This is a genomic window from Roseibium sp. JB4-4, from assembly GCF_055693425.1.
In genome coordinates, this window is sequence record NZ_CM146333.1 from 3,770,493 (window position 1) to 3,882,500 (window position 112,008).

Annotated in this window: 104 protein-coding genes, 1 tRNA gene and 6 pseudogenes (2 of these 111 running past the window's edge); 56 read left to right on the forward strand and 55 right to left on the reverse strand. The window is 55.7% G+C overall.

The genetic code is table 11. The annotated features are described in order from the left end of the window. The 3 genes from ACZ1HV_RS17775 to ACZ1HV_RS17785 form a co-directional block, all read left to right on the forward strand. Nucleotides 1–406 carry the 3' portion of a hypothetical protein gene (locus ACZ1HV_RS17775; RefSeq protein WP_472715896.1) on the forward strand. 479 nt of this gene lie to the left of the window's left edge, so the window shows 406 of its 885 coding nt (coding positions 480–885); its start codon lies off the left edge, out of view; it ends in the stop codon at nt 404–406. 140 nt (nt 407–546) lie between these two features. Next, nucleotides 547–1,017, forward strand: a complete 471-nt coding sequence (locus ACZ1HV_RS17780) for a tetratricopeptide repeat protein (protein WP_298817285.1) — start codon at nt 547–549, stop codon at nt 1,015–1,017. A gap of 452 nt (nt 1,018–1,469) precedes the next feature. After that, complete coding sequence (locus ACZ1HV_RS17785; protein ID WP_472715897.1) at nt 1,470–2,225, forward strand: phosphoribosylaminoimidazolesuccinocarboxamide synthase; 756 nt, start codon at nt 1,470–1,472, stop codon at nt 2,223–2,225. Between the two features lie 211 nt (nt 2,226–2,436). Here ACZ1HV_RS17785 and ACZ1HV_RS17790 read toward each other — a convergent pair whose 3' ends face one another. Then, the gene (locus tag ACZ1HV_RS17790; RefSeq protein ID WP_298985330.1) at nt 2,437–2,982 is read right to left on the reverse strand and encodes an RNA methyltransferase; all 546 of its coding nucleotides are present in this window, start codon (nt 2,980–2,982) and stop codon (nt 2,437–2,439) included. Nucleotides 2,983–3,154: 172 nt separating this feature from the next. Between ACZ1HV_RS17790 and ACZ1HV_RS17795 the strand changes: the two genes are divergently transcribed. After that, a complete protein-coding gene (locus tag ACZ1HV_RS17795) occupies nt 3,155–4,129 on the forward strand; it encodes an NADPH:quinone oxidoreductase family protein (RefSeq protein WP_472718467.1) in 975 nt (324 codons plus the stop codon). Here ACZ1HV_RS17795 and xth read toward each other — a convergent pair. Beyond that, on the reverse strand, nt 4,119–4,928 hold the full coding sequence (xth, locus tag ACZ1HV_RS17800; RefSeq protein ID WP_298817279.1) for an exodeoxyribonuclease III: 810 nt from the start codon (nt 4,926–4,928) through the stop codon (nt 4,119–4,121). The two genes, ACZ1HV_RS17795 and xth, sit on opposite strands and share 11 nt — an antisense overlap. 116 nt (nt 4,929–5,044) lie before the next feature. Next, on the reverse strand, nt 5,045–5,938 hold the full coding sequence (locus tag ACZ1HV_RS17805) for an alpha/beta hydrolase (RefSeq protein WP_298817277.1): 894 nt from the start codon (nt 5,936–5,938) through the stop codon (nt 5,045–5,047). A 303-nt stretch (nt 5,939–6,241) separates the two neighbouring features. Here ACZ1HV_RS17805 and ACZ1HV_RS17810 point away from each other — a divergent pair, with 303 nt between their 5' ends. Continuing rightward, nucleotides 6,242–6,976 carry a glycoside hydrolase family 25 protein gene (locus ACZ1HV_RS17810; RefSeq protein WP_472715898.1) on the forward strand — a complete coding sequence of 245 codons (735 nt, stop codon included), beginning with the start codon at nt 6,242–6,244 and terminating at the stop codon, nt 6,974–6,976. Nucleotides 6,977–7,014: 38 nt separating this feature from the next. Here ACZ1HV_RS17810 and ACZ1HV_RS17815 read toward each other — a convergent pair whose 3' ends face one another. Then, nucleotides 7,015–7,506, reverse strand: coding sequence for a hypothetical protein (locus ACZ1HV_RS17815; protein WP_472715899.1), 492 nt, complete (start codon nt 7,504–7,506; stop codon nt 7,015–7,017). Nucleotides 7,507–7,746: 240 nt separating this feature from the next. Between ACZ1HV_RS17815 and ACZ1HV_RS17820 the strand changes: the two genes are divergently transcribed. Then, nucleotides 7,747–8,160, forward strand: a complete 414-nt coding sequence (locus ACZ1HV_RS17820) for an SH3 domain-containing protein (RefSeq protein WP_298817270.1) — start codon at nt 7,747–7,749, stop codon at nt 8,158–8,160. A 38-nt stretch (nt 8,161–8,198) separates the two neighbouring features. Here the strand turns inward: ACZ1HV_RS17820 and ACZ1HV_RS17825 are convergent, their stop codons facing one another. Both ACZ1HV_RS17825 and ccrA read right to left on the reverse strand, forming a co-directional pair. Next, on the reverse strand, nt 8,199–8,735 hold the full coding sequence (locus ACZ1HV_RS17825) for a CAP domain-containing protein (RefSeq protein ID WP_298817268.1): 537 nt from the start codon (nt 8,733–8,735) through the stop codon (nt 8,199–8,201). 188 nt (nt 8,736–8,923) lie between these two features. Next, nucleotides 8,924–10,219, reverse strand: coding sequence for a crotonyl-CoA carboxylase/reductase (gene ccrA, locus ACZ1HV_RS17830; RefSeq protein WP_298817266.1), 1,296 nt, complete (start codon nt 10,217–10,219; stop codon nt 8,924–8,926). Between the two features lie 390 nt (nt 10,220–10,609). Between ccrA and ACZ1HV_RS17835 the strand changes: the two genes are divergently transcribed. The 6 genes from ACZ1HV_RS17835 to ACZ1HV_RS17860 all read left to right on the forward strand — a co-directional run bounded on the left by ACZ1HV_RS17835 (nt 10,610) and on the right by ACZ1HV_RS17860 (nt 15,996). Beyond that, on the forward strand, nt 10,610–12,607 hold the full coding sequence (locus tag ACZ1HV_RS17835; RefSeq protein WP_298817264.1) for a protein meaA: 1,998 nt from the start codon (nt 10,610–10,612) through the stop codon (nt 12,605–12,607). 193 nt (nt 12,608–12,800) lie between these two features. After that, the gene (locus ACZ1HV_RS17840) at nt 12,801–13,181 is read left to right on the forward strand and encodes a hypothetical protein (protein WP_298817262.1); all 381 of its coding nucleotides are present in this window, start codon (nt 12,801–12,803) and stop codon (nt 13,179–13,181) included. A 195-nt stretch (nt 13,182–13,376) separates the two neighbouring features. Continuing rightward, nucleotides 13,377–14,366, forward strand: coding sequence for a sodium-dependent bicarbonate transport family permease (locus ACZ1HV_RS17845; RefSeq protein WP_298985338.1), 990 nt, complete (start codon nt 13,377–13,379; stop codon nt 14,364–14,366). Between the two features lie 10 nt (nt 14,367–14,376). After that, nucleotides 14,377–14,688: a P-II family nitrogen regulator gene (locus tag ACZ1HV_RS17850; protein ID WP_298817258.1), complete on the forward strand. Its 312-nt coding sequence runs from the start codon at nt 14,377–14,379 to the stop codon at nt 14,686–14,688. A 109-nt stretch (nt 14,689–14,797) separates the two neighbouring features. Next, on the forward strand, nt 14,798–15,472 hold the full coding sequence (locus ACZ1HV_RS17855) for a carbonic anhydrase (RefSeq protein WP_298817255.1): 675 nt from the start codon (nt 14,798–14,800) through the stop codon (nt 15,470–15,472). A gap of 5 nt (nt 15,473–15,477) precedes the next feature. Further along, nucleotides 15,478–15,996, forward strand: a complete 519-nt coding sequence (locus tag ACZ1HV_RS17860; protein WP_298963655.1) for a DinB family protein — start codon at nt 15,478–15,480, stop codon at nt 15,994–15,996. A 38-nt stretch (nt 15,997–16,034) separates the two neighbouring features. Here ACZ1HV_RS17860 and ACZ1HV_RS17865 read toward each other — a convergent pair whose 3' ends face one another. After that, nucleotides 16,035–17,123 carry an HD-GYP domain-containing protein gene (locus tag ACZ1HV_RS17865; protein WP_298985342.1) on the reverse strand — a complete coding sequence of 363 codons (1,089 nt, stop codon included), beginning with the start codon at nt 17,121–17,123 and terminating at the stop codon, nt 16,035–16,037. A 599-nt stretch (nt 17,124–17,722) separates the two neighbouring features. Between ACZ1HV_RS17865 and ACZ1HV_RS17870 the strand changes: the two genes are divergently transcribed. The 6 genes from ACZ1HV_RS17870 to ACZ1HV_RS17895 all read left to right on the forward strand — a co-directional run bounded on the left by ACZ1HV_RS17870 (nt 17,723) and on the right by ACZ1HV_RS17895 (nt 23,685). Then, a complete protein-coding gene (locus ACZ1HV_RS17870) occupies nt 17,723–18,643 on the forward strand; it encodes a sugar ABC transporter substrate-binding protein (RefSeq protein ID WP_298817249.1) in 921 nt (306 codons plus the stop codon). Nucleotides 18,644–18,722: 79 nt separating this feature from the next. Beyond that, nucleotides 18,723–20,291, forward strand: a complete 1,569-nt coding sequence (locus tag ACZ1HV_RS17875) for a sugar ABC transporter ATP-binding protein (RefSeq protein WP_472715900.1) — start codon at nt 18,723–18,725, stop codon at nt 20,289–20,291. Then, nucleotides 20,288–21,286 (forward strand): ABC transporter permease, encoded by a 999-nt coding sequence (locus tag ACZ1HV_RS17880; protein ID WP_298817244.1) that lies wholly within the window; start codon nt 20,288–20,290, stop codon nt 21,284–21,286. Before ACZ1HV_RS17875 ends, ACZ1HV_RS17880 begins: the two co-directional genes overlap by 4 nt. A gap of 14 nt (nt 21,287–21,300) precedes the next feature. Continuing rightward, nucleotides 21,301–21,693 (forward strand): D-ribose pyranase, encoded by a 393-nt coding sequence (gene rbsD / locus ACZ1HV_RS17885; RefSeq protein ID WP_472715901.1) that lies wholly within the window; start codon nt 21,301–21,303, stop codon nt 21,691–21,693. After that, nucleotides 21,690–22,616: a ribokinase gene (gene rbsK / locus ACZ1HV_RS17890; protein WP_298817240.1), complete on the forward strand. Its 927-nt coding sequence runs from the start codon at nt 21,690–21,692 to the stop codon at nt 22,614–22,616. Before rbsD ends, rbsK begins: the two co-directional genes overlap by 4 nt. Nucleotides 22,617–22,689: 73 nt before the next feature. Beyond that, on the forward strand, nt 22,690–23,685 hold the full coding sequence (locus ACZ1HV_RS17895) for a LacI family DNA-binding transcriptional regulator (protein ID WP_472715902.1): 996 nt from the start codon (nt 22,690–22,692) through the stop codon (nt 23,683–23,685). A gap of 23 nt (nt 23,686–23,708) precedes the next feature. On the opposite strand, the gene ACZ1HV_RS17900 is transcribed toward ACZ1HV_RS17895, so the two are convergent. The 4 genes from ACZ1HV_RS17900 to ACZ1HV_RS17915 form a co-directional block, all read right to left on the reverse strand. Then, entirely contained in the window at nt 23,709–24,602 is an 894-nt protein-coding gene (locus ACZ1HV_RS17900) for a DMT family transporter (protein ID WP_298817236.1), read from the reverse strand. Between the two features lie 3 nt (nt 24,603–24,605). After that, nucleotides 24,606–25,346, reverse strand: a complete 741-nt coding sequence (locus tag ACZ1HV_RS17905) for a TenA family protein (protein ID WP_472715903.1) — start codon at nt 25,344–25,346, stop codon at nt 24,606–24,608. 74 nt (nt 25,347–25,420) lie between these two features. Beyond that, entirely contained in the window at nt 25,421–26,455 is a 1,035-nt protein-coding gene (locus ACZ1HV_RS17910; RefSeq protein WP_298985350.1) for an aspartate-semialdehyde dehydrogenase, read from the reverse strand. 109 nt (nt 26,456–26,564) lie between these two features. Further along, complete coding sequence (locus ACZ1HV_RS17915; RefSeq protein ID WP_298817230.1) at nt 26,565–26,702, reverse strand: hypothetical protein; 138 nt, start codon at nt 26,700–26,702, stop codon at nt 26,565–26,567. Between the two features lie 171 nt (nt 26,703–26,873). On the opposite strand from ACZ1HV_RS17915, the gene ACZ1HV_RS17920 reads away from it, so the two are divergent. Both ACZ1HV_RS17920 and ACZ1HV_RS17925 read left to right on the forward strand, forming a co-directional pair. Further along, entirely contained in the window at nt 26,874–27,209 is a 336-nt protein-coding gene (locus ACZ1HV_RS17920) for an ArsR/SmtB family transcription factor (RefSeq protein WP_298963664.1), read from the forward strand. Between the two features lie 21 nt (nt 27,210–27,230). Next, nucleotides 27,231–27,731 (forward strand): arsenate reductase ArsC, encoded by a 501-nt coding sequence (locus ACZ1HV_RS17925; RefSeq protein ID WP_298985352.1) that lies wholly within the window; start codon nt 27,231–27,233, stop codon nt 27,729–27,731. A gap of 49 nt (nt 27,732–27,780) precedes the next feature. Here the strand turns inward: ACZ1HV_RS17925 and ACZ1HV_RS17930 are convergent, their stop codons facing one another. Further along, a complete protein-coding gene (locus ACZ1HV_RS17930) occupies nt 27,781–28,983 on the reverse strand; it encodes a multidrug effflux MFS transporter (RefSeq protein WP_298963668.1) in 1,203 nt (400 codons plus the stop codon). A gap of 227 nt (nt 28,984–29,210) precedes the next feature. Here ACZ1HV_RS17930 and ACZ1HV_RS17935 point away from each other — a divergent pair, with 227 nt between their 5' ends. From ACZ1HV_RS17935 to ACZ1HV_RS17955, 5 genes are all read left to right on the forward strand, one after another. Beyond that, on the forward strand, nt 29,211–31,424 hold the full coding sequence (locus ACZ1HV_RS17935; protein WP_298963669.1) for an esterase-like activity of phytase family protein: 2,214 nt from the start codon (nt 29,211–29,213) through the stop codon (nt 31,422–31,424). A gap of 198 nt (nt 31,425–31,622) precedes the next feature. Next, the gene (locus ACZ1HV_RS17940; RefSeq protein ID WP_472715904.1) at nt 31,623–32,597 is read left to right on the forward strand and encodes a hypothetical protein; all 975 of its coding nucleotides are present in this window, start codon (nt 31,623–31,625) and stop codon (nt 32,595–32,597) included. Next, complete coding sequence (locus ACZ1HV_RS17945; RefSeq protein ID WP_472715905.1) at nt 32,546–33,517, forward strand: methyl-accepting chemotaxis protein; 972 nt, start codon at nt 32,546–32,548, stop codon at nt 33,515–33,517. The genes ACZ1HV_RS17940 and ACZ1HV_RS17945 overlap by 52 nt, the downstream gene beginning before the upstream one ends. A gap of 486 nt (nt 33,518–34,003) precedes the next feature. Continuing rightward, entirely contained in the window at nt 34,004–34,450 is a 447-nt protein-coding gene (locus ACZ1HV_RS17950) for a MarR family winged helix-turn-helix transcriptional regulator (RefSeq protein WP_298817629.1), read from the forward strand. After that, nucleotides 34,447–34,881, forward strand: a complete 435-nt coding sequence (locus ACZ1HV_RS17955; RefSeq protein WP_472715906.1) for a YqaA family protein — start codon at nt 34,447–34,449, stop codon at nt 34,879–34,881. The genes ACZ1HV_RS17950 and ACZ1HV_RS17955 overlap by 4 nt, the downstream gene beginning before the upstream one ends. A gap of 33 nt (nt 34,882–34,914) precedes the next feature. On the opposite strand, the gene ACZ1HV_RS17960 is transcribed toward ACZ1HV_RS17955, so the two are convergent. The 15 genes and pseudogenes from ACZ1HV_RS17960 to tsaD all read right to left on the reverse strand — a co-directional run bounded on the left by ACZ1HV_RS17960 (nt 34,915) and on the right by tsaD (nt 47,552). Then, nucleotides 34,915–36,366 carry a GntP family permease gene (locus ACZ1HV_RS17960; RefSeq protein WP_366142359.1) on the reverse strand — a complete coding sequence of 484 codons (1,452 nt, stop codon included), beginning with the start codon at nt 36,364–36,366 and terminating at the stop codon, nt 34,915–34,917. Continuing rightward, complete coding sequence (locus ACZ1HV_RS17965) at nt 36,363–37,439, reverse strand: patatin-like phospholipase family protein (RefSeq protein ID WP_298985355.1); 1,077 nt, start codon at nt 37,437–37,439, stop codon at nt 36,363–36,365. The genes ACZ1HV_RS17960 and ACZ1HV_RS17965 overlap by 4 nt, the downstream gene beginning before the upstream one ends. Nucleotides 37,440–37,625: 186 nt before the next feature. Next, nucleotides 37,626–38,015, reverse strand: coding sequence for a VOC family protein (locus ACZ1HV_RS17970; protein ID WP_472715907.1), 390 nt, complete (start codon nt 38,013–38,015; stop codon nt 37,626–37,628). An 11-nt stretch (nt 38,016–38,026) separates the two neighbouring features. Continuing rightward, nucleotides 38,027–38,479, reverse strand: coding sequence for a hypothetical protein (locus tag ACZ1HV_RS17975; RefSeq protein ID WP_298817211.1), 453 nt, complete (start codon nt 38,477–38,479; stop codon nt 38,027–38,029). 43 nt (nt 38,480–38,522) lie between these two features. Then, nucleotides 38,523–39,635: a 3-isopropylmalate dehydrogenase gene (gene leuB / locus ACZ1HV_RS17980; protein WP_298963676.1), complete on the reverse strand. Its 1,113-nt coding sequence runs from the start codon at nt 39,633–39,635 to the stop codon at nt 38,523–38,525. Between the two features lie 189 nt (nt 39,636–39,824). Further along, nucleotides 39,825–40,601 (reverse strand): sulfite exporter TauE/SafE family protein, encoded by a 777-nt coding sequence (locus tag ACZ1HV_RS17985; protein ID WP_298963678.1) that lies wholly within the window; start codon nt 40,599–40,601, stop codon nt 39,825–39,827. A 1-nt stretch (nt 40,602) separates the two neighbouring features. Continuing rightward, the gene (locus ACZ1HV_RS17990) at nt 40,603–41,397 is read right to left on the reverse strand and encodes an AlbA family DNA-binding domain-containing protein (RefSeq protein ID WP_298817207.1); all 795 of its coding nucleotides are present in this window, start codon (nt 41,395–41,397) and stop codon (nt 40,603–40,605) included. Nucleotides 41,398–41,454: 57 nt separating this feature from the next. After that, entirely contained in the window at nt 41,455–42,627 is a 1,173-nt protein-coding gene (locus tag ACZ1HV_RS17995) for a M20 aminoacylase family protein (RefSeq protein WP_298817205.1), read from the reverse strand. A gap of 145 nt (nt 42,628–42,772) precedes the next feature. Further along, a pseudogene (locus ACZ1HV_RS18000) lies at nt 42,773–43,431 on the reverse strand (class I SAM-dependent methyltransferase). A 1-nt stretch (nt 43,432) separates the two neighbouring features. Further along, complete coding sequence (locus ACZ1HV_RS18005) at nt 43,433–43,858, reverse strand: EVE domain-containing protein (protein ID WP_298963680.1); 426 nt, start codon at nt 43,856–43,858, stop codon at nt 43,433–43,435. After that, nucleotides 43,859–44,149: a YciI family protein gene (locus ACZ1HV_RS18010; protein WP_152499673.1), complete on the reverse strand. Its 291-nt coding sequence runs from the start codon at nt 44,147–44,149 to the stop codon at nt 43,859–43,861. It abuts the gene before it with no gap. Between the two features lie 161 nt (nt 44,150–44,310). Further along, nucleotides 44,311–45,319: pseudogene (locus ACZ1HV_RS18015) on the reverse strand (NAD(P)H-dependent glycerol-3-phosphate dehydrogenase). Beyond that, nucleotides 45,306–45,782: an NUDIX hydrolase gene (locus tag ACZ1HV_RS18020; protein ID WP_472715908.1), complete on the reverse strand. Its 477-nt coding sequence runs from the start codon at nt 45,780–45,782 to the stop codon at nt 45,306–45,308. Before ACZ1HV_RS18020 ends, ACZ1HV_RS18015 begins: the two are co-directional and overlap by 14 nt. Nucleotides 45,783–45,809: 27 nt before the next feature. After that, nucleotides 45,810–46,313, reverse strand: a complete 504-nt coding sequence (locus ACZ1HV_RS18025; protein WP_298963681.1) for an NUDIX hydrolase — start codon at nt 46,311–46,313, stop codon at nt 45,810–45,812. Nucleotides 46,314–46,445: 132 nt separating this feature from the next. Further along, entirely contained in the window at nt 46,446–47,552 is a 1,107-nt protein-coding gene (gene tsaD / locus ACZ1HV_RS18030) for a tRNA (adenosine(37)-N6)-threonylcarbamoyltransferase complex transferase subunit TsaD (protein ID WP_472715909.1), read from the reverse strand. A 95-nt stretch (nt 47,553–47,647) separates the two neighbouring features. Here tsaD and hemC point away from each other — a divergent pair, with 95 nt between their 5' ends. From hemC to ACZ1HV_RS18070, 8 genes are all read left to right on the forward strand, one after another. After that, complete coding sequence (gene hemC, locus ACZ1HV_RS18035; protein WP_298985365.1) at nt 47,648–48,574, forward strand: hydroxymethylbilane synthase; 927 nt, start codon at nt 47,648–47,650, stop codon at nt 48,572–48,574. A gap of 19 nt (nt 48,575–48,593) precedes the next feature. Continuing rightward, complete coding sequence (locus ACZ1HV_RS18040) at nt 48,594–49,298, forward strand: uroporphyrinogen-III synthase (protein WP_472715910.1); 705 nt, start codon at nt 48,594–48,596, stop codon at nt 49,296–49,298. Nucleotides 49,299–49,418: 120 nt separating this feature from the next. After that, nucleotides 49,419–51,368, forward strand: a complete 1,950-nt coding sequence (locus ACZ1HV_RS18045) for a COG4223 family protein (RefSeq protein WP_472715911.1) — start codon at nt 49,419–49,421, stop codon at nt 51,366–51,368. Nucleotides 51,369–51,440: 72 nt separating this feature from the next. Further along, nucleotides 51,441–53,372, forward strand: a complete 1,932-nt coding sequence (locus ACZ1HV_RS18050) for a heme biosynthesis HemY N-terminal domain-containing protein (protein WP_472715912.1) — start codon at nt 51,441–51,443, stop codon at nt 53,370–53,372. A 218-nt stretch (nt 53,373–53,590) separates the two neighbouring features. Beyond that, nucleotides 53,591–53,666: transfer RNA gene (locus ACZ1HV_RS18055), tRNA-Thr, on the forward strand. A gap of 213 nt (nt 53,667–53,879) precedes the next feature. Then, nucleotides 53,880–54,650, forward strand: coding sequence for a hypothetical protein (locus ACZ1HV_RS18060; RefSeq protein ID WP_472715913.1), 771 nt, complete (start codon nt 53,880–53,882; stop codon nt 54,648–54,650). A gap of 285 nt (nt 54,651–54,935) precedes the next feature. Beyond that, nucleotides 54,936–55,745: a response regulator gene (locus ACZ1HV_RS18065; RefSeq protein WP_298817178.1), complete on the forward strand. Its 810-nt coding sequence runs from the start codon at nt 54,936–54,938 to the stop codon at nt 55,743–55,745. A 198-nt stretch (nt 55,746–55,943) separates the two neighbouring features. After that, nucleotides 55,944–56,765 carry a hypothetical protein gene (locus ACZ1HV_RS18070; RefSeq protein ID WP_298985373.1) on the forward strand — a complete coding sequence of 274 codons (822 nt, stop codon included), beginning with the start codon at nt 55,944–55,946 and terminating at the stop codon, nt 56,763–56,765. A gap of 10 nt (nt 56,766–56,775) precedes the next feature. Here the strand turns inward: ACZ1HV_RS18070 and ACZ1HV_RS18075 are convergent, their stop codons facing one another. From ACZ1HV_RS18075 to ACZ1HV_RS18115, 9 genes and pseudogenes are all read right to left on the reverse strand, one after another. Next, a complete protein-coding gene (locus tag ACZ1HV_RS18075; protein WP_472715914.1) occupies nt 56,776–57,564 on the reverse strand; it encodes a crotonase/enoyl-CoA hydratase family protein in 789 nt (262 codons plus the stop codon). Next, entirely contained in the window at nt 57,561–58,421 is an 861-nt protein-coding gene (locus ACZ1HV_RS18080; protein ID WP_472715915.1) for a hydroxymethylglutaryl-CoA lyase, read from the reverse strand. The genes ACZ1HV_RS18075 and ACZ1HV_RS18080 overlap by 4 nt, the downstream gene beginning before the upstream one ends. Nucleotides 58,422–58,516: 95 nt before the next feature. Next, on the reverse strand, nt 58,517–60,148 hold the full coding sequence (locus ACZ1HV_RS18085; RefSeq protein WP_472715916.1) for an acyl-CoA synthetase: 1,632 nt from the start codon (nt 60,146–60,148) through the stop codon (nt 58,517–58,519). Beyond that, nucleotides 60,135–62,129, reverse strand: a complete 1,995-nt coding sequence (locus tag ACZ1HV_RS18090) for an ATP-binding protein (RefSeq protein WP_472715917.1) — start codon at nt 62,127–62,129, stop codon at nt 60,135–60,137. Before ACZ1HV_RS18090 ends, ACZ1HV_RS18085 begins: the two co-directional genes overlap by 14 nt. Next, a complete protein-coding gene (locus tag ACZ1HV_RS18095) occupies nt 62,129–62,656 on the reverse strand; it encodes an O-acetyl-ADP-ribose deacetylase (protein ID WP_472718468.1) in 528 nt (175 codons plus the stop codon). The genes ACZ1HV_RS18090 and ACZ1HV_RS18095 overlap by 1 nt, the downstream gene beginning before the upstream one ends. Before the next feature lie 33 nt (nt 62,657–62,689). After that, nucleotides 62,690–63,079, reverse strand: a pseudogene (locus tag ACZ1HV_RS18100) (ASCH domain-containing protein); the annotation flags it as partial. Beyond that, nucleotides 63,080–63,913, reverse strand: coding sequence for an alpha/beta fold hydrolase (locus ACZ1HV_RS18105; protein ID WP_472715918.1), 834 nt, complete (start codon nt 63,911–63,913; stop codon nt 63,080–63,082). A 9-nt stretch (nt 63,914–63,922) separates the two neighbouring features. After that, nucleotides 63,923–65,529, reverse strand: a pseudogene (locus ACZ1HV_RS18110) (carboxyl transferase domain-containing protein). Between the two features lies 1 nt (nt 65,530). Continuing rightward, nucleotides 65,531–66,172 carry a TetR/AcrR family transcriptional regulator gene (locus ACZ1HV_RS18115; protein ID WP_298817162.1) on the reverse strand — a complete coding sequence of 214 codons (642 nt, stop codon included), beginning with the start codon at nt 66,170–66,172 and terminating at the stop codon, nt 65,531–65,533. 177 nt (nt 66,173–66,349) lie between these two features. On the opposite strand from ACZ1HV_RS18115, the gene ppk2 reads away from it, so the two are divergent. Continuing rightward, nucleotides 66,350–67,258 (forward strand): polyphosphate kinase 2, encoded by a 909-nt coding sequence (ppk2, locus tag ACZ1HV_RS18120; protein ID WP_298817160.1) that lies wholly within the window; start codon nt 66,350–66,352, stop codon nt 67,256–67,258. Nucleotides 67,259–67,456: 198 nt separating this feature from the next. Next, nucleotides 67,457–68,464: a Gfo/Idh/MocA family protein gene (locus tag ACZ1HV_RS18125; RefSeq protein ID WP_472715919.1), complete on the forward strand. Its 1,008-nt coding sequence runs from the start codon at nt 67,457–67,459 to the stop codon at nt 68,462–68,464. 6 nt (nt 68,465–68,470) lie between these two features. Here ACZ1HV_RS18125 and ACZ1HV_RS18130 read toward each other — a convergent pair whose 3' ends face one another. After that, nucleotides 68,471–69,307 (reverse strand): MBL fold metallo-hydrolase, encoded by an 837-nt coding sequence (locus ACZ1HV_RS18130; RefSeq protein ID WP_472715920.1) that lies wholly within the window; start codon nt 69,305–69,307, stop codon nt 68,471–68,473. Between the two features lie 96 nt (nt 69,308–69,403). Between ACZ1HV_RS18130 and ACZ1HV_RS18135 the strand changes: the two genes are divergently transcribed. Then, nucleotides 69,404–70,303: a GlxA family transcriptional regulator gene (locus ACZ1HV_RS18135; RefSeq protein ID WP_298963706.1), complete on the forward strand. Its 900-nt coding sequence runs from the start codon at nt 69,404–69,406 to the stop codon at nt 70,301–70,303. A gap of 37 nt (nt 70,304–70,340) precedes the next feature. On the opposite strand, the gene ACZ1HV_RS18140 is transcribed toward ACZ1HV_RS18135, so the two are convergent. Together ACZ1HV_RS18140 and infC are read right to left on the reverse strand one after the other, a co-directional pair. Next, nucleotides 70,341–71,078: a class I SAM-dependent methyltransferase gene (locus ACZ1HV_RS18140; RefSeq protein ID WP_472715921.1), complete on the reverse strand. Its 738-nt coding sequence runs from the start codon at nt 71,076–71,078 to the stop codon at nt 70,341–70,343. Nucleotides 71,079–71,206: 128 nt separating this feature from the next. Further along, entirely contained in the window at nt 71,207–71,746 is a 540-nt protein-coding gene (gene infC / locus ACZ1HV_RS18145; protein ID WP_298817623.1) for a translation initiation factor IF-3, read from the reverse strand. Nucleotides 71,747–72,072: 326 nt separating this feature from the next. Between infC and ACZ1HV_RS18150 the strand changes: the two genes are divergently transcribed. After that, nucleotides 72,073–72,555: a translation initiation factor IF-3 gene (locus ACZ1HV_RS18150; protein ID WP_298817150.1), complete on the forward strand. Its 483-nt coding sequence runs from the start codon at nt 72,073–72,075 to the stop codon at nt 72,553–72,555. Between the two features lie 39 nt (nt 72,556–72,594). Here the strand turns inward: ACZ1HV_RS18150 and ACZ1HV_RS18155 are convergent, their stop codons facing one another. The 4 genes from ACZ1HV_RS18155 to ACZ1HV_RS18170 form a co-directional block, all read right to left on the reverse strand. Beyond that, nucleotides 72,595–72,969: a YkvA family protein gene (locus tag ACZ1HV_RS18155; RefSeq protein WP_298817147.1), complete on the reverse strand. Its 375-nt coding sequence runs from the start codon at nt 72,967–72,969 to the stop codon at nt 72,595–72,597. Nucleotides 72,970–73,235: 266 nt separating this feature from the next. After that, a complete protein-coding gene (locus ACZ1HV_RS18160; RefSeq protein WP_472715922.1) occupies nt 73,236–74,396 on the reverse strand; it encodes a glycerate kinase family protein in 1,161 nt (386 codons plus the stop codon). A gap of 156 nt (nt 74,397–74,552) precedes the next feature. Next, a complete protein-coding gene (locus tag ACZ1HV_RS18165; protein WP_472715923.1) occupies nt 74,553–76,424 on the reverse strand; it encodes an SLC13 family permease in 1,872 nt (623 codons plus the stop codon). Between the two features lie 173 nt (nt 76,425–76,597). Continuing rightward, the gene (locus tag ACZ1HV_RS18170; RefSeq protein WP_472715924.1) at nt 76,598–78,286 is read right to left on the reverse strand and encodes an acyl-CoA dehydrogenase family protein; all 1,689 of its coding nucleotides are present in this window, start codon (nt 78,284–78,286) and stop codon (nt 76,598–76,600) included. Between the two features lie 164 nt (nt 78,287–78,450). Between ACZ1HV_RS18170 and ACZ1HV_RS18175 the strand changes: the two genes are divergently transcribed. Beyond that, nucleotides 78,451–79,338, forward strand: coding sequence for a YihY/virulence factor BrkB family protein (locus tag ACZ1HV_RS18175; protein WP_152499701.1), 888 nt, complete (start codon nt 78,451–78,453; stop codon nt 79,336–79,338). A 15-nt stretch (nt 79,339–79,353) separates the two neighbouring features. On the opposite strand, the gene ACZ1HV_RS18180 is transcribed toward ACZ1HV_RS18175, so the two are convergent. Beyond that, the gene (locus tag ACZ1HV_RS18180) at nt 79,354–80,229 is read right to left on the reverse strand and encodes a DMT family transporter (protein ID WP_298817126.1); all 876 of its coding nucleotides are present in this window, start codon (nt 80,227–80,229) and stop codon (nt 79,354–79,356) included. A gap of 138 nt (nt 80,230–80,367) precedes the next feature. On the opposite strand from ACZ1HV_RS18180, the gene ACZ1HV_RS18185 reads away from it, so the two are divergent. The 3 genes from ACZ1HV_RS18185 to ACZ1HV_RS18195 all read left to right on the forward strand — a co-directional run bounded on the left by ACZ1HV_RS18185 (nt 80,368) and on the right by ACZ1HV_RS18195 (nt 83,694). Then, a complete protein-coding gene (locus ACZ1HV_RS18185; protein WP_472715925.1) occupies nt 80,368–82,374 on the forward strand; it encodes a methyl-accepting chemotaxis protein in 2,007 nt (668 codons plus the stop codon). A gap of 136 nt (nt 82,375–82,510) precedes the next feature. Next, on the forward strand, nt 82,511–82,783 hold the full coding sequence (locus ACZ1HV_RS18190; RefSeq protein WP_472715926.1) for an FAD-dependent oxidoreductase: 273 nt from the start codon (nt 82,511–82,513) through the stop codon (nt 82,781–82,783). Then, a complete protein-coding gene (locus tag ACZ1HV_RS18195) occupies nt 82,690–83,694 on the forward strand; it encodes an NAD(P)/FAD-dependent oxidoreductase (RefSeq protein WP_472715927.1) in 1,005 nt (334 codons plus the stop codon). Before ACZ1HV_RS18190 ends, ACZ1HV_RS18195 begins: the two co-directional genes overlap by 94 nt. A gap of 23 nt (nt 83,695–83,717) precedes the next feature. Here the strand turns inward: ACZ1HV_RS18195 and ACZ1HV_RS18200 are convergent, their stop codons facing one another. From ACZ1HV_RS18200 to secA, 6 genes are all read right to left on the reverse strand, one after another. Further along, nucleotides 83,718–84,512 (reverse strand): alpha/beta fold hydrolase, encoded by a 795-nt coding sequence (locus ACZ1HV_RS18200; protein WP_472715928.1) that lies wholly within the window; start codon nt 84,510–84,512, stop codon nt 83,718–83,720. A gap of 64 nt (nt 84,513–84,576) precedes the next feature. Further along, the gene (locus tag ACZ1HV_RS18205) at nt 84,577–85,758 is read right to left on the reverse strand and encodes an adenylate/guanylate cyclase domain-containing protein (protein WP_298817120.1); all 1,182 of its coding nucleotides are present in this window, start codon (nt 85,756–85,758) and stop codon (nt 84,577–84,579) included. Between the two features lie 67 nt (nt 85,759–85,825). Then, nucleotides 85,826–87,349, reverse strand: a complete 1,524-nt coding sequence (locus ACZ1HV_RS18210; RefSeq protein ID WP_298817119.1) for a glycosyltransferase family 39 protein — start codon at nt 87,347–87,349, stop codon at nt 85,826–85,828. A gap of 2 nt (nt 87,350–87,351) precedes the next feature. Beyond that, nucleotides 87,352–87,783: a GtrA family protein gene (locus tag ACZ1HV_RS18215; RefSeq protein WP_298817117.1), complete on the reverse strand. Its 432-nt coding sequence runs from the start codon at nt 87,781–87,783 to the stop codon at nt 87,352–87,354. Continuing rightward, nucleotides 87,773–88,807, reverse strand: a complete 1,035-nt coding sequence (locus ACZ1HV_RS18220) for a glycosyltransferase family 2 protein (protein WP_298817116.1) — start codon at nt 88,805–88,807, stop codon at nt 87,773–87,775. Before ACZ1HV_RS18220 ends, ACZ1HV_RS18215 begins: the two co-directional genes overlap by 11 nt. Before the next feature lie 102 nt (nt 88,808–88,909). Next, a complete protein-coding gene (secA, locus tag ACZ1HV_RS18225; RefSeq protein ID WP_298817115.1) occupies nt 88,910–91,681 on the reverse strand; it encodes a preprotein translocase subunit SecA in 2,772 nt (923 codons plus the stop codon). On the opposite strand from secA, the gene ACZ1HV_RS18230 reads away from it, so the two are divergent. From ACZ1HV_RS18230 to ACZ1HV_RS18250, 5 genes are all read left to right on the forward strand, one after another. Further along, nucleotides 91,682–91,822, forward strand: coding sequence for a hypothetical protein (locus tag ACZ1HV_RS18230; protein ID WP_173005890.1), 141 nt, complete (start codon nt 91,682–91,684; stop codon nt 91,820–91,822). A 128-nt stretch (nt 91,823–91,950) separates the two neighbouring features. Beyond that, nucleotides 91,951–92,814 carry a peptidylprolyl isomerase gene (locus ACZ1HV_RS18235; RefSeq protein ID WP_298817112.1) on the forward strand — a complete coding sequence of 288 codons (864 nt, stop codon included), beginning with the start codon at nt 91,951–91,953 and terminating at the stop codon, nt 92,812–92,814. A gap of 156 nt (nt 92,815–92,970) precedes the next feature. Beyond that, a complete protein-coding gene (gene argJ, locus ACZ1HV_RS18240; RefSeq protein WP_472715929.1) occupies nt 92,971–94,212 on the forward strand; it encodes a bifunctional glutamate N-acetyltransferase/amino-acid acetyltransferase ArgJ in 1,242 nt (413 codons plus the stop codon). Nucleotides 94,213–94,297: 85 nt separating this feature from the next. Then, the gene (gene mutT, locus ACZ1HV_RS18245) at nt 94,298–94,699 is read left to right on the forward strand and encodes an 8-oxo-dGTP diphosphatase MutT (RefSeq protein WP_298985388.1); all 402 of its coding nucleotides are present in this window, start codon (nt 94,298–94,300) and stop codon (nt 94,697–94,699) included. A 29-nt stretch (nt 94,700–94,728) separates the two neighbouring features. After that, nucleotides 94,729–94,959, forward strand: coding sequence for a Flp family type IVb pilin (locus ACZ1HV_RS18250; protein WP_298963721.1), 231 nt, complete (start codon nt 94,729–94,731; stop codon nt 94,957–94,959). A gap of 33 nt (nt 94,960–94,992) precedes the next feature. Here ACZ1HV_RS18250 and ACZ1HV_RS18255 read toward each other — a convergent pair whose 3' ends face one another. Further along, nucleotides 94,993–95,883, reverse strand: a complete 891-nt coding sequence (locus ACZ1HV_RS18255) for a class I SAM-dependent methyltransferase (protein ID WP_472715930.1) — start codon at nt 95,881–95,883, stop codon at nt 94,993–94,995. 176 nt (nt 95,884–96,059) lie between these two features. Between ACZ1HV_RS18255 and ACZ1HV_RS18260 the strand changes: the two genes are divergently transcribed. From ACZ1HV_RS18260 to ACZ1HV_RS18275, 4 genes are all read left to right on the forward strand, one after another. Then, complete coding sequence (locus tag ACZ1HV_RS18260) at nt 96,060–96,815, forward strand: ComF family protein (protein WP_472715931.1); 756 nt, start codon at nt 96,060–96,062, stop codon at nt 96,813–96,815. Nucleotides 96,816–96,954: 139 nt separating this feature from the next. Continuing rightward, nucleotides 96,955–97,212: a glutaredoxin 3 gene (gene grxC, locus ACZ1HV_RS18265; RefSeq protein WP_298963722.1), complete on the forward strand. Its 258-nt coding sequence runs from the start codon at nt 96,955–96,957 to the stop codon at nt 97,210–97,212. 45 nt (nt 97,213–97,257) lie between these two features. Next, a complete protein-coding gene (locus ACZ1HV_RS18270) occupies nt 97,258–98,112 on the forward strand; it encodes a carbon-nitrogen hydrolase family protein (RefSeq protein ID WP_298817104.1) in 855 nt (284 codons plus the stop codon). Next, entirely contained in the window at nt 98,109–98,636 is a 528-nt protein-coding gene (locus ACZ1HV_RS18275) for a DUF1178 family protein (RefSeq protein WP_298817102.1), read from the forward strand. Before ACZ1HV_RS18270 ends, ACZ1HV_RS18275 begins: the two co-directional genes overlap by 4 nt. Nucleotides 98,637–98,711: 75 nt before the next feature. Here the strand turns inward: ACZ1HV_RS18275 and ACZ1HV_RS18280 are convergent, their stop codons facing one another. From ACZ1HV_RS18280 to ubiG, 3 genes are all read right to left on the reverse strand, one after another. Beyond that, complete coding sequence (locus tag ACZ1HV_RS18280) at nt 98,712–99,212, reverse strand: hypothetical protein (RefSeq protein WP_472715932.1); 501 nt, start codon at nt 99,210–99,212, stop codon at nt 98,712–98,714. Nucleotides 99,213–99,466: 254 nt separating this feature from the next. Beyond that, nucleotides 99,467–100,162, reverse strand: a complete 696-nt coding sequence (locus ACZ1HV_RS18285; protein ID WP_298817098.1) for an alpha/beta fold hydrolase — start codon at nt 100,160–100,162, stop codon at nt 99,467–99,469. After that, nucleotides 100,162–100,923, reverse strand: a complete 762-nt coding sequence (gene ubiG / locus ACZ1HV_RS18290; protein WP_472715933.1) for a bifunctional 2-polyprenyl-6-hydroxyphenol methylase/3-demethylubiquinol 3-O-methyltransferase UbiG — start codon at nt 100,921–100,923, stop codon at nt 100,162–100,164. Before ubiG ends, ACZ1HV_RS18285 begins: the two co-directional genes overlap by 1 nt. Nucleotides 100,924–101,226: 303 nt before the next feature. On the opposite strand from ubiG, the pseudogene ACZ1HV_RS18295 reads away from it, so the two are divergent. From ACZ1HV_RS18295 to clpB, 6 genes and pseudogenes are all read left to right on the forward strand, one after another. Continuing rightward, nucleotides 101,227–102,476 (forward strand): annotated as a pseudogene (locus ACZ1HV_RS18295) (aspartate kinase). A 72-nt stretch (nt 102,477–102,548) separates the two neighbouring features. Beyond that, on the forward strand, nt 102,549–104,816 hold the full coding sequence (gene ptsP, locus ACZ1HV_RS18300) for a phosphoenolpyruvate--protein phosphotransferase (protein ID WP_472715934.1): 2,268 nt from the start codon (nt 102,549–102,551) through the stop codon (nt 104,814–104,816). Between the two features lie 53 nt (nt 104,817–104,869). Continuing rightward, entirely contained in the window at nt 104,870–105,943 is a 1,074-nt protein-coding gene (prfA, locus tag ACZ1HV_RS18305; RefSeq protein ID WP_298985393.1) for a peptide chain release factor 1, read from the forward strand. A 2-nt stretch (nt 105,944–105,945) separates the two neighbouring features. Then, nucleotides 105,946–106,800: a peptide chain release factor N(5)-glutamine methyltransferase gene (prmC, locus tag ACZ1HV_RS18310; protein ID WP_472715935.1), complete on the forward strand. Its 855-nt coding sequence runs from the start codon at nt 105,946–105,948 to the stop codon at nt 106,798–106,800. Between the two features lie 364 nt (nt 106,801–107,164). Next, a pseudogene (locus ACZ1HV_RS18315) lies at nt 107,165–107,897 on the forward strand (DUF4167 domain-containing protein). 215 nt (nt 107,898–108,112) lie between these two features. After that, the gene (clpB, locus tag ACZ1HV_RS18320) at nt 108,113–110,710 is read left to right on the forward strand and encodes an ATP-dependent chaperone ClpB (RefSeq protein WP_472715936.1); all 2,598 of its coding nucleotides are present in this window, start codon (nt 108,113–108,115) and stop codon (nt 110,708–110,710) included. Nucleotides 110,711–110,791: 81 nt separating this feature from the next. On the opposite strand, the gene ACZ1HV_RS18325 is transcribed toward clpB, so the two are convergent. Next, nucleotides 110,792–112,008, reverse strand: the 3' portion of a protein-coding gene (locus tag ACZ1HV_RS18325) for a M23 family metallopeptidase (RefSeq protein WP_472715937.1). The gene runs 67 nt beyond the window's last position; the window shows 1,217 of its 1,284 coding nt (coding positions 68–1,284); its start codon lies beyond the right edge, outside the window — the gene reads right to left on this strand; it ends in the stop codon at nt 110,792–110,794.

Genomic DNA, 112,008 nt, shown 5'->3' on the forward strand with positions numbered 1-112,008 from the left:
GCTTGGGGTTTACAAAGCCACCTATGAGACCCGAATTACTGCATCGGGCACTGCGCAAGTGCGGGTGAATATCGACAACAATCTTGCCAATGTCCTGTCGGGAAGAAACGCGACCAGCAAACTCGGAAAACTCTGGGGCAATACGGGCGGGAGGCTCGTTCGCCTCGTACCGAACAGAGTGCGTGTCACTTATTCGCAAGGCCTCGACTCCAAGGGTCTCGTTGCCGCCACGAAGGATATCGGCTGGAACTACAGTCAGAAGAAGAAGACAAGCACGCTCGGCGGATTTGCCGGATATCGATACAATTTTTCTACCGGTTCTCATTCTTTAATCAGCAGCGGAAGCCGAGTCGGACCGAACAACAAAGGTGCATTTGTGAATGGAGGGCTGAGACTATCCGACTAAGGCCTGGAAAATTCACGCAGGTGCTGTGTTTCTTCGCGGCCCTTTCGGGCTGGTCGGCCTATCTGACCGCAAACGCCTCCGCGACGGATGGCCGGGTGTTTCCTGGCGCATGTGAAAGGGAGACGGAGGAAACACGGCAAATGAACTGCCTGTTTGAAGAACAAGGCATACCGGGCGTTCTGGAACTGGCGGAAAAGGCAGAGGCAGCCGCTGACTTGGAATTTGCCTTTGATCTTTATGAATTCGCAAGTCGCAAGGGCAGTCCGGTCGCATCATATAATGTCGGTGTGTTCTATGAGGAAGGTGGGATAGTCGAGCAGAGTACTGAAAAAGCAATAGAATATTACAGTGAAAGTGCGGCTGCTGATTTTGTTCCTGCGTTTTTTAATCTTGGTAATATTTTTTGCCGGGACAGTTTTTCAGAGAACAAAAAGGACTGTGCTTATTGGCTGCTTAAGGCGTTCCAAGCCGGAGATCTGGATGCTGGTTATAACCTGGCAATGTACTTGGTGAAAAACGAGACAGATCTCGACTGGGCAGAAGTGCTGCTCAATATGGCAGCGGAACAGGGGCATGAGCCATCGGCGTCATTCTTGGACGGGATCAAATGAGTGGCGATTTATGGCTTGAGAAAATGTATCGTGGCCGGAATTTTCACATTGTCCGGGAATACCGGAAAGCCTCTAAGCTTTTCCCAAATATCTGGAAAATATATATAATTTTTTCCAATGGTTCGACGCAACTTGTGTTTCAGGAAGACGCTGCCGAATTTGAACCAAATTTTTTGATCCTGGATCAGTCAGGTTTGTCCGATTTTTCCGACCTCCTTGATCGGACAACTTTCTCAGACGTTGCGCTGGACTGGAACCAGCCCGTCAGGGGAGTGGAGAGTGCGGTCTGCGGCGCTTTTTTTCTCGAGTGCTCTGGGTCCGGACACTGAATATGGATTGCCGCTTCAAAGACAACACTTGGGTTTTGCTCGTTCCTGGCCCCAAGCAGCTTGGAATTCTCGGCCAAATAGCCCGGATAAGTATGAAGTACTTCAAGAATTGGGAGGCTGAAGTTGCCGAACGATAACACTCTTCTCGAGGATATCCGGATCTTCAAAAATTTGGCCGAGGGACCGGTCGTTGAAGTCTCCGACATTGCCTTGACCTATCCGGCTTTGGAAATGAAAAGCATTCCGGGCAAGGCGGCTTTGGCAAACACCATTTCGATCCACTTGCATGAGTTTGTGCGAGATCAGGGCATTGAGACCCACTACGCGTCACGTGCAGGCAAGCAGGAGCAGGCAGTTTACGAGACGGAGCAGCTTCCGTTCGATCTTGTCGTTCGCAACCTGGCGGCAGGTGACCTCGTGTCGGATTTTGGTCTGGAGCCCAATTATCGTTTTCCCGAACCGCTGCTGGAGTTCTTTGTTCGTCCGGACAGGCTCGGCAAGAAACCCACCCGTGTTTCCGTAAGCCATCTCACAGCGTTTGATCTGGTCGCGCCTGAAGAAATCAATGTCATCAACGATATAGCGCTGAGATTGAACGATCTGCTGACCGGTGTTTTTTTCGGAATTGGGGTGCAGCTGGTCGATATTCGGATGGAGTTTGGTGCCCGTTTCGATGAAGAAGATGGCGACCCGGTGATCATGCTTGTCTCTGAATTGAACCCTGATGTCATGACGCTTCAGGATATCAGATCGGGGAAGGCTCTGGACTCAAGCCTTGCTTTTCAAGGTGAGGGCACCGGGCTTGAGGGCTACAAGGAAATTGCCCGCAGGTTCAAGCTGGATTCTGCCGCTGCCGCTCTAAAGCGGCAAATGAATTGACCCGAAAAAGCATTCCGATGTTTTGAATGAACGGACAAATGGAAACGGGTAACGGTACGCTCACAGGTTCTAGGCCAAACGGACAATTCTCGGTCGCATAGCGGTCGGGCCCGTGGCTCTGACTTCACAGCAGAAAAACCGCTTGCCGCCGCCTCTTTTGATCCCGATGCGAAATCTACCTGCAGATCAGAGTATCCTGGAGGAGGCACCGTCAGGTGCCGGGAACCTTGCGACCCGATCTCATGACCGGCCCACCACTGACATGTTTGGGACGCTCCATCTTTGGGCCACCGGCGGTAAGTGAACGGTCGGCATAGCGGCCGAGTGCGCGATGGCGGTCATACATGACAATTGCACCAGCCATTGCAACGTTGATGCAGAACTTGGTCGGGATCTTCACAAGGTGATCGCAGCGTTCAATCATGTGCGGTGACAGCGAGCCGCGTTCGGGACCAAGGACATAAGCTGCCTGAAGTGGATGGCCGAAGCTCGGCAGATCGATGGAATCGTCGGTCAGTTCGATACCGACCAGTTGGCACCCGCGTGGCAGATCCATGGTGTCGACGCTGTCCCAATTGAATACCGGGAGATGGCCGGGGCTTTTGGACGTATCTGACGGGGGCGCACCGCGAAGTTTCTTGTCAGCGTCAACAGTGAAGAAGAAATTTGCACCAAATGCATGGGCCGAACGCATCAGCGTGCCAAGGTTCATTCTTTTTGAAAGGCCTTCGGCCCCGACTGCAAAGTATCCGCGCATCCGTTTGTCCGCTGATTTCGACTGGCAGCCTCATACCGGAATTTCTTCCGGCTTTGAAGGTGTGCTTTATCCAGAATGCCAATATCTGTTGGCCCGGACGCTTGCTAGGGTAGCGAAATGTTGGGCAGGGGAGGTTTTGTACTCTGCCGATATCTGGATGATAGGGGTTGTCGTGAAAGCCTGTCTTTGCAAGTCATTTGGTCCACCGTCCAGTCTTGTTGTTGAGGACATCGCCGCGCCTGATGCCGGGCTCGGTGAGGTTGTTGTGAGAGTTAAGGCCTGCGCGCTGAATTTCTTCGACACGCTGATCATAAAGGGAAAGTACCAGTACAAGCCGGAGATGCCGTTTTCTCCCAGCGCTGAGTTTTCCGGAATTGTCGAGCAGGTTGGCGAGAATGTGACCGCTTTCACGCCTGGCGACCGTGTCATGGGGTATATGCGGTGGGGCGCGGCTCGGGAACTGATTGCGGTGCCTGCGATGGATCTCGTCCCTTTGCCGGAAGAGATTCCATTTGAAACGGCCGCCGGTCTGATCGTGACCTATGGCACGACACTGCACGCCTATCGCGACCGCGCCAATCTGAAATCCGGGGAGACCGTCGCGGTTCTTGGCGCATCCGGGGGCGTTGGCCAGGCCGCCGTCGAAATTGCCTCGGTCATGGGTGCAAAGGTGATCGCTTGTGCCTCCTCGGAGGAAAAGCTGGCCTTTGCCAGGACGCTTGGTGCAGAACTGACCGTCGACTATTCGCGGCAGCCGCTCAAGGAAAGCCTCAAGGATCTGACTGGAGGAACGGGTGTTGATGTCGTCTACGATCCGGTTGGCGGGGACCTTTCGGAACAGGCCTTAAGGGCAACCGCATGGGAAGGCCGCTTTCTGGTTATCGGGTTTGCAGCGGGAGACATCCCAAGAATTCCACTCAACATCGTCATGCTCAAGGGCTGCGACGTGATGGGTGTTTTTTGGGGAGCGGCAATCGACCGGGACCCGGAGGGTCATCGAAAGAACATGCATCAACTGCTCGCCTGGGTGCAGGAGGGCAAGCTGAAGCCACATATTCACGGCACCTATCCGCTTGAGGACATCGGTGCCGCGCTTGACGAAATCGCGGCGCGCCGTGTGCGCGGCAAAGTGATTGTCACGATGTGAATTCGGCAATCACTGGCGCATGATCCGATGGCTTCTCCCAGCCGCGAGCGTCGCGTAGCACCGAAGTGCTTTTAATGTGCGGGGCAAGTGGCTCAGACACCCAAACATGGTCAAGTCGACGACCTTTGTCGGCCTTCGACCAGTCCTTCGCTCGGTAGCTCCACCACGTGTAGAGTTTTTCTTCAAGCGGTGTGAATTGGCGCATGGCGTCGAGCCATCCCCCGGTTTCGCGTAGTTTTTCAAAAAGCTCGGTTTCGATCGGGGTATGGGAGACAACTTTCAAAAGCTGCTTGTGCGACCATACATCGTGTTCATAGGGGGCGACATTCAGATCGCCAACCAGTACCGCCGGACGCGCTGTCTCGACACCCTGAAGCCACGACTGCATTTCAGCCATGAAATCAAGCTTGTGGCCGAATTTTGGATTGATGTCCCGGTTTGGCTCGTCACCACCTGCCGGAACATAAAAATTATGCACACGCATGGCAGCGCCATTGAAGGGGACATCCACGGCGACATGGCGGCTGTCGCCGACATTGCAGAAATCGCGCTTCTCAACGTTGCTCAACGGGCGCCTGGAGACTGTTGCTACGCCGTGGTAACCCTTCTGTCCGTTGATCGCCATGTGCTCGTAACCAGCCTTGCGAAACGCATTTTCCGGAAAATTGGCGTCCGGGCATTTGGTTTCCTGCAGGCAAATCACATCAGGCGAAACTTCCTCAATCAGCTGTTCCACGATCGGCATACGAAGCCGGACGGAATTGATGTTCCAGGTGACGAGTTTCAGCCGTTCGCTCATGAGAGTCCTGCCAAAGATTAGAGGTTCGACAAGACATAAGGATTCGGCGCGCAAGTGCAAACGAATTCAGGTTCTGAATGACGTCGCTTTGCATCAAGGCAGCGAAGCGCCGAAAGTTACACCAACTGCTGTGTTCTGGTGAGAAAGCGGTCAATTTCCAGAAACGCTTTGGCGGTCTCGGGAAGCTCCGGCCACATTGGCCAGACGTGCCACATGTCCGCGTAGACCGACAACGAGCTGTCGGTGCCTTGAGCCTTGAGCCGCTCTGCCATACGAACGGAATCGCTCAGCCAGAGTTCATGATCGCCGGCGAGAAGCAAAAACGGCGGCAGGTTGTGGAGTTCGGCAAAGAGCGGAGAAATCACCGGGTCAGCCAGATCGATCCTGCCGATAAAGTGTTTTTGCCAGTCGATCAGACTTTCGGGTGACAGGACCGGGTCGACTTCCGCTCTGCTTTGAAAACTCTCGCCGGAAAGTGATGTGTCAAAGGCTCCTGAGAGTGAAACGGCGGCATATGGCAGGTCCGTTCCTTTCTCGCGCAGCCTGACCAAAGCGGAAAGAACCACAGTTGCACCACTGCTGTCTCCTGCAAAGGCTATCCGGTCTGAGTTGGTACCTTCGTTGATGAGAAGAGAATAGACGGCCAAAAAATCGTCTCGTGGGGCAGTTGCCTGGTGTTCGGGCAGCCGTCGGTAGCCGACCAGCAGGATGGTCCGGTTCAGTGCAACGGCAATTTGCGAACAGAAAACCCGATGCGTTTCGATGGCGCCTGTTACCAGTCCACCGCCGTGGGCATAGAGAAGTATGTCGTCATTTTGAGGATTGTCCGGCAGTAGCCAAAGACATCTGGTGCCCGCGATCTCCTCCGCTTTTTCCGAGCAACCCTCCGCAATGACGTCGTCGCGAACCGCGTCTTCCCACTGACGTCTTTCCTCTTCCAATGAAAGCTGCGGTTGGACCGGTGACCGGATCAGGCTGGCGCGAATTTTCTGGCTGACTGAATTGGTCATTGGGTGTGTTGTCTCTCAAACGCACGGGGGCGGGATGGGAATCAAATACAAATCTAACTCGATGAAGCCTTGAGAAGGGCAACTCTTTGACAAAACCGGCACTCTAAAAAGCCTGTGCACGGAAAAAGCCAGAAGGGGTCAATTTGGACTCTGATCTGCCGCAATCTCCGATTAATCGCGGTTCGGGTTGAAAGTTGATACGTGTTTGTGCGCAGAAATCGTGAATTCGTCTACACTCCGTTAGGAAATCCCGCGCATTTTGGGCGGTGATGGAAAGTCTTTCTTAACTTTGCCGAGGATGTTGTGCTGGCACTCATCAAGTCCATTTGTTCTGTCTTTGGGTTCATTTTTCTAAGCTCTTGTGCAGCTTACGATTTCCCGGATCCAACGCCTGAAGACTATGCGGTGCACGGCATCGACATCTCCCGCTGGCAGGGAGATATCGATTGGGTGGCAGTGAAACAATCCGGAAGGGCGGCCTTTGCCTGGATCAAGGCCACCGAGGGCGGGGACCATGTCGACCCGCGCTTCGTGGACAACTGGATCGGGGCACGCAAGGCAGGTGTTCCGCGGGGGGCTTATCATTTCTATTATTTCTGCCGCCCGGTCGAAGAGCAGATTTCCTGGGTGAAAGAAATTGTTCCTGTCGACCCTCAGGCAATTCCGCTCGTGCTTGATATGGAATGGAATGCTCATTCCAAAACCTGTACCACTCGTCCCCCTCGTGAACAGATCGTGCGGGACATGAAGATCTTCCTTGATGAAATGGAAAGACACTACGGCAAGCGACCGGTTATCTATTCATCAGTTGATTTTCACCGCGATCGTCTGGTTGGAGCTCTCAAGGGTGAGCAGTTCTGGTTGAGGTCCGTGGCCGACTATCCCAACAACATCTACGATCAACGCGATGATTGGTACTTTTGGCAATATACGGCGGAAGGCCGTGTCCAGGGGATCAAGGGCGATGTTGACCGGAACGTTTTCTTCGGGACCAGATCGCAATACCGTGCCTGGTTGCGTGGTGAACTGCGGCGCTAATGGCTGCGCACGTCAGAGCAGGAGACGGCGGTCCTGCGCTAACGAATCTTGACCTGATGCGCCACGTCCTTGCCGTTGCTGACGGTCACCTGACTGAAGCCAATCAGTTTGCAGAAATCAAAGAAGTTCAGTTCGTGAGGCTGATCTGACCGGGAAAAGAGCTCCGTAGAACGGGCTTTTGAGGTGAGCGAAGCAAGCAGCGCTCTCAACCGAAACAGCGTGTCGTATTGTCCGTTTCCGGACGCGACGATGATCAGCTTCTCAAGGTCTCCGCCTTTTGCGAACAGATGATAGCCTGGGTGCCAGGATTGCTTTTCCTGAAGAGTGGCGAGACCAACCACGAACGCAGCTCGCGACCGCTTGCTGGCATCGGGAGCTGTTTTGATTTCTGAGATATAGACTTCCCGTGTCTGTGGTTCGGGATAGTAATATCCCGCATGCCCGTCAAATGCATGACTTGCTGCGGACGCCGCTGCCAGAAATGCAGCGCTTAAAATGATGGACCTGAGTTTTCTGGATAACGCGCGCATAGCCCCTCCCTGCCTGTCCGGCCCAGCCTGTCTGGAAAGGGCGATTATGAAGCCGAAGCTGACGCTTTATGCAAGTAAACTCAATCGGGCCCGGGCTTAGAGGACTCGTGTTGGACGTAAATCACACCGTCCAGCGGGCCGATGCAAGCTTACGGATCTGTCATTAAGCCGCTACAGTTTCGCCACTTTGAGGGTGCACATCGATGAAGTGCCGTGGCGAACCTGTTGGAGCTGACGAGAATGACATTGATTCGATTGCCGCTTGCAATCCTGGCGCTGTGCGCAATGGCCTGGCCTGCGGCCGCCCAATCCGGCGGACCGGCGATTGCCTATACAACGGCAAACCTGAACATGCGTGCCGGACCTGGAACCAACTATCCGGTTATTACCACCGTGCCTTACGGCGGAGCGGTGACGGTATTCGGGTGTACGGCCAATTTCAGCTGGTGTGATGCCGCTTTTGCGAACACCAAGGGTTGGGTCTCCGGACGCTATCTGAACTATGGCGGTGGCGGCAACTACTACGGTCGGCCGATTCCGAACGCAGGCGTGTATATCGGTGTCCCACGGTACAATCGAAATTATCCGATTTACCGCCGCCCGCCCGCCGTCGTGCGTCCCTACCGGCCATATTACCCACCGCGCCGCTATTAGGTCTTTTGAAGACGCGTCAGACGAAGGACACGGGCCCGCTACTGGGCGGGCCTTGGGCCTGCCATGACCAGGGACCAGAAAACCTTGTGTTTGGCATTTGCGGAATATGCGGTCGCAATGCCGAGGCGCGTGGCATCGCGTGTCAGAAGTACCTGATTGTGATTTGGGGACTCCCGCCAGCCGGAAAACGCTTCGGCAAAGGTCCGGTAGCCGGCGCTGACGTTTTCAGCCGCAGCGGTCTTGGGCTCTCCGATGCTGTTCATGCGGGTGGCAAGTTGCTGGTTGGCAGCCAACGATGCCTTCACTGAACCTGCCGCTGCCATTGCGTCGGCCTGGCTTTGCGCAATGCCTGTCAGCTGGGCATCCGGTGTCACAGGCGGCAGGCCGTTGTTGATCCGGTATTGAGAAATCATTTGTGCCGCTGTCGCCGGGTCGACCTGTCCGTCGGTCTTTGCCAAATCCTGGTAAAATGGCGGTGTTTGGAGGCGTTCACCCATGCACGCCGAAACAATCATGAGAGCGAGGCCGGCGGCGGTTAGCTGCAGGACGGATCGGGCCTTGGGTAAATCAATCACGAAATGATGCTCCAGACGCAAAAGGGAAGCGATTCGCTTGCCAATCGACTGGTGATGGAGCGAAACCCGAGCAGAATTGCGGCAGCACCTTAAGGAGTTGCAAATTTCGCGGAAAAAAGCCAGCCCGCTGCGCGGACTGGCAAGGCTGCATGAGGCTCTTAGTATGGCCTTCTGGGGAGCTCTTTGTCTTAGCGTTTGCCTGCCTCGAGCACGTCTTCGAGGGTTCTCAGGCCTGTGGTTGGGGCAGAGACCAATACAGACATGTTTCCGGGCGCGTGCTCGTTCTTCCACATCTTGGTGTGGGCTTTGGGAATCTGGTCCCAGGGGAAAACTTCTGACATGTAAGGGTCGATGCGACGCTCGATCATCAGCTTGTTCGCGGCAGACGCCTGCTTCAGATGGGCAAAGTGAGACCCTTGCAGTCGTTTTTGATGCATCCACATATAGCGAACATCAAAGGTACAGTTGAAGCCGGACGTGCCCGCACAAATCACAACCATACCGCCCTTCTTGCAGACGAATGTTGAGATCGGGAACGTCGCTTCGCCAGGATGTTCGAAGACGATGTCGACGTTGTTGCCTTTTCCAGTGAACTCCCAGATGGCCTTGCCGAACTTCCGCGCTTCCTTGAACCATTCCGCATATTCAGGGGAGCCGACCGCCGGGAGCTGTCCCCAACACTTGAAGTCCTTGCGGTTGATGACGCCCTTGGCACCGAGTTCCATGACGAACTGGCGTTTGTCTTCGTCCGATATGACGCCGATGGCGTTGCCGCCCGCTGCGGTTATCAGCTGTATCGCGTAGGAGCCGAGACCGCCGGAAGCACCCCAGACCAACACGTTCTGGCCAGGTTTCAGCTCATGCGGGTGATGACCGAACAGCATCCGGTAGGCCGTTGCCAGGGTCAGCGTGTAGCAGGCGCTTTCTTCCCAGGTCAGGTGCTTTGGGCGCGGCATCAGCTGTTGGGCTTGCGCGCGGGTGAATTGAGCAAATGAACCGTCCGGCGTTTCGTAGCCCCAGATGCGCTGCGAGTTGGAATACATCGGATCGCCACCGTTGCACTCCTCGTCGTCGCCGTCGTCCTGGTTGCAGTGAATGACGACTTCGTCACCGACCTTCCAGCGCTTTACCTTGTCCCCGACAGCCCAGACAATGCCTGACGCGTCGGAGCCTGCGATGTGATAGGGGGCTCCGTGACCGTCAAACGGACTGATCGGTTCTCCGAGACCGGCCCAGATGCCATTGTAGTTGACGCCGGCAGCCATCACCAGAACCAGCACTTCATGGCTGTCCAGTTCCCAGGTCGGTACGACCTCAAGCTGCATTGCCTGTTCCGGAGCGCCGTGACGCTCCCGGCGAATTGCCCACGCATACATGTTCTTGGGAACATGGCCGAGGGGCGGGATTTCACCGACTTCATAAAGATCTTTCAAGGGAGCTTCTCCCCGCGTCAGGTTGTCATTGGCTTCAGACGCTGCTGTCATACTTCCCCTCCCAGGGTATTTTTGGTCGCCGTGTAATTTCGCAATTGCACAAAGCGCGTTTGGATCGAAACCCGGTTTTGCGCAACTATTGTTCAAAATGACGCGTACATCTATTCGACTATTGCTTAACTTGCGTTTTGATGCCAAGCATATTTTGCATTGCGAGAGAAAAATTTCGCAAGCGCGTAATTTCGGGTCCACGGATTGCGGGGTGGCGTAAGTCAGCCAAAGCCGTGTTGCCGATTGCGAAAAAAACAGGCTGGAGAATGCCTTAGAACGCTCATTGATCGTGGCTATACGGTCTGGGTGTTGGGCCAATTGAGGATTGATCAGGCGAACGGAATTCATGTGTAGTCTTGCGAGCCGGTCAATCACGGAGGAGAAAGCGGAATGAGCGCAACAGGTGAAAAGGGGCAGGAGCGGGACCGGCCCTGGATTTTCCGGACTTATGCGGGTCATTCAACAGCCGCTGAATCGAACAAACTCTATAGAAGCAATCTCGCTAAAGGGCAGACCGGCTTGTCTGTTGCGTTCGATTTGCCGACGCAGACAGGGTATGACCCTGATGATCAGCTGGCACGCGGTGAAGTCGGCAAGGTTGGCGTGCCGGTTGCCCATCTTGGCGACATGCGTACGCTCTTTGACGAGATTCCGCTGGATCGCATGAATACGTCCATGACGATCAATGCTACCGCGCCCTGGCTTCTGTCGCTCTACATTGCCGCCGCTGATGAACAGGGAGCTGACCGGAAACTCCTGTCAGGCACAACTCAGAACGACATCATCAAGGAATACCTGTCTCGCGGCACGTATGTGTTTCCGCCGGCACCGTCCCTCAGGCTGACAACGGACGTAATCGCCTGGACTTATTCCAACATGCCCAAGTGGAACCCGATGAATGTGTGCTCCTATCACTTGCAGGAGGCAGGTGCCACGCCGGTGCAGGAATTGTCCTTTGCACTTGCCACGGCCGTCGCCATTCTGGACTCCATGAAGGCAAGCCGTGCCATTCCCGAAGAAGACTTTCCAAAAGCGGTCGGCCGGATCTCCTTCTTCGTCAACGCAGGCATGCGTTTCGTCACCGAGATGTGCAAGATGCGTGCATTCACCGAGCTCTGGGATGAGATCTGCCGTGAACGTTATGGTGTCGAGGAGGAGCGCTACCGGCGTTTCCGCTATGGCGTTCAGGTCAATTCTCTCGGCTTGACCGAGCAGCAACCGGAAAACAACGTCTATCGCATTCTTCTGGAAATGCTCGCGGTCGTGCTGTCCAAAAACGCGCGCGCGCGTGCGGTTCAATTGCCGGCATGGAACGAAGCGCTCGGTCTTCCACGTCCGTTCGACCAGCAGTGGTCGCTGAGAATGCAGCAGATTGTCGCCTACGAGACGGACCTTCTGGAATATGCCGACATTTTTGACGGATCGACGGAGATCACGAAAAAGGTTGAAGCGCTGAAAGCGGAGGCCCGTGAAGAGCTCGCCCGGATCGATGCGATGGGCGGTGCCGTGGCGGCGGTCGATTCAAGCTACATGAAGCGGCAGCTCGTGGAAAGCAACTCCGCCCGATTGGCCGCGATTGAAGCCGGAGATCAAGTGGTTGTCGGTGTCAATCGTTGGACGGATAGTGAACCGTCGCCTCTGGCAACAGGTGAAGACGGTGCGATCCTGACTGTCCCTGAACATGTTGAAGACGAGGCCATTGAGAAGCTTGAGGCCTGGCGTGGCGCGCGCGACGATGCAGCTGTTGAGAGTGCCCTTGAAGAGCTGAAATCTGCAGCCCAGGAAGGTCGCAACATCATGGAGCCCTCGATTGCAGCCGCCAAGGCCGGCGTCACCACGGGCGAATGGGGCCGGACGCTTCGCCAAGTCTTTGGAGAATACCGCGCTCCGACCGGTGTCGGTCAGGCCGTGCGCGATGAAGCCGGTGATCTCGCTGCGGTTCGAGGTGATGTGGACGTCGTTTCGAAGACGCTCGGGCGGCGGCTGAAATTCCTTGTCGGCAAGCCGGGTCTCGATGGCCATTCCAATGGTGCAGAACAAATCGCCGTGCGTGCACGGGATTGCGGTATGGAAGTGGTCTATGAGGGTATCCGTTTGACACCTGCACAAATTGTCAATGCGGCAGTCGAGGAAGATGTCCACGTTATTGGTCTGTCGATCCTGTCCGGGTCTCACATGGCGCTGGTGCGTGATGTGATGGAAAAGTTGCGTGCAGCGGGTGCGGATGACATTCCAGTTGTGGTGGGTGGCATCATTCCAGATGAAGACGGTGCACAACTGAAAGCCATGGGCGTTGCAGCGGTCTACACACCAAAGGATTTCCAGTTAACCGACATCATGGCCGACGTGGTGAAAATTGTCGGAACGCGCGCGGATGAGGCCGCCTAGGCCAAGCAGGGCGTGACAATTCGGGCGCTTCGAAACGCATACGGATCATTCACGTCCGACCTGAAGTTTGACCGGCTATTGTCCTATCTGAAACAACGAGTTAACTTAACGTAAAGCTTTGTTAACTCTTTGTTGAGATATTCGGAAGGGTTTGCCAGAAGGCGAACTCTCTCTGAATGGCCAGGAGGCCGGAATGGCGACGATTGAGCGGCCGCACTCGGCCCAGGTCGTGGCGCATGCGACAGAGTATCCAGCGGACCGCGACGGTGACGGCACCGGCTACGACCGCAGAAAGAAGCGTAACACCGCAGAGCGCCATGAAACACAAACCCAAGGGTCTGAGAACGACCCGGCGGTTCTTGTCGAGTCTCACCCTGTTGACAGCCATGCGCTTGACGGCGTTGCCGCCTATCGTGCGGCTGCCTTAAGTGCCCTGGAACCAAGCGTTGATCATGGCCCCGTCAGCCCTCTTCGCGGACCTGTGGACCGATTGCCGGCGGAAAACATTCGCCATGCCTATGAAGACCATGGCGACACGGACCTGTTACCGCACGAAGTCAATGTTGCGACTTGAGCCAGTGCCGCAACCCATCAGGAAGTTGATCACCCCTTAGCTTAAGCGCCCACCACTTGCGTCCCAACGGCCGAGCGGCTATGTCGCAGGTAAGTAATCCTACGTATCTCGCAAATTGCGGCGTTAAAGGTGGGGCAGATTTGGTTCAAACCTCGATTCGTATTGAGGTTTGGCCGCAGCAGGGGCGCGTTGGTCTTGGTCGATACGATTTTGAGTTTGGCGGCACAAAACCTGTTGTCGCCCATCATCCTGTTTTTTGCTCTTGGCCTGGCCGCGGCCCTTGTCCGCTCCGACCTTTCGGTGCCGGAGGCAGCTGCAAAAACCCTGTCTATCTATCTGCTGTTCGCGATCGGCTTCAAGGGCGGGGTCAGTGTCAGCGATCATGGCGTCGACGCCACGCTGGTCTTGTCGCTGATCGCCGGATTGATCCTGTCGTTCCTTTTGCCGTTTGCTGCATTTGGCTTGCTACGCGTGATGACGCGGCTTGATGCGTTGGACGCAGCGGCAGTCGCAGGGCACTACGGATCGATTTCGATCGTGACATTCGTCGCGGCCACGTCGGTTCTGCAAAGTCAGGGCATCGCCAGCGAAGGCTATCTGGTTGCCGTTGCTGCCGTCATGGAAGCGCCCGCGATCCTGTCGGCCCTGTGGCTTGCTGCAAGGTTCTCAACACAGGCGGCCAATGAAGGCCGGGCGCAGGATTCCAAGGGGCTTTTTAGGGAAATCCTTTTTAACGGTTCAATCGTGTTGCTGGTTGGGTCCTTCGTGATCGGATTCCTGTCGGGCCCGCAAGGCTTGTCGGAAATCGAGAGCTTCATTGTTGCTCCCTTCAAAGGTGTGCTGTGCCTGTTTCTTCTGGATATGGGTCTGGTCGCTGGCCGCGGCCTCAGGTCAAGTGCACATTATCTGCGCCCTGGTTTGATCCTTTTCGGGATTGTCATGCCGATCATTGGTTCGTTTGCCGGGCTGGTCGCTGCCAGCATGATCGGCCTCTCCACTGGCGGCACGGTATTGCTTATGACGCTGAGTGCATCAGCGTCCTATATTGCGGTGCCGGCGGCAATGAGGGTGGCCTTGCCCGAAGCCAATCCGTCAATTTACCTGACCATGTCGCTCGGCATTACGTTTCCATTCAATCTGACGATCGGTATTCCGCTATACCTATCGCTTGCCCAGGTCATTTGAGGATGTCGCCATGGAAATGAAAGACGCGAAAAGAGTCGAGATTACCATCGAAGCACCGATGGAAACGCGGCTGACTGACGCTCTGGATGGAGCTGGTGTAACAGGCTATACGATATTGCCGGTTATGGGCGGCAGCGGACGGTCTGGGCGATGGAGCCGCGAGGGCCAGGTTTCGCGCGCTGGCGGCATGATCCAGATTATTTGCATCATCCGGCCGGATCGGTTGGATGCGCTTTTGGAAGCAGCCTTCGGCGTCGTGGAACGGCACATCGGTGTTGTTACAGTGACAGATTGCTCGGTGCTGCGAGCCGAGCGGTTCTGATTTATACGGTAATATACGTATATCATCGGATTTTTTCGTTTCAGGAAGCTGATAAAAGGGTCTTTTGATCAAGCTGCTACTTTGGCGGCGCAAATCGGGAGATCGGCATTTGAGCTTGCCCAAGCATCTGCTGGATGGTTACGAACGCTATCTGAACAAGGGGTTTGTGAGGAATCGTGAAACCCACGAAAGGCTCGCGCTTTACGGTCAAAAACCGGAAGTGATGGTCATTTCCTGTTGCGACAGCCGTGTGACTCCTGAAGGTATCTTCAACATGGGCCCCGGTGAGCTGTTTGTTGTGCGCAATGTCGCCAATCTCGTTCCACCTTATGAGGACACAGAAGGCCAGCACGGCACCAGTGCGGCAATCGAGTTCGGGGTCGGCAGCCTCAAGGTCAAGCATCTCGTCGTTATGGGCCATGGACAGTGTGGTGGTGTCAAAGCGTTCCGCGAGCATGCCAATGCGCCTATGGAAACAGGACAGTTTATTGGCCGTTGGATCAAGTTGCTGGAACCTGCTGCCATCGCCATGGCGTGTATGCCTCTCGACCAGGCCGACGATCCGCAATTGGCCATGGAATATGCCGGGATCCGCCAGTCGCTGAAAAACCTGATGACGTTTCCATTCATTGAAAAAGCTGTTCAGGACGGAACCTTGCGGCTCCACGGTGCCTGGTTCGATATCGGCTCCGGTGAACTTCGGGTAATGAACGAAGACAGCCAGCGCTTTAAAGAGGTCGAGCATCCACCGATCAAAGTGGTCGCGAAATCAGCAGGCCACTGACCTTCATGCAGATTGATCCGAAGCTATTTCGACGCCTGGCCGCCTATAATGGATGGATGACGCAAAAGACCTATGAGGCAGCAGGCAATCTGAGTGATGCGGAGCGAAAGGCGGACAAAGGTGCGTTTTTTCGGTCCGTGCATTCCACGCTCAACCATCTCCTGTTTGCAGACAGGGTCTGGATGCGGCGATTTACCGGCCGACCTTATGATATCAAGGGAATGGGGGTCGATCTCTTCGATGATTTCGCCGAACTTAAGGCCGCTCACCTTCAGATCTGCGAAGATATCAATATCTTCACGGCTGAGCTGTCAGAAGATTGGCTCTCCGGTACACTTGAATGGACGAGTGTGACAGATCGCAAGACCCGCCGGCGTCCACGCTGGCTGCTGGTGACACACATGTTCAATCATCAGACACATCACCGGGGCCAATTATCGACCCTGTTGTTCCAAGCCGGAATAGATATTGGCGTAACCGATCTGCCCTTTATGCCAGACCTGATTGGCGAATATTCCGATTAACAAAAGAGATTGAATACGTAATTCTGAAGGCCATACGGCTAACAGGCGGCGGTTCGCCGCAAGGCACCGAGATCTGTACTGAGAATCGACTTTCGGAACGTGCGAAGAAGCTGCTGGTCGAGTTTGTTACCCATTTCCGACATGATGGAAAATGCCTGCCGTGGACTGTAGCTGTCCTTGTAGGCGCGTTTTTCGGTCAACGCTGAATAGATGTCGACGATCGTGACCATGCGAACCGAATCCGGAATGCTCTCTTCGCTGAGGCCGTCAGGGTATCCTGAGCCGTCGAGCATTTCGTGATGCCAGACGGCCATGTCGACCACATCCTTTGGAACTTCCTTGCGTCCACGTAGTATTTCCTGGCTGAAACGTGGGTGTTTGTTGACCAGATCGCGTTCCTCGGCGTTTAGTTTTGCCGGTTTGTCGAGGATCGACAAGGGTATCCTGACTTTGCCGAGATCGTGGACAAGTCCGCCAAGACCCAGCATGTATTGCTTCTGTTCAGGCAGGCCGAGAGCTTTTGCGAAACTGACTGCATGTCCCGTCACCATCATGGTGTGGCAATAGGTGTGACTGTGGTGCTGCTGAACGGCGGAAAGCCAATTGTCGAGCCCTTCAGTGCATATCGTGTTGGTAATATCCACTGCACTTCTTGCAAGTTTGGGGACAGGAAGAGGCGCATCATTCAGGATCGCCTGTGACATCTGATCGAGCGCAGAGCAGGCGGTATTGACTGCACTTCCAATCTGGCCGGAACACTCCGTTCCCAAATTCGGTTTCGCGTAATTGCCGAGCAATTCGCGAAGTTTGACCAGCAATGAGGAGAAATCGTCCCTGTGCACCAGGTTGTAAATGCCGAGTTCCCGCGCCTGAAACACCTGATGGCGGCTCTTGGTGTCGAGAACACAAAGCTTTTCCAAAATTGGAGTGTTACTGAGACTTTTGAGCCGACTGAGACTGTTGCGCGTCATGTTTCCGAGATCGACGACGAGCAACGCAGGGCTTTCGAAGGAAAGGGACTGAAGATTGTCGTAAGACACCAACTCGGCCGGATAAACGGCGGTGATCTGCAATAATTGCTGCGGAACAGACCTTGGGTTCTCAGCTGCAATAAAAACTCGTTTCATGAAAAACTACTTGTTCCGCGAGAAATACCGGACATTTTTTGTATTCTGTTTTCGTAAAAAAACAATTAGTGGAGTTAAAGCTTCTGAGAGTGCCGATTTATTATTGATCTGCCCAAGCTGGAGCCTTTCCTTTATCTGTATACTTGTCAAAATTGCCTAATATGGGTGTTCTTATACTTCATTTATTCAATTTTTTTGGTTGCGGTGCAGCAAATTGAGTTGTGCCTTTGACGAAAGGTTTTCCTGTCGAATGGCTGCCGCCGCTCAATGTGGGCGGTGACCATTTCCTTCGTTTGCTACAATCACGCGAAGGCGGCTCGTCTGAAATGAGGCAACCGCGTTATGCCGAAATTCAATGTCAGGCACCTGCTCATTTCGTGTGTATCAAACCCAAAGATTTTTCGCTTCTTAAGCAGATCCAGATCCCGAAATGAACGATTCCGAGCAGAAGGGGACGCGAATTCTCGTTTAAAATGAATGCATTCAAAAAAATGAAACGTTTCATATTGACGTATCCCAAGACCCGTGTTTTGCTTAATCAGCCAATTCGCCTCAGCAGCCCGAGGTGAAAAGGCGTTACCTTTTTTGGGAGGAAAATCATGAAGTTATTGAAAATCGCTGCCGCGGCAGCGACCGGTCTCGCTTTGCTTGCTGGAACCGCTCAAGCCGATGACAAGCCGGTTGTAGGCCTCATCATGAAGTCTCTCGCCAACGAGTTTTTTCAAAACATGATGGCCGGTGCTCAGGCTCATGAGGAAAAGCGCGGCGACTACAAATTGCTGGCCGTTGGAATGCAGAATGAGACAGATTTTGAATCGCAGATCAATGCGGTCGAAAACTTCATCACCCAAGGTGTTGATGCGATCGTGGTGGCACCTGCAGATTCCCGCGCAATGGTTCGCCCTTTGAAGAAGGCGATGGAAGCCGGCATTGTTGTCGTCAACTTTGACGTGGCCCTGGATACAGAGGCCAAAAAACAGCAAAATGTTGAACTGGCCTTTGTCGGGCCGGACAACCGCGGTGGAGCAAAACTGGCTGGCGACGCGCTGGGCAAAAAACTGGGTGCCGGCGGCAAGGTTGTCATCATCGAAGGAAATCCCGGTGCGGACAACGCGAACGAAAGACGCCTCGGATTTGAAGCCTCCGTGGCTGAGTTCGAACTTGATCTTCTCGACAGCCGCACCGCTCATTGGGAGACAGAGGAAGCAAATTCCGTGTTTTCCAACATGCTGACGGCACATCCGGATATTCAAGGTGTAATGGCAGCGAACGATTCCATGGCCATTGGTGTGGTCAAGGCATTGGAAAGCGCGGGGCGCGACGACATCGTCGTGGTCGGTTTCGACAACATTCCCGCCGTCGGGCCGATGATCTCCGATGGACGCATGCTTGCAACCGTCGACCAGTTCGGCACGGACATGGCGGCGAATTCCATCGACCTCGCTCTCGAAGTGGTCAAGGGCGGACCTCAGCTTGAAGGCTGGGTGAAGACCCCGATCGAATTGGTGACCGCGAACTAAGCGATCTCCATGCGCCCCCGCTTGGTCAGCCTTAGGGCGGGGGCGGCTCTTTTTCCAAAGCAAGTTGACTGGACACATTATGGCAGCCGCATCGCTTGCAGCCGTGCCCGATCCGGCCGAGATCCCTGCTTTTCTGTCCGTAGATGGATTGAAGAAACACTTCGGTGGGGTCAAGGCGCTTGATGGGGTCAGTTTCTCGCTCCTGAAGGGTGAAGTGCATGCCCTGGTTGGCGAGAATGGAGCCGGCAAATCCACACTCATCAAAATTCTGTCCGGTGTCTTCCCTTACGATTCCGGCAGCATATCCCTCGCAGGAGAGGATTACCGACCTGCTAACCCGCACGTTGCGAAGGAGCTTGGAGTTCAGGTGGTTCACCAGGAGTTCAATCTGCTGGACCATTTGAGCATTGCTGAAAATATCTCCGTCGAACGGATGCCAACGACCCGTTTTGGCCTTCTGGACAAGCAGGAAATGAACCGGAGGGCAAGGCTGGCGCTTGACGCCATCGGGCTAACGGATGTTGATGTCAAGGCACCGGTCAGTTCTCTTGGCATCGCTCACCGGCAGCTCGTTGAAATTTCACGGGCGCTGCAATGCAAAAGCCAGATCTTGATTCTCGATGAGCCGACCGCAACGCTGACCGAACGGGAAACCAAACGTCTGTTCGATATCATCGCGTCGATCAAGGCTGAGGGCGTTACGGTCGTTTTCGTATCGCATCACCTTGATGAAGTGTTTGCGATTTGTGACCGCGTCACGGTTTTCAGAAACGGCGTCTCCATCGGGACGGATCGCATTTCGGACACCACGCCCGATGGCGTGGTTCAGAAAATGGTCGGCCGGCAGCTGGCTGCAACCACGAACGAAGCAGATCCGGATCGCGTGCCAGGCGAGCTTGCTCTCAGACTTGATGAATTTTGCACGCAAGCAAACCCGAAGGAAATAGGTGTCTCGTTCGATCTCAGTTACGGTGAGATAGTCGGCATCGCAGGGCTTGTCGGTGCCGGTCGGACCGAGATTCTCAGAGGTATCTTCGGCGTTGATCCAATCCGTTCCGGCCGCATTCTTCAGGCCGGCAATGAAGTGCGTTTCAACGGCCCGCGCGACGCGATTGCTGCTGGTATCGGCTTCGTCACCGAGGATCGCAAGGATGAGGGCCTGATCCTTGATATGCCAATTGCCGCGAACATATCGCTCGCCAATATGGGTGCCGTCTCCAGGTCCGGATTGTTGCAATTTTCAGAAGAGAACCGGCGCTCACGCGATGGCGGCGCGAGGTTGAAACTCAAATACGGCAGAATATCCGATGCGGTGTCCAGTCTTTCAGGCGGCAATCAGCAAAAGGTCGTTCTCGCCAAGTGGCTCGCGCGCAATCCGAAAGTGCTGTTGCTGGACGAGCCGACCCGCGGCGTTGACGTCGGTGCCAAAGCCGAGATCTACGCAATCTTGAAAGAGTTGGCACGAGAAGGCGTCGCTTTGCTTGTGGTGTCCTCCGAGATGCCAGAGCTGATGACGCTTGCTGACCGGATACTTGTTCTTGCCGAACATGAAATCCAGGGAGAGCTCACGCGTCCCGAATTCTCAGAAGAAAACATCCTGAAGCTGGCTTATGGCCAGGCCCGGCAGGCCGGAGGACAGAAGCAATGACAACGCAGACCCTTTCAGAAACCATGCCAAAACCCACAAGATTTTCCGTGCGCAACGTTCTGCAAAATGCGGGCATCGGCCTCGCGCTGCTGGCGCTCATTCTCTTCTTCTCAGTGTTCACAGAACACTTCCTGACACCGAACAACATCACCAATATTCTGACCCAGATTACCATCAACCTGGTGCTCGCCGTCGGTATGACCTTTGTCATTCTCATAGGGGGGATTGATCTTTCCGTGGGGTCGGTGATGGCGTTTGCAGCAGTTGTTGCTGGAAAGGCGATTACGTTGCCGGGCTTTGGTCCTGCAGAGGCAATCGCGCTGGCAATCGTCGCAGCAACGTTAACCGGTGTTGCCTGCGGAATGATCAATGGTGTCATCAGCGCCTATTGGGCTTTGCCGTCCTTCATTATTACCTTGGGAATGCTCAACATTGCCCGTGGAGCGGCGCTGCAGGTCTCTGACGCTCAGACCATCTATTCGTTTCCCTATGCTTTCGAGGAATTCGGCTCCGCCATGATCTATGGCGTTCCCGTGGTGTTCCTGGTTGCGCTTTTCCTGGTTCTTGTTGCCTGGTTCGTGCTGAACTTCACAGTGTTCGGACGACTTCTTTATGGCATCGGCAACAATGAAGAAGCCGTTCGCCTCGCCGGGCACTCGGTCTATTGGTACAAGGTTGCGGCCTTTACCATCTGCGGTTTTACCGCCGGAATTGCCGCGATCGTCTATATGGCCCGCTTGAATATTTCCAGTCCGATTGCCGGTATCGGTTTTGAGCTCAACGCAATCGCCGCCGTCATTATCGGAGGCACAAGCCTCAGTGGCGGGCGGGGATCGGTCATCGGTACATTGCTGGGGGCCTTCATCATCGGGGTTCTTGCGAACGGGCTTATCTTGATCGGACTGTCAGATTTCATGCGCCAGATGATTACGGGCGTTGTCATCATCGTTGCCGTCGTTCTCGATTACTACCGTGCAAAGTACACCTCGAAATGAAACGGACAGCCCTATTGAATCGACATCTGAGCGAACTGGTCGCCTCGCTTGGTCACATGGACGAAATCATTGTCGCAGACGCGGGTCTTCCTGTTCCTCAAGGCGTCAGAGTTATTGACCTTGCTGTCAGTGAAGGTGTGCCGGGTTTTCTGGACCTCCTCAAGGCGTTGCGCACCGAACTTGTGATCGAAAGTGCCATATGGGCGGAAGAAGCATCGGCTGAGATGTCTGCCCTCATGCAAGAGGAAATCAATCAGTGGTCTTTGGAGACCCGGCAGGATGTCACGATTTCGCGCTTGTCTCATGTAGAGCTGAAGCGCAGGTCGGGTCAGGTTCAGGCGATCATCCGCACCGGTGAATTTACACCTTACGCCAACATACTCCTGACGAGCGGGGTCCCGTTTTGAAACCTGTAGCAGTTGTCGGCAGCGTGAATATCGATCTGGTCAGCTATCTTGATCGTTGGCCGGACGTTGGTGAAACCGTTGCGGTTCGTGAAACCACGTCTTCTCTTGGTGGAAAGGGTGCCAATCAGGCCGTAGCTTCGGCACGGCTCGGTGCCGACGTCGCTCTTGTGGGGGCGATTGGCGGCGACGGCTTTGGCCAGGATGCCAAATCGCAGCTTTCTCGATCCGGTGTTCGCTCTCGCCTGAGTGAAATCCCAAATGTTTCGACCGGTCTTGCGTTTATCGATGTCGGGCCGGACGGTAACAACATGATCCGTCTGTCCGGCGGTGCAAATCGATCTGTTTCGGCGGCGCAAGTGGCGCTTCATGCAGAAGTCATCCGAAAAAGTGGTGTGCTTCTGCTGCAAAACGAAATCGGATTGCCAGCGTCTTTGGAAGCTGCGCGTATCGCGCGCGCAGCTGGATCTCTTGTGATCATGGACCCGGCTCCCGCGCCGGACCCTGCGTGGAAGCAGGAGATATTCACCTCTTTCGACGTTCTCACACCGAATGCGCACGAAGCCGGACTGTTGCTGGGCGCGCAGCCGAAAACGCTGGAGGACGGCGAAAGGGCCGCTTTGTCGCTTGGGAAAATGGGGTTGCGCGGTGCCATCGTGACAATGGGCGATCTCGGAGTTTCCTGGTCATTCGACGGAACTCAGGGATCGCTGCCCGCGTTCAAGGTGAAAACCATTGATACGGTTGCCGCCGGCGACTGTTTTAACGGTGCGCTTGCAACCTGCCTGGCGGAGGGGGCGTCCATGAGCGATGCTATCGCCTTCGCACTGCGTGCGGCCGCGATCGCGACGACACGCAAGGGAGCCTCGCTTTCACTTCCGACCCGCTTGGAGCTGGAGAACTTCCGCGACCCGGTCTTCGCCTGAATTTAAGGCGGCGCTTGATTGGCAGGCTCAGGAATGCTTCAAGGAAAGAAGGGGTTAAGGAGTGCTGCGGGAAATGCCAACGATCAAAGACGTCGCCAGGAAGGCCGGGGTGTCCGTTGGTACTGTTTCGCGTGTATTGGCCAAGAACGAGACTGTTAAGCACCCGCTCAGGCTGAAGGTGCAGGCTGCGATGAAGGAGCTTGACTACAAGCCCAATCTCGCCGCACGCGCACTGCGCACCAACAGTATCGATGTCATTGGTCTTGTCGTGCCTGACATCACCAATCCGTTTTTTGCCCAACTCGCCAAGAATATCGAAATGGAGGCGGCCAAACGCAGCCACTCCGTGATGGTTGCCAACTCGCATGACGATGCCGATACGGAGAAGACGCAGATTGCTGCACTCCTCGACAGAGCCGTTTGCGGTGTCATTGTTGTTGCAACAGCGGATGGGCGCAGTCTTGATGCGACCGATGTGCCGATTGTTTCACTGGACCGACGTTTCGGGGAATTTCCGCTGATAGCCACGGATCACTTCGACGGTTCTCAAAAAATCGCGGACCATCTTCATGCACTTGGCCACAGAAGGATCGCCTATATCGCAGGTCCTTTGAGCATGGACGTTGCCCGGAGCCGGCGCGCGGGTTTCGTCAGCCGTATCAAAGCTCTTTCCAGATCTGGGGATCCCATGGAACTGACGGTTTTCGAGGGGCAGTTCGACTACGATTCAGGCGAAGAGCTTGGCCGTGAGATCCTCAGCCAGACGTCGGTCAATGAGCGGCCGACAGCCATTGCCGCAGCCAGCGATCAGCAGGCCATAGGTGTTCTTCGCTGTGCACGGGATCTGAAGCTTGACGTTCCGGCAGATCTGTCAGTGGCCGGGTTCGACGATATCACTTTGGCTTCGTTGGTGGTTCCGAGACTGACGACCCTTCGTCAGCCGATTGAAGCGCTTGCCGTTTCGGCAATTGAACAGATTTTTGAGTCAAAGGCCTCGTTGAAAGACATGGCAATCGCAGGCGATGTTGTCGAACGGGAATCAACCGGGCCGGTCCCTGCCGGGACTTGAGAAACACTTCGTTGGTCGCGGTCTCAACTTGCAAACAGCAACGCACTCCCGGCAATCACCAGCCCGGCTCCAGCCCAGGCCCCAAGCGCGGGAGCTTCCTTGGTGCGCCACCACATCATCGGCAAAAGAAGTGCCGGGGTTGTCGCTGACAGGGTTGCAATGATGCCGACGTCTCCTCCAGAGAGCGCAAACAGAATGAGCGTCATGCCGACACCCATGCCGAGGAAACCGGAGAGAGCGACCACACCGACCACAGGAAGCGTGAACTTTCCGGCAGGCTTTACCCAGGAATAGGGCAGCCTGGATAACAGAACCAGGCCAAGCGCGGCCGTCCCGACCCGTAGGCTGGACGCCGCCACCGGATCTACCCCTGCCTCCATGATCGGGCGAGCGATCAATGATCCGATTGATTGAGAAAGAGCAGCGGCCAGGCCGAGAAGGACCCCAATCCAGAGTGGCCCCTTGATGCTTTCCCATTTGTGCAGTTGTGATTTCCTCTTGCCGAAGCGGATGGCCAGAAGGACCCCCAGAAAAATCAACCCGATCCCGGATATCTGAAGAAAGGTGAGGTCTTCGTTCAGAAGCAACCAGCCGAGAATGGCCGACATGGGAGCGTTCAGGGAAAACAGCATGGCAGTCCGCCGTGGCCCCATCCGATTGAGCGTCAGGAAGAGGGCGGTATCACCCATGAAGATCCCGACAAATCCGGACAGGATGAGCGGCAAAAGATGGTCGTTGCCAATGGAACCCCAGCCATTGGTCAGGGCCACCCAAAGACACAACATGATGGTGACGAGCAGCATGCGTGTTGTGTTGAAGGCGATGGCGCCGAGATGCTGAGCCGGGGCTGCCGACAGAAGGCCGGTAAGCGCCCAGAGCGCAGCGGCACCTAGCGCGGCGGCTTCGTAAATATACACTGCTCAGATCTGCCGGAATTCTTCCGGAAGGTCCGGTGTCTTGCCTGTCCAGGCCGCCTCGAAGAATGCGAATTCAAGTGCGCTCATGTGCCGGAACAAGTGTGCGACCCGATTCTGTTCGTTTGCTGAAAGCGTTGGACCAATCCCGTTCATTTCATCGATGATCCAGTTCACGAACGCTTCAAAGCCCGGTACGGCGTGGAGGTCGATCCATTCCGCGAGATAAAATGCCTGAGGTCTGGGCTTTTGCGCTTCGCGCAGGCCCCAGGTGAGATAGCACCATTCTGCGCATAAAAGGCAGACAAGCCCGTCCGCATACGATCCCTCGCCCGCTGAAGAAACAAGCAGGTCGGCGAACGCCCGGGTTGTTGCCCCTTGTGCCGCAGTTTCATAAGTTGAGGCGGGTACGCCGAGTGCTTTGAAGGATCTGAGGAAATAGTCGTTTTCTTCTGAGGTCAGCAAAGCCAGAAACGCAGAAAGCCGGCTCTTGGACTGCATGCGTGGTGCCTTGGCAACCAGATAGCCGAGTGTCGAGGCCAGATCCGTGACGAAGGTATAGTCCTCAATCAGGTAGCGCGTGTAGGCCTCATCCGGCATTGAGCCGTCACCAATCGCCCGGGTGAATGGATGCTCGCTGGCAGCAGTCCAAAATGGCTCTGCCCGGGCAACCAGCCAGTCTGAGAATCTGGTACCAGGATGCGCGGACTGAAACTGAGGGAATGACCCGTCATATGGCGTGGGCATTGCTGCGCCATGCTCCCTTTTGTGTCGGGAAACTTAATGAAAACGGGCGCTCAATGGCGCCCGTCAAAACAATATCAGGCAGCAGCCTTCTTGGGTGTAATCAGCCCGCGATTGACCAGGACCTCGGCGATCTGGATCGTGTTGAGCGCGGCACCTTTACGCAAGTTGTCGGAGACAACCCAAATGTTCAGGCCATTTTCGACGGTCGCATCTTCCCGGATACGGGAAATGTATGTCGCGTCTTCGCCGGCGGCTTCATAAGGCGTCATGTAACCGCCGTCTTCATGCTTGTCGATGACGAGACAACCGGGAGCTTCGCGCAATATGTTGCGGGCTTCTTCAGCTGTGATCTCGTTTTCGAATTCAATGTTGACGGCTTCCGAATGACCGATGAAGACCGGAACACGTACGGCTGTGCAGGTGACCTTGATGGTCGGATCCAGCATCTTTTTGGTCTCCGCCAGGACCTTCCATTCTTCCTTGGTGTAGCCGTCTTCCATGAAGACGTCACAATGGGGAATGACGTTGAAGGCGATCCGCTTCGGATACTTGTTCGGCTCGATCGGATCGTTCACGAACACAGCGCGGGTCTGGTTGAACAGCTCTTCCATCGCTTCCTTGCCAGTGCCGGAAACGGCCTGGTAGGTCGACACCACGATGCGCTTGATCTTTGCATGATCATGTAGCGGCTTCAGCGCCACGACCAATTGCGCGGTAGAGCAGTTAGGGTTTGCGATGATGTTCTTCTTGGTGAAGCCGGCAACGGCATCGGCGTTTACTTCAGGAACGATCAGCGGAACTTCCGCGTCGTAGCGCCAGGCTGAGGAGTTGTCGATGACCACACAGCCCTTGGCCGCAATTTTGGGTGCCCATTCCTTGGAAACACTTCCGCCCGCAGACATCAGGCAGATGTCGGTATCGGAGAAGTCGTAGTTTTCCATGGCCTGAACTTTCAGCGTTCTGTCGCCGAAAGACACTTCCGTACCTTGGGAGCGGCGTGAGGCAAGCGCCACGACGTCGTCTGCGGGAAACCCACGTTCGTCCAGAATGTCCAGCAGTTCGCGGCCAACATTGCCGGTAGCGCCTGCAATTGCGATCTTGAAACCCATTTCGACTTGTCCTTGTCCGTCTCCCCGCTTTACCGGCTCGTCCCTTCCAGATGGGCGTCGCCGGCTCCCGGCGCCTCCCATCCCCGGGGAGGCGGGACGAGCGGCACCGTTAAGCGGTGGTCTTGGTTGTCTTTGTTGTGCGTTTAAGTGCGGTTGCGGCATGCGTCACTGTCTCGCCGCGCATGAAGGTCACGCTGGCAAGGGCCTGAGACATCGTATCCAGAATGTCGGCTTTCAGCCGGGTCATTGGTGCTCGCAATCGTCAAAACTTGAGACGGCGGTGTTTTTGCCCGGAATTCCTGGTGAGTCAACAAGGAATTCGATGGACGCGCGGGATTGGTTACGCCTGATGCCTCGAAGCAGCGATGAATGTCAGGTTGCACTTGCAAAGCTTCGATAAATCAAGATATCATGAATTATGGATATAAATGGAGCTGTGAGCGCCTTTGGTGCGCTCAGCCAGAAAACGAGGCTTGATGTCTTCCGGCTTTTGATTGCCGCCGGACCGGAAGGCATGAGCGCCGGTGACATTGGTGAAACACTTGGTGTCCGCCAGAACACGATGTCGGCAAATCTGTCTGTCCTGCTGCAAGCCGGATTGGTGCGCAACACGCGTGAGGGGCGCACGGTTCGCTATTTTGCGGACCTAGGAGGCACCAGTGCTCTCCTGACGTTCCTGATGTCGGATTGCTGCGGCGGTCATCCTGAACTTTGTTCGCAGGTTATTGAATCGATCACCTGCAGAAAATCTTGAATATTGCTCTAGGAGGAACCCATGCCGGACGGTGTCTATAATGTTTTGTTTCTTTGTACCGGCAATTCGGCGCGGTCGATTCTGGCCGAGGCAATCTTGAACCGGGACGGCCGGGGAAAATTCAAAGCTTTTTCGGCAGGTTCCCAGCCCGCAGGCATTGTCCGGGCCGAAGCTCTGGAACTCTTGAAGAAGCTCAACTTCAAAACCGAGGATTTCAGGTCGAAGGACTGGAGCGAATTTGCCGAACCCGGTGCGCCTGAGATGGATTTCGTTTTCACCGTGTGTGACAACGCTGCGAAGGAAACATGTCCGGTTTGGCCCGGTCAGCCGATGTCCGCTCACTGGGGAGTGCCCGACCCGGCCGCAATGAGGGGCAACGAAAGCGAGCGGCAATTGGCCTTCAGCGACACGTTCCGCATGCTGAACAACAGGATTTCGATCTTTATCAATCTGCCGATGTCTTCGTTAGACAAAATGTCCTTGCAGAAGAAACTCGAAGAGATCGGCAAGTCGGACGGTTGACACCCGGCTTGCCGGAGGACGGTACCATAGCCTAACCCTGCGGGCTGCTTCAGGTGCCAGCCTCTTTGCCCGCAGGCTCGCTTCGCAGTGTCAGCAGCGCAATAACAAGCGCGGTCAGGGCACAGGCTGCAACAGCGCCCACGAGCGGCAGCGCCGTCCGGTCAAAGAACGGGCTGCAGATCAGGATCATGATACCACCGGCAACCATTTGAAACGTCCCCCCGAGGCTTGATGCCATGCCCGCATGCTCGCCATGGTCTTCAAGAGCCATGACCATTGTCGGGGCGATCACTTGACCGAGGCAGGAATTGCCGATGAACAAGAGCGCCATCAGCACCCAGAGATCATCAAACCCGGCCCAGACAAGAACGAAAAGCAAGGACGTCGCAGCGGCGAAACCGAAGACGGCGACCAGCGCTACCCGGCCCATGCCGAAGCGTTGCCCAAGCGAAGCGGCGAACTGTGAAGAGGCAAAAAACCCGATGGCATTGACTGCAAACACCAGACTGAAAGTTGTCGGTGTCAGACCGTACTGCGTCATGTAGACAAGCGGTGCCGATGCGATGAACACAAAGAAGCTGGCGAGCGAGAAGCCGCCGATAAGGGTGAGGCCCATGAACTTACCGTCGCGAAGCAGGTAGACCGTACTTCGGATCATGGCCACGGGGTCGATCCGCGCGCGTCGGTTATCAGGCAGGGTTTCCGGCAACAGAAAGGCCATCTGCACCATCGCGGCCAAGGAGATCAGGGCAAGGGCGTAGAATATCAGGCGCCAGCTGCCGAACTGTATGATCATGCTGCCCGTGAGAGGCGCAAGCATGGGCGAAATGCTGATGACCAGCATGACGAGTGCCATCAGTTTCGTTGCTTCCGTGCCTGTGTGAAGGTCACGGACAACCGCGCGAACGATCACCATCGGTGCAGCAGCTCCAAGAGCCTGGACAAACCGGCCAAGCGTGAGCATGGAAACATCACTTGCCATCGCGCAGAGAATTGAACCGATGATGAAGATCACAAGCCCGAGAAACACAGGCGGTTTGCGGCCGAAGCGGTCTGCAAGGGGACCATAAAAAAGCTGTGCTACTCCAAATGCGATGAAATAGACCGTGAAGGTCATATGGGCCGCAGCATCATCTGTGTTCAGGCTCTGCACGATTTCAGGCATTGCCGGAAGGTAAAGGTCAATCGCAAAAGGACCGACCGCAGCCAATAAGCCCAGCACCACGGCCGAGCGCGCAAATCCGATTTGCATTTAATTGTCCGAATGTTTGCGCCTGAAGCGCCGAAAAGTGGGAAGCCGCGAGGGTGGTTGAATTGCGTCTGATTGTCCAGCTCTTTCTGCGCAAGACATGCTTGCAATCGCGTTTCCGGCTTTGCCCGGATGTCACAAAACCTTCATGCAACTGTCACCGATCTTGCAAGGATGGCAACTAGCTTTCGCGCACCTTCAACCCAAATATTTCTATGGGAGCTCGTGCAATGGCGAACCTTCGCGGACGTTTTTTGAAAGGCGTCAGTCTCGCTGTGCTGTTCGGTATCGGAGCCGTTTCCTCCGCTCAGGCCGACTATTTCGAACGGATTAATTCCTACCCGGTCTACAAGACTTTGCCGGAGGGTGCAGACAAGGCAACGGAGACCGTTGCTGAAATCATCTACGCATCCAAAGACGGCCGTACACTTGCGTTTACAGACAGCCCGGGTGAGGCGATTGTTTTCATCAATGCAGCCAATCCGCTCAATATTCAACGGATGGCGAGGGTTGCACTGGAGGGTGAGCCAACGTCCGTCGCCATGGGTGACGGCACTGCCTATGCAGGTGTGAACACAAGTGAAGATTTCATCAATGCGTCAGGGCATCTTGCCGTGATCGCGCTTGACGGCATGGGCATTACCGCAAAATGCGATGCCAAGGGCCAACCGGACAGCGTTGCAATTTCACCGGATGGAAAGTTCGTTGCGGTTGCGATCGAAAACGAACGCGACGAAGACCTGAATGATGGTGTCATCCCTCAAATGCCTGCGGGTCATCTGGCAATCTTCGACCTTGACGAAACCGGTGCGCCAACGAACTGCGATGCGGTTCGGATCGTGGACCTGACGGGCCTTGCTGAAGTTGCTCCGACAGACCCGGAGCCGGAATTCGTGTCGATTAATGCAGACAATCAGGCCGTCGTCACGTTGCAGGAAAACAATCATCTGGCGGTGGTCGATCTGGCATCCGGCAAGGTTCTTGCGCACTTTTCTGCCGGTGCTGCTTCGGCAGAAAACATTCCCGTTGCAAAAGCCCTCATGAGCGATGCTTCCGGTAATAATGAAAATGTCGCCCGCGAACCGGACGCGGTCGCCTGGATTGACACAGAGCGTTTCGTTACTGCCAATGAGGGCGATTACGAAGGCGGTTCCCGCGGCTTCACCATTTGGAACACCAAGGGAGAAGTCCTGTTCGACAGCGGCAATCAGATGGAACATCTGGGCATGGCACATGGCCATTATCCGGCGAAACGTGCCCACAAGAAGGGCACTGAGCCGGAAGGTGTTGCAGTCGGTGTCTTCGGCGGTGAAACCCTGATTTTCGTAAACTCCGAACGCGGCAATTTTGTCGCCGTATATAAAGATACCGGCGGGGAGCCTGAGTTCGTCCAGCTGCTGCCGACGCATGTTGGTCCGGAAGGTCTTCTGGCAATCCCGAACCGTGATTTATTTGCGGTTGCCAACGAAGTTGATGAAGACGGTGTGCGGTCGCACATCTCGCTCTATCAGTTTGGCGCAGATGCGCCATCCTACCCATCCATCGTTTCCGCCAGAGATCCTGAAAAAGGAGCTCCGATCGGCTGGGGCGCACTCTCTGCTCTGGCGGCTGATCCGCAGGATGCCAACACGCTTTACGCGGTTAGCGACAGCTTTTATGACGATGCCCGCATCTACACGCTGGATATCGCAACCCAACCGGCACAGATTGTCTCCTACGTTACGGTGACGGGCTTCGTTCAGTCGCGGCTGGACCTGGAAGGTATTTCGGTTTCGAAAGACGGCGGGTTTTGGCTTGCCTCTGAGGGGCATCCTGAAAAAGACCGCCAGCACCTTTTGTTGAAAGTCAGTGCCAACGGTGCTGTTGAAGAAGAGATCACGTTGCCGCAGTCGCTGGTCGAGCAGGCCAAGCGCTTTTCTTTTGAAGGCGTTGCCGAGTTCGAGATGGACGGTCAAACGCTTGTCGCAGTTGCCGTTCAGCGGGAGTGGAACGACGACCCGGAAGGACATTCCAAGATTGCGATCTACAATCCTTCTGACAAGTCCTGGGGGTTTGTCCACTATCCGCTGGACGCGCCAAGAAGCGCTGCAGGCGGCTGGGTCGGCCTGTCAGAGATTGTCTCTCTGGAGGACGGCAAATTCGCCATTCTGGAGCGTGACAACAAGGGCGGGGAAGATGCCGCCATCAAGCAGATCACAACGGTGTCTCTTGAAGGTGTTACGCCTGCCAAACATGGAGAAGAATTGCCGGTCCTGAAGAAGCAGTTCGCGGTTGACCTCCTTCCGGCAATGTCGTCAAGCAAGGGGTGGATTTTGGACAAGCCCGAAGGCCTGACGATTACGGCCGATGGCCGCCTCATTCTGGTGACGGACAATGACGGCGTCGATGATGCACCGGGTGAAACACAGCTGATCGACCTGGGTCCGGCGAGCCGACTCAACTGATTGAGCCTTAAGGTCTCCCAAGACCGACCTGAGGACCCGGCGGTATTCTGACCGCCGGGTTCTTGCTTTTTAATGGCCGCCTGATCGGCTCCGCGGCCAGCAAGGCCAAAATGGAAAAATTGAGCCTGTTTCGAATTCATTGGTAATTTCGAGCTAATTTTCTTGTCATCTAGTTCCAGATGATTCGCGAGACTTCCGATGACAATCAGAAAAAGACTTTTTGTGCTGGTAATCGTTTTGACAGTGCCAATCGTCTTTTGTGCAGCCTGGATCATACTTTCCGCCTATTCGGACCTTGAACGGGACAAGGTAAAGCTGGCCAGTTTGCCGGCCCTTGAGACGGTCTGGCAGGCCGGGATCAGGCAAGGAGCCACAGAACTCCCGAGCGACGTTCTTGCCAGCTATCCGGCATGTGCGCCTGAAAAGGCGGCAGGCTCAGCTGCAAAAGCACTTTCCAATGCGCACAAAGTCATAGACTGCGTCGGTGACGAAGCGGATCTTGCCGCAAACACGGTTCAGACCACGAACTTGCTGGCCGAACTCGTGTCAGGACAATTGTCCGATCTGGTCGTGCGTACGGCTGCAGTTGTACGCAACAGCGAGAATGTTGCGAAAAAAACCGAACTCAGCCATCTGGATTCCATGTCCGTTCTGGTCGGGGCCGGTCAATTCAAGGTGCTCGCGGATCAGATCAGTGCCATTTCCAAGACAGGCCCCGGTGCGGTTGAGGAAGGCAAGGAAACTGCCTTCAGCAAGGCGGCGCAAGCCTACCGCCAGGCAAACGGCAAATTCCAGGGAGCGCTTGCAAAAGTCGCATCCAAGGTCGGGCAGGGCGCTGACGGTACGACGCTTGATCTGCAGCCGGTTCGGGACAGATATACAGCCTTCCTAAGTGCGATTGACGGTCTGCACAAGGTGAGCCATAGCCAACTTTCCGCGCAGCTCCAGTCCACGGTGAGCGACCTTTGGATGCGGATGTGGGGGTTGCCGGTGCGCTTTGCCTGGTGTTTGTGGTTGCGTTCGGAACATCCTGGTACTTCGGCAGATCAATCCTTCAGTGCATCGAGTCTCTCAACAGTTCCATTCGAAACCTGGCCGATTCAGATGGTGTGGAGAGTGAATTGCCGTTCTCCTACGGCCATACGGAGATTTCAGATATCGCCCGCGCAGTAGGCTACTATCGAGACAAGACCATTGAACTGACCAAGGAGCGTCAGCGGCAGGAAGGTCAGGCTGCAGCGGACCGTCAGCAACGTATCGACGAATTGATAGCTGCCTTCAAGACGCGTATGGCCGCGTTGCTGAAAGATGTCGATGAAGCCCTTGGGGATATGCAGAGCACGTCCGGCGCGCTAAAGGGCGTTGCGCAGAATGCTGATCAAAAGGCGCGGGACACTGCAGCGGCCTCTTCCGGCGCATCTGAAAATGTCGACGCGGTGGCAAGTGCTGCAGAAGAGCTTGCCAACGAAATCACTGCCATCAGTCAAAAAGCGCATGATGTGACGGAAATTGCGCAGACGGCGAACGAAAATGCGTCAGCGGCGAATTCTGAGATTGAGAGCCTTTCGGAAATCTCCAACGCCATCGGCGACATCGTTTCGATCATCAATGCGATTGCCGACCAGACCAACTTGCTTGCGCTCAATGCAACGATCGAAGCCGCGCGGGCGGGAGAGGCTGGAAAAGGGTTTGAAGTTGTCGCGGGCGAAGTCAAAACGCTGGCCGGTCAAACGGCATCCGCGACGGACCAGATCACCGAGCAGGTGTCGCTTGTCCAGCAAAGGACGGTCCGCGTTGTGGATGCGATCCAGAAGATTATCTCCGATATCGGTGACGTTACCAACCATACGACCCAGATCGCAGCGGATCTGGAAACGCGGCGGCAATCCACCGACGACATCAAAGGAAATGTTCTTCAAGCTGCAGAGCAGACACGATCCGTGGTTGAGGACATGGCCGGTGTAGAGGCTATCGCCGAACAATCAAGCGACGCCGCCGCCGATATGGGGCGCCGGACAGGTGATGTCGTCAAGCGAACCGAAGAATTGCGCGAGGAAGTGCATGCTTTCCTGGCGGAGGTTGCTGCTGCTTGATGCAAATCGACTGAGGTCCGATAGCAAGCCGTTGCGGCGGCAGTCAGTCCACGGTCTTCTATTGCGTCTTGATCAAAAGGCCGCCTAGAGAGGCCGTGACTACTGAGCTTGCCTACCCGCAGTCAGAACGTGCAAGGCCAACAGGCCGGCATTACCGGCAGCGGCGGCGTGATGCAGGTCCTTTGGCTTCAGGTGAAATCGATTGGTGGAGCCGCGTTGAAACGCAATCGGGCTGACTCTTCAGAAATTCTCGAGCTTTTTCCCAAAAAGCGATCGCCTGATTGAGCCTTTCGCCTGGAACCTCAAACACATTGATCAGCGTTACAGCAGTTTCAGGATCTGCGTCTGGATTGAAATAAACCCGTCGCGACCGCTAGCATCGTGAGATTGAGCGTTTTGCGTGAAAGGTGAACGGACATTGGCTTCTCTATTATATAGTAAGCTATGTTTATTTACATAGTGTGCTATGTACCGTATATGCGTGGGATGGGCTTTGAAAAGGAAACGTCTGCGGGATATCTCGCCAATCATATGGCCCGGTTGTTCGCAGCCGGACTCCAACGCCGTATCAAACCTCTTGGATTGGCGCCGGGCCAGTTTCCGGCCTTGCTAGCGCTTTGGTCAAGAGAGGGAAGGACACAAAAGGAACTGGTGAGCCTTCTGGATATCGAACAGGCTACCCTTGCCAACACTCTTGCGCGGATGGAACGGGACGGGCTGATTCAGAGGAGACCGAGCGAAGAAGATGGTCGTGTGCAGAAAATTTTTCTGACAGAGGCTGCCAAGGTTCTAGAGGCACCTGCCATAGAGGCCGCGTTGGCGACCAACAAGGCAGCGTTGTCAGGTTTGTCCGGCGAGGAGCAGATCCAGTTTTTGAAACTGATGCGCCGGGCGATTGCTGGATTGCAAAAGGCTGAAGACGCGCCTTCATGAGTGCTAGCCTGCTTGGCCTTTTTGGCGTTTCATTTCTTGCAGCAACTCTGCTGCCCGCACAGTCCGAGCTTGGTCTTGCCGGATTGATTGCACTTGGTCAGGACCCTGTGCCTCTTCTTGTTTTCGCAGCAAGTCTCGGCAATACGCTGGGGTCCGTCGTCAACTGGTGGCTGGGAAGAGGCATAGTGCATTTTTCGAATGCCAAATGGTTTCCTGTGAAGGCTGACAGTTTGAGCCGGGCAACCACGTGGTATCATCGTTATGGGCGATGGAGCCTGCTCCTGAGCTGGGCGCCAATCGTCGGCGACCCGCTGACCCTGGCCGCCGGAGTTCTGAAAGAACCGTTCTGGAGTTTCTTCATCCTGGTCGCGATTGCCAAGACAGCGCGCTACATCATCGTCGCCTTTTTGACCCTGCAAGCACTCTCATAATGCTCGCCCGCGCGAGAACAAAAAAGTGGCGGGTCAAAAGCCGCCGAACAAGCTTGCGAGAACAATAATCGCAACAAGCGCGACAAACGGAACGATGACTGCTGTGACGAAAATATCGAGATAGCTGTCCTTGTGAGTCAGTTTTGCAATTCCGAGCACCGTGATCACAGCACCATTGTGCGGCAAGGCATCCAAGGCGCCGGATGCAACGGAGGTCACCCGGTGCATGGCTTCAAGTGAGGTCCCAGTCGCATTGGCCATGGCGACGAATGTGCTGCCCAGAGCATCCAGGGCAATGCTCATGCCGCCCGACGCCGAACCCGTCAGTGCGGACAGCGCAGTTACGGACATAGCGACCGAAACCAGTGGATTGCCATCGCTCAGCGACATCAGGCCGTCCGTGACCTCGCCAAAGGCAGGCAGAGCGGCAATCACGCCGCCAAATCCAACAAGGCTTGCCGTATTGAAGATCGGCAGAACTGCAGCATCTGCGCCCTTGTTCAAGGTCTCTCGAATGTCTGGAAATCGGCGCAAATTGGAGAGTATCAGGAAGAGTATCGAGGCGGTGAGCGCAACCACGATAGCCCAAACGCCGCGAACCGCCTCGATCGAAGTTGCTCCGAAAAGCGGTTCGGCGAGATATGCGGTTTCCAGTCGGGGGACCACAAATTCAACGAACAGGAAATTGACCAGTACAACGATCACGATCGGGGCTATTGCCAAAAGGAAGGGTGGAAGGGTCTGGGTGTCTTGCGTTGCTTCGATTTCGTTGACGTCAAAGCCTTCATTTTGCGCTTGAGCCCGCATGACCGTGTCGGGTTCGGGCAAGCCGTCATCGTGATTTCCATAACCTTCGCCGGCGGCCAAAGCTGCACCGGCCCTGCGATTGAGCCAAAGCATGCCGAGCCCGAACATGATGACGGCCGCGATGATACCAAGGCCTGGGGCGGCGAAGGCCGTCGTACCAAAATATGGCATCGGGATCGCATTTTGAATGGCAGGCGTTCCGGGCAGGGCAGACATGGTGAACGTGAAGGCACCAAGCGCGATTGCACCGGGAATGAGGCGTTTTGGGACAGCCGCATCGCGGAACAACGCGGATGCGATCGGAAAAATGGCAAAGGCCACCACGAACAAGGAAACGCCGCCATAGGTCAGCACCGCACAACAGATAACCACCGCGAGCATCGCATTGCCTATTCCCAGTTTTCCGATGACCCAACGGGCGATCGATTCGGCGGCTCCGCTGTCATCCATGAGTTTGCCGAAAATGGCGCCGAGGAAAAACAAGGGAAAGAACGCCAGGATAAAGTCGGCCGTGTTGATCATAAAAATCTGGGTGAAGGCGGCAAGCGGTGACAGTCCTCCGGACAACACAACCGCAAAGACAGCCATCACCGGAGCCAGCAGCAGAAGCGTGATGCCCCTGAAGGCGAAATACATCAGCAAGCCGAGAGGCAGGAGAATACCGAGCAGCTCAATCATGACTTCTGGAAGTTCCTCTCAGTGCCAGGTTCGAGGTGAGCCGGCTGAAGGCTCTCTTCAAAGAGATCGCGCGGCCGCCAGGTGGTTTCCTTCCCTACCTTTTCGCCGTTCTGGGCGAGCCAGGTGTCTGCCGTCCGATGGCCGAGTTCATGCAGCTTCTCCAGAAAAACCCGTTCAGCATTCAGCTTGCTGGAAGCGCCGTAGTTGCACAGTTCACTTTCCGAGCCGATCATGTGCAGGTGGGCATCACGATATGCCGCCCGGTCCAGGCCTTCATGGTGGATGACCTCCCACAGGAAGCCAACTGAGCGCAATTCCTTGACCAGACTGCCGTTGAACGTGATCTCGTTGAGCCGATTTTCGATTTCAGCCGGTGTTGTTGGGACGCCGGGCCTTTCGAAGGGATTTATCTGCACCAGAATGACATCCCGCGCCTCGGTTTCGTCGATCAGCGGAAAGAGCGGCGGGTTGCCCATGTAACCACCGTCCCAATAAGCTTCGCCGTCAATCTCGACCGCCTTGAACAGGGTCGGCAGGCAAGCCGAGGCCATGACCGCATCGCAGGAAATGTCAGGTTGCCGGAAAATTTTGGGGCGTCCCGTCCGGACATTTGTGGCGCACAAGAACAGTCTTGGAGCTGAGGGCTGATTGATCACGTCAAAATCAAAACACTCAGCAACAACGTCCCGCAATGGATTGATGTCCATCGGATTGAATTGATAGGGCGAAAGCACCCTGCCAAAGATCTGCGATGCAAAATAGGACGGGGAATAGTCCAGCGTCCAACGGCCAAGGAGCTTGTCCATGACGCTTCGGCGGATCGGGCTGTAGCGGGATGTTTCGCTGACAGCGTTCCAGTAGTCCTGGAGTAGTTGTTGCGCGCGTTTCGGACCACCCTCGCACAGTCCCTGGGTCAGCGCGATCGCATTCATTGCACCTGCGCTTGTTCCGGATACGCCCTCAATCTGAAGCCAGTCTTCGTCAAGCAGGCGATCCAGCACCCCCCAGGTGAAAGCACCGTGCGACCCACCACCTTGCAAAGCTACATCGACTTTTACGGGTTTGCGTTTCACGAGAGGCACACGCCTCCTTGTTTGCCTGGTCTAACTATCCGCCAAGTTCGATTAGTAGCAAGTTTGCCCGGTGTCGTCTGCTTCTTAACGCCAATCAAGTTAAACTGCGATTGTGTGACGCATCATGGACAAGTGAAGCAGGCGAGTACTGAAACGTTCGCGCCTGCCTGGGTGCGGGCGCCACGATCAAAAACTCTCGATAAGGTCCCATTTGTTGCCGAACAGGTCTTCAAAAACGGCGACCTTTCCGTAAGGTTCCGTTCTGGGCTCTTCCAAAAAGATGACGCCAGCCGCCAGCATCGCCGCGTGGTCCCGGTCAAAGTCGTCGGTGTTCAAAAATAGAAACACCCTGCCGCCTGTCTGATTGCCGATGGCCTTTTGCTGATCTGGACCATCGGGCTCCGCCAGAAGTATCCGGGTTTCAGAACTCCCTTTGGGTGCAACCAGTACCCAGCGCTTTGTCTCCGAAAGTTTGGTGTCCTCTATGAGTTCAAAGCCAAGTTTTTCAGTGTAGTAGGAGATCGCCTGATCATAATTCGGGACCAAAAGCGCGAGCGCTCCGATACGTTGCTTCATTGCGTTCGACCCTATTGCGCTTTCCGGTAGACTGACACGTTCTTGAAACTTGCGACATCAACAAGGTGCACGGTCTGGGTGATGGTCAGCGTGTTGCCGTCGTCGGAGAGCTGCCGCTCGGCCTTCATGATTGTCAGTCCGCCGCGCCTGGCTTCGGAAACGAGGGTGCGGTCACCTTCGAAGACGAGGCGCATTGCGTCGACCAGCCCGCTTTTGCCGAGTTTTACTTCCGGACCGTCGGGCATCGCCTCGAAGGTATCGTTGGTGACCTCGCCTTCGGCTGAAACCTGATTCATGGTGAAACAGGCCATACCGAAATTGTCGTCGATTTTCAGCGTTGCGCTCTTGGGCGGATCGCCCTGTTCGAAATCGCTTTCCTCGGTATCTAGGATCCAGGAGCCCAGAAAGGGTGCAAGTTTATCTTCGATCATCTGACCAACATGGGTAAAAGGAAAAACCGCCACCGGCATAGCCGCTGGCGGTTCCGCGTGCAAATTGTAAAGCCTATCAGGCGCTCAGCGCAGACAGTTCTGCAACGATGGCATCGCCCATTTCGGAGGTCGAAACCGTTGCCTGACCTTCGCCTGCAATGTCCTTCGTCCGCAAGCCTTTGTCGAGTGCAACAGCGATTGCCTTGTCCAGTTTGTCGGCTGCTTCCACTTCCTCAAAGGAATACCGCAGCGCCATGCCAAAGCTTGCGATCATTGCAATCGGGTTGGCAGCGCCTGTACCGGCGATGTCCGGAGCGGATCCGTGGACGGGTTCATAAAGTGCCTTGCGTTTGCCGGTCGCTTCGTCAGGTGCACCGAGCGAGGCAGAGGGCAGCATGCCAAGCGAACCGGTCAACATCGCGGCAACGTCAGACAGCATGTCACCGAAGAGGTTGTCGGTGACGATCACATCGAACTGTTTCGGCCAGCGGACCAGCTGCATGCCACCGGCGTCGGCCAGCATATGCTCCAGTTCAACGTCCTGATAGCCGTTGCCATGGGTCTGCGTGACGACCTCGTTCCACAGAACGCCGGACTTCATGACGTTCCGCTTTTCCATAGAGGTGACTTTGTTGTTCCGCGTACGGGCGAGTTCGAAGGCAACCTTCGAAATGCGCTCGATTTCATAGGTGTCGTAAACCTGAGTATCGACACCGCGCTTCTGGCCGTTGCCCAGGTCGGTAATTTCCTTCGGTTCGCCGAAGTAAACGCCGCCCGTCAGTTCCCGAACGATCAGGATATCAAGCCCTTCGATGATGTCTTTCTTCAGGGATGATGCATCGGCAAGGGCCGGGTAGCAGATTGCGGGACGCAGATTGGCAAATAGTTGCATGTCCTTGCGAAGACGCAAGAGGCCCGCTTCAGGACGGACTTCATAGGGAACGTCGTCCCATTTCGGACCGCCAACTGCTCCGAAAATGACTGCGTCGGCGGCCATGGCCTTTGCCATGTCTTCTTCGGAAATCGACTGGCCGTGAGCGTCATAGGCCGAGCCGCCGACGAGACCTTCTTCCGTCTCGAAGGACATGTCGCCGTTTTCGTTGAACCAGCTGATTACCTTTTTCACTTCCGGCATGATTTCCGGGCCAATGCCGTCACCCGGCAGAAGCAGAAGTTTTTGAGAAGCCATGGACGTTCCATCCCGCATTGTTGAAAACCGATTGCGCTGGGTTACCGTGTTGGTTCCGCTCTTTCAAGGCAAAGCCAGTTGCGAAGAACTCAATCAACGGCGTCGGAAAGGTCAATAACACCCTGATGCTGAGGGATGTGGTGCGTCCCTGACCTGCTGTCATGGCACAAATTGACTTTGTTCAAACGGCTACAAGCCGATCATCCATTCCCTGCCAGCCTGAAAGAACAGGTTCACCGCCAGTGCGGTCATCACCCATTTGAAACCGGTCTTGAACGTTTTCTCGTTCATCTTGCCGAGCAAACGAGAGCCGGCCAGCGTGCCGAGAAATCCACTGGCGATCATCAGCACTATCAGCCCGAGCCAGGGTGCAAACGCAAAGCCAAGTGCACCGAATGCCAGAACTTTGAACACATGCATCATCATCGCGGTGATCGCCTGGTTGGCGACAAACTGGTGGCGGGTCAGTTCGAGCGTCGACAGAACCGCACCGCCAATTGGTCCGGATGCTCCAAAGAACATCGACAGAAACGTGGACGCAAATCCTGCTCCTGCCATGGCGCGCTTGCGTGCCTTGCCGAATTTCGGTGCCTTGCCCCAGACAATCCAGATGACGAAACAACCAATGCCGGCTCTGAGGACCGCCGCGGGCAATTCAACAGCTATTGTGCCCCCCAGCGCTGCGCCAAGAATGGCGCCACAGGCGAACCAAATTGCGATCAGCCAGTCGACATGTTTGATCTGAACGATGGCCCGCCCGGCGTTTGAACCAAGCTGCACCATACCGTGGACCGGTACCAATGCACTTGCCGGCATGATCATCGCCATGATCGCGATGAGAGCAATGCCGCCGCCAAGACCCACGGCGGCTGTCATTGCAGATGTGAAGAAACTCACCCCGATCAGCGTGATCGTTGCAGCCAGGTGCAATTGGTCAGTCAAAATCGCGGCAAAAAAATCAGACAACTCAGGACCATCTCGTATTGGCGTAATTGACGGCTTCCCGGACGTCGAGCTTCCGCGTTGAATTGCCGCTGCGCAGGTAGAAGACCGATGCCTTGTTTTCTTCCATATAAACCGCGCGCGGCGCCGGCCGAACGATGATCATGGCCACATCCTTTCCGCCGACGGTTGCAAAGACGGTGTGAATGTAGGGGCAGAGGTCGCCCCCCAGGTTTTTGGAAACGACGTCATTGACCGTTCGCTCAAAAGCGTCGAGATCAGGGCTCTTGAGTGTTGCAAGGTCCTTGTCAAGGCCAAGGGGTTCGCCCGCATCATTGACCCCGATCAGAAGATGCCCACCTTCAGCGTTGTAGAAACCGGCCAGCGTCTTGGCGATGACTTTCTCCAGGCCACGGTTGACGTGGTTTTCCTGCATGTCCCAGCGCAGCGAAGATTTGAACTCGACCCGGCTCGTTTCCCCTCTTTTCATCAGGTCGGGGATCAATGTGGTCTGCTCCTCTCGCAAGGACTTATAGGCCTCAGAGGTCTGCATGTAGTTCCGGCTGAATACGCCGAAGGCCAATCCGACGATTGCGCCGACAAACGTATAGGCGACGGCAACATCCAAATGCCTGGGAAGTAAAACGAGCCAGAGGCGCGCGGAGAGAAACTCCATCAGGTTGGGTGCGGTTTCAGAAAAGCGCGACAACTCCCACCAAACCACGATCAGGTTCAATGGATGGATAACCAGAACGCCAACAAAGGCGCCGAGGATCACGTAGTTTGCAATGAAAGAAAGTCTGAACGGAGAGAATGACATAGAAGGGCCTGAGAGAAAACGCCGGTCGCAACCGGCGCTTTCATATCACACTTTTTCTCAGGCTGCCGCAGGCATGGCGGTTTCCACCAACTTCACCCAGTAGGAGCAACCGACCGGAATCAGATCGTCGTTGAAGTCATATTCGGGATGGTGAAGGCCGGCACTGTCGCCGTTGCCGGCAAATATAAAGGCGCCCGGGCGTTCTTCCAGCATATAGGAAAAATCCTCGCCACCCATCATCGGCTCGATCCGGCGGTCGACCTTGCCTTCACCGGCGATGCCTTCGGCGATATTTGCGGCAAAGTCTGTTTGATCGTCGTGATTGGCCGTCACCGGATATCCGCGAAGGAATTCCAGCCTGGCCGTCGCGCCGAATGTTTCAGCCGTACCTTTGACAATGGCCTCCATCCGCTCTTGAGCAAGGTCACGCATTTCAGGTGTGAGTGTGCGTACGGTGCCGCGCAGGAAAACCTCCTGCGGGATCACGTTGAAGGCGTTGCCTGCCTGGAACACGGTGACGGAGACAACCACAGAATCAAGCGGATTGGCATTTCGGCTGGCAATAGTCTGCAGCACCGACACCATTTTTGAACCGACGACAATCGGGTCGATGGTCATATGAGGCTTTGCGGCATGGCCACCCTTGCCGATGATCGTGATGCGGAACTCGTCGGTAGCAGCCATGATCGGGCCCTTGCGGATCGCAAATTCTCCGACAGGCAAGCCTGGATAATTGTGCATTCCATAGACTTCGTCGATGGGCCAACGGGTCATCAGGCCATCGTCGATCATGGCTTTTGCGCCCGCGCCGCCTTCTTCCGCCGGTTGGAATATTACGACAACCGTTCCGTCAAAATTGCGGGTTTCGGCAAGGTATTTTGCGGCTCCGAGCAACATGGCCGTGTGACCGTCATGACCGCAGGCATGCATTTTGCCGGGCACCTTGGACGCGTAGTCTTTGCCGGTCGCTTCCTCAATCGGCAACGCGTCCATGTCGGCACGAAGGCCAATTGTCTTGCCTTGCCCTCCGTTGCGGCCCTTGATGACGCCAACAACGCCCGTTTTGCCCAGCCCGGTGGCCACTTCGTCGACGCCGAAACTTTCCAGAAGTTCGGCTACTTTGCCTGCGGTCCGGACGGTTTCATAAAGAATTTCCGGGTTCTCATGGATATCGCGGCGCCAGGCCGTGATTTCATCTGACAGATCCGCAAGACGATTTATGACTGGCATTTAGAACTCCTGATACGGCAGGCCGAAGGTGTTTGACACTCAAGCGGCTAACCTATCGCAAGCCGTCAAAAGGGGAAGTGGCAAAGGTGAAAATCTTTGTGTTGCCAACCGATCCGCGCAAAAGGAGCACGCAAAGGTCCTGGGCTCAAGCTGCCTGAAACCGGAAGACCTGTGTTCGTTTTATCTCATTGTCTTCCAGCGCGCCCGTTACCGGAACAACATATGTTGCCAGTTCTTCAAGGCGTTCCTCCGGCAGATAGGATCTTCCGGGGTCGCCAATGAACACCAGCATTTCTTCTTGTACCGCACGTTCAAGCATTGCCAGCACTTTTGTCGCCATGCGCTGATCGTAAAAGACATCGCCACAAAAGAGTACGTCCGCATCGGGCAAGCTGGAAGCCGTGATGTCTGTGGTTTCGTGTGTCAGGGAGACACTGTTCAACGCGGCATTGAGTTTGGTCGCGGCAAGAGCAAACGGGTCGATATCCACCGAATGGCAGCTTGCGGCGCCTGCCATCATGGCGGCGATCCCGACAAGTCCGGACCCGCAGGCAAAATCGAGCACTTTCTTGCCGCGGACCAGCTCTGGCGTGTCAAGAATGTAGCGGGCGAGGCCTTGCCCCCAGCCCATGCAAAGGCCCAGAATGGTGGGGCAAGACCAATTTCGCCAAGCTGCTCTTCCGTCTTTTGCCACAAAGCCATGGCTTCGTCGGCCAAATGAAGCCGGATCTCCTCAGCATGAGGAACCGGCTTGACCTTCGTTTCCCGCAGGATGAACGCGGCCGGATCCTCGATTGCAGCCATATCAGGCCGGCCCTTTCAATCCGCCCATTTCGCAGACGAGTTTCCATTCGGCTTCCGTGACCGGCTGAACCGACAGGCGCATGGAGGTTACCAGCGACATTTTTTCAAGCCTTGGCTCGGCTTTTACCTGTGCCAGGGTCACGGGCTGGGGAATGTCGCAGACGGCTTTGAAGTCAACACATTCCCAGCGTGGATCATCTGTCGTGCTGTCTGGGTGAATTTCGCTGCAGACTTCCACGACACCGACAACTTCCTTGCCGATATTGGAATGATAGAAAAAGGCCTTGTCGCCGATCTCCATGGTTCGCATGTTGTTGCGCGCCTGGTAATTCCGGATGCCGTCCCATTCCTCACCGGCCTCACCCTTGGCTTTTTGCTGGTCCCAGGACCACTTGTCCGGCTCGGACTTGATCAGCCAGTACTGCACTTACGAAGCCTCCGGGTTTTTGATCACCCAGTTCCAGGGGCGGATTTCCACGCTCTCGAACAATCCGGCCCGGGCGTAGGGATCCTCTTCCGAAATCGCCAGCGCTTCATCGCGGTTGGCGGCTTCAATAACCACCAGCGAACCGGTCATGTTGCCTTCATCATCGGTGAACGGACCAGCGGCTTTGAGCCCATTGCCGAGAGCCTTCAGGAAACCGATATGGGCTTCTCTGTTGTCAAGGCGGGTTTGAAGTGCACCCGGTTTGTCGGTGCAGATCAGTGCATAGAGCATGTAAGGGAACCTCGAGTTGCCAATTCTTGCCAGAACCTAGGCTCGACGCTATGCAAACTCAATGCTGATATGCCGTGTGAGAGTACGGAAAACCGTTTTTTCCGTCCGATTACCCGCCGGACCTGCGGTTCGCCAATGAAGCCAGGAACGAGACTGGCAGTTCAGACAACTTCCGATTCAGGTTTCAGCGGCCTTGCCATTAGTGTGTTGAGGGCATCGTCAATGGACAAATCTTCATCGATCATTCTTGCCACTGTGTCACAGATCGGAACGTCAATGTCGTGTTTCTGACCGAGTTTGACTGCAACACGCGCCGAATAGGCGCCCTCGGCCAGTTTGCCGCCAGCGGAGATCAACTCAGAGGCCATAAAGCCTTCGCCGAGGCGCAGCCCAAAGGAGAAATTGCGCGACTGGCTGGACGAGCAGGTGAGTACCAGGTCGCCAAGACCGGAGAGACCGGTCAGTGTTTCAGATTGTGCACCCATTGCGGTCCCGAGACGGCTGAGTTCGGCAAATCCGCGCGCGGTCAGGGCAGCTTGAGCACTTGCGCCAAGTTTCCGACCGACAACCGCGCCGCAGGCAATGGCCAGGACATTTTTCAGGGCACCCCCGATCTGGGCACCGAGAATGTCGATCGACGCATAGGGACGGAAACAGGGCGATTGCATTGATCTCGCAAAGGTTCAGAGCCGTTTTGGTCGAGCTTGCTGCGACGGTGACCGCCGTTGGCAGGCCGCGCGCGACATCGTCAGCAAAACTCGGACCCGACAGCACTGCAGCTTCGGCACCCGGCAATTCTTCGCTCAGGACTTTTGACAGAAGCTTGCCGGAAGTCTGCTCGATACCCTTTGCACAGAGAACGACGGGCCCATGCGTCCTGCCGGTTTCCTTGAGCGCTGCCAACATCGCACGGGTCGTCTGTGCCGGTGTGACCAGCAGTAAAGCGTCTGCACCGGCAACCTCTTCCAGTGAAGTGGTCGCGTTCAGGTCTTCGTCGAAGGTAATGCCGGGCAAATATCGGCTGTTTTGTCTGCGTGACCGGATATCGGAAACTATGCCCGGATCGCGCGCCCACAGGCGCACGTCGCTGCCGGAGCGGGCTGCCGTGAGGGCCAGGGCGGTTCCCCATGCGCCACCGCCGATGACACCAATGGTCTTAATGGCGCCCATTGCTCTGCCTTTCCATGCGCGTCCGTAGTGTTTCAAGCTGCGCTCCAAAACCTTGAAAGAACCGGGTTTCGGCGGGCGCATCTTCGGCAAACAAATCGAGCCAGAACAAGCGAAACCGGATCGGCGGTCCGCCTGTGCTCGGGCTCATTTCATAGTGTTCCCACTCCACCTCCGGCTTTTGCAGAATACGGCCGTGGAAATGTCGCCGCCGATGCAGTCCGTCGAGACAATTGGGAACACCTTCGAAGATATGGTCCTGGTCGGCGAACGATTCGAACGCGATATCCAATGAAAGTCCTGTCTCTTCAACGAATTCGCGTCTCGCGCCCTGCAGATAGCTTTCGCCTGGATCGAGTGTGCCTCCTGGTACTTGCAGGTCCGGGTTGGGGTGGTCTGGTTCGATAAACACCAGAAGCTCCGGCCCACAGGTCAGATAGACATAAGCCTTGTGGTAGATCTGCATGACCAGGTTCTCCGGATCCAAATTGGCTCAGGCTGCGTCTTGTAGCGGTGCCAAACGCTTGCGAAGCAATGCGAGCGGAGTGCCGAATGCTGCAAAAAAGGCTTCTTCGTTCATTGCTTCGGGACCAAAGAGATCAATCCAGAAAAAACGGTAACAAATCGGATCTCCTCCGCTGCTTGGAAACATCTCGTAATGTTCCCAATTCTCCTTGGGCCGCTTTGGAATCGTGACATGATAGTTGCGGCGAATGTGGCGGCCCTTCAACGGGCGGTCCGGCGGTGCAAGATATTGGCCGACCTTTGGCAAGGTTTCAAAAGGCAGGTCCTGATCAGAAAAATGATCAAAGGCTACGTCAAGCGTCAGGCCGGTTTCCTCGGCAAATTCGCGCATGGCTCCCTTTAAGAAGCTCTCACCGGGATCCACGGTGCCACCTGGAACCTGCAGGCCGAGATACGGCGTGTCAGGTTCGTTGAAGACCAGAAGGTCCGTGCCGCAGGTCAGGTAAACATAGGCCTTGTGGTAGACGCGCATTCAAATGGGATCCATCTTGCAGAGCTGAAGTTTCCTATCAGGCTCGGGCGACATTCCAAAGAATTAGTTTCAGCAGAAACTCATCAATTCCCGTTCCGGCAATAGCTCAGGGTAGCCCCCGCCGCCAAGGCTTCAGACCTTGGCGCCTTTTTTGCCCGCACCGAGAACGCCGGCGTTGGCGCTGTCCAAGGGCCAGCGCGGACGGGGTGAAAGCGTCATGTCGTCAACGGGACCGAGTTGCAGGCGTTCAAGGCCTGCCCAGGCAATCATCGCCGCATTGTCCGTGCAAAGCGACATGGGTGGAGCCACGAAACGGGCATTTGAAGCTTGGGCTGCCGAAAGCAGGCTTTCGCGAATTTCCTGATTTGCGGCGACTCCGCCGGCAACCACAATGACCGGTTCGGCATCCGGGTGTTTCTCGCCGAAAAGCTCCAGAGCCGACTTGGTTCGGGCCGCAAGAACGTCGGAAACGGAACGCTGAAATGCCGCACAAAGGTCGGCGACTGTCTGGTCATCGACCGGCTCCAGTTTCTTGGCCTGTGTGCGAAGCGCGGTTTTTAATCCCGCAAAAGACATATCGAGCCCTGGTCGGTCGAGCAGGGGGCGCGGCAATCTGAAACGGGTGACGTCGCCTTTTTCAGCCATTTTTTCAACGTGAGGCCCTCCCGGGTATGGAAGGCCGAGCAGCTTGGCGGTCTTGTCAAAAGCTTCGCCAATTGCATCGTCGATGGTGGTGCCAAGCCGTTCATAGTCGCCAACACCGCGAACCAGCAGAAACTGGCTATGGCCGCCTGACACTAGGAGCAGCAGGAATGGAAAATCCAGATTGTCGGTCAAGCGGGCGGTGAGCGCGTGCCCTTCCAGATGGTTGACGCCAACCAGAGGTTTGCCGGCCGCCATGGCAATCGCCTTTGCGGTCATGAAACCGACAATGACACCGCCGATCAGACCAGGGCCAGCTGTTGCCGCAACTGCGTCGATGTCATCCCAGTCACATCCGGCCTGTTGCATTGCCTCATCGATGATCCGGTCAAGTATGTCGATATGCGCGCGTGCTGCAATTTCGGGCACGACGCCACCGAAAACGGTGTGTTCGTCAATCTGCGAGCGGATCGTGTTGGAGAGGATTTTTCTGTCTTCGGGGCCTGTCACGACCGCCGCGGCTGTTTCGTCGCAGCTGGTTTCGATTCCCAGAACGGTTAGAGTGGTCCTATTGTTGTTTTTCTTGACTGAAGTCATTGGTTTTTCAGCTGTGGCCTGTGATAGGTCATTCGATCAGACAAAATAGCGTGCCCGGCGACAGACTGCCGGGCGTAACATCTGGACGGTAAATCTTGCAAACAAATCCTTTGCGCATTGGAACCCGGGGAAGCGCGTTGGCGTTGGCGCAGGCACATGAGACCCGTGAAAGGCTCATGGTGGCACATGGCCTTGGTGAAGATGCTTTCGAGATCGTTGTGATCAAGACTTCGGGCGACAAGATACAAGACAGACCGCTTTCGGAAGTGGGCGGCAAGGGCCTCTTTACCAAGGAGATCGAAGAAGCCCTGCTTGACGGACGGATCGATATTGCCGTGCACTCTTCCAAGGATATGCCGACGGTGCTGCCTGATGGTCTCGCCTTGACGGCATTCCTGCCGCGCGAAGATGTGCGCGATGCGTTTTTGTCGCCAAAGGCCAAGACACTCACCGAACTTCCACATGGAGCCGTGGTCGGATCAAGTTCCTTGCGCCGTCAGGCCATGATCAAGCGGTTGCGGCCGGACCTGGAAGTGGTGATGTATCGCGGCAATCTGCAGACGCGTTTGCGCAAACTGGCCGAAGGCGAAGTTGATGCGACACTGCTTGCAGCGGCCGGTTTGAGACGGCTTGGGCTTGAGAACGAGATCACCAGTTTGCTTGGAACGGACGAATTTCTGCCTGCTGTCGGACAGGGGGCGATCTGCATCGAAAGCCGCGAGAAAGATGAGGCAACGCTTGCCATGCTGGCAGCGATCCATGACCAGGAAACGCAATATCGTCTGGATGCTGAACGTGCCTTCCTGGCCGTTCTTGACGGGTCCTGCCGGACACCGATTGGCGGCCTTGCCTCGATTGCCGACGGTGTCATGAATTTCAAAGGGGTTGTGCTGAAACCGGATGGTTCTGAAATGCATGAGGCCACCAACGAAGGCAATGTGTCCGATGCCGTTGAAATCGGCCGCACAGCCGGGGAGGCACTGAAAGCCAAGATGGGTCCCGGTTTTCTGGCGGATCACTAACAGGGCAATGCGGTTTCTGGTGACACGCCCTCAACCGGATTGCAGGCGAACCGCAGACAAATTGCGGGCTGCAGGACATGTTGCCGACGAAGCGCCGCTTCTGGAGTTTCGGTCATGTCCACCTGCTTCGTTTGGTTTGCAGGCGACCTCTGCTCTTGCAGTAACAAGCCGGCGTGCGGTTGCGGTTCTTGCCAGACACACAGAAATTGAACTGCTGCGCAAGCTGCCTGTGTTTGCTGTGGGGGAGGCAACCGCCGGAGCTTGCCGTTCTGCCGGTTTTGAACACGTCTGCACCGCTGGTGGAAATCTCAAAGGGCTGTCGCAACTGATTTGCGACCACAAGGCGGAAATTTCCGGTGGGCAACTGCTCTACCCGGCTGCCGCCGACCGGTCGGGTGATCTCGTCGGATTGCTGGCAAAGGCCGATATCCAGTGCCGTCTTTCAGTTGTCTATTCCATGGAACCGGCGAAGAATTTCCCGGCCGAAGCGCTCAGTGCCGCCCAGCAGGGGATCACGGATCGCGTTCTCATATTTTCGAGGCGAACTGCAGAAGTGCTGCGGAACCTGATCGGATCAGGAGAACTTGAACACATTTTTTCCAGTTTGCCGGTTTACGCCATTTCGCAACAGGCTGCGGAGCCGATATCAAGGATCATGAGGGTGCATGTCGCAGACGCACCAAATGAAAAAGCCCTGCTGGATCTGGCGTTAGCGGAGTGTTAACCAGATCCGGGAGAGTCGTTCTTTTGCAGCGCGCAAAAGACTTTGGCGCAGCGGTACCGCTTCGCAAAGAGGTGTGTATAGTGAAGATCTTGGAACCGATTGGGTTCAGGAGGAAACGAGATGGCGACGGACAAGAAATCTTCTGACGGGACATCCTCTTCTGGCGGAAGTGGGTCCAAAGGTGAAGGCGCTTCCGGGGATAAGGGCGCTGCCAAATCCTCGTCAGGGAGCGCAAGTGCATCCTCCGCAAGTTCGAAGCGTCCGGTGACCATTGATCTGAAGGCCGAAAAGGTGGATGCCAAATCCGCTGGAAGCACGGCTACACCGCCGAAAACCGGCGCTGCGAGTAGCACACCGACAACGGGCTCCAAGACAGGTGGCAGCGGACCGTCTGGCGCGGCGCCTTCTGCGGCTAAATACGCATCCTCAGCATCATCTGGTGCTGGATCCAAGGGAACGAAACCAGGCAGTTCCGCGACAGGATCTCCTTACAGCTCGCCCAAAAGCAGCGCGGCGTCCGCGAGCACGTCTTCGTCAAGCTCGTCTTCCAAGTCTTCGACGAGTTCAACAGCTTCGAAACCGTCCGCGCCTGCCAGCGGTACGTCCACCGGATCGAGCCGCACCGGCGCTTCGGCCAGTTCATCACCGGCAACCGGTTCCACCACATTTTCAAATCCACCAGCGGCAGAAGACCGCGGTGGTGTCGGCGCCTTCGGTGTTCTGATTGCTGCCGTCATCGGCGGCATCATCGTGCTCGGCGGTGGTTTTGGTCTTCATCAGGCCGGCATCTTGAAGTTAACACCCGAGCAGGATCTGCAGGTTGCCGGCGCACTTTCGGCAGCGGAAAGCAAGATCGCGGATCTGGAGGAGAAGCTCGGCGAGATAACGTCGAGCGCCGCCAATTCCGATGCAGGCGGAGCCCTGTCAGCTCTAGAGGGCAAGGTTGCCGCGCTTGAAGGCAAACTTGAGGATGCAGTGTCGGCAACATCCAGTGACGCCGGGTCAGCAGTCGAAGCGCTCAAGCAGGAGCTTGAGAGCCTGAAAAGCGATGTTGCATCTGTAAGTGCAGCTGGCAGTGGTGGAGCAGCGGTTGATCTGACGCCGTTGCAGGATCGTGTGTCTGCATTGGAAAATTCCCCCAGTGGTTCGTCTTCCGTTGGCGTAAAGCCACTTGAAGACCGTCTTGAGAAACTGGAAGCAGCAACAACCTCTTCATCGTCCGAAGCTGAGAAGCTCTCCGGATCGGTGTCCGGTCTGGACACGCAATTGGGTGAATTGAAGACGACGCTTGGTGAATTGCAGACGCAGCTGGACAACACTGCGGCGACAGCCAAGGCTGCTCAAACCGCCGTCTCCACATCCGACGTCTCCCTGAAGACCCTTGCCGACAGCCAAGCGCGCGCGACGGAAACGCTTTCGAGCCTTTCGGAGGACATCAAGTCGGTCGGCAGTGCAAACAATTCGGCAGTGGAAACCATCCGTTCCGAACTGGAATCAATGTCCAAACGCCTTGCCGCGGTTGAAGCCACTATGGGAGATGCCACGGCTCGCGAAGTTGCCGCGCGTGCGCTTTCTGTTTCGGCGTTGAAATCAGCCGTGGATTCCGGTCGCCCATATGAAACCGAACTGGCAGCAGTAAAGGCCGGCCTGCCGTCGGATATCGATCTGAATGCACTTGAGGCGCATGCGTCCGCTGGTGTTGAACCAGTGGCAGTTCTCATAGCTCAGTTTCCACCTGTTTCTCAAAAGATTTACCAGACTTTTGCCGAGCCGGATCGTTCGGGCGATGTGATTGACAATCTCTTGTCCAGCGCCAGATCGATCGTCAGTGTTCGCGGTCTTGGCGATGGAGATGGGAGTGGGCCAGAGGCTGCGTTGCACAGGATGGATACTGCGGTTAGCCAAGGCGATCTGAAAGCGGCAATCGCTGCATATCAAGAGCTTCCTGCCGATGCTCAGTCCTTGGCTGCAACGTGGGTAGCGCGGGCACAAGCCCGTGTTGAAGTCGACGACCTGACCAACAAAGCCTCAGAGGAAGTGCTCAATGCGCTTGCCAATAAAGAAAGCTGATCGGCAGCTGCGGCTCGCCGGAAAAAACGATACACGACCGGTTTCGACCGATAATCCTCGGGAGCGACTTTCATGATCCGGGTCCTCGGTTTTTTCATCATTGTGTTTCTCGTCGCATTGGGCTTTGCGTGGCTCGCGGATGTGCCGGGAATGGTTTCCATCCAGTGGACAAGCCCGGACCCTCAAAGGGTTCCGATCGTTTGGCAACAGACACCGGCAGTTGCCGCCGTCGTGGTGGGTGTGCTTCTGGCAATCTTCCTTCTTGCAGTCTGGATCATTCGCGTGATCCTGAAGTCGCCTGTCATTGCGAGCCGCTTTTTTCAGCGCAGGCGCAAGGACAAGGGCTATAGCGCATTGTCGCAAGGCTTGATTGCGCTTGGCACCGGCAACGCGAAACAGGCACGCCGTTTCGGCGTCGATGCCGACAAATTGCTTTCCGAGGAACCGGCCACAAAGCTCTTGCTCGCCCAAACCGCACAATTGGCCGGCAAGGACGACGAGGCGCGGCAGCGGTTCGAAGCCATGTTGGACGATCCGTCAACAAAAGCTCTTGGGCTGCACGGGCTCTTCGTGGAAGCCGAGCGCCACAGGGAGCCGATAGCAGCACGCCACTATGCCGAGGAAGCCGCGAAGACCTCACCCGGCCTGGAGTGGGCCGGCAAGGCGGTGCTCGGATATCAGGCCGTTGCCCATCATTGGGATGAAGCTCTGAAGACCCTGGAGCGTAATTACGCTGCGAAGTTGATGGACAAGAAGACCTATCGGCGTCAGCGTGCCGTTATCCTGACGGCGCTTGCCCAGAAACTCGAGGACGGCGAACCAGAACGGGCATTTTCGTTGGCCAAGGAAGCGCACGGACTGGCGCTGGATCTTGTGCCGGCCTCGGTTCTGACATCACGTCTTGCGACGCGCCGGGGGGATATCCGCAAGGCCTCCAAGGTTCTGGAGGCGACCTGGCGCCTGTTCCCGCACCCTGATCTTGCCGAGACCTATGCTCATGTGCGCACGGGGGACTCAGCCGTAGATCGGCTCAAACGTGTGAAGGCGCTTTCAGCACAACGTGCCAACACGCCCGAGGGCGCCATGGCAATTGCCAGGGCTGCGATGGAAGCACGCGAGTTCGACGAAGCCCGCAAACAGCTGAAGAAAGCTCTCCAGAGCGAACCGACCCGCAAGGCCTTTCTGGCCATGGCGGAACTTGAAGAGACCGAAAGCGGCGACAAAGGGCGTATGCGCGACTGGCTGGCGCGCGCCGTGAATGCGCCGATGGACAAAGCCTGGGTCGCCGACGGCATTGTTTCCGCCGACTGGCAGGCCGTCTCGCCGGTTACCGGACGGCTGGACGCATTCGAATGGAGCACGACCGGAAGCCTGGCTGAAGAAGCAGCCGATGTTTTAGAGGACAGCCTGTTCGAGGCGCCTGCACTGGCACCGGCGGCGTCGATGGCAGACCCTGAACCTGCCTCGCCTATAAAGCCAGTTGAAGTGGTTTCAGAACCGGCCGCGGTGGACCTTGAAGCTGAGCCTGTTTCGAAAGACAGTCAGGTTTCTGCTGCACCCGTGCAGGCAGAGAATAGTGCGGCAACTCCGGCAGATGTTTCATCCATTGAAGAAGCAAAAACCGGAAAACAGGGCTACGAAGGCACGACAGACGATGTCAAATACAGCCCCTCATTGAAGGACCTCCCTGAGGCGTCTGCCTCTGCGGCAGCACCCGCACTTCCTGCAGCCAAACCTGATGCTCCCAAGGCCTCGGAAAAGCCCGAAGACAAAGTGGTTGTTGGTGCGGCAGACGACAACAAGAAGGATGTCGAGGCCAAAGCCGATGCCGCTGAGGAGACTGAAAAGCCCAAAGCTGATGCCGCTGAGCCAGAACCGGACAAGGAAGATCTCAATCGGCCAATCGAATTTCCGTTGTCCAGAATGCCGGATGATCCCGGTCCCGATGATGATGACGACGACAAAAAGGCGGCCAAGACCACGCGACCCCGGTTTTTCAACTAAATTCCGGGCTCGCTCATCAATTGCCTGATATGTCTGTTGGCCTCAGATTTCTTTCGGCAGACTTCACAGTCCCGTCGCTTGTCGGGAAGATGTGATGATCCGAAAAAGAGCTGGTTTTAGGCTCTTGCATATGACGCCAAGCTCCGGTAATTAGCGGCCCACCCGAGGCAATCGGGTGTGATCGCGCAATGCGCGCAGCTTGTTGGTTGCAAGCAAGTGCTGCTGTAGCTCAGTTGGTAGAGCACGTCATTCGTAATGATGGGGTCGGGGGTTCGAGTCCCTTCAGCAGCACCAGATTTCCACATGTCCTGTCCGAAGAAATCGGTGACGGTCTGTGCCGGAGACACGAGCCCTGAGCTCGAGCTGAACAATATGTCGATAATTGTCAAAGAGATGCGCCTGCAAAGGTCAAGAAACTGTGCGCCGAGGAGCGTGTCTTGCATGTTGCCGGTGCGACGGGCAGTATCGAGTATGATTTGTTGCCGGGAAAGACGCTGGTACCGACTGTTGTTGTTCGCCCTTGGTCTTGTTTGCTTGCTTGGCAAGGCCCCGGCAAGTGCTTCCGATGACCTCACACTTTATATGTACTACCTCCCGCATCGTCTGACGGAAGACAGCGGAAGACAATACGATCGTTTCCTGGAGGTTCTGTTCGAGCGAACGGGATTGACGACCGAACGGAAGTCGGCTCCTTTGCTGCGTGCCAGCAACCTGTTCAGACAGGACAAACAGTCCTGCATCTTTCCGTCAAACATTCGGGCACTCAAATTGGGTGCAGCAGCGTCAATGTTCGGAACGTCCGACACGGTCGATGTCGTCTCGCTGCGGCTCTATACGGCAAAGCGACAAGAAGCTGGAGCAGCGCTTACCGACTTTCGGCCTGAACGTGTTGGCTATATTCGTGGTTCAGGTGCGGTGCATTTCCTGGGAGAGAATGCAGATCAATATGTCCCGATCGCCTCTGAAGAACAGTTGATCAGGATGCTGGAACTGGATCGCATCGACGCTTTTTTGGGCCACCATCCCGATACAGCCCTCGCTTTGGAAGACCTTGACAGGCCGGATGCGTTGCATGTCAGTCCTGTCGCGCCGGACACGCTGAGATTTCCCATTACGTTCGTTTGCCACGACAGCGCGGCCAGCAGAACTTTTTTGAAGACAGTCAATTCGGAGATTGCGCGAATGCACGCGTCCGGGGTGACGCGCGACATTTTTGGAAAACACGCAGAATTTGAACAGCCTGACGAACACACGGAAGATGTTCCGCTAACTGAGTGAACAGTGCGTGCGGCAACCAAGGGTATGTTCAGCCTTTGTAATAATTGAGTTTTTTGTAGGGCAAATTGAAGAAGTTTTCTCGGTAAGCAGGAAAAGTTCTATATTTATCAATCCGCTCCTCTAGTGACGTCGTGTATTCATTTAGTATATCTTAGGTTGTAATTAATGCTTAGGATTGAGTAACTGAAAATATACAATTGTTCAGCTATTTTAATTGTCAAATTCGACAAGTCCGCAGGGTGCGGATTACTGATCATGCAAAGGTAATAGACATTGCTTCACAAAATGATCCGCATTTTGGTCGCTGATGCCAGCTCTATTGCCCGTGATGTGGTTAATGATGGCATCAACGTTCACCGATCAAAGCGGTATATCGAGATCGACATCGTCAACAACGGGCGGGCTGCACTTGACGTTCTCAGACAAAAGCAGATCGATCTTGCTTTCATCGATGTCAATCTGCCTGGTCTGCGCGGACCGGAGGTGGTTGCTTCGATAAAGGGTACGAAGTCCGACAAATGTCTCGTTGTCGCCATGTCCAGCAGCCTGGACGAGCAGGACGAAGTCAGCTTAAGGCAAAACGGCGCCTACCACTTTCTGAAAAAGCCATTTCATCAGGACGACGTGTCCAGCATTGTTGCGACACAAATCAAGATGGGGACCGCCTGTCCGATCCTTATCGTCGATGATTCGGCGACGATGCGGAAAATGACGCGCAAGATCCTGGAAGGTAGCCGTTTCAGCTTCGACATTTCAGAAGCAGACGGTGCTCAGTCCGCGATCAAAGCGATGAGATCCGGCAAATTTAAATTGGTGCTGACGGATTTTCATATGCCGGGCGCCGACGGACTTGAGCTTGCCGGATCAATTCGCGATCTGTCCAGCAAAGTCGGCGTCTATATGATGTCGACCAACGAAACGTCTTATCTGCAAAGATCTGCGGCCTTCGTCGGCATTTCCGGCTTCTTGAAGAAGCCGTTCACAGCTGAAGATATTGACAGTGTCATGCATCGTTTCTTGCAAATCGATATACCAAAATTTGGAAAGTCGCGTGGAATGTTCAGTTTCGACGAACCTGAGATGAAGGCGTCCTGACGCCTTCTCTTGTAAGCAATCTGCTGAAATCAAAAGACATTTATTGAATTTGGAATGGCGGTGTTTACCTGTTCCTGCGATTGGTTTTGGATAGCTTTTCCTGATTGTTGATTTGGAAACCAACTATTGATTCAATAGAAGAATCAGTAAGTCTTCCAGTTCATATCAGTTTCACTGTCTGGCAACGTGGAGAACGGGTTGGGCAAAGCAGCAAAACTTGAATTCGTTCGACGCATCGTACCCTTGGCGCTATGCCTGTTGGGTGTGATCGGTGGATATTTTTTCATGTCCATCCTTAGCAGCCTGCTCTGTATTGTTGCCGGAGCCGGCATTTATGCTGCCTTGCCACGTCCAACAATGCCTTCCGGTGCCGTCAAGCCGATTTCCAGACCGTCTATTCCAGTGCTGGATGCGATCGGGTTCGGATTTGGCGTTGTGTTTTTTCCACTCGCATTCATCGGTATGAGCATCTGGAGCGGAGCTGCAGCGCTGTTAGCACTGATGTGTTTGTTACCCGCCTGCCTGTCGATGGTGTTTTTCACAGTTGCCGTGCGGCAGGACACTTCCTGGGTCCGCTTCTTTGGCAACGGGTTTGAATTCACGCAATTCGGTTTGCGTGTTCGCGTCCCTTATGAAGATGTGAAAACGATAGAGATCAAGCTTTGGCAGGCTTCCGGCTGGGTCGCCTGGTTTCAGTCGACAATCGGGTCGGCAGGGCCGCGTAAGGCCGTGTTACTCAACGGTGCTGAAAGCACAAAAACGCTTGTTTTCAAACGCAACGACAGCGCGACTTTCACAATCTCTTCGGAGCTTATTCCAGACCTGCAGCGTGTGCTTATCAGTATTGACCGAGCCGGTATGGAACTTCCTGATGGCATAAGCGACCTTCAGCGCAAGAAAATTCGACGCAAGCGAGAGCGCATGTATGGAGGAGCGCCGGAAGACGAGCCTGTGATTGAAGAAAAACAGGTTGCCCGGATCGCGGCGTTGATTGAGCACGCAAGACGCGGCGGCAGTTGAGGCTGGATTTTCAGGTGACCGTCCATGATGGTTTCCGCTTTTCAAAAAACGCAGAAATGCCTTCCCGGGCTTCCTTTGTTTCCCAGGTGTCTGCCAACCTTCGCACCGTATCTTCGATCACGGTTTGCGAAATGTCAGGACCCAAGGACCGGGCAAGTGCCTTTGAGGCCGCGATGGCTGACGGGGACGCTGAAAGATAGGGTTTCACTTCCCGCTCTACGGCGGCATCCAGGTCTTCTTCGCTGACGGCGATCCTCGCAAGGTCGAGAGAAACCGCCTCTTCCGCGCCAAAAATGCGGGCAGACATAAAGACCCTACGTGCCTTGCCCTCTCCCATACGCGCCAAAACATAGGGGCTGATGGTCGCCGGGATAAGGCCAAGGCGGACTTCGGTCAGCCCGAACTTTGCGCTCTCGACAACGACAACAGTGTCGCAGACACTCATCATGCCAATACCGCCGCCAAAAGCCTGACCCTGTACACGACCGATCAATGGTTTCGGCATTTCATTGAGACTTTTGAGCATCATGGCAAGTTTGCGCGCCTCGGCCATCCGCGTTTCACGGTCCGCTTCGAATTGCTCGCGCATCCAGCCGAGATCGCCCCCGGCACAAAAACTGCCGCCAGCGCCTGTGAGGACAACAACACGGACATTGTCATCGGATCCCAAGTGCTTTGCAGCATTGCTCAGGTCTTCGATCATGGCAGCCGACAGCGCGTTGTGCTTGTCGGGGCGGTTCAATTTGAGTGTCGCCACACCGCGTTCGTCTACTGACAGCGACAGGGTTTCATAGCTCATGTGTCCGCGCTCCGCAGGTTCTGTGCAAATTCTGAAACCTCTGCCAGCAAGTCGCGGCGAATGCCGGTTTCAAAGCCGTTGCCGTCCATCAGGTCGACAACGGCTTCCGTTGCGACGTTGCCTTTGGCTCCCGGCGCATAAGGGCAGCCACCGAGGCCACCAATCGCGCTGTCGAAAGTCCGAAGACCTTTTTCCAGACTTACGCTGATGTTCTGAAGAGCTCGAGCTTTGGTGTCATGATAGTGCCCGGCGAGTTTGTCAGCCGGTACATGGACCAAGACAGCATCGAGCATTTGTCCGATTGTCTCGGGTGTTCCTGCACCAATTGTGTCGCCAAGCGAGACTTCATAACAGCCAAGCTCAAAGAGCGCGCTGGCAACTTCAGCAACCTTTTCAGGTGGTGTCGGCCCGTCATAGGGGCAGTCGGTCACGCAGGAAACATAGCCGCGAACGGGCATCTCGTCATGATGAGCTTTCTCGAACAGAGGCTTGAACCGTTCGATACTCTCGGCGACGGAGCAGTTGATGTTCTTTTTCGAAAACCCTTCGGACGCGGAGCCGAATATGGCCACTTCATCCGCCGAAGCTTTCCGGGCAGCCGTGTAGCCCTTCACATTCGGTGTCAGTGCCGAATAGACCACGGCGGGATGCCGATAGATCCCATCCAAGACGTCTTGTGCATCGGCCATTTGGGGAACCCATTTGGGACTGACGAAGCTGGTTACCTCGATCTTGCGAAACCCGCAGGCGGAAAGCCGATCAACCAATTCGATTTTCTGATCAGTCGGCACAAACGCTTTTTCGTTCTGAAGGCCGTCACGCGGGCCCATTTCAAAAATGGTGACGAATTCGGACATATCTGGGCTCGAAGTACCTTTTGGGAGTGGGGCTGCTTATTTCGGTGAAAAGTCATCTGAACGGGAGAAGCACCTGCCAGGCGCTGTAACGTGCCTTACGTCTCCTCCTCTGCCCGCGCACGCAATGCGCGGCGGATAACCTTGCCAGTCGTCGTCAGCGGCAACGAATCGACAAATGCAATTTCGCGCGGATATTCGTGAGCCGCCAGACGTGTTTTGACGAAGTTGGCAATGTCTCTCGCGAGTGCTTCCGAAGGGTCGATACCGTTTTTCAGAACCACATAGGCCTTGACGATTTCAGTGCGCTGCGTATCGGGTTTGCCGACGACACCTGCCATTGCAACGGTAGGATGCTTGATCAGGCAGTCTTCGATCTCACCTGGTCCGATACGGTAACCGGAGGACGTGATGACGTCGTCGTCCCGTCCGACAAAACGCAACCACCCGTCGGCATCGCAAAGACCCGTATCACCGGTCAAAAGCCAGTCTCCGGCAAACTTCTTTTCTGTCGCTTCCGGATTGTTCCAATAACCGAGAAACATGACGGGATCCGGTCTTTTGATGGCAATATTGCCGAGTGTCCCGGCAGACAGCTCTATACCCTCATCGTCCACAATGCCGACCTGATGGCCGGGCACCGCTCGGCCCATGATGCCGGGCCGGGAGTCCATGAGCTGTTTGCAGCTTGAAACGACCATGTTGCATTCGGTTTGACCATAGAATTCATTGATTGTCAGACCGAAGGTCTTCTTGCCCCAGTCGATCAGTTCAGCGCCCAGTGTTTCGCCCCCGGATGCGACGGAACGCAGATCAAGTTTCCATTGTGCCAGCGGGTTCTCGAGTTGACGCATCATTTTGAGCGCCGTAGGCGGCAGGAAGGCATTGCGGATTTTCTGGTCCTGCAGGAGCTGAAAAGCGGCATCCGCGGTAAATTTTCTAAATCTGCAGGCAACAACCGGCACACCAAGATAGAGCGCCGGCATCAGAACATCCAGAAGGCCGCCGATCCAGGCCCAGTCTGCAGGCGTCCAGATCCGGTCTCCAGGTTGCCCGAGAAAGTCATGACTCATTTCAACGCCCGGCAAATGTCCAAGCAGAACCCGATGACCGTGCAGTGCACCCTTGGGCTGGCCCGTCGTGCCGGAGGTATAGATGATGATTGCCGGGTCGTCCGGCGAGGTGTTAAACGCTTCGAATGTGTCTTCATGGCCAGCCATGTGGCTTGCCAGATCCTGCGCGTCACCGGTTTCACCGTCGACGCAAAAAACAGTGGTCAGTTCGGGCAACCGGTCCCGCAAGTCTGCCAGTTTTGCGGCACCATCCCGATCTGTTACGACGACTTTCGCACCGGAATCGCGTAGTCGGTATTCCAAAGCCTCTTCGCCGAACAGCGTGAACAGCGGTATGGATATGGCTCCAAGTTTCAAAGCGGCGATGTGGGCGTAGGCTGTTGCGGGGCGTTGCGGCAGCAGGACCCCTATCCTGTCGCCCGGTTGCATGCCCTGGCTTTTCAGAAGATTGGCGAGCTGGTTGGACAGCCTTTGCAGATCCGCATAGGTGTAACTCGCGATATCGCCGTCTTCGTTGACGAAGACCAGGGCTTCGCGGTTCGGTTCTTTTTCGGCCCACACATCGCAAATCGCGATACCGATGTTGAAGCACTCTGGAATGTCCCAGTCGAACTTCTCAGTCAGGTCATCGTAGCTTCTGGCATCATGCGGCAGCATCGGTTTCCTCCGCGAGTGCAAGCAGAACGGTTCCGTCGGTAACCTGTTCGCCTTCCGCAACCAGAACCTCACCTACGATGCCGTCGCGAGGGGCCTTCAGTGTGTGTTCCATCTTCATGGCCTCAAGAATGAGCAATGGCTGATCCTTGGTCACTGTGTCGCCTGCGCTTGCACTGAGCACTTTCACCAGTCCGGGCATGGGGGCAACCAGCTTGTCATCTGTGCTGCCTGCATCTTCGTCCGTGCTGAGGGCATCGGGCAGGCCGACCGGAAACGCGAAACCATTCAGAAAGACGGTCAGACCCTTGCTGTCTTCCACAACAACGGCACGGGCGCGATGGCCTTCGCAGTCAAAGGTGATGGAATTGCCACTGACCTCAACCAGGGAATAGTCGAGGCTGCCATCGGCCAAGTGCACGGCAAACCGGTTTTGTCCGCGTGCGTGAACTTCCACATCGCGGCGATCTCCGCCAATTTCCAGAAGAGCATATTGACGGGACGCACTCCATATTCGCCATCCGGCCAGTGTTTCAAATGGATCGGAACCGCTGACAGGCCGTGTCAGGCCGAGGGATGTCAGCGCAGCCAAAGCAACAGCATCTTCTGGCACTGCCGGTTCGTCGATGAGCTGGTCCAGGTCGCGATCTATGAGACCCGTGTCAACGTCTCCTGCGGCGAACCCCTTGTGCCTGCAGAGCGCGGCCAGGAAAGCAGCATTGGTTACACAGCCCGCGACTTCAGTTGCCTCTAGGCTCGCCAGCAGTTTGCCAAGCGCAGCTTCCCGGGTTGGTCCGTGCACGATGATCTTGGCAATCATCGGATCATAGAAGGGGCTGATTTCGTCCCCGGCACGCACTCCGGCATCGACGCGTGCGTTGTCTTCGGGAAGCGAAAGATGCTCGAGCGTTCCGATGGCCGGCAGAAAGCCCTTGGGCGCGTCTTCTGCATAGAGTCTCGCTTCGAAGGCCCAGCCATTGAAGGAGAGATCTTCCTGCGCCTTCGGCAGGTGCTCACCCGAGGCAACGCGAAGCTGCCATTCCACGAGATCCACGCCGGTGATGAGTTCGGTCACCGGGTGCTCAACCTGAAGGCGGGTGTTCATTTCCATGAAATAGAACCGGTCGGACCGGAGACCTTCAGACACGTCTGCAATGAATTCGATCGTGCCCGCGCCGGAATAGTCAATTGCCTTTGCCGCCTTGACGGCAGCTGAACCCATGGCCGAACGCATGTCGCCGGGCATGTCGGGTGCGGGCGCTTCTTCAATGACTTTCTGGTGCCGGCGCTGCAGGGAGCAATCACGCTCGAACAGGTGCACCGCGTTGCCGTAACTGTCGCCGAAAACCTGGATTTCTATGTGTCGCGGCTTGGTAAGATATTTTTCGATCAGCACTCTGGCATCACCGAAACTGGCTTCGCCCTCACGTTGCGCGCCTTCGAGAGCAGCAGCAAAGTCATCAGGGGCATCCACGCGGCGCATGCCTTTTCCACCACCACCTGCGCGGGCCTTGATCAGAACCGGGTATCCGATTTCATCCGCTCGATCTTTCAGGAACATCGGGTCCTGATTGTCCCCGTGATAGCCGGGCACAACCGGTACGCCGGCCTTTTCCATCAATGCCTTGGCAGCATCCTTCAAGCCCATGGCGCGTATGGAGTGTGCACTTGGTCCTATGAAGACAATTCCTGCCTTGTCCAGTTCTTCGACAAAGCCCGGATTTTCGGAGAGGAAACCGTAGCCCGGATGCACTGCTTCAGCACCGCTTTGGCGGCACACATCGACAATTCGATCGATCCTCAGATAGCTGTCCGCAACAGGTGCCGGCCCGATCCAATAGGCCTCATCGGCCATGGCAACGTGCTTGGAACCTGCATCGGCATCCGAATAGATTGCGACCGTCTTGATGCCGAGCGTTTTGGCTGTTTCCATGACCCGGCACGCAATTTCACCGCGATTGGCAATGAGAATTTTCTTGAACATCAGTCTTCCGCCCTCCCAAGCGCGGCCAAAAGATGACGATGATTTTCTTCGCTGAAGGCGACGAAGATGACGGACTTGATATTCAGATGGTCGACCAACGATCTCGTTATCGCAGCGGTTGCAATCTCCGCGGCACGATCCGCAGGATAGCCATAAACGCCGGTTGAGATCGACGGGAAGGCAATGCTTTCGCAAGCGTTCTCTGCAGCAAGTCGCAAACTCGTTTCATAGCAACTGGCCAAGAGTTCAGCTTCGCCGTTTTTGCCGCCTTGCCAGATAGGTCCGACGGTGTGGATCACGTGTCTGGCGGAGAGCTCATATCCTCCGGTAATCTTTGCCTGACCGGGTTCGCAGCCATTGAGTTTGCGGCATTCTTCAAGCAATCGTGGGCCTGCAGCGCGATGGATCGCTCCATCGACGCCGCCGCCCCCGAGGAGACTTGTATTGGCGGCGTTGACGATTGCATCGACGGAAAGACGGGTTATGTCGCCGATACGTGTTTCGATGCGGCTTAGAGAGCGGGACATGTCATCGCGATTTTGCAAATCTTCAACAAGCTTGAACCGTTCGCAGACGAGTTCCATCTCCCGGGCAAAGCCGCCATTGCGTTCAAAATAGGTCTGATGATCTCTCTGCCATCCGGCAAGATCGTCATTTTCGCCCTCGGCAAGGGCAAAGTCTTCGCCAACGTCACAAAAGCGGGTGATCGTCACATCGACGGTTTCAATGACAAATGCCGGCGTACCATCCCAATTGAGCGCAATGTCGCGGCGACCAACTGCCGGAAGGGCTTCATCTCCGTTCTGAAAGTCTCGCAAGGCGCCGCAGGTAGCTGTTTTCTTTCCTTCGCGAACCAGCGCGATGAGCTGGTCACTCAGGTTCTTGCTGTCACCGAACTTGAAGGTTTCAGCGCCGGGATACTTCTGTTTCAGATCATCAATGAACATCATTCAGCTCCCGGCACTTTTCTGTGCCTGCAAAAATCTCTGCACATGAAAGGCGATAGCTTCAGGAGCGTCTTCCTGCATCAGATGTCCCGCATTGGGGATTGAGACGAAACTGGATCCAGGGATCATTGCTTGCAATTCGCGCCCTCGGTCTATCGGGATCCATTCGTCTTTCTCGCCCCAGAGGATCTGTACCGGGCAACGGATCTCCGGGTATCGGTCCTGGACCTCATCCGTATAGCACTGGTCCATCTGGGCGATCTGGCGATAAAAGGCGGCCTGCCTTTCTGCGCCGATCCACTGATCAGCATAAGGGGTCAAAACCTCGGGGCCTGCCTTGTGATGCATTGCCGATTGCAGATAGGCGGGCAGAATTGCCTCGTGCATGTAGCTGGGCATGTCGGCAAAGGCGGTCTCATGGTGTTTCACATGTTGCACCAGAGGTGAGCCCCACGGCCTCAGGGCGACCGGATCAATCAGTGTCAGGCTGTTGTAGTCGACGGCATCGATCAGGTGCGCGCGCAGTGCGGTCGCTCCGCCGAAGTCGTGTGCGACGATATCTGGCCGGTCCAGCTTCCAATGTTCTGTCAGTGCGGCAAACAGGCGATTTTGAATGCCAAGCGACACGTCACCATCTGGCCGGTCTGAATTGCCGTAACCCAGCATGTCATAAAAAAAGACCTTGTGGTTGTGTGCCAGCAAGGGAGCCAGTCTTGACCATTCATGAGACCAGAACGGCGTGCCGTGCATCATCACAAGAGGTGCGCCCACACCGAGGCTGCCCCAGCGGATTGCATGGCCTTCAAAGTCAAATGTCTGCGGTGTCTGCCAGGTCATGATCCATCCTCACATTCTGAACAGGCCGAACCGGGTGTCTTCAATAGGGGCGTTCAGCGCCGCAGACAGTGACAAGCCGAGAATGTCGCGGGTTTTTCGAGGGTCAACGATGCCGTCATCCCAAAGGCGTGCCGTCGCATAAAGGGGGTGTCCCTGTTCTTCGAACTGGTCGACGATGGGTTGTTTGAACGCCCGCTCTTCTTCCTGGGTCCAGCTGCCACCTTTGCGCTCGATGCCGTCGCGGCGAACGGTGGCCAACACGCCTGCGGCCTGTTCTCCCCCATAACCGAAATGCGTGAATTGGGCCAGGTCCACAAGAAGCGGGGCGAATAAGCCCTGCCGCACATGCCGTAGTTGCCTGCGCCGAAGGAACCACCGACCAGCATCGTGATTTTTGGAACCGAAGTCGTTGCGACGGCAGTGACAAGCTTCGCGCCATCTTTCGCAATCCCGCCGCTCTCATATTTCTGACCGACCATGAAGCCAGTAATGTTCTGCAAAAACACAAGTGGAACCTTGCGCTGAGAGCAGAGTTCAACGAAATGCGCACCCTTAACGGCACTTTCTGAAAACAACACGCCGTTGTTGGCGATGATGCCAACCGGCATTCCGTGAATGTGGGCAAAACCGCAGACCAGCGTGGTGCCATAACGGGCCTTGAACTCGTCAAAGCGCGAGCCGTCGACGACGCGCGCAATGACTTCACGGATGTCGTAGGGCGTTTTCAGATCGGCCGGGACAACACCAAGGATTTCGTCGGGGTCGTAGAGCGGATCTTCCGGCGTTTGCATGGCAACGGTGGAGGACTTCGTCCGGTTCAGGCTGGCAATAGACCGACGGGCAAGAGCGAGGGCATGGGCATCGTCGCGCGCCAGATGATCCGCCACACCGGACAGACGGGTGTGCACGTCTCCACCGCCAAGGTCTTCTGCCGTGACTTCTTCGCCCGTCGCGGCTTTGACCAGAGGAGGGCCGGCCAGAAAGATTGTGCCCTGGTTTTTAACGATGATGGTCTCGTCGGACATGGCCGGTACATAAGCACCACCTGCGGTGCACGAGCCCATCACGACTGCTATCTGGGCAATGCCTTTCGATGACATCTGGGCCTGATTGTAGAAAATTCTGCCGAAATGGTCCCGGTCGGGAAAGACCTCATCCTGATTGGGCAGGTTGGCACCGCCGCTGTCCACCAGATAGATGCACGGCAAATTGTTCTCAGCGGCAATTTCCTGAGCGCGCAGGTGCTTTTTCACGGACATCGGATAATAGGTGCCGCCTTTGACCGTCGCGTCATTGGCAAGGATCATCACTTCCTGACCTTCGACGCGACCGATCCCGGCGATCATCCCTGCAGCTGGTGCTGCGCTGCCATACATTTCGTGAGCGGCAAGCATGCCCACTTCCAGGAAGGGAGACCCCGGATCGAGCAAACGCGAGACACGTTCACGCGGCAAGATCTTGCCTCTTGAAAGATGACGTTGCCGTGCATTCTCACCGCCGCCGTCGAGTGCGGTCTGCGCAGCGAGCTTGACCGAGTCCATGGCTTTTTCATGGGCTTCACGGTTCTGCGCAAACTGTGCACTCTTTGGCGAGAGGCTCGATTTGAGGATGCTCATGTCACCCGGTCTCCCTTTGGGATGTGTCCTGATCTGGCGCGACTGCCTTGCGCACCAGTTTGAGATAGAGATCTTCAATGTCCTTTTCGGACAAATGGCCGCCTTCGCGGTACCAGGCTGGAATGCCGGTCAGCATCGCGATGATCGCTCTCGTCGCAACCTTCGCATCGTCCACCGCATAGCGTCCCAGTTCGCCGCCACGCTCCAGGATCTGCGTCAGGATTGCTTCATAGCGGCGGCGCTCGACTTCAACGAGTTTGAAATTCTGAGGTTCGAGATTGCGCAGCTCCATATAGGAGATGAACACTTCGTCCGCGCGTTCCAGGTGGTAGCGGATATGGAAGCGGACAAACCTTTCCAGCGGGTCCATCTTCTCCTCAACGGATGCGTTGTCCCAGGCAGCCAGCAGTTCGGCCATGTGGGTCAGCATCAGGTCTTTGAGAATGTCCTGCTTGGTCGGAAAGTGATTGTAGAGCGCGCCTGGCCTGACGCCGACATCGGAAGCGATTTCACGCATGGAGACAGCTGCATAGCCTGACGCGGCAAACCTTCGAAGCGCGGCATTGCGCACACGCGCGGCGGTTTCCTGGCCTTTGGCCCTTGATTGAGGCCGGACAGTCGTCTCTGCAGCAGTGTGTGCCATTTGTCCTCCAACACTGTAAATAAATGAACGATCATTCATTTACAAGAGAATTCTGACGAGAAGTCGCCGCCGGCTGAGATAAATCATTGCGAAGCCGGGGGTCTGTCAAAAAACTTACATGGATAAACTGTTCACAGACACTGAGCGTTTTGCCGTGATTGCCAAAGGGACCGATTGATGACCGATACCGACGCAAAAACCTGGGTTGAGGCCGAATGGGCCGACAGCCTCGATGAAGAAATCGAAATGGAGATTGACGATAACCTGATCGCAAAAGATCTCGCGTTCATCTCCGACAAGAAGCACAAGTCGTCGATTAGCCGGAATACCTATTTTCACGAATTGCTTCGAATGCAAGCCGAGCTGGTCAAGCTTCAAGACTGGGTCCAGCATACCGGCAAGAAGATCGTCATTGTGTTTGAAGGGCGGGATGCCGCCGGCAAGGGCGGCGTGATCAAAAGGATTACACAGCGCCTCAATCCGCGGGTTTGCCGTGTCGTTGCCTTGCCGGCGCCGACGGAGCGCGAAAAGAGCCAGTGGTACTTCCAGCGGTATGTCCCGCATCTTCCGGCCGCGGGTGAAATCGTGCTCTTCGATCGCTCGTGGTACAACCGGTCAGGTGTGGAGCGTGTCATGGGATTTGCCGACGAAAACCAGGTCGAAGAATTTTTCAATGATGTGCCTGAATTCGAACGCATGCTCGTGCGGTCCGGAATAACGCTGATCAAATACTGGTTCTCCATCACGGATGAAGAACAGCAGCTGCGCTTTTTGATGCGTGTCCATGATCCACTGAAACAGTGGAAGCTGTCACCGATGGATCTGGAATCGCGTGTGCGCTGGGAAGACTACACCAAGGCCAAGGAAGACACGTTTGAACGCACCAACATTCCAGAAGCCCCCTGGTTTATCGTCGAAGGCAACGACAAGAAGCAAGCGCGCCTGAACTGCATCAACCACCTTTTGTCGATGCTGCCTTATGAAGAGGTGCCGCATGATCCGGTTGTGCTGCCAGAGCGGCGTTACAATCAGGACTATGAGCGCAAGGTTTTGCCTGAACATCTCTATGTCCCGGAGAAATTCTGATCAGGCCTGCCTCCTTTCAGTGAAGCGCTCCAACATGCAAGTGTGCCGATGGTGCGGTTGGCATTCCTGCGGGGACCTCTTCACGCAACCGCGCATTGTCAGCAAGGCCGGCAGACGGCATACAGGAGTCGATAAGCGAAAAGAGCGGGCCAACCGGATTTTCGCCCAACGACCGATGCCGTGACAGGAGAATTGAATTTGGCAGACAAGATCAGATGGGGAATTGTTTCGACGGCTAAAATCGGCGTCGAGAAGGTCATTCCGGGTATCCAACGGTCTCAAACCGGAATTGCCGCCGCGATCGCTTCGAGGACGCTGGACAAGGCACAGGAAACGGCCAAGGCGCTTGGAATTGAAAAAGCTTACGGTAGCTATCAGGATCTTCTGGCCGATCCTGACATTGATGCGATCTATAATCCGCTACCCAACCATATGCACGTGCCCGTCACGATCCAGGCGGTGAATGCCGGCAAACATGTTCTGTGCGAAAAGCCGATCGCGCTGAATGCCGACGAAGCGCAGCAGTTGCTTGAACTTCCAAAAGACAAACTGGTCGCCGAAGGCTTCATGGTGCGTGCTCACCCTCAATGGATCAGAGCACGGGAGATTGTGCGGTCCGGCGCTTTGGGTGAACTCAAGGCCATCCAGGCCTTTTTCAGCTATTTCAATGCCGACCCGGGCAATATCCGAAACAACGCCGAAATCGGCGGCGGTGCGCTCCTCGATATCGGCTGTTATACAATGCTGGCAGGCCGCTATTTCTTTGATGCGGAACCAACCCGAGTTGTCTCATTGATCGACCGCGACCCTGAATTCGGCACGGATCGAATGACCAGTGCCCTGTTGGACTTTGGACAGAACAGGCATCTCAATTTTGTCGTATCGACCCAGCTGACGCCTTATCAGCGTTTTCAGCTGGTTGGCACAAAGAAGCGTCTTGAGATCGTGATCCCGGTAAATGCGCCTCAAGGCGAACCGGTTGAGTTACGTCTCGATGACGGGTCTGCATCGGGGGATCGATCGAGTGTATCAGAGACCATCGCGGCCAGTGACCAGTATGCTGAGCTTGTCGATGTGTTTGACCGTGCCATAACGGGCGAAACACCTTTGACGTTTGGAATTGACGACGCGATTCAGAACATGAAGATCCTGGATGCTCTTTTCGCGTCGGCAGATCGTGGAAGCTGGGTAGACCTTGAAAGGTAAGTTCCCTCAACAAGGTTCGAACGCATAGCCATTTTCGTGGCGCGTCAACATGCCAAACGCAGTCGTGTTCATGTGGGTTGCGCTAAAGGCAATGCGTTCCGATGCGATCCTGTCAAACAATGCTCGGCGTGTTCGAACTGCGTCAGCAGGATCGCTGTCGAGGGCATAGGTGATGTCCGGATTTGAGAACTGAAGCTTGTCCGAAACCATGGCGTCGGCCAGGAGGAAGCATTCCTCATGGCCGGACGTCAGGTGTACAACCTGGTGGCCGGGCGTGTGACCCTGGGCTAGCAACAATCCGATCCCGCTGCCGAGATCCACGTCGCCAGGGTGCTGAGTGAGTTGTTTCTTCAAGGGTTCAGCAAGTGCCTGTATCAGGCCAATCATCGGCTTTTGCCCATTATCGGCGGAAGCCAGCAATTTCGGATCTGTCCAGAACGCCCATTCCTGAGCCTGAATGTGAATTTCAGCATTCGCAAAGAGGCTCGTGCCGTTGGCGCTCAATCCTCCAATGTGATCTGCATGCATATGCGTGATCACGACATCGGTAATGGATGACCTTTTGAGCTCCAGGCCCGGTTCTTGCCAGTTTAACCGCCCGGTATCCGGAAAGCGCTCCTTGAGACAGTTTCCGGATCCTGCATCTACCAGAATTTTCCTGTTTTTCGTTTCGATCAGCCAGGAGTTTGCGCCGAAGCGCGTGGACGGCTTTACCTTTTCGCTCTCATGTGGCTGTGTGTTTGAAAAATAGTCTGCCGGGATGAGAAGTTCACCATCAGAAAGACTGGTGATCGTCAGGTCGCCAAGGGTAAGGGTCGAGGAAGTCTCGTTAAAATCTCGCATGTTTTGCTCCCAAAATCTTCAACTGGGGCGAGATTAGATTCAGGATTTGGTCGCGACGATTGGCGTAATAGTCAATTCATGTGCTAAATCGGTCATATGACCAAGGGCTTTCGTTTTGCCATCCTGGCTTACCCTGGAGCAATGCAATCGGCTGTGCTCGGACTGCAGGACATTCTGGCATTCGCATCTGAGACCAGTACGGAGAAGCTCCAAATCAGCGTCTTGACGGACTTTGAGATCCTGTCCGGTGGGTATGATGCGGTGATCCTTCCCCCGTCGATTGACGAAGTGAAGGTTGAACAAGTTCCGCAACTGCCACCATTTTTGAAGCGGATGCATGAAAAAGGGGCTGTTGTGTGTTCCGCCTGTACCGGCCTCAGTTTCGTTCTGGCTGCCGACCTGGACGGTGGAAGGACCGTCACAACGCATTGGGGGCTGGAACAAAGGCTCAAATCAAGCCACCCGGAGCTCCGCCTGGATACAGGAGCCATTCTTGTTGAATACACCGATTTGATTACCGCCGGTGGATTGATGGCCTGGATTGATCTCGCGCTTGCCTTGATCGAACGTTTTCTCGGCTATTCAGTTGCAGCCCAGACTGCACGGCATTTCATTGTCGAGTTTCGTCGGCGTGATCAGCGCCGTTTCCGCCGCTTTGTTCCTGAACTGCGCCATGGTGATGGCGCCATTCTGAAAGCGCAGCACCTTCTGGACCGCCTTGCATGTGAAGACGTTACAGTCGCAATTGCAGCAAGGTCTTCGGGATTGTCAGATAGAACTTTCTTGCGGCGCTTCAAATCGGCCACCGGGTATTCACCAAAGGCTTATCTGCAGGAACTGCGTATCGAGCGAGCGCGGGATCTGCTGATCGAGACCGACAAAAGCATTGCGGAAATCTGCTATGCAGTCGGTTACAACGATCCCCCCTCTTTCGTACGTTTGTTTGCCCGTCTTTGCGGCCTTCCGCCGGGTGGTTTTCGCGAGCACTTCAAATAGACGCTCCCAACCCGAACGCGCGGGACCGGATCTGTCGTTACTTCCTCGGAAATGGCCTTGCCTTCAGCCAAAGAAACAGCGGAAGCCTTTGCCAATTCTTCAAGCGCTCGGGCGTGGACTTCGGATCCGGTACCGGTTCCTTGATTGACGTGATGGCGAAACCGGCCTGTTCCAGTGCCGCCGCATAGTTCTGCAGCGGCTGCGACCAGCCGAAAAAGGACATTTCCAATCCGTCCTGCACCATCGTCTCTTCGAAATGCGTTCGCTCCAAATAGGGTTCGGTTATGACGAACGGCGCATTGGGACCTGCACCCCGAAAGCTGCCAATATCGGCAAATGGGTGCACGATCGAAATCGTCAGAGCCCCATCAGATTTCAGTACACGGCCGACTTCAGAAAGTGTAGCCGGTACATCCTCGACATCCATCAGGACGTTGTAGGCGGTCACCTGATCAAAGCTGTCATCGGGGAACGGGAGGGTATCAGCGCCACAGACTGCATAGCCGTTTGCAGACGTTGCATCTTTAGCCGCTTTTATGAAAGCCTCTACAGGGTCGGTTGCCGTTACGCGAAAACCACATTCCGTCAATAGCCGCGACACCCGGCCTTCGCCGCAACCGACTTCGAGCGCTTCACCGGGGCCATTGCCGATGAACCCGGCAAGCTGATCGCGATAAGCCCAGAATGCATCGTGACCAGGAGTGCGGGCCCATTTGATCCAGTCACCGGCGATCCTGGTCCAATGGGCTCTGTCCTTGCCTTTGCCATCCATCATATTCAGCTCCAAAGTCAGCGGTTGAACCCAGATCTCGACATGCGGCGGGGCAGGATTTTTTCGAGGTTTCGACCGAATAAAAAACCCCGCCGAAGCGGGGTTTCATAAATTCAGATTGGCCTGCCGTCCTATTTGATCGGGGCAAGAACCATGACCATCTGCCGGCCTTCAAGCTTCGGCGACGATTCAACCTTGGCGATTTCAGACGTTTCCTCGCGGACTTTGTGCAAAAGTTTCATGCCAAGATCCTGGTGAGCCATTTCCCGGCCGCGGAATCGAAGCGTAACTTTCACCTTGTCACCGTCATTGAAGAAACGCAGCATGTTTTTCATCTTCACTTCATAATCGTGAGTGTCGATGTTCGGACGCATCTTGATCTCTTTGATCTCGACGGTCTTTTGCTTCTTGCGAGCTTCTGCAGCTTTCTTCTGGGCCTGATACTTGTAACGGCCGTAGTCCAGGATCTTGCAGACAGGCGGGTTGGCGTTTGGCTGGATTTCTACCAGATCCAGGCCGGCATCCATCGCGATATCCATCGCTTCTTCGGTCGGCACGACGCCGCGGTTGGCGCCTTCATGATCAATCAACTGGACTTCGCGAACGCGAATTTCATTGTTAGTGCGCGGGCCTTCCTTCGTAGGAGGCGGGGCGCGGAACGGACGGCGAATGGTCGCAATCTCCTCTATCGTTTCACTTGAGCGTCAGGAACTGGCTCGGTTCCTACACGAAAAACCCTGGAACACAAGTACCAAGGCCACTGTCGCGTGTCTCCTGACGCCGACCTAAAGCTCCTGCGAAACCAGTGAAAAGTCAACCGAAAACAGCGGTTTTCAGTAATTCAGAAGGTGTTTTCAGATCCGCATGTCGTTGTTTCGCGGGCAAATGCATGCAATTGGCGTGTTGGAACCGAAAGCGACGGGTAAGGGCTGTTGCATTCCAGCTGCCTGATGGGCAAGTAAGTACCGTGGCGCTTTGACACAAGGAAGAACCGGAATTGGACGGCGGAAAATTCTTATACCAGCTGCTTAAGGTCATACTTGGCTTTGTTCTAGCTGTCATTGCATGCGGTTTGTTTCTTGCCTGGGGGTTCTTCCGCGCATCTCATCCCAACGAAGATCCTGTCGCGTTTGCGGCCATGATCGGGACCGGTCTGGTCGGCGGCAGCGTTGTTGGAGCAACGGCAATTCTGCCTGCTTCGGTACTCATTGCGATTGCCGAGGCGGCACGCCTGCGCAGCCTTGTCTTTCATGTTGGGGCTGCAGGTGCGATCGCCTTTGGTGTCTGGACACTCAGTGATCCGGCAACGGCGGACGGATTTCGACCCGGCAGCACTGTTGCTCTTGCCGCCGGGTTTTTAGCTGGAGCCATCTATTGGTTGATCGCCGGCCGCTCTTCCGGCGCCTGGCACTCCAATTCAAGGCCATCACCCGTGAAGAACAAAGACCAGTCGAGCGGTTCCCAGGACGGCTCCGCTTGAGGTTTCATCGGTTTTCTAAACGCGTGAGACAACGTAGCGTTAAAGTTCGCCGTCCTTCAGGGCCTCGCGAGCGGCCTGATAGTGATCTTCCCGCATATGGCTGCGGATCATTGCGATGGCCGCCATCAGCACTGTTGCGTCGTCGCCAAATCCGACGCCAATCAGGAAGTCTGGAATGGTGTCGATCGGAAGTACGAAGTAAGCAAGTGCGGCAAACACCGTCGCCCGGACCTTGGTTGGTGTGCTCGGGTCCAATGCGCAGAAATATCCCGCTATCACATCTTCCATAAACGGAACTTGCCGCGCCGCCTTGCGGGCGGTCGACATCAATTTCTGCCGGATGGTTCGCTTCTGCTCATCTTCCGGCCCGAGAATTTCCGGGTCAAACCCGAGATCTTCGAAGGTCGTGTTCATAGATTGTCCCGTCTGCTTCATTTAAAAACATAAGGGCAGACGAGCAGATCTTCAACTTTGTTTGCTTAGAGGAATAGCGCCGCGGTGAGTGCGGTTCCTCAAATAATATTTTAATTCCAATAGTTTAATGCGCTGAATGAGACTGCGTCAGCGGGGTTTGCCTGTTGCCATTTGATGCTCAACTGGTCCTGGTTTTCGCAGGTGAAGCAAACGGCAACAGAACTCCTTGCAACCTAACTTTCGTTCCCTTGGAGCTATTTGACCCGTCAGGCGGCTTTCAACCTTGCTCCGACCAAGACCATGCGAAGTGCGTCCTCACTGGCATTCCGGAGCAGCTTTCCGGCATCGGAGATTGCATCTTCCAGCGTACACGGACGTTTCAGTATCGAGGCAAATGCATCGATGCCGGTTTCAAAGGTTTCGCAAACCCCGCTGCCTATTGTGCCGGCCAAAGCGATCGTTGGAATGTTCCGTCTGCGCGCCCGCTGAGCGACCTCGCAAGGCACCTTGCCAAACGGGCTTTGGCCGTCCAGTGCGCCCTCCGCAGTGATGACAAGATCGGCGGATTCCAACAATCTGTCGAATTCCAGGTACTGCATAACGATGTTGAAACGTGGGTGCAGCTTCGCGCCAGCAAATGCGATCAGTCCTGCTCCCAGTCCGCCGGACGCGCCCGAACCGTTTATGTGTCCAATATCGAGATCGAGGTCACGATTGAGGAGCAGGGCGTAGATTTCAAGGGCTTCTTCCAGCGATTGGACCTGGCGAGGTGTTGCACCCTTTTGCGGTCCGAAAATGCGCGCGACGCCGCGTTCACCCAGTAAGACATTGTGCCAGTTCACTGCAGCATCGATCTGTGTTTCGCGCAGGCGCGGATCAAGTCCGGAGATATCGATTCTCGACAATTTTGCGAGCTCGGATCCTCCTTGTCCTATGCAGTTGTTGTTTGCGTCAAGCAGGCGGGCACCTAAAGCTTGAGCCATGCCAGCGCCACCATCGTTGATGCCGCTGTCGCCGCAACCGATCAGAATACGCTCCGCGCCCGCATCAAGGGCAGCCAGGATTAATTCGCCCACACCATAACTTGTTGTTTGGGTTGGATCCCGCTGATCACGGGGAACCAGACTCAACCCCGCAGCGGCAGCCATTTCGATAACTGCCGTTCGACCATCCTTGCCCCCAAGCATGCCGAAGAAGCTCGAAACGGTTTGTCCTACCGGTCCCGTGACCATGATTTCATGAAGTGCGCCGCCGGTAGCGTTGACAAGGGCTTTTGTAAAGCCCTCGCCCCCGTCAACCATTGGAGCTTTCAAGATGGTGCAATCAGGTAGTGCGCGTCTGCAACCTTCCGAAATGGCAGCGACAACGTCGTCCACGTCCAGAGACTCCTTAAAACCCGACGGTGCGACAAGAATATTGAGAGTCATTTTGTTCTCCTATGCTTGGGGGTGATAGGAGTAAGACGATTCATGTCAGTAATTATTCCCAAAATTTTCAATTAAATTTTCTCAAATACGATAAATTCATCTGACGTCTTATTTGATGTCAGATGAATTCATGTTCAATTGCTGTCACTTGTTAAGTCATGGTTTCTTGCGCGGTGTTGGCACTAATTCACTATTTGAAGTTGGTTTTCCGCTGCAGGACATCCTGGCGCGCGTGACAGACGCCGCCTCTAGATTGACCTCCGCAAATTTGAGGGAGTGGGAGCGAAGCCTGACCATGTCCTGCGACTTGTAGATGTCCCTGACAGCCGATTTCTCAATCGGCACACCGTCCTTGCGCAGCCTGTCCCAGACGTGCCACCAACCTGCAGCCCACATGCGGTGTTCGTAAATGGTTGCCAGCATCAACGTTTCCAGTTCGGTTCTGGTGCAAAGTGCGCCCTTCATCGGTTCTTGATGTTCTGTTTGATGCGAGGTCAGGCGATTTGGATCCGGATTGGACAGTCTGAGAGCGCTTGCTGTTGGGCCGACGTCAGCACTGTTCGCGGGTTGAGGGGGCACCTGAAGCGGCCAGATGAAGATGGCAAAGGCTGCTATCAGACCAACTTTCAGAGGCAGCAAGGGCATTGCAAGCCTGAACAGGTCCTTCTGGCCAAACAGATCATCGCCCGCGGACTTGAAAATTGCTATGGGTTTCGCGCTCGCAACCATGGTCTGGCAGAAGCCGGTTCCCAGGACAGTGGCCATAACAAGGGTCATCGTGTCATGACCGAATTCAGCGAGCGGCAGGGCGAGAGAGGGGATGAGTACGGCCGCACGAGCGCTTCTGGAATTAATGACCAGATGTGCTGCAGTCGCGATGATGATCGTCACCAGGATCACAAATTCACGGTGCTGCAACAAATCCAGAGGCAAGACAAACAGGAGCTTGTCTGCAAGCCACTTGGCTTTGCCGCTTGAGACCACAGCCTGTGCGATCACCCAGGTCGATGCCAGGAAAACCAGTAACTCGGTCTCTACGTTTTTGAACAGTGCCTTCGGTTTTTCGTCGGTGAAAAGAGGTGTGACCACAACCGCGGCTCCCACACAGCCGATGATCGCAATCCCGATGCCGTGCATGCCGGATGTTACCCACGCTGCGATCAGCAAGCCCAATAGACACATCAGTCTCTTGTGTTTGGCGGTGTAGTTCGCCTCAGGCACGTGTCCTTTGGTGTTAAGAGGCCTGCGGCGGTCCTTGGCAGGCACGAATAACAGCAAAATCAGAACCGTCGCGCCGTGTGCCGCCAGAAGAGCTACCGGAAGGGCAAGCAGAATCCAATCGACAAAGGAGACTGTATGCCCTGTCGAGGTTTGGATGGTTTCAACCGCGATGAAATGGGCCCCGGCACCAATGAGCGATCCTCCCGCTGATAAAAGAACTGCACTCGGGAATAAGAGTGCAAGCGCGCGGCGCAAGCTGGGTGTGGGCATTACAGGCGCAAGACTAACAAAGACCGGCAGAAGCAAGGCCGCGCGTCCAGATGTTGAAGGGATCAAAAAGACCGTGGCGGATACGACGAGTGTCAGTGCGTGGAAGAAGCCGTTGACCGTCGAAAATGGCTTGACCACGCTCTGGGCGAAACGTTCGGTCAAGCCGGAGGATTTGATCGCCGCTGCAATGACAAATGCCGAGATGAGCAGCCAGACAAGTTCGGTTCCAAGAGCGGCATAAAAACGCTCTTCGGGTAAAGCGCCCGTCAGAACCAGGCCAAGAGCCGCCGTGATCGCCACCACTGAGTCGGGTATGGGCGTCAGTGTCCAGCCGACAATTGCAAGACCGGTCAGAAGAAAGGTGATCGCGGCTGCGCGGGACAGCTCGTGCGGGGCCAAAAAGACGAATGCGGAAAGTCCGATCGTGATCAGCGTCGCCGCTACAACGTCGAGACCAGGTAGCGAAGCCTTTGCGTGAGAGCGTTCAGGCTTGGCGAGTTGCGGTATTGTGGCGGGTGTCGCGGCAAGGCGTTCCATCTTCATCTTCCAGTGTCGTGCGTTTGGAAGATTACGAAGCTGGCTCAGGAATTATTCCCTGCCGGCGCGACGGATTTCAAGGGGCCGCTCGGAGCGGTGCTCAGCACCGCCCGTTCAGACTGGTGACCTGAAATTGCAAGTGGAGCGTTGCCAAGGGCGCTCCATTGCCGCGCCTAAGCATTCCCGCGCGTTTCCAATAGTCTTCTCGCGATCACTTGAGCCTGGATTTCCGCAGCACCTTCAAAAATGTTCAGGATACGGGCATCGCACAAAACACGAGAAATCGCATATTCGAGCGCAAAGCCATTGCCGCCATGGATTTGCAATGCATTGTCTGCTGCCGCCCAGGCAACATGGGCTCCCAACAATTTGGCCATTCCAGCTTCCAGGTCGCAGCGTTTACCGGAGTCCTTCTGCCAGGATGAAAAATAGGTCAGCTGCCGTGCGATCATCAGTTCGACGGTCATCAGGGCCAACTTGTCGGAAACCCGAGGAAAGTTGACTAGCGCCTTGCCGAACTGAATGCGCTCCTCGGCATATTTCAAGCCGAGATCAAGGGCCGACTGTGCGACTCCGAGCGCACGCGCGGCGGTCTGAATGCGCGCGCCCTCAAAGGTTTGCATAAGCTGCTTGAAGCCTTCGCCTTCCACCTGCCCCAGAAGGTTCTCAGCCTTTACTTCAAACCCGTCAAAGGCAATCTCGTATTCTTTCATGCCGCGATAACCGAGCACTTCGATCTCGCCGCCGCTCATGCCTTCAGCTGGAAAGGGGTCTTCGTCTGTTCCTCGGGGTTTTTCCGCAATGAACATGGACAAACCCTTGTAGCCGGGTTCATCCGGGTTGGTTCGCGCCAGCAGGGTCATTATGTCGGCGCGCACAGGGTGCGTGATCCAGGTCTTGTTGCCTGATACTTTCCAGACCTCTCCGTCCAGGACAGCCCGAGTTTTCAAGGACGCGAGGTCAGAGCCCGTATTGGGCTCGGTAAAGACCGCCGTCGGCAAGATTTCCCCGGATGCAATCTTGGGCAGCCAGTGCTGTTTCTGCTCCTCGGTTCCCCCGCACAGGATCAGCTCTGCCGCGATTTCAGAACGTGTCCCCAGAGAACCGACGCCGATATAGGCGCGCGAAAGTTCCTCTGAAACAACGCACATCGCCTCCTTGCCCAGCCCAAGGCCACCGAATTCCTCCGGGATGGTCAGTCCGAATACACCGAGTTCAGACATCTGATTGATGACGCCCAACGGAATGTAATCATTCTTCAGGTGCCATTCGTGGGCATTCGGAACAACGGTTCCTTCCGCGAAGCGCCGCATTTCGTTGCGGATCTGCTCCATTGTTTCGTCAAGGCCGGAATCACCAAAGGTCGAGCGACCTGCCTGGTCCCGAATCAGTTGTGTAATCTCGGCACGGATTGCTGGCGAATTTCCGCTTTCGATCAAGGTTTCAATTTCTGCAGTTCGGAATTCCGCGGTTTCCTTTGCTGAAATGCCGAGATCGGCCAACCGGACAATTTCGCCCTGGTTCATGGCGATGCCGCCGAAGATCTGGGCGAGATATTCTGCGAACCCAAGTTGAACGATCTTGTCTTCAAGTTGGCCGTATCGGCCTTCTCCGGAAAGGCGCTGGGCATAGGCATCCAGTTGGCGCAAGGCTTCCACGTATGTTGCCAACCAGGCCAGTCCATGCGTTGCCCGTTGCTCTGCTTCCATACGGCGCGAGGAAATCCGACCGTCTTCCAACACCAGATCCCGCACACGATGTGCTGCCAGATCCAACAGGCGGTCCAAAGACGCGACAGCCGCTTCCGTCAATTGGCTTTGGCTTTCCGGCAATTCTGTCGCGGTCATGGCGGCAGGTGACATTGGCGATCTCCGTTTTCATTTGTTGCGCAGCAGCGCATTTTGTTGAAGCTATGTTGCGTTGCACACACTCATTTGTCGAGCTGGAATTTCTTCATCTTTTGGAGGGGGCGGTTTTCGCGGTGGCCACTTGACGAAATGCGGCGTCAAAGGCCACATCAGAAAGCATGAGAGCACAGCAAACGATTCTGGTGACCTATGCTGTCCTGAAGGATGCGGTCGGCCACTTTACCAGCGATGACGGGTTCGCAATGGCCAGTCATGTCGCTCTGTCGGGTTTGCTGGCAGTGTTTCCGCTGCTGATCTTCATTGCATCTCTGGCCGGTTTCTTCGGATTTGCCGGTGCGGCCGATACCGCTTCTGATCTTGTGTTCGACGCCTGGCCCGAGAGCGTTGCAGCTCCTGTTGTGCGTGAAATTCACAATGTGCTGACAGTTCCGCGCGGAGATCTTTTGACTTTTGGCGCCGTGGCAGCGCTATGGTTTTCGTCCAATGGCGTGGAAGCGCTCCGGACGGCCTTGAACAGGGCCTACCGTCAGCAGGAAAAGCGAAATTTTGTGCTGTTACGCCTGCAGAGCCTTGGCCTTGTGCTGCTGGGGGCCGCCATTCTGATAGCCTACACTTTCCTCGTGGTACTGGCGCCTCTGGCGCTTGAAACTCTAAAGATCTACGTGCCGCAGGTGGAGAGCTTTCTCCTGTCCATCAATGTAGCCCGTTTCACGCTTGCCGGTTCGCTGCTGATCATCGGCCTTTTTATTACCCATTGGCTGCTGCCGAGCGGCAAACGCAGTTTTATGGATCTTTGGCCCGGCATCCTGGCAACATTGGTGCTCTGGATCATTTCGGGCAGTGTTTTCGGTGCCTATCTGGCAAAATTCGCCAACTACGTTTCGACCTATGGCGGTCTTGCGGGGATCATGACCGCCCTGATTTTCCTTTATATCTGTGCCCTGGTTTTCATTCTCGGAGGAGAACTGAATGCCGCAATCTCCCGACAAAGGCGGTTTTGGCAGAGGAAAAAGCAGCAACAGGACATGCTTGTTGCCGCGAAGTAGGTTTGCCGGCGTTTGTCACGGTTTACGTGGCACGGTCCGAATGGTCAGAACCGCGCCTATGACCAGTGCCATGCCGGCAATCTGGACAAGGGACAGCGTCTCGTTGAAGAGGAAGTAACTCTCGACCGCAGTTGCCACGGGAACCAGGTAGAAAAGGCTCGCGACCTGCGAGACCGCACCCTCCCGGATCAAAAGCATCAAAAGAAGTATGGCGCCGACAGACAGAACCAGCACAAGCCAGACCATCGCAAAGATGAGATCGCCGGACCAGGTTATCTGCCAACTTTCAAAGGCGGAAAGTGGGACGGTAATCAACAAGGCTCCGACATATTGCCAGATGGTAGCTGCGAGCAGGTCCGTCTTCTGAACAAATCGCTTCTGGTAGACCGTGCCGAGACTGATGCCGGCGACAGCTGCAAAGACCACGGCAATCGTCACCGGCGTTATGCCAGACCCTCCAGGATCGAACTTAGGCCCAAGGACCAATGCGAGGCCCGCTGCTCCGATCGCCATGGAGAGCCAGTGTTTTCTTGAAATTGATTCGTTCAGCAAAACCACGGCCATGAGAGCCGTAAGGACCGGTTGCAGGCCAACAATGATCGATGAGAGGCCGGCCGGCATGCCCTGTTTGATGGCCCAAAAAACGCCGCCAAGATAAATCCCATGCACCAACATACCGGTGATGATGCAATGGCCGATCACCGTTGGAGCCGAAGGCCAGGATTTTACCAATGGCAAGGCGAGTACGAACAGGACCGGTATAACTGCCAGAAAACGCAGCGTCAAAAATGCCATGGGTTCAATGTACGGCGCGCCAAGTTTTGAGCCGACAAAGCCCGTGGACCACAACAAAACGAAAATAGCCGGCGCGGCTTTGGCGAGAAACTTCAATTCGGCCTCAATGGGAAGGCCCTGCGCGGCTGATCGAAACGAAGCGGAGGGCAGTCATGGTAACCATCACGTTAATAGTAAATCAGCTTTTATGGCCAACCATTTGCTCATCGCGTGACATTCAAAGGAAATATACCGGTGACCCTCGGTTCGCAATCACCAATTCAGATCTTGTCCCGTCTGTCGGTCAAGGTTCGCATCATGGCGTTGAGCCTTTTCACAATTGTCGGTTTGTTGGCGATCGGGGCCGTTTTTTTCTGGAACCAAAGCGAACTCGATACGGCCTTCTCGCGGATGAGCGACAGCTCACTGCTCGCAGAGGAAGTCGCGGAGCTATCTGAATCCGGGACAGCGTTGCGTGTCATCGAAGAGCGTTACATCGGTCTTCCGTCTGCCGAAAAGTTTCAGGCTTTCAACGACGAATTGGGTAGAGCCAAGCAGATCATTGCCAAAGTTTCGACAAATCCGACGGCCGCCCCTTATGCGGCCCAGGTTGCGGACGTAAAGGACACGCTTGAAGGCACGATGGGCGCGTTCGAAATGCTGGACGCAGTCCAGCAAAAGATCGGTTACGACAGCACGCAGGGTTATCTTGCCGTCTTGAATGAAGCCACTGGAGCCGTCAAAGACCGCCTCGCGGAAGAAATGAAGTTTGGTGGTGGGCCTGACTTTGAGAAGCTTGCGCGTGCCATTCTCGCAGTTCAGCTGGCTGAGAACGCATTTACGCTCGACAACACTCCGGAGGCTGTTGAAGCGTTCGGCGTTCAGTTCGCAGCGTTCGAGAAATTGCTCAAAAAGGTCTACATCTCCGACGCGATCAAAAAAGAACTCTCCGACAACATGGTAAAATACAAGGCCACGTTCGACGAATACACGGCTGCAAAAACCGACATGGCCGGGCATCTAGATCTGCTTCAGAACCTTTTTGAACTCGTGCCACCGCACATCGCCTCGTTGAACAAGGCTGCCATGGACATTCAGCGTGAAGCAGCTGCGCAGCTGACAACCGCCCGCTCAATTGCGACATTCGGAATTGGCGGTACGATCCTGGCACTTCTTATCCTGTTGCCGGCCATCGCGCTGGTGATCGGTCAGTCCATTTCGCAACCATTGGTGCGCCTTCAAACGGCGATGGAAGCCCTTGCCGGTGGTCAGACAGAGCTTGACCTTCCCGAACTGGCAGGCAAGACAGAGCTTGCATCCATGAGCCGCACAGTAACGGTGTTCCGGGACAACGCCGTTGAGAGGGCGCAACTTGCCTCCGCGCAAGCTGTAGACAACCAACGCCGTGAAGAGCGCGTCACGCATCTTGACGCTCTCATTGGCGGTTTTGAAGGCACTGTCTCTGACGCACTCAACAGCCTGGACAGGGCAAATGGAGAGCTGAAACAAACATCGCTGTCGATGGAGCAATCGGCAGACGATGTTGCCGACCAGTCGAACGAAGCTGCAGTTGCTGTGCGCACCGCTGCTGAGAATGTAACGTCTGCGGCGCATTCGGCTGAGGAACTTGCGGCATCAATTGCGGAAATTGCCGGTCAAGCAAATAAATCCACGGAGGTGGCACAACTGGCCGTGGACAGTGCCTCATCAACGGTTGCGACAATGCGGGAACTTTCCGGTGCGGCGGATCACATCGGCGAGGTCATGGGGTTGATCCGTGACATTGCAAACCAGACCAACCTTTTGGCGCTCAATGCCACCATCGAGGCGGCCAGGGCCGGGGAAGCCGGCAAGGGGTTTGCGGTTGTGGCTGCCGAGGTAAAACAGCTTGCCGATCAGACCAGCAAGGCAACCGAAGACATTGCGGTCCAGATTGAGGCGATCCAGGGCTCGTCCGGACAGGCGGCGCGGGCGATTGAGGACGTGAACAAGATCATAACCGACATGGAAGGCCTGGCTTCCGCCGTTGCCGCAGCCGTTGGGCAGCAGGATGAAGCCGTCCAGATTATTTCCCAGAATGTGTCCAGCGCTTCAGATCGATCCGACGAAGGTGCCAACCGCATGGAAGCGGTCGGCTCCGCAGCCGAACTTGCCCGCTCAAATGGTGCGGAAGTGGAGCAGCTTGCAGAGACGCTGGGGCGTCAGGGTGACCTGATCCGTCAGGAAGTTGCCGAATTTCTGCAAAGTGTCCGCAGCGCCTGACGCTGATCTTGCTCACAAATATCTTTTGAACGTCGCGACCGTTCCGTCGCGGCGTTTCGCCCGTCTGGCGGGCAAGCGTTCTTCATGCTAGGGCAAGGCAAGGTCAAACGACCAAGCTTGAGGAGCGTGGAGCGGAATGCAGGATCAAATCGTCATCATTGGTGCCGGACAAGCCGGCGCCCAGGTCGCACAATCTCTGCGCCAGGGCGGGTTTGAAGGACCCTTGCGCCTGATAGGCGACGAACCGCATCCGCCTTACCAGCGTCCGCCGCTTTCAAAGAAATTTCTGGCCGGAGAAATTGGCGCAGAAGGGCTGTGGCTCAGGCCTCCAGCATTTTTGAAACCAATAAGATCGATCACATTCCCAACACCAAAGTCGTCGCGATTGACCGCACCGGTAAGCGGCTGACCCTGGAGAATGGTGACACACTGCCATACGGAAAGCTGGTGCTTGCCACCGGCACCAACGCTCGCAAATTGACCCTGGACGGTGCGGACAAGAAGGGGGTCGTAACCCTTCGTTCCATTACGGATGTCGACGATATTCGCGATCGGATGAGCACCAGCAAACACATAGCCATTATCGGCGCGGGTTATATCGGTCTTGAAGTGGCTGCTGTCGCCAAGTCGCTCGGCAAGAGCGTCTCCGTCATCGAGGCGCAGGACCGACCGATGAAGCGTGTCGTCAGTCAAGCCGTTTCGGATTATTTCACAGCGCTGCATCGGGCTCGGGGCATTGATTTGAAGCTGAATACCGGCGTTGCAGCGCTGGAAGGGGACGATGCTGTGACCGGGCTCAAGCTGTCTACCGGTGAAGTCGTTCCTGCCGAGCTTGTGCTCGTGGCCGTTGGTGCCGAACCGAATGACGGGCTCGCCGGACAGGCCGGATTGGAGACTGACAACGGCATTCTGGTGGATGGCACAGGACAGACCAGCGACCCTGATATTTTCGCTGTGGGGGACTGCACACGTTTCTATTCCAACCGGTATCAACGCTCCGTGCGCATGGAAAGCGTTCAAAACGCAATCGACCAGGCCAAGGCGGCGGCGCAGGCATTGCTTGGGCACGAGGTCGATTATGACCCGTTGCCCTGGTTCTGGTCCGATCAATATGACATCAAGCTGCAGATTGCCGGACTGTCAGACGGCTATGACGATACGGTCCTTACCGGATCTCCGGAAAGCAACAAATTCTATGTTGCCTATCTCAAGGAGGGGCAGCTCATTGCTGTCGACAGCATCAACTCGCCGCGCTCGCACATGATGGCACGCCGCGTGATCGGCGACGTATGGCGTGACGACCTGCTACCTGACGCTTGAGATGCACGGAGATCAGCCAAGCGTCATGCTCCGGCGTTTTGAAGGATAAGCCGGGTCACGTCTTTGGGGATTTCCAGGTGCACCATATGACCGACACGCTCGAATATGTGGGTCGCTACGATGCCTGGCAGCTTGTGAGCCTGCCGGGTTGGAAGCACCCGGTCCTGGGTGCCCCAAAGAACCTTGATCGGCATTGTTAAGGCTGCCAGATCGTCTCTGGGTAGCGTTCTTTGCACACGGCCATCGATGATTTCGTCTGCGATTGCCTCGAGCGTCGCGACCGCTCCAGGTCGTGCGCGGCTTTCAGCCGCTGTTGAGGCGAGAAACTTCGGCAGTTTGAATTCCCAGCCGAAAAACTGCTCGAGGAGGACTTCCATTTCCGAAGCGTCTGTCGCGGTCGCATAGCGGCGCAGCAGCCGGTGATTGATTTCGGGGCCAAAGCCTCCCGGTGCCAGCAATGTCATGCTGGCAACCAGTTCGGGATTTCGCAGCGCCACCAGGGCGGCGACTGCACCGCCCATGGAGTGGCCGACCATATGAACCTCGGGAATGCCCAGTGCCTCAAGTGACTGTGTCACGGCCTTGGCAGCCACGCCCGCATTGCCGATCCGTGGCCAGTCGAGGGCTTCGCCATGTCCCGGCAGGTCGAAGGCGATCGAACGTTTCTTGGAACTGAGAGCCACTTGAATATTCTGCCAGCCCAGGCGGTCACCACCGAACCCGTGCAGGAGAACGATCGGGGCACCGTCGTCCGGAGAAGTTGCTTCCTGTTCGCGGAACGGTAAATGCGGCCGGGCAGCAGGACTTATGTCTGTCATGAAATCAATTTCTTTGTCTGTCCGGGAAACGCAACACGCGGCCGGGTCTGTTACATGGAGTGTGTCAGGTCAACGAGAAGAGTGGTTGATGTGCGGAAAAGCCATTGAGCTCAAAAGCGCCGACCGGCTGAGACCTGGATTCGGCGAAGCGCGCAATGTCTTGAGTCATCAAAACATCGACGCCAACCTGTTTTGTCAGGCTCTCCACGCGTGCGGCAGCGTGAACGGTCTGACCGATCACTGAAAATGTCAGCCGGTGCGGGACACCGATATTGCCAAACATGACAGATCCGACCGAAAGAGCGATCCCGGTTTTCATCGGCCGATCCTGAGAAGCGCTCAGATTGATCGACTGCAGACGTTTTCTGGTCTCGTCGGCAGCGTCAATTGCGCGGTTGACGCATTCTTCCAGATTTTGATCGCCTATCGGAAAGGCCCCGAGGACCGCATCGCCAATGAAGTCAAGAACCTCTCCGCCATGCTGGAGAACTGCGCCCGCGGTCGCCTCGAAATAAGTGTTCAGCCAGCCGAGATAAGCGTCAGGCCCGAGGGTTTCCGCAATGGCAGTGGATTCACGCATGTCGGAGTAATAGATAACCGCGTCGATCGTTTCACCGTCGCCGTGGCGGATTTGTCCGCTCAGGACCTTGTCACCGGCAATCTTGCCCAGATAGGTCTCGGCAATGGTTTGGCTGATCTGTCCTTCCAGGGTTGCCCGGGCTGCCAGCGCAAGCCGTCTCTGGATATATTGAATCGCCTTCAAGGCATCGTCGGAGAAGCCGCCGTCCTGCCGTGTCGCCCAACTGACAACGATGCCTGTTGTTGGAAATTCGCTCGGGATGGAGGGAATATTGAACTGGGTCGGCATCACCATGTAGTCGGTATAGCCCGCATCGGAAAGCGTCTTGAGCAACGGAAACTCGAGCGGAGCGTTCTGGTTCGTCAACCGGCGCCGGAGCATTGGCTCACCGCTCAGAAGAACAGCTCGGATCGGGCTTGTCAGCCAGTCATCCGTTTCCTCGGCGGAGTGCTGGATCCGCTCGTGTTGTACCGTGCCACCGTTTTCCCAGAATGCGAGCTCGGCCTCGATGAGCGGGTGCAGCGCTGACCACACCAGCATCGACCTGTCGATAGGAACATTGCACTGGCGCAATCGCTCGCACATTTCGGCAAACATGGAGGCCATGTCCGGAGACCCGAGTGCCTGGTCAATCAACCAGTCTTCGATGCCGTCTATTTCAGCCATACTTATCATGGCGTCAGGTTAGTGACCTTTTCTTCCGGTTTCCAGACGGGCACGCATACTCGCAACACTATTTTGGCAATGCCTCGGAAACAGCTCCAGGCGGGATGATTATCCAGTTGATACGTGCATCGGGCATTGGCCCGGATGTCTGGTACGCAAAGGATCTTTGGCCTTGTCTAACGGCGTTCGGGTAGTGGTGCAGGATCTCGTTCAAGGGCGTGTCACGCTCGCCGCGCCAGACGATCATCAGTCCTTTCTTCTGGATATCGTCAATATCGATCCATGGACTCAGGACCTGATCGTGCAAATAGAACATTGACGGCCGCCCCGGTGCGAACAAAGTGACATTTGCCGCGGACCACATGTCACCGGCGACATAGGCAAGATCGCGTCCGGTTTCTTCCTGCCATATCGAGGCAAGTTCAAGCGCAACATCTTTTGCCGGATAGTGCATCCTGGATTGTTTGGTCTTCCAGTGAGGTTCCAGAACTGCCTGGCCAAAGAGAATTGCCAGAAAGACAAACTGGATCAAACCAGCTGACCAAAGGGCTCTCTGCGGGTGTGGCCATGCTGCCGGTAGCACCAAATACCGCACGGCCAGCACACCGGAGAGCACAAACATCGGTGTACCCCACATGTGCTCAAATTCGTTTCCACTCACAGCTGATGTCAGTAGCACCACGAGAAGCGGGACAAAGGCAAACCAGAGCAGAAATCGATCGTTTCTCCTTTCGCGCTCGTCTGAAACCCTCTTCACCGTGGACCGAAAGTGCGTCAGGCCCTGCATTCCGAGACCGGCAAGAACAACCAGGAAAAGCCCGGCATGATTTCCGATCTGGGCTCCCAAAAAATTGAGCGGATTGAAAATGTGATCCCAGAAAAGCATCGCAGGATTGCTGCGGCTGGCAGCATATTGAAGCGTCAGAAAGTCCGTTTCCAGAAGCCAAAGACCATGTGGGACAAGCAGGACCAGGCAGGTGATGGCACACAGCCATGGTCCAGGGCTTAGCAGGTGGCGCCGGGCGTCTTTGAACACAAGCGAATAGAGGCCGACGGTCCCGACCAGCAGCAGCACGAAGTATTTTACGTAGAAACCGAAGGCTGCCAGAGCGCCCAGAAGCATCCAGTCAAGCAAATGCCCTTTTTGCAAAGCCCGATGAAACAGCAAGATCATTCCGGCCCAGACCGGGATCTGCAGAATATTCGGATTGAATTCAGGCATCGGGAGCGTGAAGTAGAAGGTAACGCTTGTCAGAACGACAGCCCAGAACGCCTGCCAATCGGTGAACCCGAGCCGTTTGCCGATGTGCCAGACGAAGACATATCCGAGCCCCGCGCAAAGTGCGCTAAGCCAGTAGCCCCCGGTATATCCTCCCGTCAACCGGTAGGTCGCTTCAAGAAACCAGGCTTGCATGGGCGGGTGTTTGGTGTACCCAAGCTGAAGTTCGCGGCCCCAGGCGAACCCTTCCACTACATCCAGCGGTGGTCCGGGAAAAAACAGGCTGGGTACAAGGGCGTAGAGCAGGCAAACAATGCCGCCATAAAGAAGGGCAGCGCGGGTGGCGGACATGTTGCGGAGGAACGTGGACAAGGTCAGGTTTCAGCGGTTCGATGGGAAAAGGCCCAAAGACGGGCCCCCAGGAAGGTTAAGGCAGGTACGATTGCGATGGACAACAACAACCCGATGAGATCGGGCCAGGGTGTCAGTCCAAGCCACAGTGCAAGTACGGTTGAATTGAGGGCAAAACCGCTCAGAGCAATGACAAGGAACCGGGTCATGCTTTTCATTGCCGTACCTTGTTGACGCAAATGCGCAAAACTCCAGAAATAATGCCCTCCGAAAGAGACAAAGAATGCGGTCAGAAAACCGCAGATATTGGCCGGAAAGGCTGAGAGTTGGCCGGTTTCGAGCAGTCCGCCGGCAACAGTTGCGTGGGTGAGTGTTGCAAGGACGCCGACAATTGCAAATTTTCCTGCGGCCGTGGTCTCGGTCTTCAAGGCTCGCCGTTTGCGATCAGGCGTCATTGGAGGTCTTGTCCTCTTGCGGGCCCGTTTGCGGCGTGCCGCCTTCAATGACGTCCTGAAGAACAAAAACCGGTCGCTGTTTGGCTTCGTTGAACAGCCGCGCGATATATTCTCCGATCATGCCGATTGAAAGCAATTGAACCCCTGAGAAGAACAGCAGAGCCACCATGAGCGAGGCGTAACCAGGCACGTCGATGCCGTGCAAAAACACGCGAAACGTCAGATAGAAAGCATAGGCAAAGGCCGCCAGAGAAATGACCATGCCACCGTAAAACCAGATACGCAGCGGTAAGGTGGTAAAGCCTGTCAATCCGTCAAGGGCGAAATTCCAGAGCTTCCAATAGTTGAATTTTCCAGTGCCTGCTTTCCGGGGTGGCCGTTCATAAGGCAGGGCCATGGACGGAAACCCGACCCAGGCAAAAAGGCCTTTCATAAAGCGGTTTCGCTCCGGCAATTGCAGTAACGCGTCGATAACCGCGCGATCGATCAGACGGAAATCACCGGCATTCGCGGGCATATCGATATTCGCTAGCCGGTTGAAAAGTTTATAGAACATTCCGGCGGTGGAGCGTTTCATCAGAGTGTCAGACGACCTGTTCACCCTCAGGCCGTAGACAACATCATAGCCGGCGCGCCAGCCATCGAGCATTTGAAGTATGAGCTCTGGCGGGTCTTGAAGATCTGCATCAATGATGATGGCGATGTCGCCTTTTGCAGCTTCCAGCCCTGCTGAAAGCGCTGCTTCCTTGCCGAAATTGCGGGAAAGTCCCAAAAGGCGCCCGGGCAGGCCTTTTTTCAGCTCTTGTGCGAGAAGGTCTGCCGTCTTGTCACGGCTGCCGTCGTCAATGAAGACATACTCATATTGCAGGCCGGTGCGCTCAAGTACGAGCCTCGTCGCCTCCAGGAAATGAAGTATGACCTCTTCCTCGTTGAAAACAGGTACGAGCACGCTGAGAACAGGTGCATCTGGACGAGTGTTTTCGCGTCGGGAAACGTAGACGGATGCTGCGGCAGTGTTTTCCATTGATGTTCTGGCCGTTTGAATTCGGCGCAACCTGCCGGAGTTTCACGAAAAAGGCCAGCCCAAGAGTGCGGGCTGGCCTTTTTCAGCACAATTTCAGTGCGGTTACACTAGGGCGCCGTGGCAGTGTTTGAATTTCTTGCCGGAGCCGCACGGACAGGCCTCGTTGCGGCCAACCTTACCCCATGTCGATGGATCTTCCGGATTGCGTTCGCCGCGCGGTGCCGCACTTGCTCCTGCAAGCGCCATTTCGTCTTCCCCGGTCAGAGGGTTGATGTGATGGGCATGCATTTCGGGCTCTTCCGGCATTTGCGGCGGCTGTTCCGTTACAAGTTCGACGCGCAACAGCTGTGCCGTGGTCATTTGACGGAGTTGTGCCAGCATCGATTCAAACAGCGTGAAGGCTTCGGTCTTGTATTCCTGAAGAGGATCGCGTTGCGCGTAACCGCGGAAGCCGACGACCGAGCGCAGATGGTCGAGGTTTGACAGATGTTCGCGCCAGAGGTTGTCGAGTGTCTGAAGCAGGATCGCTTTTTCGACCTGACGCATAACATCCGGCGAGTATTTGGCAACCTTCTGGGCCATAGCTTCGTCCGCGGACTTGCGCAGCCGGTCCCGTACCTCTTCGTCGGCAATACCTTCCTCGTCCGCCCAGTCCTTTACCGGAACATCGAGGTTGAGGTACTTGCCCACCTCTTCCTGAAGACCTTCCGTGTCCCACTGTTCCGGGTAGGCCTTTTCAGGAATGTGTCTTGCAACCAGATCATCGATCACGTCATGCCGCATGTCTGCGACAGCGTCCTGAATGGCTTCGCTGTCCATCAATTCGATGCGCTGTTCAAAAACAACCTTGCGCTGGTCGTTCATCACATCGTCGAATTTCAGAAGGTTCTTACGAATGTCGAAGTTACGGGCCTCGACTTTCTGTTGTGCCTTTTCCAATGCCTTGTTGATCCAAGGGTGGATGATTGCCTCGCCTTCTTCGAGGCCGAGCTTTTGCAGCATGGTGTCCATGCGCTCTGAACCGAAGATGCGCATCAGATCGTCTTGAAGCGACAAGAAAAACTTGGAATGCCCGGGGTCACCCTGACGACCGGAGCGGCCTCGCAGTTGGTTGTCGATCCGGCGGCTTTCATGCCGCTCGGTGCCAATCACATAAAGACCACCGGCTTCCAGTGCCTTGGTCTTGAGTCTTTCAACTTCGTCGCGGATCTGGGCTTCTTTCGCTTCGCGCTCCGCGCCTTCCTCCATGTCGCCCAGCTCCATGGCTATCTGCATGTCGGCATTGCCGCCCAGCTGAATGTCGGTACCGCGACCGGCCATGTTGGTCGCAATCGTAACCGCGCCGGGAAGACCTGCCTGTGCAACGATGAACGCTTCCTGTTCATGGTAACGGGCATTGAGAACCGCAAAGACCTTGGATTTGCCGTCGTCTTTCTTCTGCGCGGCTGCAAATGCCGCCGGGTCGCTCAGATCGATCTGCTTGTAGCCATGCTGTTTCTTCAAAAGCTCAGCGAGAAGCTCGGACTTTTCGATGGACGTGGTTCCCACCAGGATCGGTTGACCGCGTTCCTTGCAATCGTCAATCAGTTTGACAATCGCGATGAACTTCTCCTGGACGGTTCGATAGACTTCGTCGTCGTCGTCAATACGTTTGACGACCACATTGGTCGGGATCTCGACAACTTCCAGCTTGTAGATGTCAGCAAATTCGTCGGCTTCTGTCGACGCGGTGCCGGTCATGCCGGCGAGTTTGCCGTACATGCGGAAATAGTTCTGAAAGGTGATTGACGCGAGTGTCTGGTTTTCCGGTTGGATGCGCACTTTCTCGCGGGCCTCGAGGGCCTGGTGCAGGCCTTCGGAAAAACGGCGGCCCGGCATCATGCGTCCGGTGAACTCGTCAATGATTACCACTTCGTCGTTCCGGACGATGTAGTCCTTGTCGCGCTGGAACAACTTGTGAGCTTTTAGAGCCTGTTGCAAATGGTGGACGATTGAAACGTTTTCCACGTCATAGAGCGAATCGCCCTTCAAAAGCTCCGCTTCGCCGAGCAAACCCTCAAGCTTTTCGTTACCGGCTTCCGTAAAGGTGGCGGATCGCTGCTTCTCGTCGAGTTCGTAGTCCTCTTCCGTCAGATGCGGAATGAAGGCGTCAACCGTATTGTAGAACTCGGACCGGTCTTCCAGGGGACCGGAAATAATAAGCGGCGTCCGGGCCTCGTCGATGAGGATGGAATCGACTTCATCGACAATGGCATAGGCATGATCGCGCTGAACCATCGACTCACGGTCGTGTTTCATGTTGTCGCGCAGATAGTCGAATCCGAATTCGTTGTTCGTTCCGTAAGTGACATCTGCAGCGTAAGCGTCCCGGCGCTCTTCGTCGGAAAGGCCGTGTGTGATGCAGCCGACCGTCAGGCCGAGAAACCTGTAAACCTGACCCATCCACTCGCTGTCACGCTGTGCCAGGTAGTCGTTCACGGTCACAACGTGAACGCCTTTTCCGGTCAGAGCGTTTAGGTAAACGGGGGCCGTTGCAACCAGCGTCTTGCCCTCACCGGTGCGCATTTCTGCAATCTGGCCTGAATTGAGAACCATGCCGCCGATCAACTGGACGTCATAATGGCGTTGGCCGAGCGCCCTGCGGGCTGCCTCGCGCACAGTTGCAAAAGCAGGGACAAGGAGGTCTTCCACGCTTGTGCCGTTTTTCAACTGCTCGCGGAACTCGTCCGTTCGGGCGCGCAGCGCCTCGTCCGACAGGGCCTGCACTTCCGGTTCGAGCGCATTGATCTGCTCCACCGTTGAACGAAATGTCTTAATCTTCCGGTCGTTTGCCGAACCGAATATCTTACGTGCTAAAGCGCCAAGGCCAGCCATGTGGCGGTCCTTCCTCTGAAGGCGGCGCCAATTGGCAATCTGGCGCCTGCCCATGAAATCGTCTCAATTGCTGTCCACGTTGCCGCCGAGCGCAACGCGCTGGCCGGTGAACGCGGCCGAAAAGATGCCAATCCAGCCTGACTGCCGGAACGCTCGACAGATAAGAGGGGGCTCTAAGCTTGTCAACGTCGCTGGAATGCGCAAAGTAGCCCCGCCCTCGTTTAAACAGAGGGACAACGAATACCGTTCCTATACGTAAAGGACTTCATATGTTCCGAATTTCGATGCGCAGGCCTGTCCAGACGCTTGCCGTTTCCCTTATGGCTCTGTCGCTCGGATCCGTTTCGCTGTCTGCAGCCGAGCCAGGCGATGTGGTCGCAAAGGTTGGTGAAGCGGAAATCACGGAAGCGGATCTCGCTTTTGCTGCCAAAGACTTAGGCCAGGAACTGCAGCGTTTTCCACCTGCGCAATGGCGGCAGCTGTTGCTTGATGCGGTCGTCGACATGGAGCTGCTGGCGCAGGCTGCGCGGCAGGACGGTCTCGATCAGGATCCGGATTTCCAGAAGCAAATGGAATTCCTTGAGCTGCAGGCACTGCGCAATGCGTATTTGTCGCAGAAAATTGGTGAGGCGATTTCTGACGAAGATCTGCAGGCTGCATACGATGCGGAATTCGCCGATTTCGAAGGCGCAGAAGAGGTCAATGCTCGTCACATTCTGGTGAAGGAGAAGGCTGAAGCTGAGGAATTGATCAAAGAGCTGGACGGTGGAGCCGATTTCGCTGAGTTGGCCCGTGAAAAATCGACCGGTCCGTCTGGTCCGAATGGCGGTGATCTCGGTTTCTTCGGTCGAGGTCAGATGGTGCCTCCTTTTGACGAAGCTGTTTTTGCGCTTGATACGGGCTCCTACACAAAGGAGCCCGTGGAAACACAGTTCGGCTGGCACGTCATCAAGCTTGAAGGAAAGCGCAAGCAGGAAAAACCTGCTTTTGAAGAGGTCGCCAATGGATTGCGGCAACAGCTCTTCCGCGATCGATACGAAGCAAAAATGTCAGAACTCAAGGGTGCGACCACCGTTGAAGTCCTGGACGAAAAACTTGCCAAACCCGGTGAAGAAAAGCCGGCTACGGAATAAGTCACGGAGCCGGATTGGCACGCAGATCACCCGGTGGCCTTGGGCCGCCGGGTTTTTTGTTGCGAATGACGCCGATTGTCGACGCTTGAAAGGGCTTGCACTTCGGTCACGCTTGCGGCTAGAGCACAAGCACTTAATCTGACCTGGACCGAATTCATGTCGACGACCGTTTCCCCGCTAGCCCCAACGTCCTACCCGGATATGCCTGAACTCAAAGGTGTCCAGTTTGCGACCGCTGAAGCCGGTATCAAATATGAGGGCAGAACAGATGTGCTGCTGGCGACGGTCTCCGAAGGAACCACAATTGCCGGTGTCTTCACCCGCTCGAAGTGCCCGTCGGCTCCGGTTGATTGGTGCAGGTCACGCCTTTCCGGCGGAACGGCAAGCGCATTGCTGGTGAATTCAGGAAACGCCAATGCCTTTACCGGAAGGAAAGGCATGGCAGCCGTCAAACTGTCTGCTGAAATTGTCTCAAGTGCGCTGGATGTTGCCGAAGAAGAAGTCTTTCTGGCATCGACCGGCGTTATAGGAGAACCGTTGCCGGCCGAGAAGTTTTCAGCCGTTTTAGAGAGCCTTAAGAACCGTCAGGGCGAAGCGACATGGCTGGACGCTGCGAGCGCCATAATGACCACGGACACTTATCCGAAGGTCGCAACTGCCAGTGTTGACTTGGACGGCAAGACAATCGTTTTCAACGGAATAGCAAAAGGTGCAGGCATGATTGCGCCCGACATGGCGACGATGCTGTCCTTCATCTTTACCGATGCCGCAATTTCTCCGGACGTGTTGCAGTCATTGCTTGGCGATGAAACGCAGGGCAGTTTCAACGCCATCACAGTCGACAGCGACACATCGACTTCTGACACCGTTCTCTTGTTCGCAACCGGTGCGGCTGCCGAAGCCGGCGTTGACCCAGTGACATCACTGGAAGATCCAAGGGTCAGCATTCTTCGGAAAGCACTTGGTGACGTAATGCTCGATCTGTCACATCAGATCGTGAAGGACGGGGAAGGGGCTCGAAAATTCGTCGAAGTTCGCGTCGAGGGCGCGAAAAACGACGTGTCCGCCAAAAAAATCGCCTTGGCGATTGCCAATTCGCCACTTGTAAAGACCGCCATTGCGGGGGAAGACGCCAATTGGGGGCGTGTCGTCATGGCGGTTGGCAAAGCAGGTGAACCTGCCGATCGTGACCGTCTGGCAATTTGGTTCGGCGACATTCGGGTTGCCGTCGAGGGTGAACGAGATCCGAACTACAGCGAAGAAGCCGCGTCGGAAGTGATGAAGCGCGAAGAAATTCTTCTGCGGGTGGATCTTGGCCTTGGTGAAGGTGCTGCATCCGTCTGGACCTGCGACCTCACCAAGGAATACGTTGCTATCAACGGTGACTATCGCAGTTGATGTTCCTCTGGCGATATCCAGGACCCGGTAACACTTATACTTAACTGCGCCTTTGTCGGGCGTTTCGAATTCGGACACTTCGTCAATGACCAAAATCGTGCTCGTTGCTGCCTGCGCATTAGTGGATGCCGATGGGCGGATCCTCCTGGCGCAGCGACCGGAAGGAAAATCCATGGCAGGGCTGTGGGAATTCCCCGGGGGAAAGGTCGAGCCCGGTGAGCGTCCTGAGGAAACACTGATCCGGGAACTCCACGAAGAACTCGGGATTGAGGTTAACGAAGCGTGTCTCGCTCCCCTGACTTTTGCGAGCCACACTTACGAAGATTTTCATCTACTTATGCCACTTTTCATTTGCCGAAGATGGGAAGGTGTCCCGCAAGGTCAGGAACGCCAGGCACTCAAATGGGTGCGGGCGATGAGGCTGCGGGATTATCCGATGCCGGCTGCCGACGAACCTCTCATCCCGCATCTGATGGACGCCGTATAGTGGCAGCATAACAAGTATCGAGGTCTGAAATGAAAAGCCGGGATTTATCTGTTTCAGACCGCCAAAAACCATTTCGCAAGCTTCTTGCAAGGTTCGGCCGAGATCAATCGGGTGCAACAATGATCGAATACGGCCTCATCGTGGGCACGATCAGCATTGCCATATTACTCTCGATGACCGTAATCGGCACATCTCTGCGAGACGGTGTTTTCACGCCATTGTCGACCGCTATCAAGTCTGCGGACAACAACATCAAATAACTAATTCTGTTGTTTCAAAAGGTCTCGTAACGGCTACTTGAGCTTTTGTTCACTGGTGCCTAGTGCATCTGCAAGTCTTGTCTTGGCAGCGCCGGGTCGCAAGGGCTTTTGTTGGCTTTCGTGGGGTGCCCAGCCGGACAGCGTGACGAAAGCAAATGTCGCCCGGATCCGCCCATCCTCGTCGGCATGATTTTGTGCGTAGAGCTCTGCAGCACGAAACAGCACCTTCCGCGACAAAGGCAATCGGCTGCGATCTCTCAGAACAGATGTTGCCCCCATTGCGCGCAGATCCGCCATCAGTCCAAACATGGAATCATACCTGACGATCAGTGTGTCGAGATCTGTCACGGGCAAAGCGAAGCCTGCCCGTTGAAGCAAGCTTCCAAGATCCCGGGTATCTGCAAAAGGAAGCACTCTGGCGGCTGCACCGCCTTTAAGTTCAAGTTCTGCCCGCGTCAGGCTGTCTCGTAGTTCCGAAAGGGTGCCTGCACCGGGAAGGGTCGCGAGAAACAGGCCGTCCGGCCTGAGGCTTCTCCGAATCTGGATCAGTGCGCCTGGAAGATCGTTGACGAATTGCAGGCTCAAGGCAGAGACCAGAAGATCGATTGACTGATCGCGCAGCGGCAACAGGCCATCATCGCATATAAGGTCAGGTGGCAGCAGATGGTGATCAGCAACAAACAAGTCCGCTCTGATCACCCTTTCGGCTTTGCCTGCATTCCGGATCGCCTGACTTACAAGACCGGTATGACCACCCAGATCGATCGCCGTTGAAAAGTTCCGGTTGACCAGATGCAGTCTGTCCTCAAGATCATCGGCGACCACCTTCAGAAGAAAATCCGAGCCCGGCTTCGCTGTTTTAAGCGCGCGCGCGCGGCGGCTTCCAAGGAGTGAACGGTCGAAAAGATCAGGCTGGTCGGTCACTTGCAACTCTGTCGTCGGCTGTTGTTGAACGGGTCACATATTGTATCAAGGCACCTGGGTCAAAGGGGCGTCTTTCAGCTTCGAACCCTGAGTTGCCTGGTTGAATATTTCTGATCAATGCTTCTTATTGGCACTTCGGTCGGCAATTGCTGCTGTGAGGATGTGTTGTGCACTTAGTGAGGGAACAGTTGCGAAACGTACCGGCAAAGGCCGCCGGGTTCGCTCTGGATTTTTTGCTGCCGCTTCGATGCATTAGTTGCGGACTGCGCGTTGCCACAAAAAACAGTCTGTGTGCTGACTGCTGGCAGGCCATGCCTTTCATCGACAAGCCCTGGTGCCATCGTTTCGGTTCCGCTTTTTCCTATGATGTCGGGGAAATGGCTTGGAGCCCGCGCGCGATTGCAAACCCTCCCGTTTTTGAGCGCCTCAGGGCCGCAGCGCTCTATGAGGGGCCTGCCAGAGATCTTGTGCTGGCATTTAAATTTTCGAAAAGACGTGAGCTTGCCGGACCGATGGCCAGATGGATGGCCCGAAACGGTCAGGAATTTTTGTCGCCGGACAGCGTAATTGTTCCTGTTCCGCTGCATTGGCTGCGGTTGGTTTCGCGTCGTTTCAACCAGTCAGCCGATTTGGCGAAAGAGATAGCGGCTGGATGCGGTGGGGCTTTTGAGCCGGAAATGCTGAAGCGTCGAAAACGGACCCGCCAGCAGGTGGGGCTGTCCGCCGAAGAGCGCAGGATGAATGTCCGGTCTGCCTTTGCGGTCGATCCGCGGCGCGAAACTCAATTGCAGGGCCGTCACGTCGTTTTGATCGACGATGTGATGACGACCGGATCGACAATATCCGCTTGCAGTAAAACTCTGCTTTCCGCCGGGGCCCACTCAGTGGATGTGTTGACTTTTGCACTGGCGGATCCATCACTTCGCACGTGATCCTTACCTCAAGGTGTTTCTTTCGAATGCCGGGCTCTCTTGTGTTTTCAGAGATTGGGCGCATATAACGCCGAGATTTTCCGGCGGCAGATCGTATTTCACGCATTCAGCCGTGAAGATGAAAGGAACACATTATCCAATGTCCAAAGTGGTGATCTACACGCGTCAACTTTGTGGTTTTTGCACAGCGGCCAAACGCTTGCTGGACAAAAAGGGCATCGACTATCAGGAGCAGGATGCAACCTTCAGCCCTTCGCTGAAACGCGAAATGGTGCAAAAAGCCAATGGCCGAGCGACCTTTCCGCAAATCTTCATCGGCGACAAGCATGTAGGTGGCTGTGATGACCTTCATGATCTGGAGCGGGCAGGCAAACTGGACGCAATGCTTGCGTCCTGATTAACTGGCTGTTCAACGTCTCGGGTTCACAGCAAAGGCGGTCTTATGACCTCATTCACGGCAGCATGTATTCAGCTTCGCAGCGGTAAGGATCCGAAGGCAAATTGCCGTGCGGCCGAAGAGCTGATCCGCATGGCAGCTAAGCAGGGTGCGCATTACATTCAGACACCCGAAATGTCGAATGTTCTTGTCCGTAGTCGTGAAGATCTTCTGGAGCGGATTTTTGATCCTAGCGCCGATCCATTCTTGAGCATGGCAAGATCTGTGGCGTCCGATGAGGGTGTTTTTCTGCATTTGGGGTCTTTGGCGGTCCTGAACCAGTCAGGCAAAGTGTCGAACCGGGCCTTCATGATAGGGCCAAACGGGTCGATACTGGCCACTTATGACAAGATCCACATGTTCGATGTCGATCTGCCAAACGGTGAGAGCTGGCGGGAATCTGCGACGTATGAACCGGGCCGTGAGACTGTTATCGCTGACCTGCCGTTTGCCAGGTTCGGCATGGCGATCTGCTATGATGTTCGATTTCCGGCAATCTTCCGGACACAGGCCAGAAACGGCGCTGAGGTTTTGACGGGACCTGCTGCCTTTACCCGGCAGACTGGCGAAGCGCACTGGCATGTGTTACAGCGCGCCCGCGCTATTGAAAATGGTGCTTACATCATATCTGCAGCGCAAGGGGGTCTCCATGAAGATGGACGCGAGACCTACGGTCACAGCCTTGTTGTCGACCCTTGGGGAGGCGTCCTTGCCGAGCTCGAAAATGATGAACCGGGATACATCCTTGCAGAGATTGAAATTGAGACTGTGTCCAAGGCGCGGGGAAGAATCCCCGCGATTGCCAATGAACGGGCCTTCGATTGCCATGTTGCCGAGGGCCTGAAGGAGATACCTGCGTGATCAAATACACGCTCGTCTGCAACGCCACCCATTCATTCGAAGGCTGGTTTCGCAATTCGGATGACTTTGAAGCGCAATGTGGGCGAGGCCTGGTCACATGTCCGATTTGCGGATCGACAGAAGTCAGAAAAGGGTTGATGGCACCTGCGGTTTCGACCGCACGCAAACGCGAAGCTTTTTCGACGCCCGTATCTCCAGGCGATGGCCAAGCCGAAGTCAATGAAGCGCCGTCGGCGCCGCCGATACCTGCGGACGCAGCCCCTGCAACGAGGACTTCCGCCCTTTTGCCGGCAGACCTTCAAAAGAAGGAAATTGTCGAGGCATTGCGCGTCGTACGTGCCCAGATCATTGAAAACTCTGAAAATGTCGGCTCGAATTTCGCCAAGGAAGCGCGCAAGATCCACTATGGCGAAGCCGAAGAGCGCAACATCTACGGCCAGACGACACCAAAGGATGCCGAGGCGCTGATGGAAGAGGGTATTGCCGTCGTTCCACTGCCCGACCTTCCGGACGACAAGAACTGACGGCAATCCAACTATGGTCCTGCTGCGCGTACCGGCTTCGGTTTCAAGACTGACCGACGCACGCCCACCCGAATTCTAAGTCTTTGATGCTGCCTTGCGCTTCGCGAAGGTCTTTGCCGGCTTGACCTCTTCAAGACTTTCTTCTGCTGCCTTGCTGAGTTCGTTGACGCTTTCCAATGCGGTCTCATTGAGCTCTTCTACGGCCGCGGCATTTTCAGAAAAGCTGTCTCGAAAGAGTGCGGCCTGTTTTTCAAAATGCTCTTGGTATTCGGTCGCCATCCTTGTGTAGAAAGATTGCAGAGTTGCCATGGATTCTTCCGGCATCGTGCATTGGCTCAGTGACTTGGCGCACTCGAAATCCTCGTGCAATCGATGGCTGACAAACTCCATGTGGTCGTCAAATGCCTGTTCAGCATGGGTCAGGACCGTCTTACCCATTTTCTGGAAGCTGGCGACCGCCTTTGCCTCAATCCGGTCTTCACGCTCGGCGAAGGCCCAGTTCGAAAAGGTGGGCATTGGCCACTCGGGCATGGTGAAGCCGAAATCGAAAGCACCTGCATTGCGCTTTGTTGCCATGAAACGTCCTCCGCTTTGGTGTTGGTAGGTTGCAGCTTTTTCAAGCCGTTCTGCTGACTGCCCATCGGCAGGTCTCGCGCAACGCGGCCGCTGCAGGCCCTGGGCTTCATTTCAGTTTGAATACACCAAGGTGTATTCATTATACGCCAGCGTGCGGAGGTATCCTTGACCCGTATCAAAAGTGCGTGCTGATTTTTCGATAAAGACATGGAGCCGGTTCAACCTGGGAATTTGCAGCGATGTAACAATGCGCGCTAAGGCAGATTCAGAAATTTCTGGAGCGCAATCGTTACAGCTTCAGGCGTTTCAAGCGTGGTAAGGTGGCCTGATCCGGGTATCACTTCGAGTTCGCTCGACGGAATGCGTTCATGAATTTCCCGGGAAAGCGCAGGTGGTGTCAGTCGATCTCCATCACCGACCATAACCAGAGTCGGGCAATCGATCTCGCCGAGCCTTTGTCGAGAATCGATTCTGTGGAGGATCGCGGTCTGTTGACGAACAAAGGCGTCAGGTCCCGTGTCGTTGGCCATCTCAACTACGATGGATTTCAGGCCCACATTTTCCTCGTTTTTCTCGTGTACGAACCCGGGAAAAAGCAGGTGTGGCACCTTTGCAAAGCCGCGTTTGCGGGTCAGCTCTATAAGAAAAGATCGCCGTTCCGATTGTTCCGGTGTGTCAGCGCGGGATTTGGTGTCGAGCAAAGCCAGTTTGCTGACCCGACCGGGTGCTTCCCTCATGATTTCCATCGCAATGTATCCGCCCATAGACAGGCCGATCAGCGAAAACCGTTCTGGAGCTTTTTCCAGGATTGCAGCAGCAATATCCGATATCCGGTCGTGCTGACGATGATCGGCAACCATGATCGGACGATCTTTGAATGCAGCGATTTGCGGCGCGAACAGCGCCTCCGTGCACATGAGGCCTGGAACGAAGAGGAGCGGATCGCTCATCATGTGGTCTCAGGACGCTCTGCGAGCAGCATGTAGTTCACATCCATGTCGCGGGATTGCGCCCAGCTGTCGGTCAATGGGTTGTAGCTGACCCCGCTGCGGTCGATGATATTGAGGCCAGCTGCACCGAGCGGGGCTTCAATTTCAGACGGTTTCACCAACTTGTCGTAGGAGTGAGTGCCCTTCGGCAACCAGCGAAGCACGTATTCGGCACCAAAAATGGCAAGTGCATAAGCCTTCATGGTCCGATTGATCGTTGCAACAAACATTAGCCCGCCTGGCCGGACCATGTTGCTGGTGGCCTCAAGGAAGAGGGGAACATCGGCGACGTGTTCTACCACTTCCATGTTGAGCACGACATCGAAGGTCTCACCTGCTGCTGCAAGTCCCTCAGCGGTTTCGGCTCGGTAATCGATGGTCAGCCCGGAACTTTGCATGTGCAGCCGGGCGATTTCGATGTTGGTCTGCGAAGGATCTGCGCCAACGACGTCAGCGCCCAGTCGTGCCATTGGCTCACTCAAGAGGCCTCCGCCACACCCGATATCAAGAAACCTCAACCCTTTGAACGCGTCTGAAGCCTTGGGGTCCCTGCCGAAACGACGGCAGACTTCCTGTTTGATATAGGCAAGGCGAACCGGATTGAATTTGTGCAATGGCTTGAATTTTCCGGCTGGATCCCACCACTCCTGCGCCATGGCGGAGAAACGTGCGACCTCTTCGCTGTCGATCGTCCCGGACGTCTGCTGCGCTTTGCTTGTCATCGGTGTTCCTTTCGTGAACGGTGCAGTTGCTGCTTCCGCTCGTCAGACCGCTGTCGTTTCAAAGTCCATGCCTGTTTGTCAAGGTTATAGGGGGTTTGGGAAGTTGGGGAATGGTCGCAGGAGATCCTCTTTCAGTACGCACGCTTGAGCGTTTCTCATGACAGCTTCTGAAAATTGCAAGTCCAGGCAGCGATAGCCTGGAGATGGGCGGTTGCAGCAAGGGAAAGCAGACTGTATGCATGTGCGCCGATCCATCCGGTGCAGCTGCGCCGACACGAAACGACAACAAGACTTACGAGTGGTATGGCCCGACTGGTATTGAAATTTGGCGGGACTTCGGTTGCCGATCTTGATCGCATCCGCAATGTGGCCCGTCATGTGAAGCGGGAAGTGGACGCTGGCCACCAGGTGGCGGTCGTGGTTTCGGCAATGGCCGGCCAGACCAACAAACTGGTTCAGTTCTGCCGGGAAGCGTCACCGCTTCACGACGCGAGAGAATATGATGCCGTTGTTGCGTCCGGTGAACAGGTAACCTCCGGTCTGCTTGCGATCGTGCTCCAGGACATGGGCGTCAACGCCCGCTCCTGGCAGGGATGGCAGGTGCCGATCAAAACTGATGAGAACCACGGCGCAGCCCGGATCCGCGAAATTGAAGCCGGTTTCCTGAGCGAGCGTCTGGACCAAGGGCAAGTTGCCGTCCTGGCAGGATTTCAAGGGATCTCCCCGGACAATCGCATTGCAACGCTCGGGCGCGGGGGTCAGACACGAGCGCCGTGGCCATTGCTGCGGCCATCAAGGCAGACCGATGTGATATCTATACCGATGTCGATGGCGTCTATACCACCGACCCTCGCATCGTCCCCAAAGCGCAGCGTCTCGGCCGGGTTTCGTTCGAGGAAATGCTGGAGATGGCGTCTCTTGGAGCAAAAGTTCTTCAGGTGCGTTCCGTTGAGATGGCCATGATCCATGGCGTGAGGACCTTTGTCCGCTCCAGTTTCGACGATCCGGAAGCATCCCAGGTCGGCGCTGACGGCCTTCCGATTGGTACTCTAATTTGCGACGAGGATGAACTCGTGGAACAGCAGGTTGTCACCGGCATTGCCTATGCCAAAGACGAAGCTCAAATTTCAATTCGCGACGTGGCTGACAAGCCGGGTGTCGCCCAGTCCGTGTTCGGCCCTCTGGCAGACGCGCACATCAATGTCGACATGATCGTCCAGAACATATCTCCTGACGGAAAGACCACGGACATTACTTTCACGGTTCCGGAAGGTGATTTCGACCGTGCCAAGAAAGTGCTGGACGACAACCGTGACGAGATCGGTTTTCAGGCTCTTGAAGGGGCGACCGATGTGGTCAAGGTCTCTGTCATCGGCATTGGCATGCGCTCTCATGCCGGGATTGCTGCGCAGTGCTTTAGCGGTCTTGCGTCGAAGGGGATCAACATTCGCGCCATCACGACATCGGAAATCAAAATCTCCGTCCTGATCGATTCCGCCTATGCAGAACTTGCGGTTCGGACTCTCCATTCGCTATACGGGTTGGACGGATAGCATTTTCTGCAAGAGATCACTGATCGGGATCCTTACGGGAACTTGCAAGAAGCGGGATCAATCGGGGGCGCAATGCGCAGCAACCTAGCCGGACCGCGCCTGTTGCTCCGCCGGCTTCGCGAAGTCATGGCGGAGCCAATCACGGCGCAAGAGCGACTCGACAAGATCGTTGTGCTGATCGCGTCGAACGTGGTCGCCGAGGTCTGTTCCGTTTATATTCTGCGTGCCGATGGCGTTCTTGAACTCTATGCAACGGAAGGCTTGAACCGGGCCGCCGTCCACAATGCCTCACTGCGTGTCGGGCAAGGGCTGGTCGGGCTGATCGCTGCCGAAGCACGTCCTCTCAATCTTCCGAACGCCAGCGCGCACCCGGGATTTGCGTACCTGCCCGAAACGGGTGAAGAAGCATATAATTCGTTTCTTGGTGTGCCAATTCTCCGAGCGGGCCGGACCCTTGGTGTACTCGTCGTACAGAATCAGTCGCACAGGACATATCTGGAAGACGAGGTTGAGGCTCTTCAAACTACTGCCATGGTGATTGCCGAGATGGTTGCGGCAGGCGAATTGGAGGCGATCGCTCAAAAGGCCACCGGGCTTGATTTGTCGCGGCCGATTACAGCCAATGGTGTCGGTCTTTCAGAAGGTGTCGGGCTTGGGCATGTGGTTCTGCATGAACCGCGTGTTGTCGTTACCAACCTGATCGCGGAAGACACAGACAAGGAAAAAAGCCGGTTGGAAGCCGCCATCAATCGATTGCGGCTCTCTATCGATGACCTGTTGGCGAGCGGTGAAATCGCTGCAACGGGTGAGCATCGTGAGGTGCTCGAGGCCTACCGGATGTTTGCCTATGATCGCGGTTGGATCAGGAAGATCGAAGACGCGATCAAGAATGGCCTGACAGCAGAAGCTGCCGTCGAAAAAGTGCAAAGCGACACGCGTGCGCGGATGTTGCGCCAGACGGATCCCTATCTACGTGAGCGGCTCCACGATCTGGATGATCTTGCTCACCGCCTGATCCGAGAATTGATGGGGCGTGAACACGGTCCAGGCTTCGACGAGCTGCCGCAAGACGCCATCATTGTCGGACGAAACATGGGTGCCGCGGAGTTGCTTGACTATGGCCGCGACCGCATCCGGGGCCTTGTGCTTGAAGAGGGCGGGCCGACCAGTCACGTGACCATCGTAGCGCGTGCCCTCGGTATTCCGATGGTTGGTCTGGTGGATGACATTGTCAGTCTGGCAGACGGCGGCGACGCAATCATTGTCGATGGTGATACTGGTGAAGTTCACCTGCGGCCGGCTGCGGATCTGGAAAATGCTTACGCGGAAAAGGTGCGGTTCCGGGCACGCCGTCAGGCGCAGTACCGCAGGCTGAGAAACAAGCCGTCTGTTACGCGCGACGGTGTCGAGTTCTCATTGCAGATGAATGCCGGTCTTCTGGTCGATCTGCCGCATCTGGAAGAATCGGGCGCGGCAGGTGTCGGACTGTTTCGGACCGAGCTACAGTTCATGGTCGCTTCGTCGTTTCCGCGCATGCGTGAGCAGCAGCAGCAATATACGCAGATCCTGAACGCGGCCGACGGCAAGCCGGTGACCTTCCGATCGCTAGATATCGGCGGCGACAAGGTTCTTCCTTACCTGCGTTCGATCCAGGAAGAAAACCCGGCCATGGGTTGGCGTGCCCTCCGGCTTGGGCTGGATCGGCCAGGCTTGCTGCGAACACAGATCCGGGCGCTCCTGCACGCAGCCGCCGGCCGGGACCTGAAGCTGATGTTTCCGATGGTTGCGGTCGTTGATGAGTTCCTGGAGGCAAAGTCGCTTGTCGACAAGGAAGTGAAGCACTTGCGGCAGCATGGCCATGCAACGCCGGAAAACATCCGGTTGGGTGTTATGGTTGAAGTGCCTTCACTTCTGTTCCAGCTCGAAGAACTGATGGATTGCGTGGACTTTGTCTCTGTCGGTTCAAACGACCTGTTTCAGTTCTTCTGTGCGGTCGACCGGGGCAATACCCGTGTCGCGGATCGTTTCGACACTTTGGGTGTCGGCTTCCTGCGCGCCTTGAAATCCATTGCGGACGCAGCACATAAGGCTCATGTCCCGGTGACACTGTGCGGTGAACTCGCAGGACGCCCACTTGAGGCCATGGCATTGCTCGCACTCGGCTTTAGAGACCTTTCGATGTCTCCAGCCTCGCTGGGTCCGGTGAAGACGATGTTGCGAACCGTCGATGCGGGCCGCCTGTCTGCACGGCTGCTGCCCAGGTTGGAACCGGGCCACAATGACAGGAGCATTCGGGACGTGCTGCAGCGCTTTGCTGCCGAAACCGATGTTGCTCTTTAGCACGATCAGGCTTAACTCATTCCCGCATTGGGGTTTTAGGAGAATCAGCGCGTATGCTGGCGCGTCACAAACTTGATAATTTGTTGGACCGTTTTGCCGAGATCGAGCATCTGATGTCAGCGAGTCCGGACCCTGCTGCCTATGTCAAACTGTCTCGCGAATATGCAGGGCTTGAACCACTGGTTTTCAAGATTCGGGCCCTGATCAAGGCGGAAGACGAACTGTCCGATGCAGAAGCATTGATGTCCGACCCCGAATCGGATGCGGAAATGCGTGAGCTCGCTGAACTGGAATGCAGTGATCTGTCTGCAACCGTTGAAACTCTGACACAGGATGTGCGGATCGGCCTGCTGCCGAAAGACGAAGCGGACACAAATGACGCCATTCTGGAAGTTCGTGCTGGCACCGGCGGGGACGAAGCTGCTCTTTTTGCTGGCGATCTCTTCCGGATGTACCAGCGTTTTGCGGAACTTCGGGGCTGGAAGGTCGAAGTGCTTTCTGCAAGCGAGGGAGAAGTAGGCGGCTACAAGGAAATCATCGCTTCCGTTTCCGGTGACAGTGTATTCGCGAGGCTGAAATTTGAATCAGGCGTGCATCGGGTGCAACGTGTACCTGCAACTGAGTCGGGTGGCCGGATCCATACATCGGCGGCGACTGTCGCTGTGCTGCCGCAGGCTGAGGATGTCGACGTCGACATTCAGGACAGCGATCTGAGGATTGATACCTTCAGGGCCTCAGGAGCGGGTGGTCAGCACGTCAACACCACAGATTCTGCGGTGCGTATCACGCATATGCCAACTGGTATCGTCGTGGCTGTGCAGGATGAACGCTCTCAGCATAAGAACAAGGCCCGAGCCATGCAGTTGCTCCGTGCTCGCATATATGACGAAGAGCGGGAACGGGCTGCCAGCGAACGTACGGAAGCTCGCCGCCTTCAGGTCGGGTCCGGCGACCGTTCCGAACGAATTCGGACTTACAACTATCCCCAGGGGCGCGTCACCGATCACCGCATCGGTTTGACCCTTTATAAACTCGACCAGATCGTTGCCGGCGAAGGCCTGGGCGAAGTGATCGATGCATTGACCGTGGATCATCAGGCAAATCTGCTGGCATCGGAAGAAGCCTGATCATGACGGTCGGCCAGCTTTATCGGCAGGTGCGCGACTTGTTTCGAGATGCACAGATCGAGCTACCTGAACTTGATGCGAAACTGTTGGTGAGCGCCGCGTTGGGTATCTCGATCTCTGATCTGATGCTGCGCGGCGATGATCCGGTAAGCGAAACAAACTCCGCGACCGCGAAAACCCATGCGGAAAAGCGCCTTGCCGGGATGCCAGTCGGGCGAATCCTGGGGGAAAGAGAGTTTTACGGCAGACGGTTTGTCATGAACCCGGCGACGCTGGAGCCCCGTTCCGACACAGAAGCTTTGATCGATGCGGTGCTCGCATTGAGCGTTCCGACCCAGGAACAGTTGTTTTGCGATTTAGGCACCGGGACCGGTGCCATTGCGGTGACGCTTCTTGCTGAAATGAAAAGATCAAGGATGGTTGCCGTCGATCTATCCTTTGAAGCCCTGTCCTGTGCTTCCGAAAATGCTGATTTGCATGAGGTGTCTGATCGGTTTTTACCGCTTTGTGCCGACTATGCATCCGCGCTCGCCGGTGCAAAGTCCGGCGTCTTTGATTGGGTGGTGAGCAATCCGCCTTACATCCGTACGCATGACCTTGAAATGCTGAGCCCGGAAGTGATTCAGCATGATCCTGTTTTGGCACTTGATGGCGGTGTAACCGGATTGGATAGTTATGTGCGAATCATCGCGCAAGCCGAAATGCTTCTCAAGTCAGGCGGTAGAATTGCACTTGAAATTGGCTTTGATCAGGCAGGCGCCGTTGAAAAACAGTTGCGTCATCATAGCTTTGGAGCAATTGAAATCGTTAAGGATCTTTCAGGAAACGACCGGGTGCTGCTGGCCTGTCGGCAATAATTCTACCGTTTTGATCCAAGAGCGAAAAAGCACTTGGAAAACTCGACGGAAACGGTTAGGTTCCAGTTGCCGAGACCGGAGATGTGATCAGCGTTCAGCGGGGCATAACGCATCCGGCAGCGTGGGAACTGACGCAAATTTAGCGCCATGGAAACCGTTGCGTATCGGACTATCCGGTGTTTTCGGACTGTCGAAGAAAAAGACAATCGCGTTGGCCTTTGGCCTGTAGCGCGCTGCGTATGTTTTCAATGACAGCCGCTAACCAGCATTGTTGGTTTCGGTAATGTATTTCGTGTCGGTTTTATACAATTCCGATGTTGGGTCAACGGCAGTTGACCGCCGTTCCGCAAGAGAAAACGGCAGGATGAGACCAGGAAATCAAAGCAATAAGCGTATGCGCGGAAGGGGCCGCAAAGGTCCTAATCCGTTAACCCGGACTTATGAGTCTAACGGTCCAGATGTGAAAATCCGTGGCACAGCGATGCATATTGCGGAGAAGTACCAGCAGCTTGCACGCGATGCTCAGGCATCCGGCGACCGTGTGATGTTCGAGAACTACAATCAACACGCCGAGCACTATCAGCGAGATCGTGGCTGCAGCGCAGCCGCAGCAGCAACCTGCCGCGCAACAGCAGCAACAAGCTCGCAACGAAAATGAAGAAGCGCCTGATGCCGCGCAGGCCAATGGCTCCGGTGCTGCTAACGGGTCGGAAAGACCGGCGCAGCAGGAACAAGCTTCTGCTGATGGCGACGTTGTCGATGCGAACAGCCCGCAGCCCTTTATTGAGGACATGCCGGTGATCGATCAGGAAGGCAAGGTCAATGGCGCCGGTCAGAAGGCCGAGTCCGCTGAGGATGCCGAGCCGGACGAAAAACCGCGCCGACGGGCCCGTACGCCTAGAACACGCGCTCCTCGCCGGAGCGCTGCCGAGGATACGACTGCCGAAACTCCCGCTGATGGCGGCAGTGCGGAGGCTCCACAAGCAACTGCAGAGGGCGCTGAAGAAGATCAGCCGAAACCACGGCGACGGACAACACGCGCTCGACGACCAAAAGCAGCTGAAGAAAATTCTGCGGAAGCTGGTGCCGGCGAATAGGCCACCCGCGACAATTGAATCATTGGAACGGCGCTTCATTGGAGCGCCGTTTTTCTTTGGGGTGCGGTTTTTGTCGCGGGGGACTTTTGTGATGAAAATGCAACACTATATATGAGTGGCAGTTCGAAAATAGCTGTGCGGATGCCTGATTGCAGGGTCCGGATCCAAAGACGCTCTCCACGCTTCGGGTGGTACGGGCGGATAGGAGGTTGAATATGAACTTTGAAAAATACACAGAGCGTGCCCGCGGCTTCGTCCAGTCCGCTCAGACCTTTGCGCTGGGGCGGGGCCATCAGCAGTTTGCCCCAGAACACATACTAAAAGTGCTTCTGGACGATCCGGAAGGCATGGTAAGCGGCCTGATTGATCGGGCCGGAGGCCAGTCAAAGGCATTGAAAGGCGACCTTGAAGGCCTGTTGGAGAAAATGCCAAAGGTTTCAGGCGGGTCTGGTCAGCTCTACATGGGTCAGGCCACGGCGCGTCTCTTTGAACAGGCCGAAAAGATTGCTGAAAAAGCCGGCGACAGCTTTGTCACGGTAGAGCGGTTGCTGCTGGCGCTTGTCATGGACAGCGGGAGCGAAGCTGGCAAGCTGTTGAAGCGACATGGCGTGACGCCCAACGGTCTGAATGAAGCGATCAGTCAGCTTCGTCAGGGCCGGACTGCGGACAGCGCAACGGCAGAAAACCAGTATGACGCTCTCAAGAAATATGCCCGGGACCTGACGGCGGTTGCCCGGGACGGTAAGCTCGACCCAGTTATCGGGCGCGATGAGGAAATTCGTCGCACGATCCAGGTTTTGTCGCGTCGAACCAAAAACAACCCTGTACTGATCGGTGAGCCTGGTGTTGGCAAGACTGCAATCGCAGAAGGTCTCGCGCTGCGTATTGTGAATGGAGACGTGCCTGAGTCGCTCAAGGACAAGCAGCTCCTCGCACTCGACTTGGGTGCGCTTATCGCTGGCGCCAAATATCGCGGTGAATTCGAAGAACGCCTGAAAGCGGTGCTGTCAGAAGTCGAGGCGGCCGCTGGCAATATCGTCTTGTTCATCGACGAAATGCACACGCTGGTCGGCGCCGGGAAGGCCGATGGCGCGATGGACGCTTCGAACCTGCTCAAACCCGCTCTGGCGCGAGGTGAGCTTCACTGTGTGGGAGCGACAACGCTCGACGAGTATCGCAAGCATGTTGAAAAAGATGCCGCGCTTGCCCGTCGTTTTCAGCCGGTCTTTGTCAGTGAGCCGACTGTTGAAGACACTGTCTCGATATTGCGTGGTATCAAGGAGAAGTACGAACTTCATCATGGCGTTCGGATCACCGATTCTGCGGTTGTTTCGGCAGCATCGCTTTCCAACCGCTACATCACTGACCGGTTCTTGCCTGACAAGGCGATCGATCTGATGGATGAAGCTGCGAGCCGTTTGCGTATGCAGGTCGATTCCAAACCAGAAGAACTGGACGAACTCGACCGCCGGATCATTCAGCTGAAAATCGAGCGCGAAGCCCTGAAAGTCGAAAGCGACGAAGCGTCCAAGGATCGTCTTGCCAACCTTGAAAGGGAGCTGACCGAGCTGGAGGAACAGTCGCAGGCACTTACGAACCGTTGGCTTGGCGAAAAGGAAAAATTGAACCTTGAACAGAAAATCAAGGAGCAGCTTGAGCAGGCTCGGATTGATCTGGAAATCGCGCAGCGAAGCGGTGACCTGTCGCGGGCTGGTGAACTCGCCTATGGCGTGGTTCCGGACCTTGAGAAGAAGCTGAGCGATGCCGAGGCGTCCGAGGGCAAGGACGCCATGGTGGACGAGGCCGTTACGCCCTCGCACATTGCTCAGGTTGTTTCGAAATGGACCGGCATTCCGGTCGACAAGATGCTGGAAGGCGAGCGGGAAAAGCTGCTGCGGATGGAAGATGTTCTTGCCGGGAGAGTGATCGGTCAGGCGGAAGCCATTCATGCGGTTTCTACAGCCGTGCGCCGGGCGCGTGCCGGTCTTCAGGATCCAAACCGGCCGATCGGCTCTTTCATGTTCCTTGGGCCAACCGGTGTCGGCAAAACGGAGCTGACCAAGGCGCTGGCGAGCTTCCTGTTCGACGATGACAGCGCGATGGTTCGCATCGACATGTCGGAATATATGGAGAAGCATTCCGTATCTCGATTGATTGGCGCACCTCCGGGATATGTCGGTTACGAGGAAGGCGGTGCGTTGACTGAAGCCGTGCGGCGGCGCCCGTATCAGGTCGTTCTGTTCGACGAAATCGAAAAGGCGCATGGTGATGTCTTCAATGTGCTGCTTCAGGTGCTTGATGATGGGCGTTTGACTGATGGTCAAGGACGGACAGTCGACTTCCGCAATACGTTGATCATCATGACGTCAAACCTTGGTGCTGAGTATCTGGTCAACCAGCCGGAGGGTCAAGATACAGATGCAGTGCGCGATGAAGTCATGGGCGCGGTCAGATCTCATTTCCGGCCTGAGTTTTTGAACCGGTTGGATGAGATCGTTCTGTTCCATCGCCTGCAGAGGTCGCAGATGGCCGACATCGTCAAGATCCAGCTTGAGCGGCTCCGCAGCCTGCTCAGCGATCGCAAGATCACGCTGAACCTGGATGATGGTGCCCTCGGCTGGCTGGCGCAGAAAGGGTACGACCCAGCCTACGGAGCCAGGCCGTTGAAACGTATTATCCAAAAGGATGTTCAGGATCCCTTGGCAGAAAGACTGCTGTCTGGAGATATCCTTGATGGGCAGACCGTGGATGTTTCAGCAGGTGCGGACCGTCTTCTGTTCCAGGTTGCCGGTTCTGAAATCGTAGCTGCCTGACATTCGTTCTAAGCCGAAATGACTAAAGCCCGCGGACGCCAATCCGCGGGCTTTTTCGATCCAAACAGATTTTCCGATCTTCTAATTGATCGCAGCAACGCGGGAAGGCTTGCGGGCGCGATCAATCAAAGTGTCGACACGGTAGCGCTCTGCTTCAAATGCCGTGCGCATCTCGCCATCGAGGGTACGGCCCTTGGGCAGCTTGATCCGCATCGGGTCCATGTAGCGCCCATTGACAAGAACCTCATAGTGCAGGTGAGGTCCGGTCGACAGACCTGTCGAGCCGACATATCCGATAATCTGGCCCTGGGTCACACGTGCGCCTTCGCGTACGCCTTTGGCAAAGCCGGTCATGTGATTGTAGGTAGTGGTATAGCCGTTGGTATGACGCAGTTCGATCCTGCGTCCATAGCCTGAACTCCAACCGGCTTTTTGGACCGTCCCGTTGCCTGCCGCCATGATCGGTGTACCGCGCGGCGCAGACCAGTCAACTCCACGGTGCATTTTGGTATATTTGTGGATCGGGTGACGGCGCATGCCGAAGCCGGACCGGAACTTGCCGCCATTGAGCGGTTTGCGGATCAGGAATTTTTTCGCGCTCTGACCCGAGTTGTCATAAAAGTCCATGATGCCGTCGTCGGGTGTCCGGTAGCGATAGAATTCTCGCTTGGTGCTGCCGGTGTTCAGAGCAGCATAGAGGATCTTCGGTGCCGCATTAGCATCGGACTGGGTAAAGAACAGTTCCAATGCATCGCCTGGCTGTACGCGGGCGTTGAAATCGACGTCGAAAGAGAACATCCGCACCAGATCGTTGATGATCTCCTCCGGCAACTCTTGCTCGAGGGCCGTTTGGTAGAGGCTGTCATAAATGGCTGGTGTCGGACCGCCGTATGAAACGCGGTCCGCCTCCTCGAACGCACCTGCCAAAAAGGTGCTCGGCTGCTGGGCCTTGATGTAGTTGCCGCTATCGGCCCGGGCAACTGTCGCCTGGTGCTCGGTGTTTTCATAGAGGCTGATGCGTTCCGGCCTCATCCGCTCAAGATCGTCTGGTGACGGCGCGTAGGCAATACGTAGCCTCTGGCCTTCAGCCAAACCTGCTATATCGAAATGATCTTCAAAAGCTGCCGTGATCGATTGGGCCTCTGCATCGGTCGCATCGTGATCTTTCAGAATGTCGATCAGGTTGAGCCCTTCGGTGACCGGAACAATGCTTTCGTCCATACCGGCAAACCGGATCTCCTCATCGCGCTTGGAAACGAAAGAAACGTTTTCAGGCGTGATGCGAACAGCATAGCGTT

Coding starts and splice junctions, on each gene's coding strand:
- ACZ1HV_RS17780 (WP_298817285.1), top strand. CDS start 547: ATGAACTGCCTGTTTGAAGAACAAGGCATACCGGGCGTTCTGGAACTG.
- ACZ1HV_RS17790 (WP_298985330.1), bottom strand. CDS start 2,982: ATGCGCGGATACTTTGCAGTCGGGGCCGAAGGCCTTTCAAAAAGAATG.
- xth (WP_298817279.1), bottom strand. CDS start 4,928: ATGAGCGAACGGCTGAAACTCGTCACCTGGAACATCAATTCCGTCCGG.
- ACZ1HV_RS17805 (WP_298817277.1), bottom strand. CDS start 5,938: ATGACCAATTCAGTCAGCCAGAAAATTCGCGCCAGCCTGATCCGGTCA.
- ACZ1HV_RS17815 (WP_472715899.1), bottom strand. CDS start 7,506: ATGCGCGCGTTATCCAGAAAACTCAGGTCCATCATTTTAAGCGCTGCA.
- ACZ1HV_RS17820 (WP_298817270.1), top strand. CDS start 7,747: ATGACATTGATTCGATTGCCGCTTGCAATCCTGGCGCTGTGCGCAATG.
- ccrA (WP_298817266.1), bottom strand. CDS start 10,219: ATGACAGCAGCGTCTGAAGCCAATGACAACCTGACGCGGGGAGAAGCT.
- ACZ1HV_RS17835 (WP_298817264.1), top strand. CDS start 10,610: ATGAGCGCAACAGGTGAAAAGGGGCAGGAGCGGGACCGGCCCTGGATT.
- ACZ1HV_RS17840 (WP_298817262.1), top strand. CDS start 12,801: ATGGCGACGATTGAGCGGCCGCACTCGGCCCAGGTCGTGGCGCATGCG.
- ACZ1HV_RS17850 (WP_298817258.1), top strand. CDS start 14,377: ATGGAAATGAAAGACGCGAAAAGAGTCGAGATTACCATCGAAGCACCG.
- ACZ1HV_RS17860 (WP_298963655.1), top strand. CDS start 15,478: ATGCAGATTGATCCGAAGCTATTTCGACGCCTGGCCGCCTATAATGGA.
- ACZ1HV_RS17865 (WP_298985342.1), bottom strand. CDS start 17,123: ATGAAACGAGTTTTTATTGCAGCTGAGAACCCAAGGTCTGTTCCGCAG.
- ACZ1HV_RS17870 (WP_298817249.1), top strand. CDS start 17,723: ATGAAGTTATTGAAAATCGCTGCCGCGGCAGCGACCGGTCTCGCTTTG.
- ACZ1HV_RS17875 (WP_472715900.1), top strand. CDS start 18,723: ATGGCAGCCGCATCGCTTGCAGCCGTGCCCGATCCGGCCGAGATCCCT.
- ACZ1HV_RS17880 (WP_298817244.1), top strand. CDS start 20,288: ATGACAACGCAGACCCTTTCAGAAACCATGCCAAAACCCACAAGATTT.
- ACZ1HV_RS17895 (WP_472715902.1), top strand. CDS start 22,690: ATGCCAACGATCAAAGACGTCGCCAGGAAGGCCGGGGTGTCCGTTGGT.
- ACZ1HV_RS17905 (WP_472715903.1), bottom strand. CDS start 25,346: ATGCCCACGCCATATGACGGGTCATTCCCTCAGTTTCAGTCCGCGCAT.
- ACZ1HV_RS17910 (WP_298985350.1), bottom strand. CDS start 26,455: ATGGGTTTCAAGATCGCAATTGCAGGCGCTACCGGCAATGTTGGCCGC.
- ACZ1HV_RS17915 (WP_298817230.1), bottom strand. CDS start 26,702: ATGACCCGGCTGAAAGCCGACATTCTGGATACGATGTCTCAGGCCCTT.
- ACZ1HV_RS17920 (WP_298963664.1), top strand. CDS start 26,874: ATGGATATAAATGGAGCTGTGAGCGCCTTTGGTGCGCTCAGCCAGAAA.
- ACZ1HV_RS17925 (WP_298985352.1), top strand. CDS start 27,231: ATGCCGGACGGTGTCTATAATGTTTTGTTTCTTTGTACCGGCAATTCG.
- ACZ1HV_RS17930 (WP_298963668.1), bottom strand. CDS start 28,983: ATGCAAATCGGATTTGCGCGCTCGGCCGTGGTGCTGGGCTTATTGGCT.
- ACZ1HV_RS17935 (WP_298963669.1), top strand. CDS start 29,211: ATGGCGAACCTTCGCGGACGTTTTTTGAAAGGCGTCAGTCTCGCTGTG.
- ACZ1HV_RS17940 (WP_472715904.1), top strand. CDS start 31,623: ATGACAATCAGAAAAAGACTTTTTGTGCTGGTAATCGTTTTGACAGTG.
- ACZ1HV_RS17950 (WP_298817629.1), top strand. CDS start 34,004: ATGGGCTTTGAAAAGGAAACGTCTGCGGGATATCTCGCCAATCATATG.
- ACZ1HV_RS17955 (WP_472715906.1), top strand. CDS start 34,447: ATGAGTGCTAGCCTGCTTGGCCTTTTTGGCGTTTCATTTCTTGCAGCA.
- ACZ1HV_RS17960 (WP_366142359.1), bottom strand. CDS start 36,366: ATGATTGAGCTGCTCGGTATTCTCCTGCCTCTCGGCTTGCTGATGTAT.
- ACZ1HV_RS17970 (WP_472715907.1), bottom strand. CDS start 38,015: ATGAAGCAACGTATCGGAGCGCTCGCGCTTTTGGTCCCGAATTATGAT.
- leuB (WP_298963676.1), bottom strand. CDS start 39,635: ATGGCTTCTCAAAAACTTCTGCTTCTGCCGGGTGACGGCATTGGCCCG.
- ACZ1HV_RS17990 (WP_298817207.1), bottom strand. CDS start 41,397: ATGTCATTCTCTCCGTTCAGACTTTCTTTCATTGCAAACTACGTGATC.
- ACZ1HV_RS17995 (WP_298817205.1), bottom strand. CDS start 42,627: ATGCCAGTCATAAATCGTCTTGCGGATCTGTCAGATGAAATCACGGCC.
- ACZ1HV_RS18010 (WP_152499673.1), bottom strand. CDS start 44,149: ATGCTCTATGCACTGATCTGCACCGACAAACCGGGTGCACTTCAAACC.
- ACZ1HV_RS18020 (WP_472715908.1), bottom strand. CDS start 45,782: ATGCAGATCTACCACAAGGCTTATGTCTATCTGACCTGTGGGCCGGAG.
- ACZ1HV_RS18025 (WP_298963681.1), bottom strand. CDS start 46,313: ATGCGCGTCTACCACAAGGCCTATGTTTACCTGACCTGCGGCACGGAC.
- tsaD (WP_472715909.1), bottom strand. CDS start 47,552: ATGACTTCAGTCAAGAAAAACAACAATAGGACCACTCTAACCGTTCTG.
- ACZ1HV_RS18045 (WP_472715911.1), top strand. CDS start 49,419: ATGGCGACGGACAAGAAATCTTCTGACGGGACATCCTCTTCTGGCGGA.
- ACZ1HV_RS18050 (WP_472715912.1), top strand. CDS start 51,441: ATGATCCGGGTCCTCGGTTTTTTCATCATTGTGTTTCTCGTCGCATTG.
- ACZ1HV_RS18065 (WP_298817178.1), top strand. CDS start 54,936: ATGATCCGCATTTTGGTCGCTGATGCCAGCTCTATTGCCCGTGATGTG.
- ACZ1HV_RS18075 (WP_472715914.1), bottom strand. CDS start 57,564: ATGAGCTATGAAACCCTGTCGCTGTCAGTAGACGAACGCGGTGTGGCG.
- ACZ1HV_RS18080 (WP_472715915.1), bottom strand. CDS start 58,421: ATGTCCGAATTCGTCACCATTTTTGAAATGGGCCCGCGTGACGGCCTT.
- ACZ1HV_RS18085 (WP_472715916.1), bottom strand. CDS start 60,148: ATGCTGCCGCATGATGCCAGAAGCTACGATGACCTGACTGAGAAGTTC.
- ACZ1HV_RS18090 (WP_472715917.1), bottom strand. CDS start 62,129: ATGTTCAAGAAAATTCTCATTGCCAATCGCGGTGAAATTGCGTGCCGG.
- ACZ1HV_RS18095 (WP_472718468.1), bottom strand. CDS start 62,656: ATGTCCCGCTCTCTAAGCCGCATCGAAACACGTATCGGCGACATAACC.
- ACZ1HV_RS18105 (WP_472715918.1), bottom strand. CDS start 63,913: ATGACCTGGCAGACACCGCAGACATTTGACTTTGAAGGCCATGCAATC.
- ACZ1HV_RS18115 (WP_298817162.1), bottom strand. CDS start 66,172: ATGGCACACACTGCTGCAGAGACGACTGTCCGGCCTCAATCAAGGGCC.
- ppk2 (WP_298817160.1), top strand. CDS start 66,350: ATGACCGATACCGACGCAAAAACCTGGGTTGAGGCCGAATGGGCCGAC.
- ACZ1HV_RS18130 (WP_472715920.1), bottom strand. CDS start 69,307: ATGCGAGATTTTAACGAGACTTCCTCGACCCTTACCCTTGGCGACCTG.
- ACZ1HV_RS18135 (WP_298963706.1), top strand. CDS start 69,404: ATGACCAAGGGCTTTCGTTTTGCCATCCTGGCTTACCCTGGAGCAATG.
- ACZ1HV_RS18140 (WP_472715921.1), bottom strand. CDS start 71,078: ATGATGGATGGCAAAGGCAAGGACAGAGCCCATTGGACCAGGATCGCC.
- ACZ1HV_RS18155 (WP_298817147.1), bottom strand. CDS start 72,969: ATGAACACGACCTTCGAAGATCTCGGGTTTGACCCGGAAATTCTCGGG.
- ACZ1HV_RS18160 (WP_472715922.1), bottom strand. CDS start 74,396: ATGACTCTCAATATTCTTGTCGCACCGTCGGGTTTTAAGGAGTCTCTG.
- ACZ1HV_RS18165 (WP_472715923.1), bottom strand. CDS start 76,424: ATGGAACGCCTTGCCGCGACACCCGCCACAATACCGCAACTCGCCAAG.
- ACZ1HV_RS18170 (WP_472715924.1), bottom strand. CDS start 78,286: ATGTCACCTGCCGCCATGACCGCGACAGAATTGCCGGAAAGCCAAAGC.
- ACZ1HV_RS18175 (WP_152499701.1), top strand. CDS start 78,451: ATGAGAGCACAGCAAACGATTCTGGTGACCTATGCTGTCCTGAAGGAT.
- ACZ1HV_RS18190 (WP_472715926.1), top strand. CDS start 82,511: ATGCAGGATCAAATCGTCATCATTGGTGCCGGACAAGCCGGCGCCCAG.
- ACZ1HV_RS18200 (WP_472715928.1), bottom strand. CDS start 84,512: ATGACAGACATAAGTCCTGCTGCCCGGCCGCATTTACCGTTCCGCGAA.
- ACZ1HV_RS18205 (WP_298817120.1), bottom strand. CDS start 85,758: ATGGCTGAAATAGACGGCATCGAAGACTGGTTGATTGACCAGGCACTC.
- ACZ1HV_RS18215 (WP_298817117.1), bottom strand. CDS start 87,783: ATGACGCCTGATCGCAAACGGCGAGCCTTGAAGACCGAGACCACGGCC.
- ACZ1HV_RS18220 (WP_298817116.1), bottom strand. CDS start 88,807: ATGGAAAACACTGCCGCAGCATCCGTCTACGTTTCCCGACGCGAAAAC.
- secA (WP_298817115.1), bottom strand. CDS start 91,681: ATGGCTGGCCTTGGCGCTTTAGCACGTAAGATATTCGGTTCGGCAAAC.
- ACZ1HV_RS18235 (WP_298817112.1), top strand. CDS start 91,951: ATGTTCCGAATTTCGATGCGCAGGCCTGTCCAGACGCTTGCCGTTTCC.
- argJ (WP_472715929.1), top strand. CDS start 92,971: ATGTCGACGACCGTTTCCCCGCTAGCCCCAACGTCCTACCCGGATATG.
- mutT (WP_298985388.1), top strand. CDS start 94,298: ATGACCAAAATCGTGCTCGTTGCTGCCTGCGCATTAGTGGATGCCGAT.
- ACZ1HV_RS18250 (WP_298963721.1), top strand. CDS start 94,729: ATGAAAAGCCGGGATTTATCTGTTTCAGACCGCCAAAAACCATTTCGC.
- grxC (WP_298963722.1), top strand. CDS start 96,955: ATGTCCAAAGTGGTGATCTACACGCGTCAACTTTGTGGTTTTTGCACA.
- ACZ1HV_RS18270 (WP_298817104.1), top strand. CDS start 97,258: ATGACCTCATTCACGGCAGCATGTATTCAGCTTCGCAGCGGTAAGGAT.
- ACZ1HV_RS18280 (WP_472715932.1), bottom strand. CDS start 99,212: ATGGCAACAAAGCGCAATGCAGGTGCTTTCGATTTCGGCTTCACCATG.
- ACZ1HV_RS18285 (WP_298817098.1), bottom strand. CDS start 100,162: ATGAGCGATCCGCTCCTCTTCGTTCCAGGCCTCATGTGCACGGAGGCG.
- ubiG (WP_472715933.1), bottom strand. CDS start 100,923: ATGACAAGCAAAGCGCAGCAGACGTCCGGGACGATCGACAGCGAAGAG.
- ptsP (WP_472715934.1), top strand. CDS start 102,549: ATGCGCAGCAACCTAGCCGGACCGCGCCTGTTGCTCCGCCGGCTTCGC.
- prfA (WP_298985393.1), top strand. CDS start 104,870: ATGCTGGCGCGTCACAAACTTGATAATTTGTTGGACCGTTTTGCCGAG.
- prmC (WP_472715935.1), top strand. CDS start 105,946: ATGACGGTCGGCCAGCTTTATCGGCAGGTGCGCGACTTGTTTCGAGAT.
- clpB (WP_472715936.1), top strand. CDS start 108,113: ATGAACTTTGAAAAATACACAGAGCGTGCCCGCGGCTTCGTCCAGTCC.